Genomic DNA, 100,367 nt, shown 5'->3' on the forward strand with positions numbered 1-100,367 from the left:
ACGGTGCTACAGATAGAGGGCCGTGACCAGCCCTTTGACCACACCGACCGCAACACCCTGGTCAAGGTCGGCGAGCCCGCGCTCAATCCCAAGGCGCTGGCGAAACAGCAGGGCGGCAGCGCCTAGGGTGCCAGCAAGACCCGCGGCGCAAACTTCGCGCGCCGCGTGCTGAAAAACGCCTTCACGTTGCGCACATTCGCGTCGCTGGTAAACAGCCGCTGCGCCAGCGCCAGGTAGCGCGGCATGTCGGCCACGTGCACCACCAGCATGAAGTCCGGCCCCGGCGAGACGCGGTAGCACTGCTGCACCGCCTCGTCGAGCACCACACGCGCCTCAAAGGCCTCCTGCTGCTCGGCGCCTTGCCGCTCCAGTGTGATCTCCACGAGTGCCGTGAGCCCATGGCCGGTGATGGCGGCCAGCTTGTCGACATTGAGCAGCGCGACATCGCACTCCACCAGGCCCGCATCGCGCAGGCGCTTGACGCGGCGCAAGCAGGTGGGCGGCGAGATATGGACCCGCTCGGCCAGCGCCTGGTTGCTCAGCGAGGCATCGCTTTGCAGGCTGTCCAGCAGCTTGAGGTCTGTCTCATCGAGTGCTATTTGTTCCATGAATCGACTTTAAATGAAATTAAATTCAATCACCAAAGAAATGTGAAATTAAATTCCATAAAATAGGAAAAATCAATCACATCAAAAAATAACAAGCACGTAGCATCCACACATCGTTCTTCAGGAGACCTCCCCATGTGCGGCATTGTTGCTTCCGTTTCGACCCGAAATATCGTTCCCATCCTGGTGCAGGGCTTGCAGCGCCTCGAATACCGCGGTTATGACTCCTGTGGTGTCGCCGTTTATGCCGATGGCCTTAAGCGCGCGCGCAGCACCTCTCGCGTGGCCGAACTGCAGGAGCAAGTGAGCGCCGACAAACTCGAAGGCGGCACCGGCATCGCCCACACCCGCTGGGCCACCCACGGCGCGCCCGCCGTGCACAACGCCCATCCGCACTTCAGCCACGGCAGCGGCGCCGCATCGCAAGCCAAGCCCGGCAAGGTCGCGCTGGTGCACAACGGCATCATCGAAAACTACGAAGAGCTGCGCGAAGGCCTGAAAGCCAAGGGTTATGCCTTCGAAAGCCAGACCGACACCGAAGTCATCGTGCATTTGATGGACAGCCTGTATGACGGCGACCTGTTCGAAGCCCTCAAGGCCACCGTCGCGCAGCTGCACGGCGCCTACGCGATTGCCGCCTTCTGCAAGGACGAACCGCACCGCGTCGTCGGCGCGCGCGCCGGCTCGCCGCTGATCCTGGGCGTGGGCAAGGACAAAAGCGAGAACTTCCTGGCCAGCGACGCCATGGCCCTGGCCGGCGTGACCGACCAGATCGTCTACCTTGAAGAAGGCGACATGGTCGACATCCAGCTCGGCAAGTACTGGATCGTCGGCAAGGACGGCAAGCCCGCGCAGCGCGAGGTCAAGACTGTGCAGGCCCACAGCGGCGCCGCCGAACTCGGCCCCTACCGCCACTACATGCAGAAAGAAATTTTCGAGCAGCCGCGCGCGATCGCCGACACGCTCGAAGGCGTCGAGGGCATAGTCCCCGAGCTTTTCGGCGACCAGGCCTTCCGCGTCTTCAAAGAAATCGACTCCGTCCTCATCCTCGCCTGCGGCACCAGCTACTACAGCGGCTGTGCCGCCAAGTACTGGCTTGAGTCCATCGCCGGCATCCCTACCCAGGTCGAGGTGGCCAGCGAATACCGCTACCGCACGTCGGTGCCCAACCCCAAGACCCTGGTCGTTACCATCACCCAGAGCGGCGAAACCGCCGACACCCTGGCCGCGCTGCGCCACGCGCAAAGCCTGGGCATGACGCAGACCCTGACCATCTGCAACGTCGCCACCTCGGCCATGGTGCGCGAGTGCAAACTCGCCTATATCACGCGCGCCGGCGTCGAGATCGGCGTGGCATCGACCAAAGCCTTCACCACCCAGCTCGCCGGCCTCTTCCTGCTCACGCTGGCCCTGGCCCAAAGCAAAGGCAAGCTCAGCGAGGAAGAGGAAGCCGGCCATCTGAAAGCCATGCGCCACCTGCCCGCCGCCCTGCAAGCCGTGCTGGCCCTGGAGCCGCAAGTCATCAGCTGGGCCGAAGACTTCGCCAAAATGGAAAACGCGCTCTTCCTGGGCCGCGGCCTGCACTACCCCATCGCGCTGGAAGGCGCGCTCAAGCTCAAGGAAATCAGCTACATCCACGCCGAGGCCTACCCCGCCGGTGAACTCAAGCACGGCCCCCTGGCCCTGGTCACCAGCGAGATGCCCGTGGTCACCGTCGCGCCCAACGACGCGCTGCTCGAAAAACTCAAAAGCAATATGCAGGAAGTCCGCGCCCGCGGCGGCGTTCTCTACGTCCTCGCCGACGCCGACAGCCACATCGAAAGCGGCGAAGGCCTGCACGTGATCCGCATGCCTGAGCACTACGGCGCGCTCAGCCCGCTGCTGCATGTGGTGCCGCTGCAGTTGCTGGCGTATCACACCGCTGTGGCGCGGGGGACGGATGTGGATAAACCCCGCAACTTGGCAAAGTCTGTGACCGTCGAATGACGGTCACAGGTGCGCGCTAGCGCACTGCGGGGTTTGGTGGACGCTCACTTCGCGCAGCGAAGTTATGCGGCCACACAAACCCTCTCCCGCAACCTGGCCAAATCCGTCACCGTAGAGTGACGGGTTTGGGGCGGCGTGGAACGCCGCCCGGCGCAGCCGCCAGGTTTATTGGTTTGGGGGACGCTCACTTCGCGAAGCGAAGTTACGCGGCCACACAAGCCTCTCCCCTCGCAATCTTGCAAAGAGCGTGACCGTCGAATGACGGTTACGGTGCGCGCAAGCGCACTTATATTCTGAGTAATCAAAGTCGTAAACACAGCTCTAGCGTGTTGAATTCCGCTGAAGTCTGACCCGAGGGGCGACATTGAATGTCATCAGACGTTGGGCATTGCGGGATCAGATGTCCATCCGCGAGATTTCCAGGCGTACAGGCCTGGCTCGCAACACAGTGAAGATACCCCGTGTCGAGTCGTGGGAGGGTCCGGCAAACCAAAAACTGTGGCAAAGATCCACCAATAGGCCAAAAGGCAGAGATTTTGCTAGCCCAAGCGGACAGGGAAGTCCTTGTTCATCCGAAAGATGGCCTGCGAGCAGTTGGATTAAAGAATGAGACCTTCTCAACCAATGTTTGGACATGCAATGACTGACCCCGCCAAAGCCGATCGTTCCTCCCCAATCCCTTTCACTCGCCGCAGCATCCTGGCCAACGTAGCCATCCTGAGCGGGGCTTCCATCGGTCTGATGGCCACTGCCTGGCCGGCGGTCGCTGCATCTGCTCCGGTCGCCAATGAAGGCCGAGTGCCCGGTTTTGTGGCGCGCAATGCCGACGTCAACGGCACGCGAATTCACTATCGTGTGGGTGGCGGCGGCCCGGCTGTCGTGCTTCTGCACGGCTATGCGGAGACCAGCCACATGTGGAATCCGTTGATGCCGCAACTTGCGAAGACCCATACTGTGATCGTCCCCGACCTTCGCGGCGCCGGCGGATCGGCCAAGCCAGAAGGTGGCTACGACAAGAAGAACATGGCCGTAGATATCCATGAACTTGTGAAATCGCTGGGCATTAACAACGTCGCTGTTGTGGGCCATGACATTGGGCTCATGGTGGCGTACGCTTATGCCGCTCAGTTCCCGGGCGAAACCAGCCGCGTGGTGCTGATGGACGCGTTCTTGCCGGGCATCGGCAACTGGACAAATGTCTGGCTCCTGCGTGATTTGTGGCATTTCCATTTCCACGGACCGACGCCGCTGGCGCTCGTCAAAGGACGTGAACGAATCTACTTCGAACACTTCTGGAATGACTTTGCGGCCAACCCCAAGCGCTCGGTGTCCGAAGCCGATCGCCGCCTTTACGCAAGCGCCTATGCGCAAGAGGGAGGCATGCGCGCAGGCTTTGAGTACTTCAAGAATTTTGAAAAAGATGCCTCCGACTTTGCGGCGCTGGGCAGTGCCAAGCTCACCATGCCCATGCTGGTGCTCTCGGGCGAGAAGGCCGGGGGTACTTTTTTGATCGAGCAAGGCCGGCTCGTTGCGAACGATGTCAAAGGCGTGGTCGTGAAGGGCTCCGGCCATTGGCTGATGGAAGAAGCGCCTGATCAGGTGATCCCTGAGCTGCTGCAGTTCCTGGGTTAGGCACGGATCGTGCATTCGTGCCAACCAGCCATGGCTCTGCGGTAGCCGGCCACGTACCAGATGGTGCACTGAACGGCAGCTTCGGCAAGCTGCGGCGGCTGGTCAGTCAATTCGGTGCGTATGCTGCTCATCGCAGGTGCTGCGTAGCTGGAGGTCATGGCCTCAATCAATAGCTACACGTTATCATGCGACACCATTGACCGGTACGAATCGAACTCTCCGATGCCATTGACTTCCGACGCAAGCATCACCTCACCTCCAGAACGCATCTCCCGCCTGCAAGTGATTGCGTTGCTGGTTTGTATAGTTGCCTTTGCATTTGATCTGTTCGAGATATCGATGGGCAGTGTTTTGTCCGCCGTTTTTTCAGCGCCGCCTCATCAGATACCGGCTCCGGAACTTGCCTGGCTTCTTTCGTCTGTGTATATAGGCGCCATCATCGGTGCACCCACCTGCGGTTGGCTGGCTGACAGATATGGCCGGCGGCTTGTGCTGGCGGGCTGTCTGGCGTGGCTGTCTCTGGCATCGCTTGGTGCCGCATACAGTGCGGAGGCGTTGCCGCTTGGAATTTTTCGCGGTTTGTCCGGTGTCGCGCTGGGGGCGTTCCCCCCATTGATGGTGGCTTATCTGGCAGAAATCATGCCGGCTTCTCGGCGGGGCATGCTGTTGTTTATAGTCTCCGCGCTGGCCTTCCTGGGCCCGCCGCTGGGCATCTTTTTGATTCGTGTGACGGCGTCGCTTCAGCCTCTGGGGATGGAATCATGGCGCTGGGCTTTCGTGGCCGGCTCATTGGGAGCAGCGATCACCGCCGTATTTTTCCTGTGGCTTCCCGAATCGCCCCGATGGCTGCGGGAAGGTCAACAAGGACAGTCGCCGGGCCAGCGTTCGGATGCAAGTGCGTCGCGTTGGGCTGCCTCGCCGACCGCCATCAGGCTGCGCTCCCGCGTGAGCGACGGATCCTCTACCTACCAGGCGACAGATTGGAAAACACCTCGCAGCCGGCATGGTGTGCGTTTGGCTCTGGTGTATTCGCTCAATTTCCTCAGTCCGTGGTTTAGCGTCGGGTTCATTCTGGTGTCGGGTGCTTTGCTGGTGCAAAAAGGCTTCCAGCTCTCCGATACCCTGTTGTACATCGCCGTTTCCACCATGGGTCCGACGATCGGTTCATTGATCGCCTCCGCCGTGGTGGATCATGTGCCACGGCGATTGGTGTTGGCGGTATGCGCAGCAACCATGCTGGTGGCCGGGGCCATGTTCTCCGTGAGCCAAACCCTGTTGCCGCTGGCCGCTGCCAGCCTGCTTTTCAGCATTTGTTTTGCTTTGTACGTTCCAGCCTTGAACTTGTATGTGGCAGATCTGTTTGCCACCCGCGTCAGGGCCTGGGCGATCGCCACCGCGTGGACTTTCAACCGTATAGGTGCCGCGTTGCTGCCATTTGTGCTGCTGCCGGTCCTGAAAAGCGCTGGGCCCGTCGCTATGTTCTCAATCATTGCTGCTGCGCTCGTTGCGACCCTGGCGCTGCTGACGTTTGACCCGATCTGAGCCAGGTGGGGGTGCGATCCTCAGCGGCAAGAACTCAGTTGGATGCGGATCTTTTTTGCGCCAGCTCGGCCAACAACGATGCCGCAGCTCTCAGGTCTCCAGTGCCATGCCCTTCCTGGAACCGCGCGTAAATTGCCGCAAGCGCTTCGTGTGCCTGCTCATACCTGCCGCCCAAGCCCCAAACCCGCGCCAGGCTCGTTGTCGCGCGCAGCTCCCAAGCCAGCGCGCCTTGTTGCTTCGCCAACGCTTTGGCCTCTTCCAGTAGCAAGCATGCCGGCGAAAATGCTGCAGCGTCACCGGATTGCAGCAATGCCTCTGCCTGACTCCTCAGTGCCTCGGGAGCACACCACCCGAGCGAGCCGGCACGCACACGCCTGAGCGTGTCTTGCCCCAGCAAGGCGGTATTGAAAGTACACAGGTGGTCGCGCATCTTCGCGCTGGACGGCTCCGTGGCCTCAACCAGGCTTTGAAGCCGGGAGGATATCCCGCCGTCGGTCTCAACAGCAAGACTGAAGGCCGTCTCCCACTCCTGCCAGAAACTGAAATTAAAGCTGCGCGCCACTTGTCGAAGGCAACTTAGCCTTGTGCGCGCCGCCACCATATCCCCTCGCCATACTGCGATGGGAATGGCCGCGAGCGCATAGACCTGGCAGAGAACCGCCGAATTGTCATCGTGGGTCAGAGCCAGGGCCTCTTGAACAAGTTCCTCGGCCTGCTCCGGCATCCCCATGATCCATCGCTCCCGGGCCATGACGATGCGGATCGAAACACCCATCGCCACATAAGACCCATAGTATTTAATCGGAATTCCGAGTGCTTGGTTGGCGTACACATACTGGATCGGTTCTACCGCTTCGGCGTACCGACCCTGAAAATGCAGCGACTGCGCCAACATCCTGGAGCCTATCAATTTGCATACCGGATCCATTGCAACCACTGCCACACGAAGCATCTCCCGTGACCAATATTCACTCTCCATGTACTCGGCCATCTGGAGCGCAATGCTGAAATGTACGATCATGGGAGCAGCGGCCAGTTCAGGCATGTCGGCAGCGTACGACATGGCGATAGCCCGGTTCAAACGCTCTGCATGCACTTGCTGGTCCTGGGGTAGCTTGTGCGGCAGTAATAGCGGGATGGACAACAGGCGTATCACGGTCTCTGGGTCGGCGTCAGGTATTCGGGGGAGGGCTTCCACCGCTTTGTTGGCCCACTCGTCATACTCCAGCAGCAGTGTGGTCTGGGTTCCCAGGGCGACCGCAGACAAAGCCAATTCCAGGCTGAGGCGGATGTCACGCTGAGAGGAAAAAGCCCAATTTGAGGCGGCCCGCAGGTCGTCGGCATAGAAGCTGTAGGTTCGTCGCCATTCTTGCCTCGGTAAAGTCGTCCATACCTTTTCGGCATCGCGCAGGACATCGCGCACATACAGCGCATGTTGCCGTGCCACTGCGTCGTGTTCGGAACTCAGGGCCAATTTTTCCCTCGCGTAAGCGCGGCTGGTATCTAGCAATCTGAGCACCGCATGGCCCCGGGCGTCGCTGCTGGCAAGCAACGACTTGGCTATCAGGTTCAGTATGGTTTCGGTAATCTCGTCGGGGTCGTCTTCCTGGAACGAGACTACCCGACTGGCTGCATCCAGATGGAAGCCTCTTGGAAAGATGGCCAGTCGGCGAAACACAGTCTGCTCCAGCCCGGAGAGCAATCCGTAGCTCCAGTCCAACATGCGGGCCAAGGTCCGGTGTCGCTCAGGTCCTCGATGGACGGGGTTGGCAAGGGCCAGTAAATGTATTTGCATCTGCCCCACAAGCGCTTCGGTTCCCAGGGTGGGTGCGTAAGCCGCGATCAGCTCGATCGCCAGTGGTATGCCATCCAGCTGCCGGCATAAGGCCACCGCGGATGCAACGTTGCCGTCCGTTAATTGGTAGTCTGGTGCACTCCGACGCGCGGCCTGGGTGAATAGCTGAATGGCCGGGAAGTTCAATGCTTCGTTTGCCGACAGATGGTTCTCGATATCGGGCAAACCCATCGGATCCAGACGGTGCAGGCGCTCACCGAGCGACTTCAGCGGCTCCCGGCTGGTCGCGAGGACATGAACCTGCGGGCACGCCGACAAGATTTTCTCGACCAGATTCGCCACGGGTCCCACGATGTGTTCGCAGCTGTCCAGCACCAGCAACAGATGCTTTCCGCGCATCAGATTGATCAGGACCGTCGCATCCGAAACCATGTCTACTTCCATGGCCGAGGCGATGGTGCCTACCAGCAGCCGGGGCTCCGTGATGGGCGCCAAGTCGACGAAACTCACGCCATCGGCGTAGCCTGTGCTCAACAGTTGCGCAGTCGCAATGGCCAAGGTCGTTTTTCCCAGCCCCCCCGCTCCCAGGACGGTGACCAGGCGGTGCTGAGACAGCTTGGCGGCAACTTGGTGAATGGCCTCTTCGCGCCCGAACACCGGTGCTCGCCTCGCGGGTAGGCGCGATGACCGGTGTGAGGCGGTCTCAGGCCCGTCGACGGCCTCCACTCCCACCGAGGCGGGCAACACCAAGCTGAATCCTTGTGCGGGGTGGAAAGCGATGTAGCCCGCAGCCGGAGACAGCGCTTTCAAACGCCTGTTAAGCCCGGCAATGCGGGACCACAACCGGTTGTTGCTCCCCGCAACCAAAGCGCCCATATGCATGGCCAGCGCGGATCGGCTCACCGCTTCGCCAGACTGCTCGACCAGGACGGACAAGATCGCCAGGTCCCCACCGTCCAACGCCAGCAATTTCCCGTCGAAATGGAGTTCGCCCGCGGCGGGAAACCACTGATAGAGTCCATAGGCGGCACCATCGGCAGCATCACCGGCGGCAGCCCTGCGGCTGTCGATATTGTTGCGGTCAGGCATGCTGTGCAACGCTGCTCGCCAGTTGCGACTCCAGCTCACGCATCAGCAAGCGGGCTGCGGTGTGGTCTGCGGTCTCAGCTCCTTCCGAAAACTGATTCAAGGTTCGCGCCAGAAGCGCTTGACCTTTGTCCAGGTTTCCTCGAAAGCTCCACAACCTGGCCAGACTGTGCGCACAACGCAGTTCCCACGACAAGGCGCGTTGCTGTTGTGCCAATTGCAAGGCTCGGTTCAGAATGGCCTCGGCTTCATGGATTCCAGAAGGCCCCGATTTCTTGTACAGGCTCTCAGCCTGCGCGCGCAGGACTTCAGGCGCGCACCAACCAGCCATGCCGCTTTCAGCGCGGAGCACGCTGTCCACCGTCACCAGATCGGTACACAGCGTGGCCAGCATGTCCGAGCTGACCGGGTTGGACGAATCTTTCAACGCCGACAGCACGTCGTTGGCGTCCATCGGACGCCGATGCATAGCCCAGCCCATGTGCAAAACGCGGTGCCACGCTTGCCAATAGCTCTGTGAATAGCGAACGGCATACTGTCCCAATGAGCCTAGTAACAGTTCGGCCCGAGTGTCACCTCGCCAAATGGCAATCGGCACCGCTGCGAAAGCCATTGCGTAGGGGTAGGCCGATGGGTGTTCATGGACGCTCAACTCGACGGCGCGCTCCGCCACCACGACGGCTTGGTCTACGAGCCCCTGGATCCAGAGGATGCGCGCGAGCATGATGCGCATGGAAACTTGCGGGGAGATTTGATGGTAATAGCGGCTGGAGGGGTGGTCGACGGGATCCTCCAGTACGCGCTCAATGATCGCTCGAGCTTGTTGGTGTTCGCCAAGGTAGTGGCAACTGAGCATCATGAATCGGTCCGACAGCAGCTTGGCGGAGGGGTCATAGGGATGCTCAGCTATTTGGCCAATGCGTGCGGCGACCTCCTTGGATCTTCTGTAGTCTCCAGACCCGAACGAGCGGGTGCACATGCTGTAGAGCGCCTCCACGGTATACCGCGGCGAGTTGGTCTCCTCGATCAGCGCAGTGATGCGGGTGAAGATTTCCTCCTGGCCGGCAGCACTGCTGACTGCCAGGCTGTTGGAAAAACACAAAGAAGCAAGCAATCGCAATTCAAGAACCGGGGGTAGTGCGGCCACCCGTCTCATGGCCTCCATGGCAACTTTTACGCGGGCCAGATGAATGTCGAAATTGTCCAGCTCGTAAGTTAGTTCCAGCGCGGCACATGTCAACATGACGCCGAGAAGATCGTCACCTCCGGGGGAAAATGCCCAGTCGAGCCCGGCGCGCACGTCGTCCTGGCACGTGCCGTAAATGGCCATCCATTCTGATCGCGGAATTTCGGTTTTCTTCATGCGGGAGCGATCAAGGAATGCTTGAAAGTGTTGCGCATGGCGGCGTGCAAGTTGCCGGGCTTCACCGCTGCCCTCGAGTTTTTCTTTCGCATAAATGCGCGTTGTCGACAACAAACGGTACTGAATGACGTTTCCGCTGGTGTCGGTGACCACGAGCGACTTGGCCGCCAAGCTGGCAAGGCTATCGATGACGTCCGACGGCCCGACGTGATCGAACGAAACAACGCTGATGGCTGATTCCAGAGCGAACGACGAGCTGAACACGGACAGGCGCCGCAGCACGATACGTTCGAACTCATTGAGCAGGTCGTGGCTCCAATCGAGCAGCGCCTGCAGCGTCTGATGACGGGGCAGCGCGGTACGGCGCCCCCGGCGCAGCAGCCTGAACATGTCATCCAGTCGATTGACAAGGCCTCGCAGGCCAAGGCTGTCGATGCGACCGGCAGCCAGCTCAATAGCCAGCGGCATACCGTCCAGTTGCTGGCACAGATGGGCTACCAGCGGATAGTTATCGGGAAGCACGGCAAAGCGATCGTTGTCTGCGGTGGCACGCTCGATAAAGAGCTGCAGCGCAGGGTACTTGATGGCCTGCTCAAGACTATCGGACACCGAAACATCCGGCAGGCCAAGTGCGGCCAGCCGGTATACCCATTCGCCCTCGGATTTCAGCGGCTCCCTGCTTGTCGTGAGCAAATGGATGTCAGGCGCGCTTCTGGCGATATGCTCGGTCAGTTGTGCCGCACCGTCGATCACATGTTCGCAATTGTCGAGGACGATCAGCATCCGGCGTTCGGCCAGGTAAGACCGCAACGCGAGCAATGGGTCCCTGGCTGGAAGCGAGATCCCCAAGACGGAGGCCAAGGCGTTCGAAACCAGGGCGGCGTCGGTGAGGGGCGCGAGATCCACGAACCACACACCGTCGACGTAGTTGGCCAGTCGCTCTTCCGCAACCGCGAGCGCCACGGTGGTCTTGCCCATGCCCCCGGCCCCCACGATGGAGACGAAACGCCTGGCCTCCAGATGCCTGTGCAGGTCGGACACCGCGTCGGATCGCCCTATGACCTTGGACAGTCGAATCGGCAGGTTATGCATGACCGCAGGAGCAGCCTTGGGCACAGCTTCTGTGGAGAGCGAAGGCTCTACGGCATGCTTGATGGCCATGACAAAGCTGTATCCACGGCCAGGCACGTTCAGAATGTAGCGCTCACTGACGCCGCCATCGCCGAGCGCTTTTCGCAGTGCGGAAATATGCACGCGCAGACTGGTGGCCTCCACCACCGTGCGGGGCCAGACGTAGGACTCCAGTTCCTCGCGGCTGACGACATCGCCGGCCCGGTCAACAAGGACGATCAGCAGATCCATGGCTCGGCTTCCCAGCCGAACCGGCTTGCCGGCTTCGATCAGCAGCTTACGGTGTGGATAAAGCAGGAATGGGCCGAACGACAGTGCGGTATCCGGGGAAGTAGCGCGTGCGTCTGTCATGGGAATTCCTGAAGCGATAAGCCCTAAAAACTGTATCTTGCGGTCAGCAAGGCGGTCCGTGGAGCGTTATAGAACACCGAATCGACCCCTACCGGAGCAATGCGGGTGCGTACGAGAGCATAAGTCTTGTTCAGCAGGTTCTTGATCCTGAGCGACACACTCCATCGCCCGTTCGGGTCGGTGTAGGTGGCATCCACATTGACATAGGTCTGCTCCGGCGACTTCAGATCGGGCGTGTTGGCCACGTCGGTGAATTGGGGTGCGGTGTATTGCACGCTGCCGGTCAGCGCCAAGGCCCCGCCACCTGATATGGGCACCACGTGACGCAGGCTGGCACTCAATGACACATGAGCCGCATATGGCAGGTCGTTGCCGGTGAAGTTGCTGGCAGCAGCTCCGGTGGGGTTTGCGAATTGATCAAACCGCGCTTGCAGAAATTCAGCCGCCAGTGTCCATTGGGTTTGGCGCGCCAGCTGGCCGGCCAGTTCCACATCCAGGCCGTAGGTCTTGGCCCTGCCCGCATTGACCAGCACGGGATCCGTTACCACCACCCCGTTGACAACGCTGTTGGACAGCGAAGCCAGGTAGTCCCGGTACTGGTTGTAGAACAACGCGGCGCTGGCCGTGAGCTTGCCGTCAAAGAAGCGCCCCTTGCTCCCCAGCTCATAGGTGGTCACGCGCTCAGGATTGGCCGCTACCTGCGCGGACAGCAGGGACTCGGCCGCGCGATTGAAGCCGGCAAATTTTGCGCCTTTGGTGTAACTGCCGTAGAGGAATATGTCGGGTGTCCACTGATGCTCAAGGCTGATCCGGGGCAGCAGGCCGCTTGTCGAGGTAGACAGGTTGTTGGCGTCGTACACCTGTGTCGTTCGCACCTGTTGAGCCTGCGTCAGCCAGAATCGGTTGAACCCGGTTTCCTGGGTGTGATATGCGCGCAAGCCCATGGTGAGTGCCGTTTGTGCTGAAAACGCATGCCGGAGCTGGCCATAAAGGCCGACATCGCGTGTCTGCTGATACGTCTGTGCTTCGGTGTATCTGGTAGCCGGTGCACCGGGCGGTGTTACCGCAAGAAAGCGATCAAATGCGAAGTTGTCCGCGATAAACATCAGCCCTACCGTCCACTGGTTTGTGCCGGCGTCGCGCTGCAACTGCAATTCTTGAGACAACGTCCGCTGTTCCACGCTCTGGGACAATGTGTACCGCTGCACGGCGAGTCCGCCGAAGTCGGCCACTGTCGGGTCATCACGGTAGCCGCGCAATGCCGTGATGGACTTGAACACGGTGTCCGCGTTGACTTGGCTGGTGATCTTCAGTGACGTACCGCCTGCAATACGTCTGAAGGCGCCGGCGTCCACCGCGGTAAAAGTGACGCGTGGGGCTGCTCTTGGATCATTCAAAGGAAAGTTCGATGTGTTGGTGTCCGACGTGTCTTTCAAGCCGTCAATAGACCACACCACACTATTTCCGCCGGATGTCTGCCATCGGAATTTCGCTCGAAATTGCGTGGCGTCGAGCCTGTTAACGTCTTTATTCAAGGTGGCGTTGTGGCCAAATCCATCGTTGCTGCGACGGGAGAAGGCGATGCTGGCGGTTGTCGGCTCCTCGGCCGTTCCACCTATGGCGCCGGTTGCAAAGCCATGAACTTCTCGCGCCCCCTGGCTGCCAAAGCCCGCGGATAGCCAAGCCGAGCGTTCAACAGTGGGATCGGCAGAGATGAGCTTCACCGCGCCGGCCGTCAGATTTTGTCCATACAAGGTTCCCTGCGGCCCGCGCAACACCTCAATGCGTTCCATGTCCGGCAGATCCCACAGGGCGTTGGCATAGCCGCGCACAAGCGGCACATCGTCGACGTAGATCCCCACCGCCTGACTCATGGCCGGTAATGACACGCCGACCCCACGGATGCCTACGGCCTGCGGCTGATTGCTAAAGCCATTCGGCACTGCAACGCCAGGTACAAGCGCCACCAAGTCACTAAGTTGGGCTACGCCCTTGGCCTCGATCTCGGCCTCGCCCACCACGCCCACAGACATCGGCGTTTTGCGCAACACGGTTTCGCGGCGCTCAACGCTTACCACCACTTCCTTGAGAGATGAAGTCGCTGCTGAATCCTCGACCGGCAAGCCCTGCGCATTGACTTTCGTCAACCCTGAGACCACCAGTAACGGAGTGAGCAGTCCCGCTGCCACACTTCTGCACGCCCGATATGTTCTTTTTTGCATTTGAATTCCCGCCACGATGGCCCATTTTCGGCACTGATCCAGAATCATGCAGCGCCGCATTGCGTGCAGTGTTAATCGTTGTGAATTTGATTTGGAAGCGGCTCAAACGGGCGTCGTTTCGGGCGATTCAAAGCATTTCCGCTGCGAAAGGTTGTTAAAGAGCAACACCGCTTGCAGCAGCGACGTTCCCGCTACTGCAGAGACTGCTCCATCCAAAAGAGGTAACAAAAAAGGGGCCTCTTGGCCGATAGACCTGGCCGGGTCGCGCGAGAGATAGTTGCCTGGCGCGGATGGCTGAAGGCCGCGCAGTTCTCAACGCATTTCATCCACTATTTGTAAAAGGCCGATATGACATTCAAGCCTCTACTAGTGCTGGCAGCTATGGCGCTGCTATCTCACGTAAACGGGGCGCTCGCCAGTGAGCGCATCGCTTCCGCCGCCAAATTGACCTTTGGCGATGCGAGCACTCTGTTTATTGCGGATTGGAAGAATGGGCGCATTCATGCAGTTACCGTTCCGATCTCTACTGCAAAGGCGGACGCCCCTGCGCCCTTCAATCTAAGCGACATCCAAGGGCCAATCGCCGGCGTGCTGCGCGTGAGCCGCAGTTCGCTTCGGTTTGAGGACATGGTGGTGCAGCCTGGCACCGGCCTTGCGTACGTCGCAGTGACCATTCAACAGGACAAGGCGACGAACAAGCCCGCAGTGGTGACGATTAACTCCGCGGGCAAGGTTCAAAAGATTGATCTGGCGAATATCACCCAAAAGTCCACTCCAGTTACTGACCTTCCAGGCGCAGACGCAAATTTCTGGCGTACCTTGCCGTATCGAAGCCTGACGGTTACCGACATGAAGTTTTACGAGAACAAACTGTATGTCGCGGGGCTGTCTAACCAGGAGTTCGCATCCACGCTGCGTGTATACGACTACCCATTCACCGGCAAGCCTTCAGCTACGACGGTTGAGATTTACCATCCAGTCCATGATCAGATCGAGACGCGGGCGCCCATTCGCGCTATGACCATCATGTCACTGTCGGGTGTGCCCACCTTGGTGGCCGCTTATACCTGCACGCCGCTCGTCACAATTCCATTAACCGATCTGAAAGCCGGCACGCACATTACCGGCAAAACCGTGGGTGAGCTCGGTTGGGGAAGCGCGCCGACGGGCATTGTCACGTTCAGCGCTGGAGAGGAAAACTATGCCCTGATCACCAATAGCAGCCGCGCCGCGGACCTGCTTTCGTTTTCGGTGATTTCGGATGCCGCCGCCAAGCCAGGGTTGAACACACCCATCAAATGGCCGACAGAGCCCTATCTAGGGGCCAAATCAATCATGGTGCCTATGAGCACCGTTATGCGGCTGGACAACCTCAATAAAGAGCTTTTGCTGGCGCTCCGGCGCGATGAGGCGTCGGGGCGGATGCAATTGGTATCCATTCCCAAAGGCGCTTATTTGCGTTTGAGCGATTTTGTCAATGAGTACGACTTCAAAGATTACAAATACCCGCCTAACGATAAGTGGAGCGGTTACCACAAGTATTTCCGTGCCATCGAAGGTTTCCCCGAGTTGTCTCAGTGAGAAAAAAGGCGGGGCGGCTTATGAACGTGGTGTTTACATCAGCATTGACCATCGTCACTGCCACGATGTGCGGAGCTGTGAGCAGTGCCCCGAAGATACTGCCGTCGGGCGAAAGCGTGCCTGAAAATCTCTTGCGGATTGAACTGGTATTGGACAGGCCCCTGGGAGGTGTGTTGGACATTTCCCGCGTTTCGCTGACGGATGACAGGGGAAATCCAATAGCTGGTGCTTTTTACGACATCCCGCTGACCAGCCCCGACGGGAAGCGAATTGCCATACTGATGCATCCCGGGCGCGTTAAAACGGACGTTGGCCCCAATAGGCAAGCAGGCTTGGCGCTTCGGAACGGTCAACGCATCACCATGACCATCGCCGATCCCCAGCTTCCTCGTCCAATTAGAAAATCGTGGAACATATCACCTGCCATTCGTGCCCGGATCGATACCCGGGCGTGGCGGCTCCTGTTGCCCAAGCCTGGCGGTCGCGAGCCTCTGGAAATCCAGTTTCCTGCCGCGCTGAATGCGAACGCCAAGGACCTGATTGCGGTGTCAGCCTCGGATGGACGGCGCCTGGAGGGGCGCGTGACCTTGTCACAGGGGGAAAGGCATTGGCGATTTCGACCCGAAACGGTGTGGAAGTCCGGACACTTCCAGGTACGAGTGCATGCAAGCCTCGAGGATCCTCAGGGCAATCGCATGTGCGCGGCCTTCGAACAAGCCGGGCAAAGCGCGATCGCCTGCGACGAAGATGCCCGGATTCCTTTCGAGGTCATCAATGAGACGGCGCGACGGGGACTCCGAAAATTGCGGGAGCTCTAAACATAGGCGCCTGCCGGGGAGCGCTACCGACGCCCCCACTAGGCAGAAGTTGCTACCCTCGGCGACGCGGCCACGTCGGCCGGCGAAGATGACAGCAAACCCCGCCGTTCAGCCAGCTTTGCGACCTCTGTTCGGCTCTTGGCTCCGAGCTTTTCAAAAATCGTCTTGAGGTGCGACTTGACGGTGCCGACTGCGATGTCGAGCTCGCGGGCGATCACCTTGTTGCCGCAGCCTTCAACAACAAGGCGCAAGACCTCGACTTCCCGGTTGGTCAAAGTCGCATGTGCCATGCTGTCCGCCAGGCGCCGAGCCGCAGGCGCGCACAGGTGGCGCATCCCGCGGTGCACGGTCCGAACCGCGACCATCAATTCTGGCAGGTCGCATCCATGAACCAGGTAGCCTCGCGCGCCTCGCTCCAAGGCTGTCCTGATCTCCCACTCGCTTTCGCGAGCGGTCAGTATCAGTACTTTTTGGCGATAGGGGGAGGCGCTGCCCTCCGCCTTGGCCTCGTCGATAAGCTGCAGGCCCCGTTCGTAATCTGCGACGACGACATCGGCATTGGCTTCGCCCTGCGGTACCCAGGCTAGATCGGGCTCTTCGCCAAATGCCGCCTTAAGCCCGGTGCGCACCAACGGGTCGCTGCAAAACACCTGCACCCCGATCCTGAGGGAATTAAGCATGGTCTGACTCCACGGTTCCTATCGACGGGCGAAATGCACGCCGGTGGTGTAGCCGATGATCATTCCTCTCTTTGCCGATGGGAAGTGAATTGCCGTGAATTCCATTTAACAACCCATGCGGAACACCACACGGTGTGAATTTGTGTGAATGCAACCCGCCCGACCGCCCGATTTCCTTGCATCACGCCGGCAAGCGCGGTAACTCCTCCAAAAGGAGGACGCGTACATCTCCCATTACGCCGCCATGAAGGCCTTGTTTCCGGGAGATGCGACGACTTGAGCCCGTCCGTATTCTTCAATCAAGCCACTAACGCTTCAGAAAACGGCCACCACGGACGACATTCAATGAACAAGCCGAGCACCTTCACCTCAAGCTCGCCGATTCCGGTCGGCAAGCGGTCCTCCATGGCCATCTACGCGCTGACGATAGGCGCCTTCGGGATTGGCACGACAGAGTTCGTCATCATGGGTTTGCTGCTTCAGCTAGCGGCAGACATGCATGTCAGCGTACCTACGGCGGGGCTGCTGATCTCGGGCTACGCATTGGGCGTTTTTGTGGGTGCTCCGGTACTGACGGCGTTGATGAGCCGTGTGCCGCGCAAGAAGGCGCTCCTGATTTTGATGGGGATCTTCACACTCGGTAATGTGGCCTGCGCGCTAGCACCCAACTATGCGGCGCTTATGGTCGCCCGCGTTATCACCTCACTTGCGCACGGGACTTTTTTTGGCATTGGTGCTGTCGTGGCCACGAGCGTGGTGTCGGCAGATCGCAGGGCGGCAGCGCTGTCAACAATGTTCACTGGACTCACGGTGGCGACCCTCCTGGGTGTGCCGGCCGGCTCGTGGCTCGGGTTGCATTTTGGATGGCGTTCCACGTTTTGGGCGGTATCCGTCATCGGCCTTGTAGCGATAGCCGTCCTTGCCATCTTTGTGTCGGCGAAAGAGGCTGGTTGCGGTAGCCGTGTGTCACTACGGGAGGAATTCACGGTCCTGGGCCGAGCTCATGTGTTGCTGGGACTGGGGGCGACCGTCTTCGGCTTCGCTGGCGTGTTTGCAGTCTTCACGTATGTTCAGCCCTTGTTGACGCAGGTCACGGGATTCGTGGAGTCGCAGGTCTCAGTGATTTTGCTCATGTTTGGCGTGGGCATGGTTTTTGGGAACGTCATCGGTGGCCGCTTGACAGACCGCGCACCGGTGCGAATGCTGCTTGGATCGCTGGCGGCATTGGCCGTCATCCTCGTGTCGATGGGGTTCGCCATGGAAAACCGTGTGACCGCAGTCCTTTTTGTCGGACTGCTTGGCACAGGAGCGTTTTCTACCGTGGCGCCACTACAGCTGCGAGTGCTGAACAAGGCGCAGGGGGCCGGGCAGAGCATGGCTTCCAGCCTCAACATCGCTGCGTTCAACCTCGGAAACGCCCTGGGAGCATGGCTGGGTGGTGCGGCCATCACTCAAGGAGTCGATCTGGCGCACCTTCCGTGGGTGGCCGCAATACTGACGCTGTCCGGCTTGGCCTTGGCCGCCTGCAGTGTTCTAAAGGAGCGAACTTTCGATCTCAAAAGATTGCCTTCGGGCGTAGCAGCCGGATAAGCCGCCAAGCGCCGCCGCGCCTGAATCGACCGGCCTTGACTGTTTCATCAACCGCGCTGACGGGGTCGGCGCATTTTCCAAAGGAGATTCCATGTTCAAGTTAATCCCGCGTACCCTTGCGGTCGGCATATTGGCCTTCTCGGCCGTAAGCGCAGGGGCCGCCGGCCCCAAGCCGACGATCGTCCTTGTCCATGGCGCTTTTGCCGGCTCGTCCAGTTGGAATGGTGTCGTTGCGGAGTTAACCAGGCAGGGCTACCCCGTCGTTGCAGCAGCCAACCCCTTGCGCGGCGTGGCAAACGATGGTGCGTACGTGGCGTCGCTGATGAAGTCAATCGCCGGCCCGGTTGTGCTTGTCGGGCACTCATACGGCGGCTCGGTCATTTCGGCCGCAGCCAATGGTCTCGACAAGGTCAAAGCACTCGTGTTCGTCGCAGCCTTCGCGCCCGCCGAGGGCGAGAGTGCGCTGGCCTTGACCGGGAAATTCCCGGGTTCGACGCTGCCGCCGGCCCTGGCTGCACCAGTGCCACTGCCCGATGGCGGTGAAGACCTTTACGTCCAGCAAGAAAAGTTCCCGCAACAGTTCGCAGCGGACGTTCCCCTCGCCGAAGCCAGGGCCATGGCGGCCACACAGAGGCCGGTCAAGGCAGCAGCCCTGCAAGAAGCCTCTCCCGCGCCGGCTTGGAAGTCAATTCCCAGCTGGGCCATTTATGGTACGGATGATCTGAACATCCCGCCAGCAGCGATGGGCTTCATGGCCGACCGAGCCCAAGCCAAGAAGACCGTGGTGGTCAAAGGCGCATCCCATGCGCTGATGGTTTCGCATCCCGCAGAGGTGGCTGCACTCATCCAGGAAGCAGCGACAAACTGACGTCCATTGCAAGTTGTGTCTGAATAACGTTTTGCCGCTGAATTTTCGGCAGGGGTTGCAGGCACGAATCTGAATCCATGCATTTCAGAAGGGGTCCGCCGCTGTTTACGACTTCAGGTTCGTTAGTTGTAAATTCTTAACGCCGCGGACCCGCATGGATCCTCGGCCCCTGTTTACGACTTTAATTTGTTGAATTCCGTCGAAATCTGATCCACTTATCGCAGTAATTTCCATCCAAAACTGACCCACGTAGGCACTACTCTGCTTGTTTTAAAAGCAGAGGGAAATTAGGAGTGATAGACGTGGCGACATTGAATGTCATCAGGCGTTGGGCATTGAGGGATCAGATGTCCATCCGCGAGATCTCAAGGCGTACAGGCCTGGCTCGCAACACAGTGAAGAAGCACCTGCGATCGGAAGAGAGCGAGCCCAGCTACCAAAGGCGGGCAACCCCAAGCAAGCTCGATCCCTACGCCGAGAAGCTGGCCGCCTGGCTGGTAATCGAGGCAACAAAATCGCGGAAACAGCGGCGCACTTTGAGGCAGATCCACACAGACTCAGCCCAAAAAGGAGAAGATCAAGAACTTATCCACATCGTGAGCACCTTCTGCTCACAAAGAGTGTTGGTCAAAATTCGATGGAAAACTCGGGTCAGACTTCAGTGCAATTCAACATTCTCGAATAAACCTAGCTGAGTGCCTTACGGGCCGGGAGCCTCCTTGGCTACCTGCGCGGGCTGTCTACCTGTCCTGCCAGCATCAACCCAAACCGTTGCATTTGTTGATTGAATTCTTTGCGGAGCACTATGGCGGGGAAACCGCGTCGTGAGATGCGGGAATCCTGCAAAGAGCCCGACCTTCGAATAACAGCTGGTCGTCAATACAGATCATTGCGCACCGCTTGATCGTAGTGCTCGTTGATCTGTTGAACTTGCGCGTCATCGAGACCGCTGGAGGCATCGTGGAGCCGGCTGATGGCCGCGAGCATGTCACCCACTGTGGGCAGGGTGTCGCGGTCCAACCTTGAGCTGTGCTCCCAAAGCTGGGCGCGGTTGACGGCCTTGCCGCAGTGGAACAGCACTTCGTCGATCTGCACGACTGTTGCCGTTTTGGGCATGCGCGGCCCTTCGCGAAGGTCGGACAACAAATCTTTGTCGGTAGAGATGCGTCCCCGGCCGTTGATACGCAGGAAAATCTCCAGCCCTGGGAACAGGAACACCATCGCAAGCCTCTGGTCGCGCTGCAGGTTTCGCAGTGATTCGATCCGGTTGTTGCCCGGCCAGTCGGCAAAAGCGACGGTGTTCTCGTCCAGTACGTGAACGAATCCGGGTGGACCGCCGCGCGGCGATGCGTCCAGCCCGTGTTCGCTCCCCGTAGCCAGGCAAAAGAACGTCGCTTTGCGCAGGTAGGCTTTGTGAAAGTCGACCAGATGGTCAAGCACGGCACGCTGGATTCTTTCTGACGGCGGCGCGTAGAGCGCATCGAGATCAGCTTGCGGCGCTTGAGAGGCCGGTTGCTGGAGTGTTGTTGGGATCGCGTCCTGGGTGTTCATGAGGTGGCTTTCTTGAAGTGGCAGGCCCCTAGCCTAAGCACTGTTGAGTGGCTCCCGTAAACTGTATCGGCCATTCAATATCTCAAATCCGCCATGCATGATCCTATGAGCCACCTGGACGACTACATCAACCTGGCGGACGGCCCGGTGCTCTTTGCCGCGGAAGGCCGCCATGAGGATGAGCTGGCGGCAGAGCCGCACCAGCATGCGCGTGGCCAGCTTTTCGGCTCGATGCGTGGCTTGTTGTCTGTAGGTGTACAAGAGGGCGTCTGGCTGGTGCCGGCGATTCACGCTGTGTGGCTGCCGCCTCGCCAGATTCATTCCGGGCGCACGCATGGGCCTTTTCACGGCTGGAGCGTGTATGTGGCGGAATCCGCGTGCGGCGATTTGCCGCCACAGCCTTGCACCATTCGCTTGTCCGGCTTGTTGCGTGAAGCGGTGCTTCGCGCTGCGCACTGGCCTGTCAACGCCAGTGAACCGCTGAGCGGCGCGCAGGCACACGTTGCCGACGTGATCCTGGACGAAATCCGGACACTGCCCGTTGAACCGCTCGGCCTGCCTTTGCCGAAAGACCCGCGCTTGCAGCGAGTCGCTCGCGCCCTGATTGCGGACCCGGCAGACGATCGCGACCTGGAGCGCTGGGCCGATTTCGCGGCCGTGAGTACGCGCACATTAACCAGGCGTTTCGTCGCCGAGACGGGCTTCAACTTCACCGAGTGGCGGCAGCGTGCCCGCATGATGCGATCGCTTGAAATGCTGGCGGCGGGCGCCGCCGTGACCACGGTTGCCCTGGACCTGGGCTATTCCACCGCGAGCGCCTTCATCAATCTTTTCCGACGCACCTTCGGTGAAACCCCGGCCACATACAAAGCCCGCCTGTGAAGCCGCTTTGGCAAGCTGACGGTCGAGTAGTGCAATCCGTTCGAGCGGCGGTTTGCCACGCACCGGACTCCTATACAGCTACCGCAGCACTCTTCGCGGCAACGGCTTCCTTCATCGGTGGAAGCCCGAACATCCGCCCGTACTCTCGCGTGAACTGCAGCACGCTCTCGTAGCGTAGTGGTAAACACGAGTCCAAAGAGTTGGCCCCCTTACCAGCGCCATCCTCATGTGAGGCATCACCGTCCGAACACTGGCTGGCCGTCGTCGACGGCCTGGTCAAGGTCGACACGGTCTCGGCCGACGGCCGGGCCACGACCTTTGCCGGCGTTCCCGGCGGTGCCTGGTTCGGTGAAGGCGCGGTGCTCAAGGGCGAGCCGCGCCCTTATGCCGTGGTCGCGATCCGCGACAGCACGGTGGCGTTTGTGCCGCGCGCCACTTTCCTCTGGCTGCTGGACAACAGCCATTCTTTCAGCCGCTGGCTGATAGACCAGCTCAACGCGCGCCTGGGTTACTACGTGGCGCTGGTCGAAGGCCTGCGCCTGGGGGATGTGAATACCCGGGTGGCCTACTGCCTGGCCGAGCTCTTCAATCCGCAGCTGTACCCGAACACACAGCTGCGCATAGATATTTCCCAGGAGGAGATAGGCCGGCTGACCGGCATGGTGAGGCAGACCGCCTACCGAGCGCTGCACGAACTGGAAACCGTCGGCTTGATCAAGGTGCAATATGGGTCGATAGAGGTGCTGGACCTTGAGGGACTGAAGAGGTATGCACTCGGCGCGTAAGCGCCATGATCAGGGGACGAGAGGCTTTGCTTGGTGCGGTGATCCAGCGCGCCGCCGTTGATGTGTGGGCTTGAGCATCTGCAGGGGGCTGATAGTCACGGCTGGTTGCAGGCTGTCCAGCCATTTTGACACTCTTTCCTTTTCTCTTCTTCTTTTTTCAAACAGCACCGCCCGGCGAATCCGCCAGGTTTATTGGTTTGGGGGGCACTCATATCGCGAAGCGATGTGATGTGATCACTACACGCCCCCGCAACTTGGGTCTGCGCGAATGACGGCAGAGGCGCGCCTACATGCTCGCCGCCGCAGTCAAAACGCCGCGGCGGCTAATGGCACCGTTAGTGCTTGTGAGCTTTGCCATGGCCGTCGCTCTTTTCCGTGGCAACGACCTTGATCTTGCCGACCATTCCGGCTTGGTAGTGGCCGGCAATCAGACATGCGAAGTCGAAATCGCCTGAGCGATTGAAGGTCCAGACCAATTCACCGACCTCGCCGGGCGCCACGTGGGTCATGTAGGGCTCGTCGTGCTCCATGGCCGGAAACTTCATCATCAGGGCGGCGTGCTCGTCAAGCTCCTTCTTGTTGCCGATCACCATCTCGTGCATCATCTTGCCGCCGTTCTTCACGACGAACTTGACGGTCTCGCCCTGTCTGATTTCGATTTTGTCCGGGGTGAAGCGCATGCTGTCCGTCATGACCAGTTCAACCGAACGCTCGGCCGCCCCGGCTTCACCCGCGATGCCCCAGGCCTTCTGTTCCTTCTTGACCGGCCCGGCCTTCTTCTTGCTGTGATCTTCGCCTTCATGAGCCACGGCCCCCTGCGGCACGCCCATCAGTGCCGCGGCCAGCAGTGCGATCAGTACTTTCATCTGGAGGTCCACGATTGCGTACATTTGCAGCAGTCTTTTGGCGTCTTACCTGGACGGGGCAGCCTCGATCAGCTTGAGCGCCTGCTTCATGCTCTCCACGGCCTCGGTCTCCAACGCTTCATAGACCGGCTTCTCGTGATTGAGCTGCGCGAAGATCTCGCGGGCCTTGGCGACCTTTGCCGGGTCGTTGACCTTGGGGTTGGCCAGTGCCGCCTCGAGTCGCTTGTACTCACTGGAAAGGAACGCGGGCTGCTCACCGAGTTCGCGCAGGCCGGCGTTGGTGAGGCTTCGAATGCGCAGCAGCATCTTGACGTCAGCCTGGTCCATCTGGCCCTGGGCACGCTCCAGTGCCAGGCGCGCCTGGATGGCCTCGTTGCTGTCGAGCTTCTTGCTCGCCGCGACTTGCTGGTATTTGGCGATGTCCGGGCCGAAATCGTGCGCCTGGGCGCCAGCCATTCCCAGCGCCAGCGCGGCTGCAATCACAGCGATTCGAATGCTCATGTCGGTGTCCTCTTGGTGAGTTGAACGCATTTGCAGTCTAAGATCGACCCGATAAGATATTGGATAGATTTGTTTTCACTCAATAATCGGAAGTTATATGCGTGTGAATGAGGTCGAGACCTTCCGGGCCATCATGTCGAGCGGTTCGGCGCGCAAGGCCGCCGGCCTGCTGGGCGTGACGCAACCCGCGATCAGCCAGTCGCTCAAGCGCCTGGAAGCCGAGGCCGGCTTCGCCCTCTTTCAGCGCTTGCGCGGGCGGCTGCACCCCACCCCCGAAGCGAAGGCCTTGCTGGTGGAGGTCGAGCGCGTATTCGTTGGCCTGGGAGCGATTGAACATCGTGTCAAGAGCCTCAGGGAATTCGGGGTCGACCAATTGCAGGTGGCCTGCTATCCCGCGTTCGGGCTTGGTTTCATGCCGCGATGCCTGAAGCAACTGATGGCCTCTGCCGCGAAGGGTCCCCGGCCCCATGTATCCCTGCAGATCCTCAGCTCAAAAGAAGTGAAAGACCGGGTCGTATCCGGGTTGGCCGACTTCGGACTGATGGCCGATGAGGTGTCCGTGGACGGCCTGGAGCCGACGACATTCGCGACATTTCCCGGCGTGGTCGTGATGAAAAAAGGGCACCCGCTCGCCAGGCACAGGCAGATCCGGCCGGAACAGCTTGCCGAGTTGCCTTTCCTGGCGTTGAATCCCGAAGATTCATCGAGGCGGAGGTTGGACGCGAAGCTCGCCGAGCATGGTGTCACCCTGTCGGTGTCTGTTCACACGCCCTATGCGGTCAGCGTGTGCGAGATGGCGCTGCATGGCCTCGGCGTGGGCGTCGTCAATCCGATCACGGCGCTGGATTACGCTGACCGCGGCCTGGTGGTGCGCAAGTTGAGCGTGGATGTGATGTTCTCTTGCCTTTTGGCGATCCCGGCGGGCCAGGTCTTGTCGGGCACCGCGAAAAGATTCCTGTCGCTCATGCGGGCGCAACTGCAGGCCGACGAACGAAAACTGCAGGAGTATTTGAAAGCGGCTTGACGCCGCGCCCTTGACCGGAGCGCACCAGATCCAATGGGTCTATGCCCTGGCCCGCCGCGGACCGTCACCGACTTACGGCGATCCGGGTCGCCTTATTGGGTTGGCTGAATTTCCGTGACAACGATGGCGCCGCCAGCAGATTCGGCCCTGAACCGGATCTTGTCGCCCGCTTTGACAGCGTCCAGCATGGCCGCGTCCTTGACCTGAAACACCATGGTCATACCCGGCATTTCCAGGTTTTTGATCTCACCATGCTTGATGGTGATCTTCTTGGCCTCTTTATCGACTTTGCGGATCTCGCCATCGGCCATTTCGGCTGACGGTGTTGTCGCCTCTTTTTTTGCATCGCCCATCGGCACGGCGCCGCCACCGGGCTTCATGGTCGATTGCGCGTGTGCTGCGCCGGCGAACAGGGTAGCGAGAATCAGAAGGGTTTTGAAAGATTTCATGGTGAGTTTCATTTCAGGAAGCAGTGGAAGATTTCGAGGAATAAGACTGAAAAATGCTGGTGCTGCCGTCGGCTTTGACCAGCAGCACGTCGTAAGCGTCTTTGCGTTCTCCGTAAATGGGGCCGTCCATGCCCGGTGAGCCCACGGGCATGCCGGGCACCGCCAGGCCAATCGCTTTCGGGCGCTCCGCCAGCAGCCGCTGAATGTCCCGCGCGGGTACATGCCCTTCAAGGGCATAGCCGCCGACCTGCCCGGTGTGGCATGAGCCCAGCTTGGCAGGAATGCCGAGTCGGGCCCTTGCCGCCGTATTGCCGCTGCCGTGGACCCGCACATCAAAGCCGCTGCCTTCCAGGTGTTTCACCCAGTCTTTGCAGCAGCCGCATTCGGGGTCTTTCCAGACTTCGACCAAGGGACGGGTTTTGGCGGACACCGCGCCACCCAGACCGAACTGGGCGCCGGCCATGATCGAAAGAGCTTTGAGAAAAGAGCGTTTTTGCATAGGGTCCTCCGTCGGGATTCAGGTGTTATTTGGAAGCCACCACCGTGACTTTGCCCATCATCCCGGCCTGGTAGTGGCCGGCGATCAGGCAGGCGTAATCAAATGTGCCTGGCTTGTTAAAGGTCCAGATGATTTCGCCGGTCTTGCCGGGGCCGACGTGGGCCATGTAAGGCTCCTCGTGCTCCATGCCGGGAAACTTCATCATCAGCGCGGCATGGTCGTCCAGGTCCTTTTTGGTGCCTAACACCATTTCGTGCATGGTTTTCCCGCCATTCTTGATGACAAATTTGATCGTCTCGCCTTGCTTGACTTCCAGCTTGTCGGGATCGAAGCGCATGTTGTCGGTCATGGTGAAAGTCACTGTGCGGGTCACGGTTTTAGCATCGCCGGCAATGCCCCATGCCTTCTGTTCCTTTTTAACGGGGCCTGCCTTTTTGGCGTGGTCTTCGTCGCCGTGCGCCATGGCGAACGTGCTTGTGCCGGCGATCAGAACGGCGAGGATTGCGGTGTTGATTTTCTTCATGGGATTCCTTGGGTTAGCGTTGATGAGAAGGGGAAGGGGAAGGGGAAGGGGAAGGGGAAGGGGAAGAGTCAGCGGACGCGGTGTACCCGCGCAGCTGGGCATAACGACTGACTTGCTCCGAAGTCAGGAATTCGGTTTGTTGCAAATGGGTTCTCAAGTGGGAGGCGCGCAGCGCCGCCTGCAGTTGCCCAATCCGCTGGGTATAGCCTGCCAACGTCGCCGCATCAATCCGGCGCGCCGCAAACGCCGCATCCAGTTCGCGCTCAGCCTGCACCAGCTGCTCGCCTAGCGCCCGGGCTTCGGCTTTGTGGCGCGCGAGCAGCGCTTCGGTGTGCTGCTTTTGTTGAGCGCTCAGTTCGAGTGGCTGTGCCAGCTCCAGGGTGTGCATAGGCCCCGGATAGCCGTTGAGTTCCGCAGCTTTGGCCAGCTCCATGCCCTTTCCGGCCAGCAGGTCCTGCGTTTGCGCGGCGGAGAGTGCCTTGATTTCGCGGGCCTGCTGTCCGGCATAAGGACTGGCCGCCGGTAACGACGAGGACATCGTTCCTGAGCCGTGCTGATGCTGCTGAGCCATCGCGGCCGAGCCGGCAAGCCACAGAATGCAGGGAAGGGAGAACTTGAGAACCGTTATGTGTTTCATGGGTTTTCCTTGGGTAGGGAGTCAGTGCTTCATGTTGCCCATGGGCTTGCGCACCTGGACTTCCACTTCTTTGGCGGGCATGTTCTGGACCGGCATAGTCTTGCCGCCCTCCGCGGCGAAGCGCGCGGGATTGGGCAAGGAACCCGTCCATTCATAGGCCACCTCACCGGCGGGGTGCTTGTACCAGCCCGGATCCTTGTAATCGCCGGCCTTCTGGTCCTTGCGCACCTTCACCACCGAGAACATGCCGCCCATCTCGACCGAGCCGAAAGGTCCGGTGCCGGTCATCATGGGCGCGGTGTTGTCGGGCAGGGGCATTTCCATCTCGGCCATGTCGGCCATGCCGCGTTCGCCCATCACCATGTAGTCGGGAATCACGTTGGTGATCTCGCGTGCGACCTTGCGGTGATCCACACCAATCATGGTCGGCACGTCGTGACCCATGGCATTCATGGTGTGGTGGCTCTTGTGGCAATGGAAAGCCCAGTCGCCTTCCTCGTCAGCCAGGAACTCGATCTGCCGCATCTGGCCCACGGCGACATCGGTCGTGACCTCGTACCAGCGCGTGGATTTGGGCGTTGGCCCGCCGTCGGTGCCGGTCACCAGGAACTCGTGCCCGTGCAGGTGAATCGGGTGGTTGGTCATCGTCAGATTGCCGATGCGTATGCGCACCTTGTCATTCTTGCGAACGACAAGGGGATCGATTCCCGGGAACACGCGGCTGTTCCAGCTCCACAGATTGAAGTCCAGCATGGTCATGATCTTGGGGGTGTAGGCCCCCGGATCGATGTCATAGGCATTGAGCAGGAACACGAAATCGCGGTTCACCTCGTCGATCAGCGGGTGCTTGGCCTTGGGATGGGTGATCCAGAAACCCATCATCCCCATGGCCATCTGCGTCATCTCGTCGGCATGCGGGTGGTACATAAAGGTGCCGGGGCGTTTGGCCACAAACTCGTAGACAAAGGTCTTGCCCACGGGAATGGCCGGCTGGGTCAAGCCCGATACGCCATCCATGCCGTTGGGCAGCCGTTGGCCGTGCCAGTGCACGCTGGTGTGTTCCGGCAGTTTGTTGGTGACAAAGATGCGCACCCGATCGCCCTCGACCACCTCAATGGTGGGCCCAGGCGACTGGCCGTTGTAACCCCACAGGTGCGCCTTGAAGCCGGGCGCCATCTCTCGCACGACCGGCTCCGCCACCAAGTGGAACTCCTTGACGCCGTTGTTCATGCGCCAGGGAAGCGTCCAGCCATTGAGGGTCACCACCGGGTTATAAGGGCGCCCGGTGTTGGGCACCAGGGGCGCCATGGTGTCGGGCTTGGTCTGCAGCACGGGTTCGGGCAGCGCCGCCATGGCGACCCTGCTGACCGCAGCGGCGGCAACCGCGGTGGTCAGCGCGCCGGCGCCGGCCAGGAAATTTCTTCTGTTTGTCATTTGGGTTTCCGTAAATTGTTGGGGCCAGGTTTAGTGGCCACCTTCGGCGCCAGCACCGGCAGCGCCCGACACGGACATCGCGCCCATTGCAGTCGGTTTGCCGATCATCGATGCAGCCAGCGCAGCGTCGGCCAGCCAAAACTGCTGGTAGGCGTTGATGGCGGCCGTGACGCTGGAGATCTGCTCACGGGTATCGGCCAGAAGCTCGAAGACGCCGATCAACATTCCGTTGTAGCGAAGCACGTTCTCTTCGGCCATCGATTTGCGCAGGGGCACGATCTCGTCGCGGTAGTGCCTGGCGACGTCATAGGCCGTGCGGTAGGCCGAATAGCTTTCGCGCAGCTGGGACGAGGCGCCGCGCACCGTGCTTTCGTACCGGTTGGCGGCCGCCAGGGACTGCGCGTTCATCGTGTCGCGCCGGGCCGATCCCCAGTCGAAGATCGGCAGGCGGATGCCCAGCTCGTAACCCCTGCGGGACGTCTTGGTTCCCTCCGCATCGTCGAAGACGGTGTCGCGGCGGATTCCGAGTTCCACATCCACCAGGCTGGTGAGCAGGTTCAGGCCTTGCGAACGCCCGGCCACGTCGAGCTGATGGCGCGCCATCTGGACGTCAATGCGCTGCTCCGTCGCGTTGGTGCTCACCGAAGCAGGCTGGCGAGGCTCTTTGGGCAGGTCGGGCAAGCGTTCGGGCAGCTTCAACCGGTCGGCCTGGGCATCCGTCAGGCCCAATTGCCGGATCAACTCCTCCCGCGCAGCCGTCGTGGCGTGCCGGGCGGATGCCAGCTGCGCTGCCGAGTCGGCGTAAAAGCTCTGCTGGCGAGCCCGCTGTAGCTTGTTGAAGTTCCCCACCTGCTGCATGCGCCTGGCGAGTTCGGCACCCGCTTGAGCGGCTGTGTTGACCTGTTCCGCGTACTGCAGGCTTTGCTGCGCGGCAACGGCCCGCACCCAGGCTTGGCGCACCTGCGTCACCTGCTCGACCACGCTGGCACCGAGCTGCACCTTGGCCTGGGCGACCTGCCCGCGCGCGATCGACACGCGCTGAGGCAAAGTCAACAAGTCCAGCAAGCCAAACGACAGCAGACGGCCAAGCTCCAGCTCCGGGCCCATGCGGGTGCGCTCAAAGGTAAACAGCGGATTGGCGATACGGCCGTTTTGGCTTGCCGTGGCCATATCGGACCAGCTTTGGGCCAACAGGGCCTGCACCGCAGGGCTGTTGGCCAGCGCCAGCTGGACGGCGTCGTCCATGCTCAGCGGCTTGGCCAGCAATTCGTCCGTGAGTTTGCTGCGCGCCTGGCGCTGCTGATCGGTACGGCTGAGTTCAAGCTTGCCTTGGCTGAAGCTGTTGGTGCTGCCGTTGGTGTCCTCAAGGGTCTGGTCAAAGTTGACAGAGGCGCAACCGGCCAGCACAAGGGTCGCTGTGGCGAGCGCGCCGAGTTTAAAAAGGGTGTTCATGGTGCCTCTGTCAGGGTTTGGCTGGCGCGTTGCGCGCATCGCCCGGCGGCGCTGCTTCAGGCGCCTGCGCTTGCCTGGCTTCTTTGGCGTACACACGCCAGCCGCCAATTCGGGCGGTGGTGTCGTTGGCTTCTTTCCAATTGGCCGTGGCTTCCTCGGTGTAGGGCTTGTAGCCGTCCATGGCCGAGCGAAAGGCCGGAGGCGGGCTTGCCGTGGTGGGCGCCGGGGTGACGGCCGGTGCAGGGCTTTGCGCGGTCGACAGGCCAGGCAAAGCAGATATCAGAACCAGCCCGTAGGCCAGCAGGGGTTTAAACATGGGATTCCTCGCGGTTTCATGGAACGGCGACAGCAAAGGCATCCCCCTCAAGGGAGATCAGCTTTGATGGCGAACGATGAAAAGCACCCGCGCTACGGACCAGGAAGGCCCGCAGCCAGCCGGGTGCGTCAGGCGCGAGGTGGTTTCTCGGGCAGGGCCGAGGGAACGCTGTGGATCAGGGCCGAAGGCTCGACGTATGCAGCGTTGGGAGCGGAATGAATTGCTACTGTCTGAGGGGCGGCGGTCATGCCGACAAGGTTGCAGCAAGAAGCACATACGCCGCATTTGTGGGCAGCGTCGGGCAGTTGGTTTTGCATGTCCGAGGTCTGCTCGGGACTGTCGGCTTGCATTGCTTCTGCATGCATCGCGTGCTCATGGCCATGACCGGAAGCATCGGCATGGTGATGGCCGCCTTCCGGATCGGATGGTGCCTGCAGCGCCATATGGTCAGCGCGCTTGCCGCAATATTGCATGGATGCCGAGGCAAAGCCCTGCATGGGCAAAGCCAGCATCATGAGCCACAGCAGAAAGGTGCAAAAACGCGACATAAGTTCTTGATTCTATAGACTCTTTTTGGTTCCGCGTCAGCGCTCGATAGCGAGCATGCCGTGGGGATATTTCGTGAAAGTGAAGGAATACCCGCGGCTGCAAGCTATTGCACAGCGACACCATTGAAGCACTTTAAACCTTGCCCCTATGGCAAGGTCAAGCGCCTTGGCCGAAGCTCTTGTAAGAATTTGAAGCGCAGCACAACATGACACGGACGACCAGGCTGCCCGCTGCAATGCAGCCGAGAACCAGTGCGCTGCGGGGTTTGGTGGACGCTTATTTCTGAAGGTTGCCGCTGGAATTCACGATGGAAAGATCTACACCACCCCAGCCGGTCCGCTGGTTGGCTGTGTAGTTGACAAAGACACCTCCCAGGTTGTATTCGCCCAGGTTGGACAAGGCTTGCAGCACGCCGGCGCGGGTCGGCGTCTTGCCCGCACGCCGGACGGCTTCCACAGCGATCTTGGCGCCCATATAGCCTTCGAGGCTTGAGAAAGACAGGGCCTCGCCCGGCGCGTACTTCTTCATGTCAGCTTGATATTCGGTGATGACGGGCTTGGAAGGAACAAAGGGGAAAGGCACCGCCTGGCTCAACACGATGCCGCGTGCCTTGTCCTTGCCGACGGCATTGACCAGGCCGTCGTGCAGCAGCACCGACAGGCCGTAGATCTGCACCGCCCCCCCGGGGACGTCGCGGACAGCCTTGACGAATTCAAATGCAGGCTTTCCCGCAGCCAGCAAAATAATGCCCTTGGGGCGGGTTTCCGTGATGGCGGCGGCAGCCGCGCGAACACTCGCATCCAGCTTGTCGGGTGCGGCGTCAAGCACCTGCTGCGTCACGATTTTGACGCCCTGCGGCCCGCTGAGCTGGGTCGTCAGCTGCGCCAGGGGTGGGCCGAAGGCGACGCTCATATTGACGATGGCCAGCGAGTCCTTGCCCCAGGTCTTGGCTTCCTTGAGCAGGCTGCCCACTTCATCCGCATAGCCGCTGCGCAGGGGAAACACATTGCTGGCGGAAACCACATTTTTATCGCCCTGCAGCGGCGCGATCAACGCGATGCCGTTCTTGCCCGGCAAGTCCTGCTTGGCGATTTCGGCAAGGCCAGCGCTGTTGAGAAAGCCCAACAGCCCCACCACCGCCGGATCGCCGATGAGTTGCTGGGTCAGCTCAAGCATCTTAGGGGCTTGCAGGCCGTCGTCGAGCGTGACCAGTTTGAGCTTGTTGCCCTGCAGGGTGCTGCCCGCATTGACTTTGTCGAAATAGGCCTGGATACCCGCTGCCATGCCTTTGGCGTTCGCCGCCGATGTCGGATTGGTCTGCGAAGCGACCTGCCCGAAGACAAGCTCGATGGCGTGGCTGGACATCGGCAGGGCCAGGATCACCAGCGCGGCCATGGTGGCCTTGAGATGGGTGCAATTGAGAGCCATGTTGTCTCCTTTATTACTTTAGCCAGTACACCATCAAAGAAAAGTAGTTCAAATGGGTTAAACCCCGAGATGTCGTACTACGCTGGCCGAACGCAAGCCTCAAGCAATAAGTTCGGTCGCCGAACTTGCTGTGAAGGTGATTCAGACCCCCAGGTATTGGTGAACGATTTCTGGTTGCCCGCGCAATTCATCCGAGCTGCCTTGCCAGACCACACGGCCTTTTTCAATCACAAAGTGCCGGTCGGCCAGGCCCATGAGCGCTTTCACGTTTTTATCGATGACGATCTGCGACAAACCCTCCTTCTTCAGGTCAGCAAGGGCACGCCAGATTTCGTTTCGAATCACGGGGGCCAGGCCCTCTGTGGCTTCGTCGAGCACCAGCAGCCGCGGGTTGGTCATCAGCGCGCGGCCGATGGCCAGCATCTGCTGCTCGCCCCCCGACAACTGTGATCCCAGATTAGCGCGGCGCTCTTTCAGCCGTGGGAAAAAGGCATAGACACGGCGCAGATCCCAGGGCTTTCCATGGCTTGTTTTGTCGTCGCGAGCAGTCGCCACCAGGTTTTCCTCGACCGTCAGATTGGGAAACACTTGCCGGCCTTCGGGCACCAGGGCCAGGCCCTGGCGCGCGATGCGGTGCGAAGGTAAATGGTCTACACGAGCGCCAGCCAGCGACACGCTGCCGGAGACCACGGGCAGCATGCCGAACAAACATTTGACGGTGCTGGAGCGGCCCATGCCGTTGCGCCCCAGCAGGGTGACCACCTCACCCGGGCCGACGTCGAACGAGATGTCAAACAGCGCCTGCGCGTGGCCGTAGGAAGCCTGCAGGCCTTGGACGGATAAAAATGGCGTCATGGTTTTTTCCTTGCCCGCTTCATGCTTCGGCTTCTTCGCCGAGGTAGACCGCCCGCACTTCCGGGTGATGGCGGATTTCCTCAGGCGTGCCGGTGAACAAAACCTTGCCGTAGACCAGCACGCTGATGCGGTCTGCCAGCGCAAACACCGCATCCATGTCGTGTTCGACCAGCAGTATGGTGTACCGGCGTTTGAGCCGCTGCAGCAGCGCGATGACGGCGGCGGATTCCTGAACACTCATGCCGGCCATGGGTTCGTCCAGTAGCAGGAACTTCGGCCCGGCGGCCAGGCTCATGGCCAGCTCCAGTTGCCTGCGCTCACCGTAACCCAGGTCGCCGGCCGCCACGTCGCATCGATGCGCGAGGCCGGTGGCTGCCAGCGCTTCTTCGGCGAACTTGAGTGCATCCTTATCCGCCAGCATCGGCATCCAGAACTTGAAGGCATGCTGGCGTGAGCCAAGCGCGGCGAACGTGGCGTTCTCCAGCACGCTGAAGTCCTCAAAGATCGAGGTGATCTGGTACGAGCGCAACAGACCACGCCTGGCGCGTTCATGAATCGGCAAGGCGGACACATCCGCACCCTTGAACCAGACGCGGCCGCTGTTCGGCGCCAGCTCGCCTGACAGCTGGTTGATCAGCGTGGTCTTGCCGGCGCCGTTGGGGCCGATGATGGCGTGCAGTTCTCCCTCGCCGATGTCGAGCGACACCGCGTCGGTGACCAGCAGCGCGCCGTAGCGTTTGGTGAGTGATTCAGTGCGAAGTACGCTGGCCATTACAGGGCTCCTTGCGCGGCATCCGTCGCCGCGGCGACCGGTGGAGCGGCTTTGGGGGCCGGCTTTTCACGGGAATCAAAGTGCTGCAGCAGCCCGATGATGCCGCGGTTTCCCAAGAGCGTGACAATGACGATGAAGGGGCCGAAGATGACCATCCAGTGTTCGGTCAATCCTTTCAGGATTTCTTCCAGGCCGAGGAAAACCAGCGCGCCCAGCAGGGGGCCGAACACCGTGCCCAGGCCGCCGATCACCACGATGACGATCAGCTCGCCCGAGACCGACCAGGCCAGCGTGCTGGGCGAGGCAAAGGCGTTGAGGTTGGCCAGCAGCAGGCCGGCCACACCGCACAACATGCCCGACATCACATAGGCCAGCAACTGGTAGCGCAGCACCGGGATGCCGGCGGCATTGACGCGGCGTGCATTCTGTTTGGCTCCGCGGATCACCATGCCGAAGGGCGCGACGCGCAGCCTGGCCAGCCACCAGATCGACAGGACCAGGACCACGAAGGCCAGGGCGTAGACGTTGGTCGCGGACGACAGGTCGAGCGGGCCGAAACGGCTGGGCTGGGCGATAGACATTCCGTCATCGCCGCCATAGTTCTTCAAGCTCACGAACAGGAAGTAGCCCATCTGGGCGAAGGCCAGCGTGATCATGATGAAGGCGATCCCGGTGGTGCGCAGGCTGATGGCGCCCGTGACCAGCGCGACCAGGCCGCACACGCCCAGGCACAGCGCGAGGTGCATCCAGCCGTTGCCGATGCCATGAAAAGAGGCCAGGCCGACGGCATACCCTCCGAGCCCGAGAAACAGCGAATGGCCGAAGCTCACCAGTCCGCCGTAACCCAGCGCCATGTTCAGCGCGCAGGCGGCAATGGCGTAGATGATGATGCGCGCGAAGAAGGCGACATAAAACGGCTGGCTGGTGGCCTGCGCGACGAAGGGTACGGTCGCCAGCAACAGCAGGACCAGCAAGGGAACCCAGGCGCTGGGGCGTGAAAGAAGTGGGCTCATGGTTTTCACCTGTTGGCTGGAAAAAGGCCTTGCGGGCGCCAGGCCAGAACCACCGCCATCAGCAGGTAGACCAGCATGGAGGCCAGCGCCGGGCCGGCCGCGTCGGCGAGCGAGCGTTCGGTGACCTGCCGTAGCATGAAAGGTAAAAATGCGCGGCCCAGGGTGTCGACGATGCCGACAATCAGCGCGGCATAGAAGGCGCCTGTGACCGAGCCGATGCCGCCAATCACGATGACGACCAGTGTCGTGATGAGCACCGACTCGCCCATGCCGGACTGCACCGACAGGATGGGCCCGGCCATCGCGCCGGCAAGGCCCGCGAGCATGGCGCCGACCGCAAACAGCATGGCGTTAAGCAGGCGGATATTGACGCCGAGCGCGGCGACCATCGCGGGGTTCACCGCGCCGGCCCGGATCAGCATGCCCACGCGGGTCTTGTTGATCAGCAGCCAGGAACCCAGCGCCACCACCAGCCCGACGACGATGATGGCGAAGCGGTAGGCCGGGTAGCTGAAGCCGGCGACAGGGATGGCGCCGCTCAGGAACTCCGGCACTTGCAAAAATACCGGCTGCGGGCCCCAGATGATGCGCACCAGTTCATTGAAGAACAAGACCAGGCCGAAGGTGGCCAGCACATGGTCAAGATGGTCGCGCCGGTAAAGGCGCGCGACCGCGACGAACTCCAGCGCCAGGCCCAGCAGCAGCGAGCCCAGCATGGCCGCCAGCAAGGCCAGCCCGAAGGAGCCGGTGTGCTGGAAGGCCGTGGCCGCGAAGTAGGCACCCATCATGTACAGCGAGCCGTGCGCCAGGTTGACGAAGCTCATGATGCCGAAGACCAGCGTCAGGCCCGCCGCCAGCAGAAACAGCAGGACGCCGTACTGCAGGCCGTTGAGCAGCTGCGCGAAAACAATCGTGCCGTTCATGTCACTTCAGCGCGCACTGCGCATGGTAGGCATCGGCCTGCTTGGGCAAGGGGGTGGCGATGAGTTTTCCGACGACATTGCCGCCGCTCTTGACGGCTTCGAACGCATAGTAGTTCTGCACCGGCAGGTTGTTGTTGTTGAACGCGAATGTGCCGCGCACCGACTTGAACTCGCTGCCGGCCGCCTTGACTGCCGCGGCGAGTGCCTTGGCATCGCCGGCCTTGGCCTTGCCCAGGGCGATATTCAGGATGTTGGCCGCGTCGTAGGCCGTCGCCGCGTACGCGCTGGGCGTGCGTTTGTATTTGCGTTCGAAGTCGGCAACGAACTTTTTGTTCTCCGGCGTGTCAAGCGCCGCGTCCCACATCGCGCCGCTGATGCTGCCAAGGGCCGCATCGCGCAGGCCCGGCAGGGTGGTGCCATCGACGGTGAAGACGGAATACAGCGGCACTTTGGCCATCAGGCCGGCCTGGCTCATCTGCTTGATGAAGTTGACGCCCATGCCGCCCGGGTAGAACACAAACACCGCATCGGGTGCGGCAGCCTGCAGCTGCGCCAGTTCGGCGGAATAGTCAGGCTGGTTCACCTGCGTGTAAACCTCGTCCACGACCTGGCCCTTGAAGTAGCGCTTGAAGCCTGCCAGCATGTCTTTGCCGGCCTGGTAGTTGGGTGCCATCAGGTAGACCTTTTTCAGGCCCTTGTCCTGGGCCAGCTTGCCCATGGCTTCGGCCGCGCCGTCGTTCTGCCACGCGGCGGAAAACACATTGGCCTTGCAACCCGCGCCGGCCAGCGGCGATGGGCCGGCATTCGTGGCGATGGCCACGGTGCCTGACTCAACGATGCGCGGCAAGCTGGCCATCAGCACATTGGAAAAACTCAGGCCCACGATGGCATCGACCTTGTCCTTGTCGATGAATTTGCGCACGATCTGGCTGCCGATCTCAGGCTTGAGCTGGTCGTCTTCCTTCAGCACCGTGGCGGCCTGGCCGCCGAGCTTGCCGCCCAGTTGCTCGACCGCCAGCATGAAGCCGTCGACCTGGTCCTGGCCGACGATGGCCTGCGGGCCGGACAAGGGTGCCATCAAGCCGATGGTGGCGGCGGCGGTGAACTGGCTGGCGCCGGCCAATACGAGCCCGGCCGCGGCGGTCAGCGCGTTGCGGCGAAAAGGCGTCTTGAATGCTGTGTTCATGGTGTGTTGTCTCCTGTTTATCGGGTGATCGGGTGAAATGACGAAAGAGGTGAAAGGCTGCGGGTTCAGTCGGACATTTGCACAAAGACACGGCCGCCCTCGATGCGCACGGGGTAGCTGCGGACGTCCTGCGTGATCGGCGCGCAGGTGCCGCGGCCGTTGCGCACGTCGAACTTGCCCTGGTGCAGCGGGCATTCAATTTCATAGCCGTCAAGAAAGCCGTCGCACAGGCGGGCATGGCCGTGGGTGCAGATGTTGTCGGTGGCAAAAATGCTGCCCTCGACCTTGTAGAGGGCGATGTCGCGGCCGCCGACCTGCAGGCCGATCACGTCGTCTTCGGGAACGCCGGCTTCTTCGGTGGCGTCCAGCCAGTTGGAGTTGCTCATGATTTAGATGGGGTAAATGATGGAATTGGGGATCATTTCGCTGTCGTATACGCACAGCCGCGAAGCGAACTTCAGGCCTTCAGGCGTGCGCACGATCACGTCGATGTAGCGGCCGACGTTAAAGACCGTCGACTCTTGCGACAACTTGGTGCGAAAGACCGCGTAGTTGGCCTCCGACTCAAAGCGGTTGCGGCCGACCGCGCGAATCAGCGGCGCGCCGACAACGTGGCGCTGGTAGTAGGGGTCGTGGAACAAGGTCTCGCGGATGCCATAGACACGGTCTTTGAGCATGCCCTTGCTTTCAAACAGCAGGGTTGCCAGCGGAAAACCACGTTCATGGTTTTCCCGCGGGACCAGCTTGTAGAGGCAGTCCTCGGTGAAGAACTCGGGCCATAAATCCCAGTCGCCCGAATCGACCGCCTGGGCGTAATCGGCATACAGCTGCGCGACCTGCAGGTAATCTTCGAAATTGAGCTTGAGGGCGGCGCTCATACATCGGCCTCCATCACTTCGCGCCAGTACTGGTACATGCCGCGTATCAATGTCTCGGTGACCATGTGGTCGGTGTCCTCGACCGTGCGCCCGCCGAGTTCGGCCAGGGTGCGGTGGCAAGGCTTCTGCTCAAAACCCTGCTGCGAGAACTCAATCACCTCGCCGTCGTCGGCAGACACAAAGCCGGCCGGGCCGAACAGGTTGGCCTGGCGCAGCCGGCGCTGCGTCATCTCTTGCGTGTCGTCTTCAAAGCCAAAGTGCGTCCAGACGAAATCGAAGGAACCATGGCCGTCGGGCTGGATGTGGCGCGTCGACACGCTGTTGACCTGCTGCTGCAGGATGACGCTGGGAAACAGCGTCATCATCACCGCGGTCGGGCCGCCCCACCAGGGCTCGGGCACGATGTCAAGAAAGCGCGGATCGTTGAGTTCCATGCTCTCCTTGAAGCTGGACACCTGGGTGACCTGGTCCGCCTTGCCCGACCGGCCGCGCGTGGAGATCATCGCGGCATGGCGGTGGCGCGCATCCATTTTGAGTTCGGACTTGTTGTCGGCGCGCCAGAGGCCGAAGGTGACAAACCAGGTGTGCAGCAGCCCGGGGTGGTAGGGGTCCTTGATGTTCTCCTGCATCAGCTTCCAATTGCCCGGGATGCGCTGGCGGTTGTAGCCCAGGATCTTCAGCTTCCGGCCGTCAAAGAGACGGTCGAAATAGCCGAGGATCACCGGTCCGAGGAAGTCTTCAAGGGATTCGATGCCGTGGTCGAAGCTGGCAAATACCACGCCGCCGCGCGTGGCGACCTTCAGCTTGTTGAGGCCGTGGTCGGTGGTCTTGAAGTCTGCCGGCATACCTCCGTTGACCTTGCCGTCCTGCTTCACACCGCGCCGAAACGGCACGCCTTGCAGGTCGCCCTTCAAGGTGTAGCTCCACTGGTGATATGGGCAGACAAACTCCTTTTTGTTGCCATGGCGTTCGCGGCAGAACTGCATGCCGCGGTGGGCGCAAACGTTTTCGACAACACTGACGCCGCCGTCGGTGTCGCGCACCATGATCACCGAACGTTCCCCGATCACCGTGCGCTTGAAGTCGCCGGCGTTGGGGATCTCGGCGTCAAGGCCGACGTAGTTCCAGTGTTTGTTGTAAAAAAAGCGTTCAAGCTCTTTCTTGTGCTGGTCCGGGTCGGTGTACGCCATGAAGGGAATCCGGCTTGTGCCTTCGGATTCCCATTGGATCTTGACGGGAAAGGTGCCGGTGGATCCGGTCGTTGTTGGGGCGGTCGATGCGCTCATCGCTGTCTCCTTTTGCTTCGGTTAATCAGCGCCTGTGCTTCAGGCAGCCACCGTGACCGTGATGCCTGCCAGGCCCGCGATATCGCCTTGCATGACGTCGCCCGCCAGCACGGCGTTCACGCCTTCGGGCGTCCCGGTCATGATGATGTCGCCGGGCTCCAGCGTTTCATACTCGGAAAGGTAGGCGATGCATTCCGGGACCGACCAGATCAGCTTGGCGATGTCTGAGGATTGGCGGGCGTCGCCGTTGACGGTGACGCTGATGGCGCCTTGCGCGACATGGCCGCCGTCGGCCACGCGTGACAGCGCGCCGACGGGGGCCGACAGCGAGAAAGACTTGCCGAATTCCCACGGGCGGCCCTTATCGCGCGCTTCGAGCTGCAGGTCGCGGCGTGTCATGTCCAGCCCCACGCCGTAGCCGTAGACATGGTCCAGCGCATCAGCCAAGGCGATGTCGCGGCCGCCCTTGCCGATGGCGACGACGAGTTCGATTTCGTGGTGGAAGTTGTTCGTCTTCGGCGGATAAGGAATGCTGACCGGCGTCGATGCATCGACGGCCGCGTTGGCCGGTTTCATGAAAAAGAACGGCGGATCGCGATCAGGGTCCTTGCCCATCTCGCGCGCGTGCGCGGCGTAGTTGCGGCCCACGCAAAAGATCCGGTTGACGGGAAAGCGTTCGCGGATGCCTGTGACGGCGAGCGTGGGAATGGCAGCGGGTTCGATGGCGTAGTTCATGTGACGGTGTTTCGTTGAAAAGTTGAAATTTTTCAGGCGCGGTGTTCGCGCCACAGACCGAGTGCCTGCTGCACCGGGCGGTCTGAGTAGCTGAAGAGCACGGTATCGGGACCGGCGCGGAATTGGTGGCTATGCCAGGACGGCACCACCATCACGTCGTTTTCATCGAGGCGGACGGTCTTGCCTTCAATGCTCGCCTCGGCCTTGCCGCTGAGGCATACGTACACCGTGCCATCGGTGCAGCGGTAGGGCCGTGTCTCAAAGCCTGCTGGAAGCAGCTGGGAGAACGCCGCTATCGTCGGCATGGGTGAGCGGCCGGTGGCCGGGTTGACGTAACGCTGCTTGTGGCCGAAGTGCGCGTCAGGCTCGCTGCCTGCGGCGATGGATTTCAGCGATGCCAGCGTGCGCTCCCAGGGATAGACAAACACTTTGGTCGGCTCGGCAGGCTGCTGGTAAAAATCGACCGGCACCATGTTGGCGCCGTAGCGCGCCAGCGCATCGCCTTCCGGCCGAACGACGGCCTGGTAGTTGCTGTCGCTTTTCTCGGCGAATCCCGCATCGAGGAAGCGCACGATGGGAATGTCCAGTCCGTCGAGCCACACCACCGGCTGGTCACCCGGGTTGCCGTGGTCGTGCCAGGTCCAGGCCGGTGTGATGATGAAGTCACCGCGGCGCATCGTCGTGCGTTCGCCATCGACCGCCGTGTAGGCGCCTTCACCGTCCAGCACCAGCCGCAGCGCGGACTGGGTGTGGCGGTGCGCCGGTGCCACTTCCCCCGGCATGATGAGCTGCAGGCCGGCATACAGCGACTGTGTGATGCAGGATTGGCCGCGCAGCCCGGGGTTTTCCAGAATCAACACGCGGCGTTCCGCCTCAGCCGCGCTGATCAGCGTGCCCGCTTCCATGACCCGTTGGCGCACGTCGGCGTATTTCCACAGATGCGCGACCGCCGGCGACTTCGGCGAGTGCGGCACCAGCGCGCCCAGCACTTCCCATAAGGGTGTCATGTTGTCGACGCCGATGCGGTCGTAATAGGCTTTGCGGCTCAGCTGGGAATCAAGGCCGGTATTTCTGCTGTTCATGGGGGTTCCTGTTGATCGGTCTGTTCGGTCTGGTCGCTCAAGTGCCGCTGGCATAAAACGCGTCGGCATAGATTTGTTCGGGCAGCACGCCCATCTGGCGCACCAGCAGGCTGGTGGCCTCCACCATGGGGGGCGCGCCGCAGAGATAGGCGCGGAAGCCGTCAAGGCTCGGCCAGTCCTGGGCAATGGCTTCGGTGACCAGGCCGGTGCGGCAGCCGGGCGCCTGGCCGGACGCAAGCACGAGGTGCACCTTCAGTTGCGGATGCTGGCGCCGGAGCTCGGCCAGCCACTCGCGGCCATAGACGTCGCGTTCGGAGCGCACCCCGAAATACAGGTGGATGCTGTTGCGCATGCCTTCGGCAATGACGCCGCGGATGATGGACAGAATCGGCGCCAGGCCTGTGCCGCCGGCCACGCAGAGCATCGGCCCCTCATGCTTGCGGCGCAGGTAGGCTGAACCCAGCGGACCGCTGACGCGCACCGCGTCGCCGACCTTCAGCGTATTGGCGATGTAGCCTGTGACGCGGCCCTCGGCGACCAGGCGCACGTGGAACTCCAGCTCGCCGTCGGCGCACAGGCCCGCCATGGAATAAGGCCGGCTGTGCTCGGGCGTGAACTGGAGCTGGGCGTACTGCCCCGGTGAAAACTCGATGGGCTTGGCCGGTTTCAGCCGCAGGCGTTTGATGTCGTGGGTCTGGTCTTCCACCGCCACGACGGTGGCCTTGACGATTTTTGCCGTATGGACAACGACCTCGTCGGGCTCGGGGATCTCGACAATGCAGGATTCCGTCAGAAAGGTCTGGCAGGCCAATACGTACTGGTCGCCAGCTGCCACCGGCCGCTGGGCTTCCCCGCCCGAGGCGAGCGCTTGCCCTTCGACGAGCTTGCAGCGGCAGGTGCCGCAACGCCCGGCCAGGCAGCTGTAGGACACCGGCACGTCGTTGGCGCGCAGGGCGTCCAGCAAGTTCACCCCTGCGCTAACGCTCAGCGTACGCTGGAGAGGGCGGACAAAAATTTCCATCGTGTTGATCTGGTGTGTCTCGTGGCAAGTCGCCTTGCCGCACGCTTTCTGCCGGATATCAGCGGTGGGGCTGCAATAAGGCGGTCATCGGCGGCAATGGGGTCATGATCAAAGACCCACCAAAATCAGTCAATACAATGGCGTTAATGTTCTATATCATTTAAATCAATATTCCGTACCACGAGGGGCCGCAGATGGAACTCAAGGAAATCGACCTGAACCTGCTGGTGATCTTTAACCAGCTGCTGACCGAAAGAAAAGTCTCCAAGGTGGCGGAGAACCTCGGCCTGGGACAGCCCGCCGTCAGCAACGCCCTGGCGCGGCTGCGCAAGCTGTTTGGGGATGAACTGTTTCTCCGCACATCCAGCGGCATGCAGCCCACGCCCTTTGCGGACCAATTGGCCGAATCGATAGGTTATGCGCTGGGCATGATCCACGGCGCGATCAACGTCAAGAATTCATTCGACCCCGCCAGCAGCAAGCGGAGTTTCACCGTCGGGATGACCGACATCGGCGAAATCTACTTTCTGCCTCTCTTGATGGAAAAGATCCAGAAAGTGGCGCCCGGGGTTTCCATCAGCACGGTGCGCAATACCACCGTCAACCTGAAAGACGCCATGGAGGCAGGGCACGTCGACCTGGCGATCGGGCTGTTACCCCAATTGAAGGCCGGATTTTTCCAGCAACGCCTGTTCTCTCAGCAATACGTTTGTGTGTTTCGCAAAAACCATGCACTGGACAAGCGAAAGATTTCCCCAGCGGATTTTTTTGCCAGCGATCACGTCGTGATTGCGTCCGCGGGAACCGGACACGGGAAGGTCGACGAAATCCTGGACAGCGGTTCACAAAAAAGACGTATACGCCTCACGGTTCCCCATTTCGTCGCGATTGGCCATATTCTTCAATCCACCGACATGGCGGCCACGGTTCCCGAGCGCCTGGCGGAAAAAATGGCGACGCCATTCAATCTCCGATACGTCAACCATCCCGTCAAGTTGCCGCAAATCGCCATCAATCTTTTCTGGCACGCCAAGTACCACAAGGACCCGGCAAATCAGTGGCTCAGATCGCTTGTCTTCGAGACGCATTCGGACCGCTGATCCGCTGGCCCCGGCTTGCCTGGCCGGCAGTGAAAGCGCGTGGCCGCCGAGGATGCGGTTTCCGGCGAGTTCAGAAGGAAAACCAGCCGCGACAGGCCGGGATTTACCGGCCCTGATACGCCTTCAGCGGGCCAGGTTGCGCAAGTGCCTGAATGGAGCGCTGCCACCAGCCCACGTCGTGCCAGGCGTTCAACTTGTAGCCGACCTTTCGGTAGATCCCGAGCGGCTCAAACCCCATCGATTCGTGGAGCGCCACACTCGCGGCGTTCGGAAGGGCAATACCGGCAAAGGCTTGTGCGTAACCCAATGTCTTCAGCTCCTCCAGCAGCGATTTGTAAAGCTGTTTACCAATGCCTTGGCCGCGGGCGTCACTGCGCACATAGGCTGTCACGTCCACGGACCACTGATAGGCGGCCCGTTCGCGATGCTTGCCGGCATAGACATAGCCGCTGACCCGGCCTGAAGCATCAAGACTCACCAGCCAGGGAAAGCGCTGCAGCGTGGTCGCTATGCGCGTCCCCATTTCATCAACCGTTGGCGGCTCCAGTTCGAATGAAATGGCTGTCTCGCGCACGATAGGGGCGTAGATCGCGGCAATGGCGGGGGCGTCATCTGTCGTGGCGGTACGGATATCCATGGTTAAACGCGCGTGGGAAAAGGAGTTGCCGAAGTTTTCTCGTCCGGTATTTTGGCAGGAGCAGCAGCGTTCCAAATGCACAGGCCCCAAGGGCTGCGGAGATTCACAAGGCACCCATTTTCCAGTGACCGAGGAAAACGGCAAAAACCCACCGACGTTCGGCGCAACGAGTCGACTGGCCGCTTTCGCTGCGAAACGGCTACCAGGTCGCAGATGCTCGACCTAACGAAGCCCTGCTGCATTGGCTCGTGCCAATGGCTTCACGTGAGCCCGCAAGTGACTACAGATCTTGTTCAGATCGCTTTCAGGGTCACGGTTACCACGCGACAAGACCAGATCGGTTTGCACCACCATGTCCTCAAAGCGCGGGTTAGAGGCAAGGTACGCCAGAATCAGCCTGGAGTAGCCGGTGTCTCCGTCGTATCGGCACTGCGTTACCTCTCCCATCGCGTTGTAACGAGGCCGGCTGTCGTTGACCAGCGCCTCCAGCGCCACGATGTCGTGGAGCCGGCCGAGCCATGCCGGGAACTCGCTCTGGAGTTGCGATAGGCATGCGGCCACTTTGGCTGGTGTTGCCAGTGTGCCAAGCGCATTCAAAGCGTCGGACAACTGGAGTACCGCCGTCTCCGTTGCGTGCAGGTCCGACGCCTGGTGCATGAATCCGTGCACATAGTTGTTGCAAACTTCGACGCGCGCGTCGAAGTGCATGGCACCTATCTCCGGCGTCGTTGAGTGGCGAAGGTACGCCTTGATCCGGTCTGCCGCAGTGGTCTTGACGAAAAGGTACGGGCGACCGGCGTCTTGAACATACCCTCCGGCTTCCAGCATATCCGCCGCCATGCGAACGATTTCGTTCAGCGTCGCATCGATATCCGCGAACTTCCTGTCGAGCCTCGTAAAGAGAAGCCCGTTTCGTTCACCGTGCCGAAACCCGCACACCTCTTCAGCGAGGGCGGCAGGAACGCTGAAGACGGCATCGTGGCCGTGCTCTGAACGCGCCTTAAGCGCGGCATGCCGCAAAGACGCTACAGCTTTCGGCGGAACGCCTTCGATACTGAGGTGATCGGCCCCCTCTGCCAAAACATGGGAGACCGTCCAGACCCGCGCTCCGTCGCGGCAAAGAAACGCCATCGAGGCGTTGGTATTGTCATCTTCGGTGCATCCGACGACGATGCAATTCAGAGAGAGGACTTTCATCAAGAGCGGATCGATCATCGGATGAAAGAACTCGTTGAACACGATGACATACGAGCCGTTCGCCAAGCGTGCGCCCGACATGGGCACAGTACCTGCCTGCACGCTCTGTGCGCTGTCTGTCAAACCAAGCTCGGAAAGAACGTCTGCGCCGGCCTTTGCTGCCACGCTGATCCAAGAAAATCGATAGCCCATTGCCACCTCCCGGCACCGCTGTTAGATGTGAGGCATTAGAGCACGATGCTTAGGAATAATGAGATCCGCGGCGCAGGCCACCGGGTGCGCCGAGTAGGTGTAGCCGTGCGGGAATTCGAGCATGTAGTCGGGCCCGCCGGCAGCCATGAAGGTGTCGTAGATCTCCTGCTTCGCCGCCACGGCGCCCAGCGGCTGGACGCCATTGGTGACCTGCTTGGCCAGGTCCTGCTTTATTCGGGACCGATAGCGGGATAGTCGATATAGCCTTCCGCGCCACCGGCATAGAACAGCTGCGGCCGTACTTCGTTGAGCGGCGCACCGGTTTTCAGCCGCGCGACCAGGTCCGGATTGGCAAGTGCCATCGCACCCAGGGATTCCATGTCGGCAAGGCTTGCGGCCACGTCCGAGCCGACCTGCTCGCGCTTGCGGCCTGGGCGGTTCACGATCAGCACCCCGCCGAAGCCCTTGCGGATGTCCGCCAGGAGGGCGTCGTTGCCCGCATGGAGGACGTGCAGGTAAGCGATGCCCATTTTGTCGAACTCCGCCGCGAGGTAGCGGTAAAGATCATCATTGTCCCGCCCCTCGGCGATACCGCCCGCGGGGAATCCCGGCGATACGCGGATGGCGGTTTTCTCGGGGCCGATGGCATCGGCGATCGCGCGTGCCACTTCGATGGCAAAGCGCGCGCGGTTTTCCATGGAGCCGCCGTACTCATCGGAGCGCTGATTCGCATTGGGAGCCAGGAACTGGTGTACCAGATAGCCGTTCGCGCCATGTATTTCCACGCCGTCCGCGCCCGCTTCGACGGCCCGCGCGGCGGCATGTGCGAAGTCGGCCACGGTTTGTCTGACTTCGGCGGTTGTCAGCTCGCGCGGTTCGGGAATGGCCTGCATGCCCTTGATCGTGAACATGTCGACGCCGGGCGCGATGGCCGATGGCGCGACAGCTTGCCGATGATGCGGCGTGTTCTCGGGATGCGAGATACGCCCCACGTGCATCAGCTGCACGAACAGGCGCCCGCCGGCGGTATGGACGGCATCCGCGACCTTGTGCCAGCCGGCGACATGCGCGTCGGTGTAGATGCCGGGCGTGGCGAGATAGCCCTGCCCGTCGTCGGAGGGCTGCGTGCCCTCGGTGATCAGCAGGCCCATGGTCGCGCGCTGGGCGTAATACTCCGGCGCCAGATCGCTGGGCGTTCCGTCGGGCTTCGCCCGGCTGCGGGTCATCGGCGCCATGGCAAGCCGATGCGGCAGTTGCAGCTTGCCGACCTTGATGGGGGACCAGACATCATTCATTTCATATCTCCTGGGATACATGGGTTAAAAAAAAGGGGGTGCCCGCTCTCGGAGCGGGACGTTGGGGTGCGATTCGTGGGGTGCGTTTCGGCATCGGCGCTGGAGGCCTTTTGAAGCGCCGGTTCAGTCGGAAAACCTCACCACGGTCTTGCCGCGTTGTGGATGCGTCCGGTTGCGTTCAATCGCCGCGGCCAGCTCGTCCAGGCGCACGACAGCGCTGACCTCGGACTGCAAGCGGCCGTGCACCACGTCATCGGCGATGGCTTGCAAGCGCGCGGTATCCGGCGTGTTCTGGAACCAGAGGCCGCGGCGGCCCACCGGCGTGTTTGCCGCAATGTCGGGTGATGCGGTACTGACGATGGTGCCGTTTTCGGCAAGCACGGCCCATGAGCGGCTCAGCACGTCGCCGCCGGTGTAGTCGAGCACGAGGTCGATATCGCTCACGAGGTTTTCAAACTGTTCCTTGTCGTAGGCGATGACATGGTCCGCGCCAAGACCGCGGACATAGCCGCTGTGGCTGTCCCGGGCGGTGGCGTACACCACGGCGCCTGCCTGGTGCGCGTACTGCACCGCGAATCCGCCCAGGCCGCCGGCCGCGCCCTGGATCAGGATGCGCTGCCCGGAGCGGATTTCGCCGGCGAGGTGCAGGCTTTTCCATGCGGCCACCGAAGCCAGGGGCAAGGCGGCGGCTTGCACGAAGTCCAGCGCGTCGGGCACCGGGCTCAAATTGGCCTCGTTCACCGCGACCAGGTCGGCGTAGGCGCCCAGGCCTCCGAGCGGGCCCATGACCCGATCGCCTGTGCGCAACCGGGTAACGCCCGCGCCCACCGCTTCAACGACGCCAGCGAGCTCTATGCCCAGGATGGTTGGCAATTGCAGCGGGAAAGCGTCGCGGACATAGCCCTCGCGCAGCTTCCAGTCGAGCCCGTTGACGCCGGCGGCGTGGACGCGGACCAGCACCTGGCCCGCCCCCGCTACTGGCGGCGCGACCGGCGAAACCTTGAGAGAGTCGGGGCCGCCGTATTCCGTCAGTACCAATGCACGAATGTCATTCATGAGAAACACCTTTGAGGTTTTGTTGCGTAGGACTCAACAATAGGGTGTTTCACATTAGATTCAAAGACTATAAAATTGAGATTACTTGTATCAATATTGAGACGCTATGGATTTGAATGCCCTTGGGGACTTTCAACTGGTCGCCACCCACGGCGGTTTTGGAAAGGCCAGCCGCGCCAGCGGCCGGTCCAAGGCCACCTTGTCACGGCGTGTCGCCGATCTTGAGGAAGCATTGGGTATCCGGCTGATCGAGCGAGGCACCCGGCGCCTGGAGCTGACGGAAGCCGGCCAGCTGTTGCTGAGCAGAACGGAGGGACCGATGCACGAGGTCGCCGAGGCGGTCACCGCGACGCGAGACAGCCTCGCAACGCCGCGAGGCCGCCTGCGTGTCGCGGCACCGCTGCTATTTTCGCAAGTGGCGCTCGGGCGGATTGCCGCGCGGTTCCTGGCGAGCTATCCGGACGTGCAGATCGAAGCCGTGGCGGAGGATAGGCTCGTCAATCTCGTCGACGAGCATTTTGACGTGGCCATCCGCATCAACCCCTCCAGGGACAGCGCCCTGGTCGGCAGGTGTTTTGCGAAAGACCGGATGGTGCTTGCCGCCGCGCCCTCCGTTCAGATGCCGACGGGGCGTAAAGACACGCCTTTTCGCGTTCCGGCAGTCGTGACGCCCAGCTATCGCGACGGCGATGTCTGGTCCGTCAACAACGGTCAGTTCACCATCGAGCCGCACCCTGTTCTGCGCCTGTCTTCGCTTCTGATGGTGCGCGACGCCATCGCCGGCGGCGCAGGGGCGGCCATGATGCCGCAATCCATCATTGGAGACCTGCTTGAAAAGGGCGCACTCGTGTCATGGGGCATTGCCGGCGACGAAGTGGAACTTTGGGTTCTGCACACTTCCCGTCGTTTGCAGAGTCCCAAAGTTCGGGCCTTCGTGGAATTCATGTGCGCCCAGTACCCCAGTGGCTCGTTTGCCGTTCAAACCTGACTTTGCCTCCCACGGCCTCCAGCCCGAGGGATTCATCCCGGAATTGGTTCCGGGTCAGCTTGCCAGCGCGAGGCTCGCCACCTGGACAAACCAGCTGATGCCCAGCGGCAGCACCTCGTCGTTGAAGTCATAGCTGGGGTGGTGCAATGACGGGCTGTCTTCGCGCCGCGAGCCCGCGCCCTGGCCCAGCCAGAGGTAGGCGCCGGGCCGGGCCTGGAGCATGAAGGCAAAGTCCTCGGAGGTGAAGGCCGCCGACGGCGCCATCGAGGCCTTCAGCCCCGCGGCTTCGGCGGCGCGCAGGGCCAGCGCCGCTTCTTGCGGCGTGTTCACGGTGGCGGGGTAGTAGCGCACATACTCCACCTCGATTGCGGTGCCTGTCGCCTGGGCCACGCCTTGCGCGATCTGCCGGATGGCCGCTTCTATGGTGTCCTGCACGTCCGCATCAAAACTGCGCACCGTGCCTGTGAGTTCGACCGCCGAGGGCAGCACGTTGTGCGACTGGCCGCCGCTGATGCGTGTGACCGAGAGCACCGCGTTCTCGGTGGGCGGAATGCGGCGCGACGTGATGGTGTGCAGCTGCGAGACCAGCTCGCTCGCGGCGAGCACCGCATCGGGCGTGCGGTGCGGCTGGGCCGCATGGCCGCCGCGGCCCCGGACCACGATGTCGAAGCGGTCGGCCGCGGCCATGATGGCGCCCGGCCGCGTCTGGGCCGTGCCGGCGGGCAGCTCCGGCCAGTTGTGCAGGGCATAGACCGCGTCGCAGGGGAAGCGCTTGAAGAGCCCTTCCTGGACCATCACGCGTGCGCCCCCCCGGCCTTCCTCGGCCGGCTGGAAGATGAAGTTGACGGTTCCGTTGAAACGGCGCGTGCGCGCCAGCTGGCGTGCCGCGCCCAGCAGCATGGCGGTGTGCCCGTCGTGGCCGCAACCGTGGTGGACGCCGGGGAAGCGGCTGACATAAGGCTTCTGGCCTTGCTCGAGGATGGGCAGCGCATCCATGTCGGCGCGCAGGCCCACGCTGCGCCCCGCGGTGCCGGCGCGCAGCACGCCGACGACACCGGTGCCGCCCAGGCCTTCATGCACCTCCAGCCCCAGCTCGCGCAGGGCCGAGGCGACGATGCCGGCTGTGCGGTGCTCCTTGAAGGCGAGTTCCGGATGCGCGTGCAGGTCACGCCGCAGCGCGACCAGCTCGGGCAGCAGGTCCGCAATCTCCCCGGTCATTGGAAGGCCTGGCGTGCCGCCCGCGGCTGGCTGGCGGCCGTGAGGTACTGCCCGGGCGTCATGCCGAACTCGGTCTTGAAATGCCGCGAGAGATGGCTTTGGTCGTAGAAGCCCGCCTCGCTGGCCGCGCTGGCGACCGGCATGCCCTGCCGCATCAGGGCTTGCGCGCGCGCCAGGCGCAGCCGGCAGATGTAGCGATGCGGGGACACACCGACTTGCTGGCGGAACACGGTGGCAAAGCGCCAGATGCTGAGCCCGGCGAGACCGGCCAGCTCCGACAGCGCCAGCGCCTGGTTGAGGTTCTCATGGATGTGCCGCTGCACACGCTGGATCGCTGCGGCCGAGCGGGCAGGCGCCGGGATGCGGGGAGGAGGGTTCATGCTGCAAGCGTAGGCCGGGCCCGCCGGAGATGGCACCGGAAACGGGCGCCGGCGCAGCAGCAAATGTCGAATCAGGTCGGGCTGCAGCAAAAGCTGCGGCCCCGCAGCCGCTCAGCCCGCTCAGGCGTGGGGCTGCATCAGCTGCTCGATGGGGTAGTAGTTCTTGACGAAGGGTGTCTTGATGACGATGTAGCTGAAGTACTTTTCGATGCCGATATTGGCCTCCAGCAGGCCCTCGACGATCTCCTGGTAGTGGTTCACGCCGCGCGTGACGAACTTCAGCAGGTAGTCGTAGCCGCCGCTGACCAGGTGGCATTCCACGATCTCGTCGATGGGGCGTATGCTCATCTCGAACTTGACGAAGTCCTCGCGCTTGTGGTCCTGCAGCGTGACTTCGGTGAACACCAGCAGCGTGTCGCCCAGTTTCTCGAGCCGGATCTGTGCGCCGTAGCCGGCGATATAACCGGCCTGCTCCAGCCGCTTCACGCGCACCAGGCAAGGGCTGGGCGAGAGGCCGACGGCGTCGGCGATTTCGACGTTCGAGGCGCGCCCGTTCTTTTGCAGGTGGCACAGGATGCGCAGGTCAAGGCGGTCGAGTTTGGGGTTGCCGGTGGAGGTGTTCATCGTTACCCCATTTAAGCAAGTTCCACGCCCAAGTCAATCAGGTCAAGCCAGTGCGCGCCGCACGTCGGGCTGCTCGAGCACGCTGTCCAGCGTGCGGTTCAGCCGCTCGAACATCTGCTCGAACTCCGAGGGCGTGAAGCACAGGGCCGGCGCAAAACCCAGGATGCTGTCGCCGAAAGCGCGGAAGATGAGGCCGTTCTCGTAAGCCGCTTTCGCGATGCGGTCGGGCAGTTGCAGGGCGGGGTCGAAGCCGGCCTTGGTGTATTTGTCGCTCACCAGTTCGAGCGCGCCCAGCAGCCCGCGCGAGCGCGCGTCGCCCACCAGCGGATGGCGCAGCATGGACCGCAAGCCGGCCTCGAAGTGGGGCGCGACGCGCTGGCCGTTGGCGAGGATGCCGCCTTCTTCATACAGCCGTATGACTTCCAGCGCCACCGCGGCGCTCACCGGGTGCGCGGAATAGGTGGCGCCGTGGCCCACCAGGGCGCCGGCCGGCGTGCCGTCGGCAATGCCGGCGTACACGCGCCCGGACATGAGCAGCGCGCCCATGGGCGCATAACCGGAGGTCAGCCCCTTGGCGACCGTCATCAGGTCCGGCGACACGCCCTCGGCTTCGCAGGCGAACATCGGGCCGGTGCGGCCGAAGCCGGTGATCACCTCGTCGGCCACGAACAGGATGTCCAGCTCGCGGCAGGCCTGGTGCATGGCCTTGAGCCAGCCCGCGGGCGGCACGATCACGCCGCCCGAGCCCTGGATAGGTTCGCAGAAGAAGGCCGCGACGTTTTCCGCGCCCAGCGTGTTCACCTTCTCGCGCAGCGCGGCCACCGAAGCCGCGATCACCGCCTGCGGATCACTGCCCACCGGGCTGCGGTAGGGGTAAGGCGAGGGGATGTAATGTTGTTCAGGGCGCGGCAGGTCGAACCCCCGGTGGAAGGCCGGCAATGCCGTCAGGCCCGCGCCGGTGGAGGAGGAGCCGTGGTAGCCGCGTTCCAGCGCGATGAAGTGCTTCTTGCGAGGCCGGCCGGTGGCGTTGTAGTACTGCACGATGAGGCGCACCGCCGCATCAATGGCCTCGGAGCCGCCCAGTGTGAGGTACACATGCTCCAGCCCGGGCGGCGCGATCTCCACCAGCTTGGCGGCCAGGCGTATGGCCGGCTCGCTCGCGTAGCCGAAATAAGCCGTCGCGTAGGGCAGCTCGCGCATCTGGCGCGCGGCGGCTTCCACCACGCTTTCGTGGCCGTAGCCGATGTTCACGCACCACAGGCCCGCGAAGGCATCGAGCAGTTCGCGGCCGTCGGCGTCGCGCAGCCAGGCGCCTTTGCCGGAGCGCAGCACCGTGGCGCCGCGTTGCTCGTGGCCGCGCCAGTTGGCCACGGGGTGGATCAGGTGCGCCCGGTCGAGCGCCACCAGCGAAGAATTGAGGGAAAGGGTTTTGGTGGACATCATGGGCACAAGCTTAGGCGCGAGTGCGCAGCGGGTGCTGCGGCTTGTCCCCTTGCGCGCGCACGACCATGCTGTTGTTTGCGGGCCTACGGTAGAAGATTCTGCGGGCCTGGGGCCCCTGGAGGCCCTAGTACCCGCGCAAGCGGTCCACCACGCCTTCAAGCGGCAGGCCGAAGGCGTATCGCCGCAGGTTGTCCAGCAGCGCTTCGCCCGCGGTCTCCGCCTGGGTCGCGCTGGCGATGTGGGGCGTGAGCCAGATGCGCGGATGCGTCCAGAACGGATGGCCCTGCGCCGGCGGTTCCGGCTCGCAGACATCCAGGACGGCGGCCGAGAGCCGCCCGCTTTCCAGCGCGGTGAGCAGCTCCGCTTCCACCAGGTGGCCGCCGCGCGCGGCGTTGACCAGGCAAGCGCCTTCGGGCAACGCGTCGAACACGCGCCGGCCCAGGATGCCGCGTGTTTCGGGCGTGAGCGGCAGCAGGCACACCAGGATGTCGGTGCGGGCCAGGAACTCGCCCAGCTCCGCTTCGCCGCTGTAGCAGCGCACGCCCGGCTCATTGCGGCGCGAGCGGTTCCAGCCCGCGCAGTCAAAGCCGAGCAGCCGCAACTGCGCCAGGGCCGCGCGCCCCAGCATGCCCATGCCCATCACGCCCACGCGCCGCGTGGAGGCCGGCCGCACGGGTTGATCCTTCCATTGGCCGCTGCGTTGCTGTTGCAGGTACAGCGGCATCTCCCGGTGCAGCGACAGCACGGCCCAGCTGATGTATTCGCACATGCAGGCCGTCAGGCCCGGCTCCACCATACGCACGACGGTCAGCCCGGGCGGCAATGCAGAGAAGTCGAACTGGTCCACGCCGGCCCCTACGGAGAACAGGATCTCCAGCTTGGGAAGGGTTTCGGCGATGCGCGGCGGGGGCTCCCAGGCCGCGAGAAAACGCACCTGCGCCGGGTCTTCGATTTCCGGCCAGGTCCAGAACGGCAGCTGCGGCATTTTGCGGGCGAACTGCCCGGCCCACACCGCCCCGCGCTGCGCGGGGCCTTTATATAAAAAAGCCATGTCAGTTTTCCATGATGCCGCGCACGGTTCGCGACGCGTGAGAGCCAATGTTCAATACAAGTGCCCGCGCGGAACCGGCTTTGCCGGGCCGCAGGGGGCGTCCCCTGAGGGGGGAGCAGGCTACACGAAGTGAGCCTGAACGGGGGTGGGCCATTCCTAGCCCATGGCTTGACTGACCAGCGCCCAGCCGCCCACGGCCGGCCCACGCTCCAGCGGCCCGCCGCGCACCATGGTCGTGACCGTGTCCACGCGAGGCAGGCCCTGTGCCTCCAGCCATTCAGGCAGCCCGCTGGCGGCGTCGACGTCGATGCGCAGGAACCGGCCGGCATAGTGGCTGCACCAGTGGCCTATGAGTGCCTGCGCCCCCGCAAGATCGGGTGCCACCACGGGGCCGATGGCGTGGCCGCGCCCGAAGCGCCGCACGACGGAAAAGCCGACCGCTTCGCCCCCGCTTGCCAGCACCACCGCCTCGCCGTCGGCCAGCAGTTTGCGCAGCATCGCCTCACGCGGCATGCCGGCGCTTCGCGCATCGAGCGCGGCCAGTGTCTTCGCGTCGTTGCGGCCCAGCGGGCGCAGCCGCATGCCTTGCGGCAGGGCTACCAGCTGGGCCGGGGCCGCCAGGCCCTGGTGCTGCCGGACCTCGCCCGTGATCGCAAAGCCCATGCGTTCGTACAGGCCGCGGCCTTCGGGCGTGGCGTGCAACAGCACGGTGCGCCCGTCCAGCCCGGCCATCACCGCGTGCATGAGGTGCTGGCCCACGCGCTGCCCCTGCATGCGCGGCGCCACCACCACCAGGCCCACCGTCGCGTGCTGTTTGCCCCACTGCCAGTGCACAGCCGTGCCCACCAGTTCACCGTCGCGCACCGCGGCCACGCCCTGGCCGTGCGCTACGGCGAACTGCCAGTCTTCCAGCCGGTGCGGCCACTGGAACTCGCGCGACAGCGCCTGCGCGGCTTCAAGGTCATTCGTCGTCAGGCGCCGTAACGACACCCCGTCGGGCAGGGCGCGGCCCACCGCCGCAAGTGCGGCCTGTGGATCAAATATGTGGTCGGACATAGGGCTTTCCTTCAAAACTTCCGCTCGTCAATACATCGATACATCGATCGCGGTTTGGGGGTGATGATGCTTGGCGGGGTGATTTGAGGCTTGTACGATCTTGGCGCCCGCCGCCGCCGCCCGCAGAACGGCACAAAGCGCCTCGTGCCCGCCGCAGTCCGGATGAATACTTTGCGCGTACCGCGCAGAACCGCAACAACTGCGGCGAAGGCTGCCTACGATTGCTTCCTGTATTGAAGCGATTGAATCGATTGAACCACCACTTTCATCACGTCACCACACCACCCACGAGGCAAACCATGATCTTCCGGCCCAAGTACATCACTTTCGACTGCTACGGCACGCTCACCTACTTTCGCATGCACGAAGTGGCCCACGGCATCGTCGGCGACCAGTTGCCCGCCGAGCGCATGCAGCAATTCATCAAGGACTTCAGCGCTTACCGGCTCGACGAGGTGATGGGCGACTGGAAGCCTTACGACCAGGTGCTCAAGTCTGCCTGGCAGCGCGTGTGCAAGCGCCACGGCGTTCCCTACCGCGACGAAGACGGCCAGAAGTTCTACGACGCCGTGCCCACCTGGGGCCCGCACACCGACGTGCCTTTCTCGCTCACGCGCGTGGGCCAGAAGATCCCGCTGGTGATCCTGTCCAACGCGATGAACGAGCAGATCCATTCCAACGTGCGCAAGCTCGAGGCGCCCTTTCACAAGGTGTACACCGCCCAGGATGCCGGCGCCTACAAGCCGCGCCTGAAAGCCTTCGAGTACATGCTCGACCAGCTGGGCTGCTCGCCCGACGACATCCTGCACGTGTCCTCCAGCCCGCGCTACGACCTGATGCCCGCCCATGACCTGGGCATCAAGAACAAGGTCTTCGTCAACCGCGGCCACGAACCCAAGCCCAGCGAGCTCTACAGCCACGCCGAGATCCGCGACATCAACGGCCTGCCCGCGCTGGTCGGCCTGTGACCTGAAAGGAAAAGACACCGTGAGCAACCTGACTTTCTTCAAGCTGGATGACCTGGGCGAGGGCCGCGAGAGCCTGCCGGTGCCCGAGAAGCTTTTGGCGGGTGACCCGCGCTTCACCAACTGGGACGTGGACCAGTCGCCCGACGGCAAGCTGCGCACCGGCGTGTGGCAGACCACGCCCGGAACGCTGCGCTCCATCAAGGGCGGCGTCTGGGAGTTCTGCTACATCCTGTCGGGCGTCTCGGAGCTGGTCGAGGACGGCGGCAAAACGTACCGCGTGCAGGCCGGTGACGCCTTCGTGATGAAACCGGACTGGGTCGGCGTGTGGCGTTGCATCGAGACCACGCGCAAAATCTGGACCATTTACGGCAGCGCATGAAGCTCGAATCCTTCTGGACCGATACCACCGCGCCCTTCGAGGGCCGCAGTGACGAGCTGCCCGCCAAGGCCGACGTGGTGGTTGTGGGCGGCGGCTTCACCGGCCTGTCGGCGGCCCGCAGGCTGGCCATGCGCGGCGCCCGCGTGGTGGTGCTGGAGGCATCGGTGGTAGCCGCGGAGGCCTCGGGCCGCAACGGCGGCCATGTGAACAACGGCCTGGCCGTGGACTATGCCACCGTCGCCGCGCGCGTCGGCGTCGAACGCGCCGCCGCCTGGTACCGTGCCTACGACGACGCGGTGGACACCGTGGAGCGCATCGTGCGCGAAGAGGAGATTGCCTGCGATTTTCACCGCCGCGGCAAGCTCAAGATCGCCGGGCGGCCTGCCCATTACGAGGCGCTGGCGCGCGGCTTCGAGCGCCTGCGCCGCGAAGCGGATTCCGAGGTCGAACTGGTGCCGCCGCAGCGCATCCACGAAGAGGTCGCTTGCGACCGGTTCGCCGGCGGCCTGCTGTTCAAGAAAAGCGCGCAGATGCATATGGGCCAGTTCGGCCGGGGCCTGGCGGAAGCAGCAGCCCGGCGCGGCGCGCTGATCTATGACCACGCGCCGGTGCAAAAGCTGCAGCGCCTGCACGGCCATGCCTACCGCGTGCACACGCCGCGCGGCACCGTGGACGCCGACCAGGTGCTGGTGGCCACCGGCGCCACGCGCCATGGCGCGTTCTCCAGCTTCTCTTACTGGCGGCGCCGCATTGTGCCCATCGGCAGCTTCATCATCGTGACCGAGCAGCTCGATCCCGCCATGGTGAAAGCGCTATTACCGCAGCGCCGCACCTACACCACTACCGACACGCTGCACAACTACTTTCGCCTCACGCCGGACAACCGCCTGGTGTTCGGCGGGCGCGCGCGCTTTGCGCTGTCCAGCCCGCGCTCCGACGCCAAGAGCGGCCAGGTGCTGCGCGAGCAGATGGTGGCGATGTTCCCGCAACTGCGCGACGTGCGCATCGCCTACTGCTGGGGCGGCATTGTCGACATGACGCAGGACCGCCTGCCCCACGCCGGTGAAACCGAGGGCCTCTATTACTCCATGGGCTACAGCGGCCATGGCACGCAGATGTCGGTGCACATGGGCGAGTGCATGGCCCGCGTGATGGCCGGCGACCTGGCGGCCAACCCCTGGCGCGACAACCCCTGGCCCGCCATCCCGGGCCATTTCGGCACCCCCTGGTTCCTGCCCGCCGTGGGGCTGTACTACACGATCAAAAACAAGTTCGCCTGAAAAGGCCCCACCCCCGAGGAGACATAACAATGACAGAACAACAGCTGACAGGCAGCAGCCTGATCGGGCCGGAAGAAAGCCGCCGCATCATGGGCCAACTGCAGGGCGGCGCCAGCCGGCGCGACGTGCTGGCCATGCTGATGGCCGGCGGCATGCAGGCCACATTGGCGGGCGGCCTGGCCTCCGCGGTGGTTGCGGCGCAAGCGGCAGCGCCGCGCAAGGGTGGGCGCATCAAGGTGGCCGGCGCGGCTGCCTCACTCAACGACACGCTGGACCCGGCCAAGTTCTCCAACCATAGCGACTACATCCGTGGTTGCATGTTCTACAACGGGCTGACCTCACTGGATGGCAGCCTCACACCCCGGCCGGCGCTGGCTGAGGAATTCATCACCACGGACGCCAAAACCTGGGTGTTCAAGCTGCGCCAGGGGGTGACCTTTCATGACGGAAAACCCTTCACGCCGGCCGACGTGGTGTTTTCCATCATGCGCCACAAAAACCCGGCGACCGGCTCCAAGGTCAAGGCGCTGGCCGAGCAGATCGAAGAGGTCAAAGCCACCGGACCGCATGAAGTGACCATACGCCTGGCGGCGCCCAATGCCGACCTGCCCGTGATCCTCGGCACCTGGAGTTTCCTCATCCTGCGCGACGGCGTCAGCGACGTGAACGCGCACATGTCGGGCGTGGGCACAGGCCCCTACAAGCTCAAGGACTTCAAGCCGGGCGTGCGCTCGCTGGCGGTGCGCAACGACAACTACTGGAAGCCCAACCGCCCTTATCTGGACGAGATCGAGTACGTAGGTATAGGTGACGAGGCAGCGCGCGTCAACGCATTGCTGACCGGTGAGATCGACCTGACCATGGCGATCAAACCGCACTCGGTGGACCGCATCAAGAGCAGCAAAAAGCACGCCATCTTCGAGACCAAGGCGGGCCTGTACACCGACCTCATCATGCGCCGTGACAGCGGGCCCGGCGCCAACCCGGACTTCGTGCTGGCGATGAAGCACTTGTTCAACCGCGAGCAGATGCTCACGTCCATCCTGCTGGGTTACGGCGAGGTGGCCAACGACCAGCCCATACACCCTAGCGACCGTTTCTATTTCAAGGGGCTCAAGCAGCGGGCCTACGACCCCGAAAAAGCCAAGTGGCATGTGCAGAAGGCTAATCTCGGCAGCGCGGCCATCCCGGTGGTGGTGTCGCCCGCAGCCTCCAATTCGGCGGAGATGGCGCTGGTGATGCAGCAGGCGGCGGGCCAGATCGGGCTTAACCTGGAAGTGCGCCCTATGCCGGCCGACGGCTACTGGTCGCAGCACTGGATGAAGCACCCCGTGGGCTTTGGCAACATCAACGCGCGGCCGTCGGCCGATTTGATGTTCACGCAATTCTTCAAATCTGATGCGCCGACCAACGAGTCTGCCTGGAAAAACCCCAAATTTGACCAGCTGCTGCTGGCCGCGCGCGCGCAACCCGACCAGGCCAAGCGCGCCAACATGTATGCCGACATGCAGGTCATGATCCACGAAGACAGCGGCATCGGCATTCCCCTCTTCATGTCCAGCATTGACGGGCACAACAAAAAGCTCAAGGGCCTGTCGCCGATCCCCCTGGGCGGCCTGATGGGCTACAACTTTGCCGAGAACGTCTGGCTCGACGCGTGACCAACAGCCTGGCCTGACGGCTGCGCTCACAACCTTGCCATCTGATGCCTGAGTCCTCGCGACCCCGGCTGCGGGGACCAGGCGGCGAGCTGGCCCGGCTGATGCTGGCGCAGCTCTTCCTCAACGCCTGTTTCACAGGCACCCGCATGGCCGCGCCGCTGCAGGCGCTGCGCCTGGGCCATGGCGAGGCGGCCGTGGGCTTGCTGATCGCCCTCTTCGCACTGGCCCAGGTCTTTCTTGCGCTGCCCGCGGGCCGCTACTGCGAGCGCCATGGGCTGAAGCGGCCGATTGCGGCCGCGGTGGTGGTGGCCGTGGCGGGCGGCGGGCTGGCGGCGGCGTGGCCGGTGTTCCCCGTGCTGTGTGTGGGCGCCTTCCTCACCGGCGGTGCGGGCGGAGTCGCGATCATTGCGATGCAGCGCCACATGGCGCGTGTTGCGAGCGAGCCGGCCGCACTGAGGCAGGCGTTTTCGTGGCTGGCGATCGGCCTGGCCTTGTCCAATTTCCTGGGCCCGGTCCTGGCCGGCGTGGTGATCGACAGCGCCGGCTTCCGTGCGGCCTTCCTGGCCATGGCCGCGCTGCCGCTGATCGGCTGGCTGTCGCTGCGAGGCGCGGCCGACCCCGTGCCTGCCGCGCCTGGCGGCACCGGCCGCAGCGCCGGCGCCTGGGACCTGTTGCGTGAGCCGGGCCTGCGCAGGCTGCTCATCGTCACGGGCCTGCTGTCGGCGTGCTGGGATGTTCATACCTTCGTGGTGCCGGTGCTGGGGCACGAACGGGGCTTGCCGGCGTCCGTCATCGGCAGCATCCTGGGCGCCTTCGGCATCGCCGCGGCGGCCGTGCGCCTGCTGACGCCGCTGGTGGCGGCGCAACTGCGCGAATGGGTGATCCTGTTCGGCGCGATGCTTGCCACGGCCGTCCTGTTCGGGGTGTATCCGCTGATGCAGGCGCCGCTCGCCATGGGCGTGTGCTCGGCGCTGCTGGGTTTCAGCCTGGGCAGCACGCTGCCCATGGTGATGAGCCTGCTGCACCAACTGGCGCCCGAGCACCGTTACGGTGAAGCGGTCGCGGTACGGGTGATTGTGATCAACATGTCGAGCGTGGGGATTCCCATGGTGTCGGGCTTGGCCGGTTCGCTGATCGGGGCGGCGGGCGTCTTCTGGGCCGCGGGGGTGATGGTCGGCGCGGGTGCCCGGCTGGCGGCCGGGTTCAGGCCGCAGGCTTGAGGATCGCCGCGTCAGCCTTTCTCCAGCTGCGCTGCGATGAGATTGAGCGGATGCGTGCGCTTGCGCGATGACTGCCGCAGGACGATACGGCTGGTGAACTTTCCGATTCCGATATCGTCCTGCAGCAGGCGCTCCATCAGCGCCTGGAAGTGGGCCACGTTGGGCGCCACGATTTTGAGCAGGTAGTCGTAACCGCCGCTGACGTTGTACCACTCCACGATTTCACTGTGCCGGTCCACGGCCTGCTCGAACTTGCGGAAGTCGGGAGGCCGGTGGCTGCTGATCGTCACCTCGGAGAAAACGAGCACACAATTGCCCAGCTTCTCCAGCGCGATGTCGGCGCCATAGCCGCGAATCACGCCGATTTCCTGCAGTCGTTTTGTCCGCACCAGGCACGGGCTCTGGCTCAGGCCGACGGCGTCGGCCAACTCGACATTCGAGCAGCGCCCCTCGCGCTCAAGGTGCGCGAGGATTTTGAGGTCGAAGCGGTCGAGGGACGCTGCTGGGGTCATGGCCGGATGGTAGCGCCGGATGCCGATTGCGGCTAGGCCATTCGTGCTTCAGTCAGGGATTCGTCGAGCGCCTGGATGACGAGGCCGGCCTGGTCCGCCGACAGCACCAGGGGAGGGCGGATCTTGAGCACGTTGTGCCCCATCGCGCAGGCGCTGATCAGCACGCCCTTGTCGCGCATCCGGTTGACCACCTGGCTCGTCAGGCTGCGGTCCGGCGCGCGCGATGCCCGGTCGGAGACGAGTTCGACCCCGACAAACAGGCCCGCCCCGCGCACGTCACCGATGGCTTCGTGGCGGGCTGCCAGGGCGGCGATGCCGTCGTGAAGAATCTTCCCCACCTTGGCGGCGTGCTCCACCAGCCCGTCTCGCTCTATCGTGTCCAACACCGCCAGCGCCGCCGCACAGGAGACGGTGTTGCCCGCGAAAGTGTTGAAGTAGCGCGAATGCTTGCCGAATTCCGCCAGGACGTCGGCGGTCGCCAGCAGTCCCGCGATCGGCTGGCCGTTGCCCATCGGTTTGCCCATGGTGACGATGTCGGGCTGCAGGCCATGGCGCTGGAAACCCCAAAGATGTTCGCCGGTCCGGCCGAAGCCGGGTTGCACTTCGTCGGCAATGAAGAGGCCGCCCGCCCGCTTGATCGCGCCGACCGCGCCCTTCAGGAAGCCCGCCGGCCCGGGAAGGATGCCGTCGCTGGTGAACAGCGAATCGACAATCAGCGCGGCCGGCTTGATGCCATGGCGCCGCAGGTCGGCGATGGCCGCCTCGACGTCGCGGGTGAAGCGTTCGGACAGGTCGGCGCCCCCGGCGTGGTACAGGCGCGGCGCCGGCACCAGGCGCACATGCGCGCCGAGATCGACGCTCACGCCCAGCGAGGGCGAGAACTTCGACACGGCGTCGGTGATGCCGTGGTACGCGGTGTCGGTCACGATCATGCCGGTGCCGCCGGTGTGCACCTTGGCGATGCGATAGGCGAGGTCGTTGGCCTCGCTGCCGGTGCAGGTCAGCATCAGGTGGGCCAGGTCGGTCCCGGGCACGCTCGCAAGCAGGCGTTCGGCCAGTTCGAGGATCGTGTCGTGCAGGTAGCGCGTGTTGGTCGCCAGCGTCTGCACCTGCCGGCAGATCGCCTCGGTCACCGCCGGGTGGCAATGCCCGAGCGAGGTCACGTTGTTGTAGGCGTCGAGGTAGCGGCGCCCCTCGGGGTCGATCAGCCAGGCGCCTTCGCCCTTGACGATGTGCAGCGGCCGTTCATACATCAGGCGGTAGGCCGGGCCGAGCAGGGCGTCGCGTCGCGCGATCATCTGCGCGGTGGCCGGGCCCACGTCGGCGCGGCCGGGGACATAGGCATTGACCATGTTGAGGTCTATTGTGCTTTTCATGCTTTTCATGGAGTGGCTCCTGTGGGTAGGTGTACGCCGGCCAGCAGCCGGTCGCGTGCGGTGTCGCGGGAAAGATCGGCCATCTGGGACAGGCCTTCCCACGCCGCGGGGTTGTGTCGCATGATGTAGGCGCGGTTCTCGGGGTAGCGCGCGGCGCGCCACTCCGAAATCAACGCCGTGATGAGGTGGCGTGTGGCCAGGAGATCGGCGACGACCTCTTGTTCGGCGCCGGTCAGCGGCAATACCGCGTGATAGGCAGCCACGAACTGGGCTGGCCCCTCGAAAGGGTCGGGGCAGCCGGCCATGTGGAAGGCGGCGGCAGTCGCCACCTCGCCGACCAGCGGCGCATGCACCATGTCGCCGAAGTCGATGATGCCCACGATGCGCGCCGGGTCGTCGGGGGCGACCAGCACGTTATAGAGGTGGTAGTCGTTGTGGATCACCTGGGACCGCAGCGATGGCAGGCGCGGCAGCACGTGCGTCGTGAAGCGCGTCATGAAGGCCTGGGCCAGCGCGCGGCGCTTGCCGTCCACGAGGCTGCCCAGCTGTTCGGTCAGCCGATGCGCCGTGGCGACGTTCCACAGCAGGTCATGCGCCGCGCCCGGATGCGCAAAGCCGTTCAGCGCGCGGTTCAGGCCGGCGAGCCCGGCGCCCATGGCGCGCCGCTGCGCGGCGGTGCGTTCAGTCTCGCGGATCTGGATGCCGTCCAGGTAGCTCAGCATGCGCACGCGTGTCTGAACACCCTCGGTGAGCTTGATGGTGTCATGCGTGTGTCCTTGCAGTGTCCGCACGACGCGGGGCACCGGCTGCTCGGGCGCGGCGCGGGCAATGTGGTCGAGCGCCGCGATCTGGAAGTCGACCACCGCGGGCGGCTCGGAGGGGTTGCTGATCTTGAAGACGTAGCGGCGGCCGTCCGACGCCTCCACCAGGCAGTTCTGGTCGCGCTCGCCCGCCAGCGGCTGGGCGCGGCCCTCGATGCCGTAGAGGTGGCGGACCAGCGCCTCCACCGCCGCGGGGGCGAGGTCGGGCGCGGTGGTGCTCAACTGGGTCATAGGCCGAGCAGACCGGGAAGCTGGCGGACGTCGGTCAGCCTGCTGACGCCGAAGTTTTCAGATGTCGGCTCGTGGCCGCGATCAATAAAGGCCTTGGCCATGAAGCCCAGGTCTGACGCTGTCATCAGGTCGTAGCGAAAGCTCGACGAGACATGCATCATCTGGTCGGGCGCGCAGCCGAGCTGGTCGAACATGTATTCAAAGGTCTGGAAGCGCGGCTTGTAGGCGCGCGCTTCCTCGGCGGTGTAGACCGCATGGAACTTCGCCTTGAGGTGGGCAACGCTGGCCGGGATCAGGTCGACCATCGAATTCGACAGGATCACCAGGGGAACGTGCGGCGCGATCGCCTCCAGCACCTCGACAACATTGGGATGCGGTTGCCAGCTCGGAATCGCGTCGTACAGCGCCACGGCGTCCGACGCTTGGTAGTCGACGCCGTGCGCCTTGCATGCCCGTTGGATCGAGTTCTCCACCACGTTGAAGAAGGGCTTCCACTCGCCCAGGACTTCGTCGAGGCGATAGGCCCGAAAGCTGTCCAGGAAGGCAGGCATCCGGCCGGCCGGCACGCGGTCCTTGAACAGGCGCTTGGCGGTGGGGCCCATCTCGAAGTTGATGAGCGTGCCGTAACAGTCGAAGCTGATGAATTTGGGTTTGAATGTCATAGAAGATCCACGCTGTTGAGGTGGATACAAGTCTATGAATTCGCCGCCTTTTGAAATGCCGCATTCACAGGCGGCGCAAGTGGAATCCGTTTCAATCCGGGCGCTTGCCAGAACTTTGCATGGCCCTGGTTGTCAGCCGCCGCGTCGGCGGCGCGCCCCTTAGAAATCAGCCACTTTGCCCCAGGCCGACGCGTTGAACCGGGCCGGGTCGAAAGGCTTGGGATCGAAGATCGGTGTGGCCCCGGACACGATGTCGGCGATCAGGTGGCCCGCGCCGGGGCCTATGCCGAAACCGTGCCCCGAAAAACCCGCGGCCAGGATCAGCCCGGGCACTTGCGGTAGTTCGCCGATACCGGGCACGCCATCGGGCGTGCTGTCGATATAGCCGGCCCAGGTGTTGGCGATGCGGGCTTCGCGCAGCGCGGGCAAGAGCTTGATGGCACGGCGGTGGGTTTCGCGCACGCCGGCAGGGTCGGGCGTGGGATTGAGGATGCGCGCCCGCTCCATGGGCGTGGGCGCGTCCAGCTTCCAGCGTGCGCGGGTTTCGTGGCCCCAGCGCATGCCTTCCAGGCCGCCGGGAAATACATTGCGCCAGCGCTTGGCGAACATGGGGATGAACTGCGGCGCGAAGCGCAGCAGCTGCGGTGTGGGGTCGGCGCGCCCGCGGCCGCTGATGGCCAGCACGTAATGGCCGTCGGGGCGCCGGGTGACGGCGACGTTGGGGCCGGCCAGCGCGGCCGGCAGTTGCTGCGCCAGCGGAGCCACACGCACGATGGACTGGCGTATCGTGGCCAGCGGAAACCGCACGTCAAGCTGGTTGCAGAAGGACGATGCCCACGCACCGCCCGCGAGAACGGCGGCGCGGGTCTTGATGGTCCCGGCTTCGGTGACGACGCCGCTGAGGCGGCCGCCCTCCATCTCGATGCCGCGCGCGGCGCAGTTCTGGTGGACCGTGCCGCCCAGCTTGATGAGCGCGGCCGCAACAGCCGGCGCTGCCTTGGCCGGGTCGGCCGTGCCGTCGCTGGGCGAGAACACGCCGCCCTTCCACGCGCGGCCGGTGGCTCGCCCGCGTTCGGAGGCTTCGCTGCCGCTGAGCATGTGGGTGGTCACGCCGGCGGTGATCGCGAATTCGCGCCACTTGGCCCAGCCCGCAATCTGGGCCTCGTCATCGCTGAGGTAGAGCAGGCCGCAGCGCTTGAACCCCGTGTCTTCGCCGCTGTCGGCGGCAAACTGGTCCCAGAGCTCCAGGCTGCGGGTGGCCATGGGCAGCTCGCGCGCGTCGCGGTTCTGCTGGCGGCACCAGCCCCAGTTGCGGCTCGATTGCTCGGCGCCTATGCGGCCTTTTTCGATCAGGGCGACCGAAAGCCCGCGTTTGGCCAGGTAGTAGGCGGTAAACACACCGATGATGCCGCCGCCTATCACGACGACGTCGGCGCTGGCCGGTGGGGTGGGCGAAGTCTCCAGGAGGCGCAGCGGTTGCGGCAGGGTAGGTGGCATTGTGGTTGCGGCGCCCTGGGCGCGGTGCATGGTCAGCGGCGGGTTCATGCTGCCATGGTAGGTGCTGGCGGGCAACCGGTGCTGCCGGATTGCGGCCTTCTTGCAACGAACAATGCTGTTCTCGGTGGATGGGAAGGAGATTCTGCTCCAGGGCCGCCGCGCCATGCTGCAGCCCGGCAAAGCCCGGCTGGCCCGGCCGGCTGCCTGTGCCGCGCGGCGCCCTGAATACCGGGGTTTCTGTGCGGCGGCCGTGTGAAAACAGGATTTTGTGCAAGCCCTTCGTGTTGTACTTGTCCACACAGGAATGGAGAAACATCACCGTGAAAACACTGCTGCTCAAGAAAGAGGAAGTCCGCGGATTGATCCGCATGAAGGAAGTCATAGGCACGGTGGAAGAGGCCTACAAGGCCTTCAACAGCGGCCAGGTGATACAACCCCCCTACATCGGCATCGACCTGCCATCCCATCGCGGGGAGATTGACTTCAAGCTGGGCTACAACCAGGGCAACGAAATGATCTCCATGAAGGCGTCCTCGGGCGGGTTTACCGGCAACCCGGAACAGTACGGGGTGCCCAACGGCATGGGGACCGTGCTGCTGTTCGACGGCATGAGCGGCGCCCTGGTCTGCGTGATGGACGGCAGCCTGCTCACAGGCCTCAGGACCGGCGCGTGCGGCGCCGTCTCGGTCAAGGCGCTCGCAAGAAAGAACGCGAGCAGGATCACCTCGATAGGCACCGGCAACCAGGCCAGGATGCAGATACGGGCCATCAGGGAGGTGATGAAGATCGAAGAAATCCATGCCTGGGATCACCATCCCGAGACGCTGGCCAGGTACAAGGCGGACATGGAGAGCGAGTTCGGCATTCCCGTGCTCACGGCCAACTCCAAGAAGGAGGCCGTAGAAAACGCCGACATCCTGATCACCACTACCCGCGGGAAAGGCTCGCTGGTGGAGGCCCCGTGGATCAAGCCCGGCACGCACATCGTCGCGATCGGTGCGGATGCGCCAGGCAAGCAGGAACTGGATCCGCAGATTTTCCGGGGCGCGAAAGTCGTCGTCGACTCCATCGCGCAATGCGTCGAAAAAGGCGAAACACAGCATCCCATCAACGCGAAGATCATGGCCCGGGGCGACATCCATGCGGAAATCGGCGAGATCCTGCTGGGCAGGAAGCCGGGGCGGAAGAACGACGAGGAAGTCACCATCTTCGACGCCACCGGCATGGCCATCCAGGACAACACGACGGCGGCGAAGATTTACCGCAACGCCATCGAGAACAAGGTCGGCGCCTTCTTCGATTTCCTCGAATAAGGTTTCACCGGAGCCATAAAAAAAACCGCTCAGCGGCTTTTTTTTATTGCTCCAAATGTTTGCTCCGGGTGCTTGCTCCGAGTGTTTGCTCGAACTGCGCTTATTCAGCGTCTTTGTAGATCTCGGCCAGGTCGGACAGGTTCCAGTTCCCGCCGCTCAAGACCGCGCAGACCTTCTCATCGGGCCTGACCTTGACAGCGCCGGCCAGCAAGGCCGCGATGCCGATGGAAGCAGCGGGCTCGGCGATCAGCTTGGCATCCCTGGCCAGCACACGCATGCCCGCGATGATGTGCTCGTCTTCCACGAGGACGATTTCGTCCACGTACTTTTCGATGATGGGAAACGGGTTCTGGCCCGGAACGCTGATGCGCACCCCATCGGCGATGGTGTTCTTTAGCGGAAGCGAGGTGCGTTGCTTGTTGATCCGGCTTTGGTAGTACTTGGGCGTCAAGGCGGGTTCCGCGCCTATGACACGCACCGACGGCTTGGTTTCCTTGATGGCGGTGGCGATTCCCGACAGCAGGCCGCCGCCGCCCAGGGGAACGATGACGGTGTCAACATCTTCCAGGTCCTCCAGGATCTCGCAGCCTATGGTTCCCTGGCCGGCCATGACCATCGGGTCCTCAAAGCCGTGAATCGCCGCGTACTGGTTCTCTTCGGCGATCTCGCACACCCTTTTCCAGCGGGCGGCCGTGTCGCCGTCGAAAAGAATGACCTCCGCTCCCAGGGCCTGGGTGTTCTCGATCTTGATCCTGGGTGTCGTCACCGGGACGACGATGGTCGCCTTGACGCCCAGCATCCTGGCGGCATAGGCGATGCCCTGGGCATGGTTGCCCGAAGAAGTCGCAATGAGGCCGTTGGCGATCGCCTCTCTTGGCAGCGACAGCGCCTTGTTCAGGGCGCCCCGAATCTTGAAGGCGCCCGTGATCTGCAGGGTTTCAGGCTTGAGATAAAGCTGGCAGCCAAGGGCCGGCTCGATCTTCTCTGCCCGCAACAACGGTGTATGCCGGATGTGCGGCTTCAGCCGTTCCCGGGCTTCCCGGATGTCCTGGAGGGTCGGGTAGTTGCGCATCTTGCTTTTCACTTTCGAATATTGTTGTCAGCCGGGCTCGCCCTGCCAACCGAGGATGGACTTGGTCTCCAGGTACTCCTGCAGCCCCTCGACCCCATACTCGCGCCCATTGCCCGAGTGCTTGTAGCCGCCGAAGGGGGCATGCGGGTTCCAGGGCGGGTTGTTGATGTGCACCTGGCCGGAACGAATCCGCGCCGCGACCGCGCGCGCCGCGGCCAGCTCCCGGCCCTGCACGTGGGCGCCCAGGCCGTAGACGGTGTCGTTGGCGATCTCCACGGCTTCGTCCACGCTGTCGTAGGGAATGATGGCCAGCACCGGCCCGAAGATCTCTTCCTGCGCGATGCGCATCTGCGGACCCACATTGGAAAAGATGGTGGGGCGCGCGTAGAAGCCGCGCTCCAGGCCCTGCGGCCGGCCGGGGCCGCCGCAAATGAGCCGCGCGCCCTCGGTGATGCCGGCATCTATCATTTCCTGCACGCGCTTGAACTGCGCGCGGTTGGCCACGGGGCCGTGCGTGGTCTGCGGCGAGCGCGGGTCGCCCACAACGAGTGCGGCTGCTGCTTCGCAGGCGATCCGCTCGACTTCCGCGAGGCGTTCGCGCGGCACGATCATGCGCGTCGGGGCGCTGCAGGACTGGCCCACGTTGCGAAAGCCCGCCGCCACGCCCGCCGGCACGGCGCGTGCGAGATCCGCATCGGGCAGGATGAGGTTGGGTGATTTGCCGCCCAGCTCCTGGGCCACGCGCTTGACCGTGGGCGCTGCAGCCTGCGCCACCAGGACACCGGCCCGGTTCGAGCCGGTGATTGAGATCATGTCCACGTCGGGGTGTGCCGCCAGCGCGGCGCCGACTTCCGGTCCGCTGCCGTTCACCAGGTTGAACACACCCGGCGGGATGCCGGCGTCGCGCAGAACCTGGGTGAAGAGCAGGGCGCTCAGGGGCGACAGCTCGCTGGGCTTGAGCACGATGGTGCAGCCCGCCGCCAGCGCCGGGCCGACCTTGGCGGTGATCTGGTAGAGCGGCCAGTTCCAGGGGGTGATCAGGCCGCACACGCCGATGGCCTCGCGCATCAGGGCCATGCCCTCGCGGTGGATGACAAAAGGGTAGCTGCCCGCGTTGTCACGGGCCACGCGGATATGCTCTGCCGCCATGGGAACCTGCGCGCTGCGCGCCGTGCTGATCGCAGCGCCCATCTCCAGCGAGATCGCCTGGGCAAACAGCTCTGCCCGCTCAAGAATCAGGCTGTGCACGCGGCCAAGAAGCGCAGCCCGGCTTTGCGGCGAACTGACGGACCAGGTTTTGAAGGCGGATCGCGCCGCGATCACCGCCTCGTCCACATCCTGCGCATTGCCCAGGGCGATCTCCGCGATGGCGTCCTCCGTCGATGGGTCGATGACGCTGGTTCGGTCGTGCCCCATGGGCAGCACCCATTCACCGCCTATGTAAAGGCGATCCAGCAGGCCGCTGCTTGTGAGTTGTTCTACGAGGCGCGTTGCATCGCCATTTCCCATGATTGCCCTCTCAAAAAGAATCGAAGTCATGGTACGCCCCTGCCCCGGAATTGATCTGCCGTTTAGGCGCGGGCATTCGGCATGAACCGTGCACAAGTGGCGCACAACCGCAGCATCTGCGGCGGCTCTTCAATAGCATTCATTGGAAGGCGCCGGCGACGTCGCCCAGGCTTTGCACCACCCTTGCAGGAGGACGTTTTCATGCGCTTTTGTCCCAAGTCCATCGGCTCCGGCCGCCGCGGCGCACCGGCCTGCGGCACCCGCGAGTGCGGGCCGCAAGCCGCCAGGGGAGACGCCGCACACCATGCCGCCGGCCATCCACAAAACCGCAGTTTTAACCACGCACCCCCGTACGATCAAGGCATATCCCCGGTCGCGCGGTGCTCCAATGCCTTTACCCCACCACGAGAAACCAGGAGAACACCATGGCAGATAAGAAGCAGCTGGACGGCCTGATCGGCCCTGAAGAGAGCACGCGCATTCTTGGTGCGTTGCAACGCGGCGCCAACCGGCGCGATGTACTGGCCATGCTGGCGGCCGGCGGCATGCAGGCCACCCTGGCCGGCGGTATTGCCGGGATCGCCTCGAGCGCGCAGGCGCAAACGCCAACGCCGCGCAAGGGCGGCCGCATCAAGGTGGCGGGCGCGGTTTCTTCCGTGAGCGACACGCTGGACCCGGCCAAGCAGGCCAACCAGGCCGACTACGCCCGCGGTTTCACCTTCTACAACGGGCTGACCTGGCTGGACAGCAGCCTGGCGCCCCAGCCCTCGCTGGCCGAGGAGTTCACCACCAAGGACGCCAAGACCTGGGTCTTCAAGCTGCGCAAGGGCGTCACCTTCCACGACGGCAAGCCGCTGGCGCCGGCCGACGTGGTGTTCTCGCTGATGCGGCACAAAAACCCGGCCACCGGTTCCAAGGCCAAGGTGCTGGCCGACCAGATCGAAGACGTGGCGGCCACCGGCCCCAATGAAGTCACCGTGCGCCTGGTGGCGCCCAATGCCGACCTGCCGGCCATCCTGGCCACCTACCACTTCCACATCGTCAAGGACGGCACGACTGACTTCAACGCCGGCATAGGCACCGGCCCCTACAAGGTCAAGGAATTCAAGCCCGGCGTGCGCTCCATCGGCGTGCGCAACGAGAACTACTGGAAGCCCGGCCGCCCCTACCTGGACGAGATCGAATATGTGGGCATCGCCGACGAGTCGGCGCGCGTCAACGCGCTGCTGGCCGGCGAGCTGGACCTGATAGGCACGGTCAACCCGCGCTCCATCGACCGCATCAACGGCAGCGGCAAGGCCGCCATCTTCGAGACCAAGGGTGTGTCGTACACCGACCTCATCATGCGGCGCGACAGCGGCCCGGGCGCCAACCCGGACTTCGTGATGGCCATGAAGCTGCTGTTCAACCGCGAGCAGATGCTCAAGTCCATCCAGCTGGGCCGCGGCGTGGTGGCCAACGACCAGCCCATCGCCCCGGGCAACCGCTTCTTCGCCAAGGGCCTGCCGCAGCGCCCCTACGACCCTGAGAAAGCCAAGTGGCACCTCAAGAAGGCCAACCTGGGCAGCGCCGCCATCCCGATGGTGGCCTCGCCTGCCGCCACCAGTTCGGTGGAGATGGCCCTGGTGCTGCAGCATGCCGCGCGCGGGGCCGGCTTGAACCTGGATGTGCGCAACATGCCGGCCGACGGGTTCTGGTCGCAGCACTGGATGAAGCACCCGGTGGGCTTCGGCAACGTCAACACACGCCCCACGGCCGACCTGGCCCTGACGCTGTTCTTCAAGTCCGATGCGCCTTGGAACGAAGCGGGCTGGAAGAGCGAGAAGTTCGACCAGCTGCTGGTGGGCGCGCGCGCCGAAACCGACACGGCCAAGCGGGCGCAGATGTACGCCGACATGCAGACCCTGGTCAACCAGGACGGAGGCATCGGCATCCCGATGTTCCTCTCCAGCCTGGACGGCCACAACAAGAAGCTCAAGGGCTTGCAGACCAACCCGCTGGGCGGGATGATGGGCTACGGCTTCGCTGAACACGTATGGCTTGAGGCATGAACCTCACTATTTTGAAACTGGTTGCCGGCCGGATCGTCTCCGGCCTGGCTTCGCTGCTGGCGGTGTCGGTGGTGGTGTTTGCCATCACCGCCGTGCTGCCCGGCGACGCGGCCGAGGAGAAGCTGGGGCAGGACGCCACGCCCGAGGCGGTGGCGGCGCTGCGCAAGGAGATGGGCCTGGACCGCAGCGCGGTGCTGCGCTACTTCGACTGGCTGGGCGGCATGGCCAGGGGCGATGCGGGCAAGTCGGTGGTCACCGGCATGCCGGTGGGTGACGCCGTCGCCAGCCGCCTGCCTGCTTCGCTGCTGTTGGCCGCGGTGACGACGGCGTTTTCCGTGCCGCTGGCCCTGGGCCTGGGCATCCTGTGCGCCTTGCGGCGCGGCTCGGCTTTCGACCGTTTCACCAGCATGGCGACGGTGGCCGTCGTGTCAGTGCCGGAATTCCTGGTGGCCACGCTGGCCGTGCTGGTGTTCGCGGTGCAACTGAAATGGCTGCCCGCGCTCTCCTACGATGTCAACATTTCCTCGCCGGGCGAGATGCTGCGCTCCTTCGCTTTGCCGGTGCTCAGCCTGGGCAGCGTGATCGTGGCGCAGATGCTGCGCATGACGCGCGCGGCCGTCATCGACCAACTGGCGGCGGCCTATATTGAGATGGTGCGGCTCAAAGGCGCGAGCGCCGCGCGCACCGTGCTGTTTCACGCGCTGCCCAATGCCATCGGTCCCATCGCCAACGCGGTGGCGCTGAGCCTGTCCTACCTGCTGGGTGGTGTGATCATCATCGAGGTGATCTTCAATTACCCGGGCATCGCCAAACTCATGGTGGACGCCGTCTCCCAGCGGGACATGCCGCTGGTACAGGCCTGCGCCATGATTTTCTGCGCCGCCTACCTGATCCTGGTGATGCTCGCCGACGTGTGCGGCATCGTCGCCAACCCACGCCTGAGGCACCAATGAACGTCGCCACGCTTGTACCTTCGACAGCCGCCACGAAGCGCCGCGCCTGGCTCGCGGGCTGGTCGCGCGCCGGCAAGTTCGGCCTGGCCGTGCTGGCCTTCTGGGTGGCCGTGGCGATCTACGCCTGCTTCGTGCCGGACAGCGCGCTCGGTGAGATGTCCGATGCCGGCGTGTTCCAGGGCATGAGCGCGCAGCACTGGCTGGGCACCGATTACCTGGGCCGCGACATGCTCACGCGCATCATCGTGGGCACGCCCTACACCATCGGTGTGGCCTTTGTCGCGACACTGATCGCCTGCGGCGTGGGCGCTGTGCTGGGCCTGCTGGCCGCGGTGACGGGCGGCTGGGTGGATTCGGCCCTGAGCCGGCTGCTCGACACCCTGGTCTCCATCCCGAGCAAGATGTTCGCGCTGGTGATCATCGCCGGCTTCGGCTCTTCCGTCACGCTGCTCATTGCGGTGGCCGCCATCGTCTACACGCCGGGTGCCTACCGCATCATCCGCTCGCTGGCGATCAACATCAACGCCATGGACTACGTGCTGGTGGCCCGCGCCCGCGGCGAGGGCCACGGCTACATCATGCGCCGCGAAATCCTGCCCAACATCACCGGCCCGCTGCTGGCCGACATGGGATTGCGTTTCGTCTACGCCCTGCGCCTGCTGGCCAGCCTGAGCTTCCTGGGCCTGGGCGTGCAGCCGCCCATGGCCGACTGGGGCTCGCTGGTGCGCGAGAACCTGGGCGCCTTGCCGGTGGGCGGCGTCTCGGTGCTCGCCCCGGCGTTTGCCATCGCCGTACTGACCATCGCGGTCAACCTCGTGATCGACAACTTACCGGGCCATACCGACGCCGACAGGGAGAAACACTGATGGGCGCTACTGTCCGCGTGAATGAGCTGCGCGTCGTGGCGCAGGCCGCCGGCGGCGGCGAGACGGAGATCGTCAAAGGCGTCTCTTTTGGCATAGCGCCCGGCGAGGTACTGGCGCTGATCGGCGAGTCCGGCTCCGGCAAGACCACCATAGGCCTGGCGCTCATGGGCTACGCGCGGCACGGCTGCCGCATCGCCGGAGGCAGCGTGCACATCGGGGACACCGACGTGCTGGCGCTCACCGAACCCGAACGCCGCCAGCTGCGCGGCCGGCGCGTTTCCTACATCGCGCAGAGCGCCGCCGCATCCTTCAACCCGTCGCGCACCATCATGGACCAGGTGGTGGAGACCGCGCGCATCCACTCACTGATGCCGCGCGCCGAGGCCGAGAAAAAAGCCGTGACGCTGTTCCGCGAGCTGGCGCTGCCGCAGCCCGACACCATAGGCCAGCGCTACCCGCACCAGGTCTCGGGCGGGCAGCTGCAGCGCCTGATGGCCGCTATGGCGCTGATGAGCGACCCGGACCTGGTGATCTTCGACGAGCCCACCACGGCGCTGGACGTCACGACCCAGATCGAGGTGCTGCACGCCTTCCGCCGCGTGGTGCGCGAACGCAAGACCACGGCGGTTTATGTCACCCACGACCTGGCGGTGGTGGCCCAGATGGCCGGCCGCATCCTGGTGCTGCGCGACGGCGCCGAGCGTGAAATCGGCACCACGCAGCAGATCATCACCACGCCCAAGGACGACTACACGCGCAGCCTGATCGCCGCGGCCAACCCCAAGGCGCGCAGCGGCGAGGCGCATGCCGAGGGCGCCACGCCGCTGCTGGAGGTGCGCAACCTGGTCGCCGGCTACGGCCCGCTGGACAAGCACGGCCGGCCCGCTTCGCCGGTGCTCGACGACGTGAGCCTGCGCCTGTACCGCGGCCAGGCCATCGGCGTCATCGGTGAATCCGGCTCCGGCAAGACCACGCTGGCACGCGCCGTCGCCGGGCTGATAGGCCCCGCCGGCGGGCAGATCATGTTTGACGGCAAGCCGCTGCCGCGCCTGGTATCGCAGCGAACGCCCGAGGAACTGCGCCGCATCCAGATCGTGTTCCAGATGGCGGACACGGCGCTCAATCCTTCGCACACCATTGCCGAGATCCTCGCGCGGCCGCTGCAGCTGTACCGCGGCCTGAAGGGCCAGGCGCTGGACAAGCGCATCGCGCAGCTGCTCGACCTTGTGCAACTGCCGCAGGCCTGCGCGCGGCGCCTGCCCGTGGGGCTGTCCGGCGGGCAGAAGCAGCGCGTCAACCTGGCGCGCGCGCTGGCCGCCGACCCCGACCTGATCCTGTGCGATGAGGTGACCTCCGCGCTTGACACGGTGGTGGGCGCCGCCATCCTGGACTTGCTGGCGCAGCTGCGCAAGGAGCTCGGGGTGTCTTACATGTTCATCAGCCACGACATGAACACCGTGCGCGCCGTGTGCGACGAGATTGTGGTGCTGTATGCCGGCCAGAAGGTGGAGTCGCTGACCCGCTCGGCTTTCGCGCATGCGCCGCGCCATCCCTACTTCAACCTGCTGGCCAATTCCGTTCCGGAGCTGCGCCAGGGATGGCTGGAAGAAGTCGGGGCAGCGCAGCGCGCGGCTCTGCCGCTGGTGCAGGCGCCCGTGGACCGCGCGGGCATTTGCAGCTTCCTGGACCGATGTCCTTTGCGTGTCGCAGGTCTGTGCGACAGCAAGACGCCGCCGCGGCATGAACTCGAGGGCGGTGTGGAAGTCTTCTGCCACCGCAGCGCTGATGAGTTGCTGCAGCTGCAAAAAAACCAGGCGCAGCCGCGCGAATGCACGGCCTGATCCGCAAGACCTGATCCAGGGAGCGCCACGTGCGTATGGAGGTCGCCGCCCTGGGCGGCGGCGGGAATTTTTTCATCCGAACTGAACCGATTGAACTGACATGGAAACACTGAACTGCATTGGGGGCCGCTGGCAGGCGGCCCAGGACGGCCGCCAATTCGAGGTGCGCAACCCGGCCGACGACAGCCTGATCGCCACCATCGCCGACGGCGGCGCTGCCGACGCGCGCCTGGCCGCCGACGCCGCGGCCGAGGCGCTGCATGCCTGGAAGGCGCGCCCGCCGCGCGAGCGTTGCCTCATCCTCAAGAAGTGGCAGGCGCTGATAGAGCGCGAGGTCGAGCCCCTGGCCGCGCTGATCTCGCGCGAACAGGGCAAGCCGCTGGCCGAATCTCGCGGCGAGATTGCCTATGCCGCCGGCTATGTGGAATGGTTCGCGGAAGAGGGTGTGCGTGCCCACGGTGAAGTCATCGCCGCGCCCGTCACATCCAAGCGCTACATGGTGCTGCGGGAAGCCGTTGGCGTCGTGGCCGTGGTCACGCCCTGGAATTTCCCGGCTGCGATGATTGCGCGCAAGATCGCGCCCGCGCTGGCGGCCGGCTGCACCGTGGTCGCCAAGCCGGCCGAGGATACGCCGCTGACTTCGCTGGCGCTTGTGAAGCTGGCCGAGGAAGCGGGCGTTCCGCCCGGCGTGCTGAACGTCGTGGCGGCCTCGCGTGAACGCACGCCCGAAGTGGTTGGCGAATGGCTGGCCGACGGGCGGGTGCGCAAGATCAGCTTCACCGGCAGCACACCGGTGGGCAAGCTGCTGGCGCGTGAGTCCGCCACCACGCTCAAAAAGCTCTCGCTGGAGCTTGGCGGCAACGCGCCCTTCATCGTCTTCGAAGATGCCGACATCAACGCGGCCGTCGAAGGCCTGATGGCCGCGAAATTCCGCAACGGTGGGCAGACCTGCGTGAGCCCCAATCGCGTGTACGTCCACCAGGCGGTGCACGACCGGTTTGTCGACAAGCTGGCGGCCCGCGTGGGCGCGTTGCGGGTCGGCCCCGCGACCTGGCCGCAGGCCGAGATCGGTCCCATGATCAATGCCCGCGCGCTGGACAAGATAGAGCGCCATGTGAACGACGCGGTGGCCAAGGGCGCCAAGGCGGTCGTCGGCGGGCGCCGCGTGCGCAGCGACGTTGCCACCGGGCCCAATTACTACGCGCCCACGGTGCTGACCGGTGCCACCAAAGAGATGGCTTTGTCCTGCGAGGAAACCTTCGGCCCCGTGGCACCCATCTTCCGTTTCGAAACCGAAGAGGAAGTCGTCGCACTGGCTAACGACACCCCCTTCGGCCTGGCCGGTTACTTCTATTCGAACGACGTCAAGCGCATCTGGCGCGTGGCCTCGGCGCTGGAGACCGGCATGGTGGGCATCAACGAAGGCGCCATCGCCGCGCAGGCCGCGCCCTTTGGCGGCGTGAAGGAATCGGGCTACGGCCGCGAAGGCTCGCACTGGGGCCTGGACGAATACCTGCACACCAAGTACTTGTGCCAAGGGAATCTCGCATGAAAGTCCTGGTGCTCGGCGCCGGCGTGATAGGCACCACCACCGCCTACTACCTGGCCCGGGCGGGCCATGAGGTGACCGTGGTCGACCGCCAGCCCGGCCCCGCGCGGGAAACAAGTTTTGCCAATGCCGGCCAGGTGTCGCCGGGTTACGCGGCGCCCTGGGCCGCGCCCGGCGTGCCGCTCAAGGCGCTGCGCTGGATGTTCCAGAAGCATGCGCCGCTGGCCATAGGCCTGGACGGCAGCATGGACCAGCTGCGCTGGATGTGGCAGATGCTGCGCAACTGCAGCCCGCGGCGCTACGCCGTGAACAAGGAGCGCATGGTGCGGCTGGCCGAATACAGCCGCGACTGCCTCGCGCAGCTGCGCGAGGGCACCGGCCTGCGCTATGAAGGCCGCGAAGGCGGCACGCTGCAGGTCTTCCGCACCCTGGCGCAGCTCGACGCCGTCGGCAAGGACGTGGCCGTGCTGCGCGCCGCGGGCGTGCCCTATGAGCTGCTGGGGCCCGACGAGCTGGCGCGCGCGGAGCCGGCCATCGCCACCGGGCCGCTGGTGGGCGGCCTGCGCCTGCCCGGCGACGAGACCGGCGACTGCCACCTGTTTACCACCGGGATCGGCCACCTGGCCCAATCCATGGGCGTGCGCTTTTCTTTCGGCGAGGCGATAGACCGCGTCGAAGTCTGTGCCGGCCAGGTGGCCGGCGTGCTGCAGGGCGGCCACCTGCTGAAAGCCGATGCTTATGTGATGGCGCTGGGCTCGTATTCCACGGCCATGCTGAGCGAGGCCTTGAAGATCCCCGTCTACCCGGTCAAGGGCTATTCCATCACCGTACCCATCGCCGACGCAGGCCGCGCGCCGGTGTCGACTGTGCTGGACGAGAGCTACAAGATTGCCATCACGCGCTTTGACCGCCGCATCCGCGTCGGCGGCATGGCGGAGCTGCGCGGCTTTGACCTGCGCCTGAACCCGCGGCGGCGCGAAACGCTGGAACTGTGCCTGAACGACCTGTTCCCCGGCGCGGGCCATGCCGAGGACGCCACCTTCTGGACCGGCCTGCGGCCCATGACCCCGGACGGCACACCGCTGGTGGGCCGCACGCCGCTGCCCAATCTGTACCTCAACACCGGCCACGGCACGCTGGGCTGGACCATGGCCTGCGGCTCCGCCCGCCTGCTGGCCGACGTCATGAGCGGCCGCGCCCCCGAGATCCGCGCCGACGACCTTTCGGTGCAGCGTTATGCGCAGCCGGAGTCACGGCCATGGGCCGGACCGCAGGCCGAACCTGAGCTGAGTACCTGAAGCCCGTGCTGGTTTGCACCGGCACCCCGGCTTTGCCGCTCGCCCTAGCGATGCTCTTTCAACGCCGTATGCAGGTAGTCGTAAAACATCTTTGCCGGCGCGCGCAAGGTCGTGCCGTGCAAGGTGGCCAGGCCGAGTACACGCGAGACCGCCGGCGCGACCAGCGTGACGCCGACCATTGACGGATGCCGCTTCGGCAAGGCCAGGCGCGGCACGGCCGCAAGCCCGAGTCCCGCTTCGACCATGCCGAGCAAGGTCGCGATGTGGCTCACCTCGAGCCGGTACGACGGGTTGACGCCCGCCTTGGCCAGCGCGTCGTCCAGCAACTGGCGGTTGCCGCTGGTGCGCGCGACCGCGATCAGGCGCTCGGCTTCCAGGCTCTTCCACGATAGCGTCTTGCGCCCGGCGAGCGCATGGCGGCGCGGCATGGCCACCACAAAGGGGTCGGTGTGTATCGGCTCGAAATCCACGCCGGGCACCTGGTTGCCCATAAAGCTGATGCCGAAGTCCGACTCGCCCGACACCACGCTGGCCATCACCGCACCGGCGGCCTCGTCGATCACCCGCACGCGGATCAGCGGGTAGCGCTCCGAGAACGAACTCACGACCGATGGCAGGAAATGGATGGCCGCGGAAGGCACGCAGGCCACCGTGACCCGGCCGGTTCGGCTGCCGGCGATGTCGGTGATGCCGAGCATCGCGGACTCGAGGTCGTCCAGCGCGGCGCGCGCGCGATCAAGAAACACCTGGCCGAGGGCCGTCAGTTCGACATCGCGCGTGGTGCGCTTGAAGAGCCTCGCGCCCAGGATGGTCTCGAGCTTGTCGATGCGCCGGCTCAAAGCCGGCGGCGAGAGGTGAATGTGGTCGGCCGCCGCGCGAAAGCTCCCGCGCTCGGCCACCGCCACAAAGGCCTCGAGTTGCTGCAAATCGAAATTGATGCGTGCCATGCACCAATACTAGCAAAAGTTGCACTTCACGGAATGCCTGTGCACATCGATGATTCGCTCACCAGAACATCTACAGGAGACATCCATGCTGCCCAAACACCCCGTCCGGATTGCGCTGATGCTGAGCTTGCTGCCGCTGGCGGCCACGCCCTCCATGGCGGCGACCAGCCCGGCGACGTCCCAGAACTGGCCTGAAAAAGCCATCACCATCGTGGTGCCGACCTCCGCCGGCGGCGCCAACGACGCGATGGCGCGTGTTCTGGCCCAGGGACTCAGCAGCCGGCTTGGCAAACCGGTCATCGTGGACAACCGGGCCGGCGCGAATGGCGCGATTGCCAGCGAGTTCGTGGCCCGCGCCACGCCGGACGGTTACACCTTGATGTTCGGCTACATCGCCACCCACGGCATCAACCCGGCCCTGCAAAAACTGCGCTACAACCCGGTCACCGATTTCGAACCCATCGGCATGGTGGCGGCTTCTCCGACGGTGCTGGTCGTCAACCCGGAAGTTCCGGCCAAGACCGCCAAAGAACTGGTGCAACTGATCAAGGCCAAACCCGACGGCTTCAGCTTCGCGACGGCGGGGAATGGAACCGCACCGCATATCGCGGGCGAGCTGTTCAAGCTGTCCGCCGGCTTGGACGTGATCGGAATTCCCCACAAAGGATCGGCACCTGCCGTGATGAGCACCATCTCCGGCATCACCCAATACATGTTTCCCAGCCTGTTCACCGCCTACCCGCAAATCAAGGGCGGCAAGCTCAAGGCGCTCGGCATCGCCGGCGACAAGCGATCTCCCATCTTGCCCGACGTTCCGACGCTGGCCGAGCAGGGCATTCCCAACGTCAGCATGTCGCAGTGGTACGCCATGTTCGCCCCCGCTAAAACCCCCAAAGCGGTGGTTGACCGGCTGAACCAGGAGATCAACCGTGTATTGGCCGAGAAAACCGTACAAAAACTCATTGAAGACCAGGGGGCCGAGATTGAAACCAGCACGCCCGCGCAGCTCAAAACCCTGGTGCAGAAGGAAGTCACACGCTGGAAGAGCGTGGTGTCGACCGCAAAAATCAAACTCGATTGAGTCGCGCAAGATTTTTTGAAAGGAGGGTAAGTGCATGAACCTGCAAGACTGGACAGGCCGCAGCGAAACAGTGCAAGACATCGCCACCGCCACGCCGTACGCGGCGCTGTCGGCCACACTGGACCGCCCGGACACCACGCGCCCCGCGCCGGGCACGCCGCTGCCCTGCCTCTGGCACTGGCTGTATTTCCTGCCCATCCATGCGCAGTCGGAGATCGGGCCGGACGGCCACGCGCGGCGCGGCGGTTTCCTGCCGCCCGTGTCGCTGCCGCGCCGGATGTGGGCCGGCAGCGATTTCGAGTTCCACGAAGCACTGTGCGTCGGCGATGCGCTGGCGCGCACCTCGACCATCGTCGACGTGAAGGAAAAAAGCGGCCGCACCGGTAGCCTGGTGTTCGTGAAGGTGCGCCACGAGATTCGCCGCAACGGCGCTACCGGTGTGGCCTTGACCGAGCACCACAACATCGTTTACCGCGCGGCACCGGCGCCAGGTGACGTGGCCCCGCCGCCACAGGCCGCACCGACCGAATTCGATTGGGTGCGCCGCATCACCGCCGACGACGTGCTGCTGTTCCGCTATTCGGCCCTGACCTTCAACGGGCACCGCATCCACTACGACCGCAAGTACGTCACCGAGGTCGAGGGCTATCCCGGCCTCATCGTGCACGGCCCGCTGATCGCCACGCTGCTCATGGACCTGCTGCGCCGGCACATGCCCGACGCCACGGTGCGCAAATTTGAATTCAAGGCGGTCCGGCCCACCTTCGACGTCAACCCCTTCTCCATCCACGGCCAGCCTTCGGCCGACGGCAAGAGCGTGCACCTCTGGGGGCGCGACCACGAGGGCTGGCTCACGATGGATGCCACCGCCGCGCTGGCCTGAGGAGACGCCATGCAACCGCTCAAGGGCATCACCGTCGTCACCCTGGAACACGCCATCGCCGCGCCGTTTGCCACGCGCCAGCTCGCCGACATGGGCGCGCGCGTCATCAAGATCGAACGGCCCGGCGTGGGCGACTTCGCACGCAGCTACGACAGCCGGGTGCGGGGCCTGGCGTCGCACTTCGTCTGGACCAACCGCTCCAAGGAAAGCCTGACGCTGGACGTCAAGCACGAGGAGGCGCAGAAGATCCTCATGCGCCTGATCCTCGAAGAGGCTGACGTGGTGGTGCAAAACCTCGCGCCGGGCGCCGCCGCGCGGCTCGGCCTGTCTTACGAGGCCTTGTCCAGGCGCAAGCCCGGCATCATCGTGTGCGACATTTCGGGCTATGGCGGCGACGGCCCCTACCGCGACAAAAAAGCCTACGACCTGCTGATCCAGAGCGAGGCTGGTTTCGTTTCGGTGACCGGCACGCCCGACACGCCGTCCAAGGCCGGCCCATCGATCGCCGACATCGCCGCCGGCATGTATGCGTACACCAACATCCTGGGCGCCCTCATGCACCGCCAGCAGACCGGCGAGGGCCAGCACATCGACATCTCCATGCTCGAGTCGCTGTCGGAATGGATGAGCTACCCGCTTTACTACGCCTTCGAAGGCGCGGCGCCGCCCCAGCGCACGGGCGCCAGCCACGCGACCATCTACCCCTACGGCCCCTTCCTGGCCGGTGACGGCAAGACCGTGATGATGGGCCTGCAGAACGAACGCGAGTGGAAGGGCTTTTGCGAGAAGGTGCTGCTGCAGCCCGCGCTCGCCAGCGATCCGCGGTTTGCCGGCAATGCACAGCGCAGCGCCGCCCGCGAAGCGCTCTCGTCGCTCATTGTTGAAGCCTTCAGCACCTTGACTGCCGCGCAGGTCGTGGAGCGGCTGGAGGCGGCCGGCATCGCCAACGCGCAGGTCAACACCATGAACGAGCTGTGGGAGCACCCGCAGCTGCAGGCCCGGGCCCGCTGGCGTGAGGTCGACACACCGGCGGGTGCCGTGCCCGCCCTGTTGCCGCCCGGCTCCTGGCAGCACAGCGCGCCGCGCATGGACGCCGTGCCCGCGCTGGGCCAGCACACCGAGGCGATCCTGAACCACTTCGGCTACGGCGCCGAACAGCTTGCCCAATTGCGCGCGGAAGGCGCGGTATGAGCTCATCGCCGGCCGCTCCACTGAGCTACCTGTTTGTGCCGGGCCACCGGCCCGAGCGTTTCGCGAAAGCGCTGGCCTCGGGGGCGGACCGCGTCATCATCGACCTGGAAGACGCGGTCCCGCCCTCCGACAAGGCTGCCGCGCGCGAAGCCATCGCGGCGTGGATGTCCTCCGCCAGCGAAGAGATTCGCGGTAAAGTGTTGATCCGTATCAACGACGCGAGCACCGGCTGGTATGCGGAAGACCTGCGGCTCCTGCGGCAGGTGCGAGCCGCCTGCGTCATGCTTCCGAAATGCGAAAGCAGGCGGCAGCTTGCCGACGTTCTTGCCCCGCTCGATGCGGGCGCCACCGCATTGCCGCTGGTCGAAACAGCGCGTGGCCTGCTTGCCGCCCTGGACCTTGCCACCGCACCGGGCGTCGCGCGCCTGGCCTTCGGCTCGCTCGACTACATGGCCGACCTCGACATTCCCGCCGACAGCCCGGCGCTGCAGCACGCCGCGATCCAGCTTGCCATTGCTTCTCGCGCCGCGGGCTTGCCTTCGCCCGTGGCCGGCGTCACGCCCGACATCGACGCGGACCGCGTTGCCGCCGACATGGCGCAGGCACGTTGCCTCGGCTTTGGCGCCAAGATGTGCATACACCCCGCGCAGCTTGACGCTGTGCATGGCGCGCTGCGGCCCGGTGCTGAGGAACTGGCCTGGGCACAACGCGTCCTGGCCGCCTGGCATGCGGCCGGCGGCGGCGCCCTCCAGCTCGACGGGAAGATGGTCGACCGCCCGGTCGTCCTTAAAGCCGAACGCATCATGGCCCTGGCCGCGCGCACCCCCTGATTTTTCACAAGATACGCAACCCAACGGAGAACCCATGTCCTCAACCATCATCGACTCAAAAATTTTCGGCGACATGTTCAGCGATGCCGCCATGCGGCATGTCTGGTCGGACGAAAACCGCACGGCCAAATACCTGGACATCGAGCGCGCGCTCGCCAAGGTCCAGGGGGCCCTGGGCATCATCCCCAAAGAGGCGGCCGCAGAGATCGTGAAGAACTGCGAGCCCAGCCAGATCGACTGGGTCAAGCTCAAGGCCAAGACCGAACAGATCGGCTACCCGATCATTGCCGTGGTCAACCAGATCAACGCCCATTGCAAGGACGGCCTGGGCGAGTATTGCCACTGGGGCGCGACCACGCAGGACATCACCGACACGGCCGCCGTGCTGCAGATCCGCGAAGGCCTCGCGCTGGTCGAGGCCGACCTCGCCGACATCTCGGCCTCGCTCGCCAAACTGGCGCGTGCCCACCGCGACACGCCCATCATAGGCCGCAGCAACCTGCAGCAGGCCACGCCCATCACCTTCGGCTACAAGATGGCCAGCATCCTCGCCGGCATAGAGCGCCACCGCGAGCGCCTCACGCAGCTCAAGCCGCGGGTGCTGGTCGGTGAGTTCGGCGGGGCGTCGGGCACGCTGTCTTCGCTTGAAAAGGGCGCGATGGAAACCCAGGCCGGCCTCATGAAAGAGCTCGGGCTCGGCCAGCCTTTGATTTCCTGGCACACCGTGCGCGACAACTTCGCCGAAGTGGGCGCCTTCCTCGGCATCGTCGGGGGTTCGCTCGGCAAGATCGCGATGGACGTGAAGCTGCTGATGCAGACCGAAGTTGCGGAGGTGTTCGAGCCTTTCGCGCCCGGCCGCGGCTCCTCGTCGACCATGCCGCAAAAGCGCAACCCGATCTCCTGCCTCTACATCCATGCCAACATCTCCGTGGTGCGCCAGCTGGCCGCCTCGCTGATGGACGCGATGGTCGCCGACCATGAGCGCTCCACCGGCCCCTGGGAGATCGAATGGGTGGCCATGCCCGAGATCTTCTGCCTGATCTCGGGCGCGCTCAAGCAGACGAAGTTCATCCTCGCCGGCCTGGAAGTCGATGCCGCGCAGATGCGCCGCAACATCGACATGACCCACGGCCTGGTGATGTCGGAGGCCGTCATGATGGGCCTGGGCCCCTACATCGGCCGCGAATACGCGCACGACCTGGTCTATGACATCTGCCGCGACGCGCTCAAGCAGCAGCGGCCGCTGATCGAGCTGCTGGCCGAACATCCGGAAATCAACAAGCACGTGACGCGTGATCAGCTCGCCTCGTTCTGCGACCCGATGAACAACCTGGGCCAGGCGGGCGTGATGGTCGACCGGGTGCTGGCGTCGATCAAGGCCTCTTGATCGCCGTCTTCGGTACTATGATCGTGCCGCCGTTACGCCTCCAGGCGCACCACCACCTTGCCGGCGTGCCGGCCCTGCAGCAGGTCTGACAGGGCGGCGGGCGCGTTCTCAAGGCCGTCCACAATACTCTCCCGCGCCTGGATTTGCCCGCTGTTGACCCATTGCTCCATGTCACGGCGGAACACATCAAAGCGCGGGCCGTAGTGGTCAAGAATGATGAAGCCTTGAACGTGCACCCGCTTTTGCAAGATGGCGGCCAGGAACTGCGGCAGTGGGTTGGCGCCGGATGAGCCTGCCGTGTCGTTGTAGTGCGCGACAAAGCCGCACACGGGCATGCGGGCGCCTACGTTGAGCAGCGGAAGGACTGCCAACAGCACGTCACCGCCGACGTTCTCAAAATACACGTCTATGCCCGCGGGGCATGCGGCGGCAAGCTGCGCCGCAAACGAGGGCTCGTGCCTGTCGATGCAGGCATCAAAGCCCAGCTCGTTGACGGCCTGACGGCACTTGTCTGCCCCGCCGGCGATGCCCACGACGCGGGCGCCCTTGAGTTTGGCGATCTGGCCGACCATCGCGCCCACCGCGCCGTTCGCTGCCGCGACCACCACGGTCTCACCAGCCTTGGGCCGGCCTATGTCCAGCAGGCCGACGTGCGCCGTGAAGCCCGGCATGCCGAGCGCGCCCAGCGCCAGCGAAGGCCTGGCCATGTCGCCCAGGGCCTGCAGATCGTTGCCGTCGCTCAGGGCGTAGTCTTGCCAGCCGCTGTTGGCGAGCACCAGGTCGCCGGCGCGATAGGCGGGATGCCTGGATTCGATGACGCGGCTGACCGTGCCGCCCGGCAGGGTGCCGCCAATCGGAACGGGTGGCGCATAGCCGGGCCCGGTTTTGTCCATCAGGTTGCGCATATACGGGTCCAGCGAAAGGAACTGCGTTCGCAGCAGCACCTGGCCTTGACCCGGCTGTGGCACGGGCCCGGTCATCAGGTGGAAGTCCGACGCAGCGGGCAGGCCGCGCGGATGCGCCGCCAATGTGATGCGCCGGTTTGCAGGCGCGCGTGTTTGCGGGCTTGTCATGATCAGCTTCGCACCCCGGCCATGACGGGAGCGGGGCCGCGCCGCCAGGCCAGCAGGCCGCCCAGGGCCACGGCCACCATGGCAAATGCGGGGGCGCCCAGCGCGCCGGTCCGGTCGACGATCAGGCCGCCCGCGATGGCGCCTGTGGCAATGGCAATCTGGAAGGCGGCCACCAGCAAGCCGCCCGCGGCTTCAGCCTGGTCGGGCGCGGCGCGCACAATCCAGGTCTGGAAGCCCACCGGAAACGCGCCGAAGGCGAAGCCCCATAAGCTCACCGCCACGGCGGTGACCACGGTGGAGCTGCCGCCCACCAGCAGCGCAGCCGCCAGCACGGCGATCATCGCGCTGCCGGCGACGATGGCGTAGCGCTCGCCGTGCCCGGCCAGCCAGCCGCCCGCGAAGTTGCCGAAGAAGCCGCCGATGCCATAGCCCAGCAGCACGGCGGAAATCGCCGCCACGGGCAGTTTGGTCACGTCTTCGAGTACGGGCCGGATGTAGGTGAAGCCCGCGAAATGGCCCGATATGACCAGCAGCACCGCCAGCAGCGCAATGCGCACCGGCCCGCGCGTGAGCAGGTCACGCAGGCCCTTCAGGCTGGCCTGGTCGCGCGGCGGCAGGGCCGGCAAGGCCGCCAGCTGCACCACAAAGGCCAGCAAGCCGACAACACCCGCCGCGACAAAAGCGCTGCGCCATCCCCAGAGGCTGCCCATCCAGGCGCCGACCGGCGCCGCGCAGACGGTGGCAATGGAGACGCCGGTCAGCACCAGCGACATCGCGCGCGGGAACAGCCGCTCAGGCACCAGGCGCATGGCCAGCGCCGCCGCCATGGACCAGAAGCCACCGAGCGCGACGCCCAGCACCACACGCGCGAACAGCAGCACCGAAAGCGAGCCGGCCGTCGCGGCCAGCAGGTTGGACACCAGCAGCAGCGCGGTGAGCGCCAGCAGCACCCGCTTGCGGTCAAAGCGCGCCGTCAGCAGGGGGATGGTGGGCGCGGCCACCGCGCCGACCAGCGCCGTGGCCGTGACGGCCTGGCCCGCGGCGCCCGCCGTGACGTGCAGGTCGGCCGCCATGGCGGTCAGCAGGCTGGCCGGCAGGAATTCCGCCGTGACCAGGCCGAACACGCCCAGGGAGAGGGATGCGACCGCCGCCCAGCGCGTGGCGGCTTCGGCAGGCGGATGGTTGGCGGGAGGGGCGCCTGCGGACAGCGGATCCAGGCAGGCAGAACAGGAATTGGATGACATGGGATATGAAGCCTTGTTGGAGACAGGGTTGCCAGCTTAGGCCTAGCATCGACAGCTTTCCATGGCGAAAGAGCCGAAATGCTTGACGATTCCTCCAGAACTTTCACGCCCGTCGTTCAGCCTCCCCAGGAATACGGGGGCCTGCCTGCCGCCGGGCCCGATCCCCTGACCCAGGTCCTGCTGGGCCTGCGCCTGGAAGGAGTCGAGTACGGCCGCTGCCTGGTGCACGCACCCTGGGCGATTTCTTTTGACGCGCAAGCCGCCGCGCGCTTTCACTTCGTTGTCAGCGGAGGCTGCTGGATGCACACGCCGCAATCCGGCTGGATGGCGCTCAAGGCCGGTGACGCGGTGCTGCTGCCGCGCGGCACGGCCCACACCCTGGCCAGCTCACCCGAGGTGCCGCCGCTGGACCTCGCGAGTTTTGACCGCCAGCGGCTCGCGGACGACATCTATTTGCTGCGCGATGCAACGCCTGCGGCGCAAGCACCGTCCCATGCCATGTTCTGCGGCAGCATGACCTTTAACCTCGACCCTCTGCATCCCTTGCTGGCCATGATGCCGGAGGTGATACGCGCCGGCGAGCTGGCCCAGCGTGACCCGGGCGTGCCCATGCTGCTGGAGGCGATGGAGCGTGAAGCCTCGCTCAACCGCATAGGCGCCTGCGGCATCCTGGCCCGTATGGCCGACGTGCTGGCCGCGAGCATCATCCGCGCCTGGGTGGAATGCGCCTGCAGCAACTCCACGGGCTGGATCGCGGCACTGCGCTCGCCCGGCGTGGGCAAGGTGCTGGCCGCCATCCACGCCTCGCCCGAGCAGGACTGGAGCGTGCCCGAGCTGGCGAACATCATGGGCGCCTCGCGCTCACGCTTTGCCCAGGCCTTCAAGGAGTCTGTGGGCGAGAGCCCGGCCCGCTACGTGGCCCGCATCCGCATGTTCCAGGCCCGCAGCTGGATCGCACAGGACGGCATGCGTGTCACCACGGCCGCCGACCGGCTGGGTTTTGACTCAGAGGCCTCTTTCAGCCGGGCATTCAAGCGTGTCATAGGCCACCCGCCCAGCAAGGCGCGCGCTGCCGTGTGAGCGAGGCATGGCCCCGCTGTTTCATGCGAGGGGCGTGATGGTCGACCGGGTGCTGGCGTCGATCAAGGTACCCTGATCGGCGCCACGTTCAGCTGCGTGCCCCACTCAGACGCGGCTCGGGCTGCGGCAGTTTTGGTGCCTTGTTCATCAAGCCCAGCACCACCTGCAGCGCCATCGCAATCGCTCCAACGATGAACACGACGTCGCCGAAGGTGCGCACCCAGCGCAGGTTCTGCAGCAGGGGCTGTTGCATGAATTCTTCGCTGCGCGCATACCACAGGCCTTCGCTGACGCTGGCGTGGAACTGGATGACCCCTATAGGCAGCAGGCTGGTGAAGATCATCAAGACCAGGCCGGCGTTGAGGCCCCAGAACGCGGTCTTCATCAAGGGCGCGCTGAAGCCATAGTCCGGGCGCAGGTAGCGCAGCACCAGCAGCGTGAAGCCCAGCGCCAGGAATCCGTAAACCCCGAACAGCGCGGCATGGGCGTGCACCGGCGTGGTGTTCAGCCCCTGGATGTAGTACAGCGACATCGGCGGATTGATCATGAAGCCGAAAACACCGGCGCCCAGCATGTTCCAGAAGGCGACTGCGACGAAGCACATCAGCGGCCACCTGAGGTTTTCCATCCAGGCGGCGCGCGTCTTGAGCCGCCAGTTCTCCCAGGCTTCGTGGCCCAGCACGATCAGCGGCACCACCTCGAGGGCGCTGAAGCTTGCGCCGACCGCCATCACCGGCGTGGTGGTGCCGGCGAAATACAGGTGGTGAAAGGTTCCGGGAATGCCGCCCAGCATGAACAAGGATGCCGATGCCAGGCTCGCGGCCGTGGCCATGCGCAGCGAGACCAGGCCTAGCGTGGAGAAGATGAAGGCCAGCGCCGTGGTGGCGAAGACCTCGAAGAAGCCTTCCACCCAGAGATGGACCACCCACCAGCGCCAGTACTCCATGACCGACAGGTGGGTACGCTCACCGTAGAAAAGGCCGGCACCGTAGAACAGGCCGATGGCGCCCACCGAGGCGGTGAGCAGCGCGAGCAGGTTCTTGTCGCCGCCCTTCTTCAGCAGCGCCGGGATGACGCCGCGCAGCATCAGCACCAGCCACAGCAGGATGCCGGTGAACTTGCTGATCTGCCACAGGCGTCCCAGGTCCACATACTCGTAGCCCTGGTGCCCGAGCCAGAAATTCCATTCGGGCGGCATCACCTGCGCGATAGCGAGGTAGTTGCCGGTGAAGGAGCCGACAACGACGGCGACCAGCGCCCAGAACAGCACATCCACACCGGCCTTCTGGAACTTCGGGTCCTTGCCGCCGTTGATCAGCGGCGCGAGGAACAGGCCCGCGGCCAGGAAGCCGGTGGCGATCCAGAACAAAGCGGCCTGGATGTGCCATGTGCGGGTCAGGGAATACGGAAACCAGCGCGAGACATCGAGTCCGTAGAACTGCTGCCCTTCGACGGTGTAGTGCGCGGTGAATCCGCCTATGAAGACCTGGAAGATGAACAGGGCCACGACCAGGAACAGGTACTTGCCCAGCCCTCGCTGCGAGGGCGTGAGCGCAAAGGTGGTCAAGGGGTCGCGCGCGGCGGGCTCCGGCAGCGGCTCGTCATGCTTGCGCAGGAAGGACCAGGCCCAGACCAGGAACCCCACGCCGGCCAGCAGCACCACGATGCTGGCGACGGACCAGACGATGTTCTCGCTGCTCGGCCGATTGCCGATCAGCGGCTCATGGGGCCAGTTGTTGGTGTAGGTGACTTTCTGGCCGGGGCGCTCGGTGGCGGCGGCCCAGGCGGTCCAGAAGAAAAACTGCGTCATCTGCCGGCGCCGCTCGGCGCTCGGCAGCGTGTTCTCCTTCATCGCAAAGTGCTCGCGGCTTTTCTGGAGCGAGGGCGCGTCGGAGAACAGCTTGTCGTAGTACCCGGCCGTCTGGGCGATGGCCTGGACGCGGCGTTCCGACAGTTTCAGCACCTGCGCCTGGTCGACGCGGTTGCCGCGGTACTCGGCCTTGAGCTGCTCGCGCAGCGCGGCTTGCGCCGGCCCGTCGAGCGCGGCGTAGGCCTTGCCGTGCAGCTGCTGCGCGGCCAGCTCCAGCCAGGCTGTCAGTTCGCGGTGCAGCCAGTCGGCGGTCCAGTCCGGTGCCTGGTAGGCCCCGTGGCCCCAGATGGAGCCCAGCTGCATGCCGCCCACCGACTGCCAGGCTGTCTGGCCGTCGAGGATGCCCTCGCGGTCGAACAGGACCTTGCCGTCCGGGGCGGTCACCTGCGCGGGAATCGGCGGCGCCTGGCGGTAGACCTCGGTGCCGTAGTAGCCCAGCAGCGAGAAGGTGACGATCAGCACGCCGATCAGCGTGAACCAGAGTTTTTTGTAGGAGCCCATGAAGATTCTCCTTGGTTACAGCACGCCGGCCTTGTAGACGCCGGGTACCGCTTCGCCGGTGACTTCGAGCAGGCCTACCGCGCCCTTGCCGGCGCGCGACAAGGCATGGTCCACCAGCAGGTAGTTTCCGGGGTGCTGGACCTTGATCTCGACGATGGTCGCGCCGCCGGGCGCCACCAGCGTGGTCTGCACGTCGTGCTTGAGGCCCGTGAAGGAGCCTTCGCTGTACACGTTGTCGAAGATCTCGCCGATGACGTGGAAAGACGAGATCTTGTTGGGGCCGCCGACGCCGAAGTAGATGCGCACGGTTTCACCCACCTTGGCCTGCAGCTTGTGGGTCTTGTTCAGCGCGCCCACTTCGCCGTTGAAGACGTAGTAGTCGGGCAGCTCATTGGCCATCTTCTCGAGGTCGGCCTCCTGGTGGCCCTTGGCGCCGTGCGGACGGCCTGTGTACATCTCGCCCTGCATCACGTAGTACTCGCGGTCCACTTTGGGCAAGCCGCCTTCGGGCTCGACCAGGATCATTCCGTACATGCCGGCCGCGATGTGCTGCGGCACCAAGGGCGTGGCGCAGTGGTACACGTACAGGCCCGGGTTGAGCGCCTTGAAGGTGATGGCTTTCTCCTGGCCCGGAGCGACCTGCGTGTGTTCGCCGCCGCCATGGCCGCCCGTCACCGCGTGCAGGTCGATCGAATGGATCATCTTGCTGTCGCGGGCGTTGGCCAGCGTCAGCTCCACGGTGTCGCCGACGCGGGCGCGCAGCATGGGGCCGGGCACCTGGCGGTTGAAGGTCCAGTAGGTAAAGCTCGTGCCGTCGTCGAGCTTGCCGGGCAGCTCGACCGTTTCCATGCGGTACTTCAGGGTCTTGGGCGCCCGGGCCCCCACGGCGGCCGGCACCGCGGCCGGGTTGGCGGCCACGCTGACAGCGGACGGGTCGGCTGCGCGCTGCGGCACAGGGGCCGGGGTGTAAAGCGCCAGCGCGGCCTGGCTGGAGTCGCTGGCGGCCGGCGCGGCGGCCTGGGCGCCGGCACTGACCTGCAGCCGGCCTTCCATGCCGATCTGCCGGTGGCCGGGGATGGAGCAGTAGTAGGTGAAGGTGCCGGAGCGCGGGACCTTGAAGCGCAGCGTGGTCTTGCCGGTACTGCCGCTGAATTTGGACGATGCGACGTTCAGCTCGGGGATCACCAGGTCGTGCTCCGCGCCTTCGCCGCTTTCCAGCACGATCTCGACCGTGTCGCCCGCGCTGGCGCTGAGGGTCGGGTTCACCTGCCCCTTGCCGTCGATGAACACCATTTTGCCGTCGACGATGTTGGTGTGCAGCTCGTAGCGCCGGGTCCCGGCGGGTATGGCCGCGCTGGAAGTGCTGGCGGGAGCGGCAGCGGTATGCGCCGGATGCGCGGCGGGCTGCGCCTGCACCGACAAGGCCGCACTGAGGATACAGATGGCGGCGGCGATGGCGTTGGGGGAGGGGCTCCGTTTCATAGGGATGTTCCTTGGTCTTGTATGCCGATTCGGCAGTTCTGACTATGCGGGCGGCACGCCACGCAAGCTTGTCCTAGATCAACACCTTGCCAAATAGGCGGTATCGCGGGTCAGAAAGGCCACTCTCGCCGGTGGCTCCTTGCACCGATTCATCCGGTTGATAATTGAATTCCCGACGATTTGGAAACAGGGGTACACACTGCGGCCTACGGCTCAACATCTGCCCGGCTGTTTCATGCGAGAGGACAAACAGGATGGCAAGATTTGTGTTGGTGCCGGGTGGCTGGCACGGAGGCTGGGCCTTTGAAGCGGTCAGCCGTGTGCTGGCAGGTGCTGGCCATGAAGTCCAGGCGCTCACGCTATCCGGACTGGGTGATGAGCCCGCGCATGGCGTGAACCTCGAAAGCCATACCCAGGAGGTGGTGCAGGCGCTGCGCGGTCGCGATACGCCCGCGGTGCTTGTCGGCCATTCATATGGCGGCATGGCCATCACCGGCGCGGCGGACCGGGTGCCGTCGTGTGTCAAGGCCCTTGTTTACGTCGATGCCTATGTGCCCGACAACGGCGCCTCGCTCTGGTCGCTCACCACCCCTAACTACAGGGAGCGTTTTATCGCCGGCGCGGCCGCGGACGGCTTGAATTGCGCGCCGGCGGCCCATCTGGACAAGCGATGCCGTCCCCATCCCATGGCCACTTTTCTGCAGGCAATCAAACTGACCGGCGATTGGCACCAGGTTCCCGGCAAAGCCTTTGTCGCGGCCTTCGGATGGGAAGGCAGCCCTTTTGTTGCGCTGTACGAACGCCTGCGGCTGGACCCTGGATGGGCCACCCATCGGCTTGAGTGTGCGCACGATGTTCCGCGCCTGGCGCCTGAGGCGCTCACGAGGATTCTCTTGGACTACGTGTAGGACGGCCAGGCGCGACAGATCGATACTGCAACGGTGCCCCATGTGCTTGAGGCGGCTCCGGCTTGGCGCTAAGTTCACCCCGAAGGCGCGCGCAGTGCCTCCACGACCAGCGCCAGAGCAGGCGAGGCACTGCTGCGACTGGCGTAGTACAGATGGTGGCCCGGATAAGTCACGGCCCAGTCATCCAGTACGGCAGTCAGGCGACCTGCTGCAATACTGTCGGCGGTGATACCGGCAGGAACCCAGGCCAAGCCGTGCCCGGCCAGCGCTGCGGCAAAAGTTAACTCGGTTGTGTTGAACACGAGGCGCCCCGTCACCTGGGCATTCATGATCTTTCCGCGGCGCTTGAACTCCCAGTTCAGCAGTCCGCCATGGGTTGGCAGGCGCAGACAGATGCAGTCGTGTTCGGTGAGGTCCCGCGGTGTACGAGGCAGAGGATGGCGCGAGAAATAGTCGGGACTGCCGACGACCGTCATACGCATGTCCGGCGCCATGCGCACCGCGATCATGTCTTTCGCGACGTCGGAACCCAGGCGCACCCCAATGTCGAACCGCTCCGCAACAATGTCGATGAAGCGGTTGTCGCTGCTGATCTCAATCTTGATGTCCGGGTACTTCATCAACCACGGCTGCAGTCTTGGCCAGATCAGCGTCCGCACCGCCGTTTCGCTCGCCGTGATGCGAACTGTGCCGGCCGGCTTGCCGCGTAGTTCGCCCAGCACCGTCAGCTCGGCTTCGATGTCCGCGAAGCGCGGACCCACGGTCCGGTACAAGCGCTCGCCCGCCTCGGTGGGCGACACGCTGCGTGTGGTCCGGTTCAGCAGTTTCAGGTTCAGCCTGCGCTCCATCGCCTGGACCGTCTGGCTGAGTGCGGACTGCGATATGCCGAGTTGCGCAGCCGCGCGCGTGAAGCTGCCCTCACGGACAACGGCCGCAAAGGCCGCCAGATCGTCAAATCGCGTCATTAATTAGCCTTTCTTATAAGTCTATCGCGATTTAGCAGTCTAGTCATTCCGGGACGGCCTGCTTAAAGTTGCCGGTCACCACCGCAACTAGTTAAACAAGGATTTCTGTAAATGATCAAGCGCACGCTTGGAAAAAGCGGCCTGCAGGTTTCTGCAATTGGCCTGGGCTGCATGGGGTTGAGTTTCGCTTACGGCCCCGCGACCGACACGCAAGACGCGATCAGGCTGATGCGATCGGCTGTTGAACGTGGTGTGACCTTCTTTGACACTGCCGAGTGCTATGGCCCCTTCACGAATGAGGAGGTCGTGGGTGCGGCACTGGCACCATTGCGTGATGAGCTTGTGATCGCCACCAAGTTCGGTTTCCGGTCCGGCAACTCCAGCGGTGGGCTGGACAGCCGGCCTGAGAACATCCGGGCGGTTGCCGAGGCATCACTGAAGCGGCTGAAGACTGACCGCATCGATCTCTTCTACCAGCACCGTGTTGATCCCGGCGTGCCGATCGAGGATGTTGCCGGCACCGTGAAAGATCTGATCCAGCAAGGAAAGGTCAAGCATTTCGGGTTATCCGAGGCGGGTGCGCAGACCATACGCCGCGCTCATGCGGTTCAGCCGGTTACTGCGCTTCAAAGCGAATATTCCCTGTGGTGGCGAGAACCCGAGACAGAAATCCTGCCGACACTTGAGGAACTGGGAATCGGCTTTGTTCCGTTCAGTCCGCTCGGCGCTGGCTTTCTCACGGGGGGCATCAACGAAAACACCACCTTTGACCGTAGCGATTACCGCAATACGGTTCCGCGGTTCGCGCCGGAGGCCCGCAAGGCGAACCAGGTCATGGTGAATCTGGTCGCCAGGATTGCGTTGCTGAAGCGGGTGACGCCCGCGCAGGTCGCACTCGCCTGGCTCCTGGCCCAAAAATCCTGGATCGTTCCCATTCCAGGCACGACGAAGCTGCATCGTTTGAAAGAAAACGTCGAGGCAACTGCCGTCGAGCTGTCCATGGAGGAGCTTCGCGAAATCAGGAGTGCCATCTCCAACATCACCGTGCAAGGTGGGCGGTATGCAGAAGACAGGCAGCAGCTCGTCAACCGTTGATCGAAGGCGGCAATTGGCATCCAGCTTCTGCCTGGAGAACTGCGCGAAATCGCCGAAACAGTGTTTGCCTATCCACAAGCTATCAAGGATGAAACGGAAATGATCGAAAAATTGAAACAGAACCACAGCACTTCCCCCATTACAGCTGTCTTGCGTTCCTTGGTGACTGCTCTGCTGGCAACACTGGCTGCCTGCGCCAGCGTCTGGCCGGTCTGCGCATCGGCCAGCCAGGCGCTGGCGCAGAAGTACGCATGTGTCGCATGCCACCAGCCCGCGGTCAAAGTGGTGGGTCCTTCCTGGAAGGACATCGGGGCAAGGTACGGCGAGGGGAAGGGAAGCGCCGCACAGCTTGCGGCAAGCGTCAAGTCCGGCAGTTCGGGAAAGTGGGGAACCATGCCCATGCCGGCACAGGCTCAGGTTCCCGACGCCGATCTGCAGTCGCTGGCGCAATGGGTGCTCGATGGCGCCAAGTAATAGCCCAAGCCTCTTCGCAATAAAAAAGTCAGCGATCTCCGACCCACCGAACCCACCTACGAGGAATCACCCACCATGAGCACGCTTAATGTCAACGGCCGGGACCAATCGGTCGACGCCGATCCCGGCACCCCCATCCTCTGGGCCCTGCGTGACACGCTGGGCATGACGGGTACCAAATTCGGTTGTGGCGCCGCGCTGTGCGGCGCTTGTACCGTGCATCTGGACGGCCAGGCTATCCGCTCGTGCATCACGCCGATTTCCGCGGCGGAAGGGAAAAAGATCACCACCGTCGAAGGCGCCACGGACGGCAGCGACCGTGTCGGCGCCGCGGTGCATGCGGCCTGGGTCAAGCACGACGTGGCGCAGTGCGGCTATTGCCAGAGCGGCCAGATCATGAGCGCCACCGCGTTTCTCAAGACCTTGCCTCGCGGCAAGCAACCTACGGCCGCCGAGATCGACTCGGCCATGGCCGGCAACATCTGCCGCTGCGGCACCTACGCCCGCATTCGCGTTGCGGTGGCTGACGCCGCCAAAGCCGTCATCTGAAAGACACCGCCATGTTGGACAACACTTATCCGGGCGAGCTGCCCCTTGTTCTTCAGCACATGCTGGAACGCGACCAGGCCGATGAAACCACAGCCTCGCTGCCACGTCGCAGCTTTCTCAAGCTGGCCGGCGTTGGCGGCTTGGCACTGGGCGTCTTCCCGAACCTGGCAATGGCACAGTCGACAGCGGCAGTTCAGCCGGCCGGTGCGCTCAAGGCATCGCAGCAACCTTCAGCCTTTGTACAGATTGCGACCAATGGCGAGGTCACGGTCACGATCAACCGCCTGGAATTCGGCCAGGGCGTGCAAACAGGCCTGCCGATGATTCTGGCCGAGGAATTGGACGCGGACTGGGGTTTGATGCGCAGCAGGAACGGCTCCAGCGATGCAGCTTACATGGACCCGCGCTTCAATCTCCACATTACAGGCGGGTCCAATTCGATCAAGAACAGTTTTACGCAGTACCGCGAACTGGGCGCCCGCACCCGCGCCATGCTGCTGGCTGCGGCGGCGGCGCGCTGGAATGTGGATGTAGCGAGCTTGCGTACTCAGATTGGTATTGTGATGGGCCCGGGAGGGCGCAAACTGGGCTACGGTGAGCTCGCCGAAGCTGCAATGGCCTTGCCTGTTCCAGAGAACGTTACGCTCAAGGATCCCAAGGACTTTCGGATCATCGGTCGCCCCACCACGCGCATCGATGCACGAGCCAAGAGCAGTGGCCGGCAGGATTTCGGTATCGACGTTCGGCTGCCGGGGCAACTCACCGCCGTGGTGGCCCGCCCGCCGGTGTTCGGCGCCAAACTCTCCTCTATGGACGACAGCGCAGCGCGCGCCATCAAGGGTGTGAAGGCCGTGCTGCGTGTGCCGCTGGAAGGCGGTGCCGAAGGCGTGGCCGTGGTGGCTGACGGCTATTGGTCGGCCAAGCAGGGACGCGACGCGCTGAAGTTGCAGTGGGACACGGCTGCCGTTGAAAAAGTGGACAGTGAACGGCAATTGGCCCAGTACCGCGAGCTGGCCGGCCGGCCCGGGCCGCTTCACTTCGACGCCGACATGGCGCCGCTGCAGACGGCACCCCTGAAACTGGAAGCTGAGTTCGTGTTTCCATACCTCGCCCATGCCCCCATGGAGCCCCTGAATTGCACGGTTCAGGTTTCCGAGGGGCATGCCGAGTTGTGGACGGGCACCCAATTTCCTGGCGTCGACAACGCCGCGGCCGCGCGCGTGCTGGGCCTCAAGCCTGAACAGGTGAAGATCAATGTGCAGACGGCCGGTGGCGGCTTCGGTCGGCGGGGTGTGAGCAGCAGCGACTCCGTGGTCCTGGCCTGCGAGGTTGCCAAGGCCGCGCGTGGTGTGGGCCTGAACGTGCCGGTGCGAACACTGTGGAGCCGCGAGGATGACATTAAGGGCGGCTATTACCGGCCTATGCACCTGCATCGCGCGCTCATCGGTTTCGACGAGCGCGGCAAGGTGCTGGCCTGGGACCACGTTCTTGTCGGCCAATCCATTGTCACGGGCACCATATTCGGAGGCCGGGTCAAGAACGGTATCGACCCCACTGCGCCGGAGGGGATGCGTGAACCCTATTCGCTGCCGATGCGTCTGGCGGTGCACCACCCCAAACTCAACGTGCCTGTGCTGTGGTGGCGCAGCGTTGGGTCCACCCACACCGCTTTTGTCATGGAAACCCTGATAGACGACATCGCTCGCGCCACAAAGCAGGATCCGGTCGCGTATCGAATGCAGCTGTTCGGCGACAAACATGCACGGCATCGCGCGGCGTTGCAGCTGGCGGTGGACCAGAGCGGCTATGGCAAGAAACAACTCCCTTCGGGCCGCGCCTGGGGGGTGGCCGTGCATGAGTCCTTTTCCTCTGTTGTTGCTTATGTGGTGGAAGCCTCGGTGCGCGATGGCCAGCCGGTACTGAACCGCGTGACCGCCGGTGTGCATTGCAATCTTGTTGTGAACCCGCGCAGCGTGGAAGCACAGGTGCAAGGGGCCGCGCTCATGGGGCTGTCGATGTGCTTGCCGGGGTCGGCCATCACGCTGAAAGACGGCGTGGTAGAGCAAAGCAACTTCGGCGATTTCACCGTGGCGCGCATCACGGACATGCCGGAGTTTTCGGTCCACATCGTGCCAAGCGCAGAACCGCCGACGGGAATGGGCGAACCAGGGCTGCCGCCGTTGGCGCCGGCTTTTGCCAATGCCGTTGCGGGGCTCACGGGCAAGCCGGTGCGCCAGCTGCCCTTCAAGCTGGCTTGAGCTTTCGGCATGGAAGACCTCGACACGCTGGTGCTGCGCACAGCGCTGGGCTGGCAGGCGGCGGACTTGCCTGTGGTGCTGGTCACCGTTGCGCGGACCTGGGGCTCATCGCCCAGGCCGCCAGGCTCGCTGATGGCCATCAATGGGCGAGGCGAGACCGTGGGCTCGGTGTCGGGCGGGTGCATCGAGGATGACCTGATCCTGCGCATCCGCGAAGGCGGTGTGCAGGCTGCCTGTGCCACCACTACGCCCACTGTGCTGCGCTACGGAATTTCGGCGGACCAGGCGCACCGTTTTGGGTTGCCGTGCGGCGGTACGGTGGACCTCGTGCTGGAGCTGGTTGCCGCGCACACTCGCCTGGACGAGCTGTTGCAGGCTTGCCAGGAACGGCGCAGCACCGAGCGGGTTCTGGATCTGCGAACCGGTCAGGTGGAACTGCGCAGAGGCAGTCGCGATGGTGTTCCCCGGCTGGACGACAGCTACCTCAGCACCTACCTGGGGCCCAAAGCCCGCCTCATCGTGATCGGCGCCGGCGACCTCTCGCGTTACCTCTGCCAGCTGGCGTTGAGCCTGGGCTTTGAGATCATCGTCTGCGACCCGCGCGAAGAACACCGTACCGGCTGGAGCATGGACGGCGTGGTGGTCAGCCACGAGATGCCGGACGACCTGGTCTTGCGGCTGCGTCCGGATGCCCGTACCGCCGTTGTGGCGCTGACGCACGATCCCAAACTTGACGATCTTGCGCTGATCGATGCACTACAGTCCGACGCGTTTTACGTAAGCGCCATCGGCTCGCGCCGCAATACCGCCCAGCGCAAGGAGCGGTTGCGCGAGCACTTCGATCTCTCTGAACCCGAATTACAGGCCTTGCATGGACCTGCAGGCCTCTACATCGGCAGCAAGACCCCTGCTGAGATCGCGCTGTCCATCATGGCGGAAGTGGTGGCTGTAAAGAACGGCGTTCGATTGAGCCCTTCGGCACAGGTCGCGGAGGGCAAATCTCATCATTCGCCGGGACTGGATGCGCCTGTCGGCCATTCCATACCGGTTCAGGCATACCAAGTTTGAAAGGGTTCATTATGAAGGCTTTATTTGGCCGCGCTGCGGTCGGTGTTTTCGCTTTTTTCGCTGCTGCGCTTCAGGGAGAGATGGCGAGCGCCGAGAGCAATCGTGTGACGTTTCCCAGCAATCTCGAACGGTTGGTTCACTACACGACCGTCAAACGGGGCAATGTCACCGAGCACATGCTGACAAGCCAGGAAGCCATTGAGGCCATCAAACTGGGTCAAGCGGTGCCCAACGGTACGCATGTTGTTCTGGTGGACTACCGGGACGGCAAAGTTTTTCGGTATTTTGTGATGGAGAAGCGAGAGGGTTGGGGCGTCGACTATGAACCTTCCCGGCGTACAGGCGACTGGCAGTTCCAGCATTTCAAGGCGGATAAGACGATCAACATGAGTGAAAACACCGCTCGCTGCCAATCGTGCCATCAGGGGCGGGAAGATAACCAGTATCTTTATACGTTTAACGACATCAAACGTGCTAAATAAAGAACTGAAACGCGGGTGATTAAAAAAACGTTTCTACTGCGGTTGGTGCTCGATTTCGTCGCGGCCGGCCTGTTGCTGGCTGCGCTCGCCTACTACTGGCTTGACAACACAGCCCACGAATTGATTGGCACTGGCATCTTCCTGCTGATCGTGGTGCACAACTTCTTCAACCGGCGCTGGTACGGCGCCATCTCCAAGGCACGCGAGGCGCGCAGCCTGATCGACGTGATGCTCACGATCTCTCTTCTGGTTGCCATGCTGGCGCTGCTGGTAAGCAGCTTGATGATCTCACGCACAGTTTTTGGCTTTCTGCGGCTCAAAGGCGGCTTTACCGTGCGCCAGATTCATATATTGGCCGCTTATTGGAGTCTGATCTTCGTTGCCATCCACCTCGGCGTGCGCTGGAAGCGAATCATGCATGCGGCCCGAAGCGCATTGAATATCTCCGGAGAAAGTACCGCTCGCACTCTTGCATTGCGTTTTATCGCCGGGGTCATTGCTGCATATGGCTTGCTGAGTTCATTTGTGATGGATGTCGGTTCAAAACTGTGGCTTCAAATGAGTCTGGACGGGTGGGATTTTGAAGAGTCGACACCAGGTTTTTTCCTGAATTGGATATCCGTTGCCGGCCTCTACATATTCTTGGCTCACTATGTTCTGAGCGGGATTCAAAAAAGAAAACGCAGAGCGGACTCGCCTCCTGAAGTGGCGAACACTCCGGTTTGTAAAACAGCGGCACACTTTGAGGGAGATTTACCCAGCCATCGGTTGCAAATCCCGACGGACCTTGTTCCCGTAAAGCAGAATACCGCTGGGCGTGATCGCTAGGGTTATTGATTTTGGGGCGCTCACTTCGCGCGGCGAAGTTAAGCGGCCACACAAAGTTCCGCACTTCGCAATCTCGAAAAGAGCCTGACCGTCGGATGACTTGGTTCAGAATCACACCCATGACAACCCCCAAACTGCTCATCGAAGTCGCGGACGGCATCATGGCCCTGTCCTTGAACCGTCCCGACAAACTCAATGCCATCGACAACGAGCTGGCGCGCGCGCTGCTTGCCGCGATTGAGCAGGCGGCGCGCGACGGCAAAGTCAGGGTGCTGCTGCTGCGCGGCAAGGGCCGGGCGTTTTGTGCGGGCAGGGACGTCGGCGCGCCACCCACGGAGGACGACCTGGTGCTGGTGCAGGCCGTGGCCAAGGCGCTGGTGTCCTTGCCCAAGCCGGTTGTCGCTGCTGTCCATGGCTGGACGGTGGGCGCCGGCTTTGAGTGGATGCTCAATGCGGACATCGTGCTCGCAGCGGAAAGCGCGCGCTTCAAGCTGCCGGAGGCCTCCTTAGGGGTTTTTGTGACCGGCGGATTGACGGCAACGCTGCCCGCCTACGCGGGCCTTGCGCGCGCCAAGGCGCTGATGCTGCTGGGCGAGGAGTTCTCGCCCGCGCAGGCGCAGGCCTGGGGGCTGGTCTGGAAGGTGGTTCCCGATACCGAACTTGAATCCGCTTCGCGGCAGGCAGGCGCGAAGCTGGCGGCGCTTTCTCCGGAGGTCGCGGCCAGCTTTAAACGGGTGCTCAACGAGACCGGGCTTGGTCGCTTCAACGAGGCCATCGCGCTCGAGAACGATGCGCAACGGGCGCTGGGAGGTCGGGCCGAGGCTGCCTGAGCGCAGATCTCCCTGCAGGGGGAGAGAGTTCAACTACTTACAGCGCCGCGACCAGCTCAGGCACGGCCGTGAACAGGTCGGCTTCCAGGCCGTAGTCGGCCACGCTGAAGATGGGCGCTTCGGGGTCCTTGTTGATCGCCACAAT

General features: G+C 63.7%; 92 protein-coding genes and 3 pseudogenes (1 of these 95 running past the window's edge). 41 read left to right on the plus strand and 54 right to left on the minus strand.

The window, feature by feature from the left end; all coding sequences use genetic code 11:
* Window positions 1–126, plus strand: partial view of an FABP family protein gene (locus tag BLQ85_RS19850; protein WP_074579596.1) — the final stretch only. The gene continues 531 nt to the left of window position 1, outside the view; the window shows 126 of its 657 coding nt (coding positions 532–657); its start codon lies beyond the left edge, outside the window; it ends in the stop codon at window positions 124–126.
* On the opposite strand, the gene BLQ85_RS19855 is transcribed toward BLQ85_RS19850, so the two are convergent.
* Window positions 123–608, minus strand: coding sequence for an Lrp/AsnC family transcriptional regulator (locus BLQ85_RS19855; RefSeq protein WP_074579598.1), 486 nt, complete (start codon window positions 606–608; stop codon window positions 123–125). The two genes, BLQ85_RS19850 and BLQ85_RS19855, sit on opposite strands and share 4 nt — an antisense overlap.
* A 135-nt stretch (window positions 609–743) precedes the next feature.
* Here BLQ85_RS19855 and glmS point away from each other — a divergent pair, with 135 nt between their 5' ends.
* Entirely contained in the window at window positions 744–2,594 is a 1,851-nt protein-coding gene (glmS, locus tag BLQ85_RS19860; protein ID WP_074579599.1) for a glutamine--fructose-6-phosphate transaminase (isomerizing), read from the plus strand.
* A 639-nt stretch (window positions 2,595–3,233) separates the two neighbouring features.
* Window positions 3,234–4,226 (plus strand): alpha/beta fold hydrolase, encoded by a 993-nt coding sequence (locus tag BLQ85_RS19870; RefSeq protein ID WP_074579601.1) that lies wholly within the window; start codon window positions 3,234–3,236, stop codon window positions 4,224–4,226.
* On the opposite strand, the gene BLQ85_RS24645 is transcribed toward BLQ85_RS19870, so the two are convergent.
* Window positions 4,223–4,384 (minus strand): hypothetical protein, encoded by a 162-nt coding sequence (locus BLQ85_RS24645; RefSeq protein ID WP_175456159.1) that lies wholly within the window; start codon window positions 4,382–4,384, stop codon window positions 4,223–4,225. The genes BLQ85_RS19870 and BLQ85_RS24645 overlap by 4 nt on opposite strands.
* Before the next feature lie 64 nt (window positions 4,385–4,448).
* On the opposite strand from BLQ85_RS24645, the gene BLQ85_RS19875 reads away from it, so the two are divergent.
* Window positions 4,449–5,768 carry an MFS transporter gene (locus BLQ85_RS19875; protein WP_074579603.1) on the plus strand — a complete coding sequence of 440 codons (1,320 nt, stop codon included), beginning with the start codon at window positions 4,449–4,451 and terminating at the stop codon, window positions 5,766–5,768.
* 34 nt (window positions 5,769–5,802) lie between these two features.
* On the opposite strand, the gene BLQ85_RS19880 is transcribed toward BLQ85_RS19875, so the two are convergent.
* From BLQ85_RS19880 to BLQ85_RS19890, 3 genes are read right to left on the minus strand one after another with little or no spacing between them, the layout of a single operon-like run.
* Complete coding sequence (locus BLQ85_RS19880) at window positions 5,803–8,652, minus strand: ATP-binding protein (RefSeq protein ID WP_074579605.1); 2,850 nt, start codon at window positions 8,650–8,652, stop codon at window positions 5,803–5,805.
* Complete coding sequence (locus tag BLQ85_RS19885; protein ID WP_074579607.1) at window positions 8,645–11,494, minus strand: ATP-binding protein; 2,850 nt, start codon at window positions 11,492–11,494, stop codon at window positions 8,645–8,647. Before BLQ85_RS19885 ends, BLQ85_RS19880 begins: the two co-directional genes overlap by 8 nt.
* 23 nt (window positions 11,495–11,517) lie before the next feature.
* Window positions 11,518–13,764 carry a TonB-dependent receptor gene (locus BLQ85_RS19890; RefSeq protein ID WP_074579610.1) on the minus strand — a complete coding sequence of 749 codons (2,247 nt, stop codon included), beginning with the start codon at window positions 13,762–13,764 and terminating at the stop codon, window positions 11,518–11,520.
* Between the two features lie 300 nt (window positions 13,765–14,064).
* Between BLQ85_RS19890 and BLQ85_RS19895 the strand changes: the two genes are divergently transcribed.
* Window positions 14,065–15,297, plus strand: coding sequence for a hypothetical protein (locus BLQ85_RS19895; protein WP_254806491.1), 1,233 nt, complete (start codon window positions 14,065–14,067; stop codon window positions 15,295–15,297).
* Between the two features lie 20 nt (window positions 15,298–15,317).
* A complete protein-coding gene (locus tag BLQ85_RS19900) occupies window positions 15,318–16,115 on the plus strand; it encodes a hypothetical protein (protein WP_139201066.1) in 798 nt (265 codons plus the stop codon).
* 38 nt (window positions 16,116–16,153) lie between these two features.
* On the opposite strand, the gene BLQ85_RS19905 is transcribed toward BLQ85_RS19900, so the two are convergent.
* The gene (locus tag BLQ85_RS19905; RefSeq protein WP_074579614.1) at window positions 16,154–16,795 is read right to left on the minus strand and encodes a LuxR C-terminal-related transcriptional regulator; all 642 of its coding nucleotides are present in this window, start codon (window positions 16,793–16,795) and stop codon (window positions 16,154–16,156) included.
* 345 nt (window positions 16,796–17,140) lie between these two features.
* Between BLQ85_RS19905 and BLQ85_RS19910 the strand changes: the two genes are divergently transcribed.
* From BLQ85_RS19910 to BLQ85_RS19920, 3 genes and pseudogenes are all read left to right on the plus strand, one after another.
* On the plus strand, window positions 17,141–18,385 hold the full coding sequence (locus tag BLQ85_RS19910) for an MFS transporter (protein WP_175456160.1): 1,245 nt from the start codon (window positions 17,141–17,143) through the stop codon (window positions 18,383–18,385).
* 91 nt (window positions 18,386–18,476) lie between these two features.
* The gene (locus BLQ85_RS19915; RefSeq protein WP_074579616.1) at window positions 18,477–19,253 is read left to right on the plus strand and encodes an alpha/beta fold hydrolase; all 777 of its coding nucleotides are present in this window, start codon (window positions 18,477–18,479) and stop codon (window positions 19,251–19,253) included.
* A gap of 293 nt (window positions 19,254–19,546) precedes the next feature.
* Window positions 19,547–19,825: pseudogene (locus BLQ85_RS19920) on the plus strand (IS21 family transposase); the annotation flags it as partial.
* A 304-nt stretch (window positions 19,826–20,129) separates the two neighbouring features.
* Here BLQ85_RS19920 and BLQ85_RS19925 read toward each other — a convergent pair.
* The gene (locus BLQ85_RS19925; protein WP_074579618.1) at window positions 20,130–20,804 is read right to left on the minus strand and encodes an MSMEG_1061 family FMN-dependent PPOX-type flavoprotein; all 675 of its coding nucleotides are present in this window, start codon (window positions 20,802–20,804) and stop codon (window positions 20,130–20,132) included.
* A 105-nt stretch (window positions 20,805–20,909) separates the two neighbouring features.
* Between BLQ85_RS19925 and BLQ85_RS19930 the strand changes: the two genes are divergently transcribed.
* Together BLQ85_RS19930 and BLQ85_RS19935 are read left to right on the plus strand one after the other, a co-directional pair.
* Window positions 20,910–21,686 (plus strand): AraC family transcriptional regulator, encoded by a 777-nt coding sequence (locus BLQ85_RS19930; RefSeq protein WP_139201067.1) that lies wholly within the window; start codon window positions 20,910–20,912, stop codon window positions 21,684–21,686.
* 200 nt (window positions 21,687–21,886) lie between these two features.
* A complete protein-coding gene (locus tag BLQ85_RS19935) occupies window positions 21,887–22,471 on the plus strand; it encodes a Crp/Fnr family transcriptional regulator (RefSeq protein ID WP_074579623.1) in 585 nt (194 codons plus the stop codon).
* 335 nt (window positions 22,472–22,806) lie between these two features.
* Here BLQ85_RS19935 and BLQ85_RS19940 read toward each other — a convergent pair whose 3' ends face one another.
* Together BLQ85_RS19940 and BLQ85_RS19945 are read right to left on the minus strand one after the other, a co-directional pair.
* Window positions 22,807–23,337: a cupredoxin domain-containing protein gene (locus BLQ85_RS19940; RefSeq protein WP_074579747.1), complete on the minus strand. Its 531-nt coding sequence runs from the start codon at window positions 23,335–23,337 to the stop codon at window positions 22,807–22,809.
* Window positions 23,338–23,382: 45 nt separating this feature from the next.
* Window positions 23,383–23,838 (minus strand): hypothetical protein, encoded by a 456-nt coding sequence (locus BLQ85_RS19945; protein ID WP_139201068.1) that lies wholly within the window; start codon window positions 23,836–23,838, stop codon window positions 23,383–23,385.
* Window positions 23,839–23,935: 97 nt separating this feature from the next.
* Between BLQ85_RS19945 and BLQ85_RS19950 the strand changes: the two genes are divergently transcribed.
* Window positions 23,936–24,862 (plus strand): LysR substrate-binding domain-containing protein, encoded by a 927-nt coding sequence (locus BLQ85_RS19950; RefSeq protein ID WP_074579626.1) that lies wholly within the window; start codon window positions 23,936–23,938, stop codon window positions 24,860–24,862.
* Between the two features lie 92 nt (window positions 24,863–24,954).
* On the opposite strand, the gene BLQ85_RS19955 is transcribed toward BLQ85_RS19950, so the two are convergent.
* The 20 genes from BLQ85_RS19955 to BLQ85_RS20050 form a co-directional block, all read right to left on the minus strand.
* The gene (locus tag BLQ85_RS19955; RefSeq protein WP_371327321.1) at window positions 24,955–25,323 is read right to left on the minus strand and encodes a copper-binding protein; all 369 of its coding nucleotides are present in this window, start codon (window positions 25,321–25,323) and stop codon (window positions 24,955–24,957) included.
* A 1-nt stretch (window position 25,324) separates the two neighbouring features.
* The gene (locus tag BLQ85_RS19960) at window positions 25,325–25,810 is read right to left on the minus strand and encodes a DUF411 domain-containing protein (RefSeq protein WP_074579627.1); all 486 of its coding nucleotides are present in this window, start codon (window positions 25,808–25,810) and stop codon (window positions 25,325–25,327) included.
* Between the two features lie 25 nt (window positions 25,811–25,835).
* Window positions 25,836–26,333 (minus strand): cupredoxin domain-containing protein, encoded by a 498-nt coding sequence (locus BLQ85_RS19965; RefSeq protein ID WP_074579629.1) that lies wholly within the window; start codon window positions 26,331–26,333, stop codon window positions 25,836–25,838.
* 13 nt (window positions 26,334–26,346) lie between these two features.
* Window positions 26,347–26,970 (minus strand): Spy/CpxP family protein refolding chaperone, encoded by a 624-nt coding sequence (locus BLQ85_RS19970; protein ID WP_083336935.1) that lies wholly within the window; start codon window positions 26,968–26,970, stop codon window positions 26,347–26,349.
* A gap of 21 nt (window positions 26,971–26,991) precedes the next feature.
* On the minus strand, window positions 26,992–28,404 hold the full coding sequence (locus BLQ85_RS19975) for a multicopper oxidase family protein (RefSeq protein WP_074579632.1): 1,413 nt from the start codon (window positions 28,402–28,404) through the stop codon (window positions 26,992–26,994).
* Window positions 28,405–28,434: 30 nt separating this feature from the next.
* A complete protein-coding gene (locus BLQ85_RS19980) occupies window positions 28,435–29,856 on the minus strand; it encodes a TolC family protein (RefSeq protein WP_074579634.1) in 1,422 nt (473 codons plus the stop codon).
* A gap of 10 nt (window positions 29,857–29,866) precedes the next feature.
* Window positions 29,867–30,172 (minus strand): hypothetical protein, encoded by a 306-nt coding sequence (locus BLQ85_RS19985; RefSeq protein WP_074579636.1) that lies wholly within the window; start codon window positions 30,170–30,172, stop codon window positions 29,867–29,869.
* Between the two features lie 128 nt (window positions 30,173–30,300).
* A complete protein-coding gene (locus BLQ85_RS24395; RefSeq protein WP_139201069.1) occupies window positions 30,301–30,720 on the minus strand; it encodes a hypothetical protein in 420 nt (139 codons plus the stop codon).
* Between the two features lie 277 nt (window positions 30,721–30,997).
* Window positions 30,998–32,149, minus strand: a complete 1,152-nt coding sequence (locus BLQ85_RS19995; RefSeq protein ID WP_074579641.1) for an ABC transporter substrate-binding protein — start codon at window positions 32,147–32,149, stop codon at window positions 30,998–31,000.
* Window positions 32,150–32,290: 141 nt separating this feature from the next.
* Complete coding sequence (locus BLQ85_RS20000) at window positions 32,291–33,004, minus strand: ABC transporter ATP-binding protein (RefSeq protein WP_074579643.1); 714 nt, start codon at window positions 33,002–33,004, stop codon at window positions 32,291–32,293.
* Between the two features lie 19 nt (window positions 33,005–33,023).
* Window positions 33,024–33,776, minus strand: coding sequence for an ABC transporter ATP-binding protein (locus BLQ85_RS20005; RefSeq protein WP_074579645.1), 753 nt, complete (start codon window positions 33,774–33,776; stop codon window positions 33,024–33,026).
* Complete coding sequence (locus BLQ85_RS20010) at window positions 33,776–34,789, minus strand: branched-chain amino acid ABC transporter permease (RefSeq protein WP_074579754.1); 1,014 nt, start codon at window positions 34,787–34,789, stop codon at window positions 33,776–33,778. The genes BLQ85_RS20005 and BLQ85_RS20010 overlap by 1 nt, the downstream gene beginning before the upstream one ends.
* Window positions 34,790–34,794: 5 nt before the next feature.
* A complete protein-coding gene (locus BLQ85_RS20015; RefSeq protein ID WP_074579647.1) occupies window positions 34,795–35,712 on the minus strand; it encodes a branched-chain amino acid ABC transporter permease in 918 nt (305 codons plus the stop codon).
* A 1-nt stretch (window position 35,713) separates the two neighbouring features.
* Window positions 35,714–36,898 carry an ABC transporter substrate-binding protein gene (locus BLQ85_RS20020; RefSeq protein WP_074579649.1) on the minus strand — a complete coding sequence of 395 codons (1,185 nt, stop codon included), beginning with the start codon at window positions 36,896–36,898 and terminating at the stop codon, window positions 35,714–35,716.
* A gap of 65 nt (window positions 36,899–36,963) precedes the next feature.
* Complete coding sequence (locus BLQ85_RS20025) at window positions 36,964–37,284, minus strand: non-heme iron oxygenase ferredoxin subunit (protein WP_074579651.1); 321 nt, start codon at window positions 37,282–37,284, stop codon at window positions 36,964–36,966.
* Between the two features lie 3 nt (window positions 37,285–37,287).
* Complete coding sequence (locus BLQ85_RS20030) at window positions 37,288–37,776, minus strand: aromatic-ring-hydroxylating dioxygenase subunit beta (RefSeq protein WP_074579653.1); 489 nt, start codon at window positions 37,774–37,776, stop codon at window positions 37,288–37,290.
* Entirely contained in the window at window positions 37,773–39,062 is a 1,290-nt protein-coding gene (locus tag BLQ85_RS20035) for an aromatic ring-hydroxylating dioxygenase subunit alpha (protein ID WP_074579655.1), read from the minus strand. The genes BLQ85_RS20030 and BLQ85_RS20035 overlap by 4 nt, the downstream gene beginning before the upstream one ends.
* A gap of 39 nt (window positions 39,063–39,101) precedes the next feature.
* Window positions 39,102–39,797: a fumarylacetoacetate hydrolase family protein gene (locus tag BLQ85_RS20040; protein ID WP_074579656.1), complete on the minus strand. Its 696-nt coding sequence runs from the start codon at window positions 39,795–39,797 to the stop codon at window positions 39,102–39,104.
* Between the two features lie 32 nt (window positions 39,798–39,829).
* Complete coding sequence (gtdA, locus tag BLQ85_RS20045) at window positions 39,830–40,879, minus strand: gentisate 1,2-dioxygenase (protein WP_074579659.1); 1,050 nt, start codon at window positions 40,877–40,879, stop codon at window positions 39,830–39,832.
* A gap of 37 nt (window positions 40,880–40,916) precedes the next feature.
* Window positions 40,917–41,900 (minus strand): 2Fe-2S iron-sulfur cluster-binding protein, encoded by a 984-nt coding sequence (locus BLQ85_RS20050; protein WP_074579661.1) that lies wholly within the window; start codon window positions 41,898–41,900, stop codon window positions 40,917–40,919.
* A gap of 194 nt (window positions 41,901–42,094) precedes the next feature.
* On the opposite strand from BLQ85_RS20050, the gene BLQ85_RS20055 reads away from it, so the two are divergent.
* Complete coding sequence (locus BLQ85_RS20055) at window positions 42,095–43,000, plus strand: LysR family transcriptional regulator (RefSeq protein WP_074579663.1); 906 nt, start codon at window positions 42,095–42,097, stop codon at window positions 42,998–43,000.
* A 103-nt stretch (window positions 43,001–43,103) separates the two neighbouring features.
* Here the strand turns inward: BLQ85_RS20055 and BLQ85_RS20060 are convergent, their stop codons facing one another.
* The 5 genes and pseudogenes from BLQ85_RS20060 to BLQ85_RS20075 form a co-directional block, all read right to left on the minus strand.
* Window positions 43,104–43,637: an arsinothricin resistance N-acetyltransferase ArsN1 family B gene (locus BLQ85_RS20060; protein ID WP_074579665.1), complete on the minus strand. Its 534-nt coding sequence runs from the start codon at window positions 43,635–43,637 to the stop codon at window positions 43,104–43,106.
* Between the two features lie 222 nt (window positions 43,638–43,859).
* Window positions 43,860–45,026: a hypothetical protein gene (locus tag BLQ85_RS20065; protein WP_139201070.1), complete on the minus strand. Its 1,167-nt coding sequence runs from the start codon at window positions 45,024–45,026 to the stop codon at window positions 43,860–43,862.
* 27 nt (window positions 45,027–45,053) lie between these two features.
* Window positions 45,054–45,251 (minus strand): annotated as a pseudogene (locus BLQ85_RS24400) (aspartate aminotransferase family protein); the annotation flags it as partial.
* Between the two features lie 5 nt (window positions 45,252–45,256).
* On the minus strand, window positions 45,257–46,321 hold the full coding sequence (locus BLQ85_RS20070) for an alkene reductase (RefSeq protein WP_074579669.1): 1,065 nt from the start codon (window positions 46,319–46,321) through the stop codon (window positions 45,257–45,259).
* Window positions 46,322–46,444: 123 nt separating this feature from the next.
* Window positions 46,445–47,377, minus strand: a complete 933-nt coding sequence (locus BLQ85_RS20075) for an NADP-dependent oxidoreductase (protein ID WP_074579671.1) — start codon at window positions 47,375–47,377, stop codon at window positions 46,445–46,447.
* 106 nt (window positions 47,378–47,483) lie between these two features.
* Between BLQ85_RS20075 and BLQ85_RS20080 the strand changes: the two genes are divergently transcribed.
* Complete coding sequence (locus BLQ85_RS20080) at window positions 47,484–48,365, plus strand: LysR family transcriptional regulator (RefSeq protein ID WP_074579673.1); 882 nt, start codon at window positions 47,484–47,486, stop codon at window positions 48,363–48,365.
* 54 nt (window positions 48,366–48,419) lie between these two features.
* Here the strand turns inward: BLQ85_RS20080 and BLQ85_RS20085 are convergent, their stop codons facing one another.
* The 6 genes from BLQ85_RS20085 to BLQ85_RS20110 all read right to left on the minus strand — a co-directional run bounded on the left by BLQ85_RS20085 (window position 48,420) and on the right by BLQ85_RS20110 (window position 54,137).
* Entirely contained in the window at window positions 48,420–49,583 is a 1,164-nt protein-coding gene (locus BLQ85_RS20085) for a M20 aminoacylase family protein (RefSeq protein WP_074579675.1), read from the minus strand.
* A complete protein-coding gene (locus BLQ85_RS20090) occupies window positions 49,580–49,963 on the minus strand; it encodes a helix-turn-helix domain-containing protein (protein ID WP_074579677.1) in 384 nt (127 codons plus the stop codon). Before BLQ85_RS20090 ends, BLQ85_RS20085 begins: the two co-directional genes overlap by 4 nt.
* 120 nt (window positions 49,964–50,083) lie before the next feature.
* Window positions 50,084–50,587: an Lrp/AsnC family transcriptional regulator gene (locus tag BLQ85_RS20095; protein WP_074579680.1), complete on the minus strand. Its 504-nt coding sequence runs from the start codon at window positions 50,585–50,587 to the stop codon at window positions 50,084–50,086.
* Window positions 50,588–50,629: 42 nt separating this feature from the next.
* The gene (locus tag BLQ85_RS20100; RefSeq protein WP_074579682.1) at window positions 50,630–52,030 is read right to left on the minus strand and encodes an aspartate aminotransferase family protein; all 1,401 of its coding nucleotides are present in this window, start codon (window positions 52,028–52,030) and stop codon (window positions 50,630–50,632) included.
* A 124-nt stretch (window positions 52,031–52,154) separates the two neighbouring features.
* Complete coding sequence (locus BLQ85_RS20105; RefSeq protein ID WP_074579684.1) at window positions 52,155–53,081, minus strand: 2-hydroxyacid dehydrogenase; 927 nt, start codon at window positions 53,079–53,081, stop codon at window positions 52,155–52,157.
* A gap of 156 nt (window positions 53,082–53,237) precedes the next feature.
* A complete protein-coding gene (locus BLQ85_RS20110; RefSeq protein ID WP_074579686.1) occupies window positions 53,238–54,137 on the minus strand; it encodes a GNAT family N-acetyltransferase in 900 nt (299 codons plus the stop codon).
* A gap of 299 nt (window positions 54,138–54,436) precedes the next feature.
* On the opposite strand from BLQ85_RS20110, the gene BLQ85_RS20115 reads away from it, so the two are divergent.
* Genes BLQ85_RS20115 through BLQ85_RS20135 form a run of 5 tightly spaced genes read left to right on the plus strand, consistent with a single transcriptional unit; the run spans window position 54,437 to window position 59,645 of the window.
* Window positions 54,437–55,105: a haloacid dehalogenase type II gene (locus BLQ85_RS20115; RefSeq protein ID WP_074579687.1), complete on the plus strand. Its 669-nt coding sequence runs from the start codon at window positions 54,437–54,439 to the stop codon at window positions 55,103–55,105.
* Between the two features lie 19 nt (window positions 55,106–55,124).
* Complete coding sequence (locus BLQ85_RS20120; protein WP_074579689.1) at window positions 55,125–55,484, plus strand: cupin domain-containing protein; 360 nt, start codon at window positions 55,125–55,127, stop codon at window positions 55,482–55,484.
* Window positions 55,481–56,764 carry an NAD(P)/FAD-dependent oxidoreductase gene (locus BLQ85_RS20125; RefSeq protein ID WP_074579690.1) on the plus strand — a complete coding sequence of 428 codons (1,284 nt, stop codon included), beginning with the start codon at window positions 55,481–55,483 and terminating at the stop codon, window positions 56,762–56,764. The genes BLQ85_RS20120 and BLQ85_RS20125 overlap by 4 nt, the downstream gene beginning before the upstream one ends.
* A 29-nt stretch (window positions 56,765–56,793) precedes the next feature.
* The gene (locus BLQ85_RS20130; protein WP_074579691.1) at window positions 56,794–58,425 is read left to right on the plus strand and encodes an ABC transporter substrate-binding protein; all 1,632 of its coding nucleotides are present in this window, start codon (window positions 56,794–56,796) and stop codon (window positions 58,423–58,425) included.
* A gap of 44 nt (window positions 58,426–58,469) precedes the next feature.
* Window positions 58,470–59,645: an MFS transporter gene (locus tag BLQ85_RS20135; protein WP_074579692.1), complete on the plus strand. Its 1,176-nt coding sequence runs from the start codon at window positions 58,470–58,472 to the stop codon at window positions 59,643–59,645.
* 11 nt (window positions 59,646–59,656) lie between these two features.
* On the opposite strand, the gene BLQ85_RS20140 is transcribed toward BLQ85_RS20135, so the two are convergent.
* The 5 genes from BLQ85_RS20140 to BLQ85_RS20160 all read right to left on the minus strand — a co-directional run bounded on the left by BLQ85_RS20140 (window position 59,657) and on the right by BLQ85_RS20160 (window position 64,732).
* The gene (locus BLQ85_RS20140; protein WP_074579694.1) at window positions 59,657–60,157 is read right to left on the minus strand and encodes an Lrp/AsnC family transcriptional regulator; all 501 of its coding nucleotides are present in this window, start codon (window positions 60,155–60,157) and stop codon (window positions 59,657–59,659) included.
* A gap of 32 nt (window positions 60,158–60,189) precedes the next feature.
* Window positions 60,190–61,533 (minus strand): aspartate aminotransferase family protein, encoded by a 1,344-nt coding sequence (locus BLQ85_RS20145; protein ID WP_074579756.1) that lies wholly within the window; start codon window positions 61,531–61,533, stop codon window positions 60,190–60,192.
* A 5-nt stretch (window positions 61,534–61,538) separates the two neighbouring features.
* Window positions 61,539–62,585 (minus strand): phosphotransferase, encoded by a 1,047-nt coding sequence (locus BLQ85_RS20150; protein ID WP_074579696.1) that lies wholly within the window; start codon window positions 62,583–62,585, stop codon window positions 61,539–61,541.
* Entirely contained in the window at window positions 62,582–63,247 is a 666-nt protein-coding gene (locus BLQ85_RS20155; RefSeq protein ID WP_074579698.1) for a haloacid dehalogenase type II, read from the minus strand. The genes BLQ85_RS20150 and BLQ85_RS20155 overlap by 4 nt, the downstream gene beginning before the upstream one ends.
* Window positions 63,248–63,406: 159 nt before the next feature.
* The gene (locus tag BLQ85_RS20160) at window positions 63,407–64,732 is read right to left on the minus strand and encodes an NAD(P)/FAD-dependent oxidoreductase (RefSeq protein ID WP_139201073.1); all 1,326 of its coding nucleotides are present in this window, start codon (window positions 64,730–64,732) and stop codon (window positions 63,407–63,409) included.
* A gap of 332 nt (window positions 64,733–65,064) precedes the next feature.
* Here BLQ85_RS20160 and BLQ85_RS20165 point away from each other — a divergent pair, with 332 nt between their 5' ends.
* Window positions 65,065–66,057, plus strand: a complete 993-nt coding sequence (locus BLQ85_RS20165) for an ornithine cyclodeaminase family protein (protein WP_074579760.1) — start codon at window positions 65,065–65,067, stop codon at window positions 66,055–66,057.
* 100 nt (window positions 66,058–66,157) lie between these two features.
* Here BLQ85_RS20165 and BLQ85_RS20170 read toward each other — a convergent pair whose 3' ends face one another.
* Window positions 66,158–67,141 carry a threonine/serine dehydratase gene (locus tag BLQ85_RS20170; RefSeq protein ID WP_254806492.1) on the minus strand — a complete coding sequence of 328 codons (984 nt, stop codon included), beginning with the start codon at window positions 67,139–67,141 and terminating at the stop codon, window positions 66,158–66,160.
* Between the two features lie 15 nt (window positions 67,142–67,156).
* The gene (locus BLQ85_RS20175) at window positions 67,157–68,638 is read right to left on the minus strand and encodes an aldehyde dehydrogenase family protein (RefSeq protein WP_074579699.1); all 1,482 of its coding nucleotides are present in this window, start codon (window positions 68,636–68,638) and stop codon (window positions 67,157–67,159) included.
* A 425-nt stretch (window positions 68,639–69,063) separates the two neighbouring features.
* On the opposite strand from BLQ85_RS20175, the gene BLQ85_RS20180 reads away from it, so the two are divergent.
* The 6 genes from BLQ85_RS20180 to BLQ85_RS20205 all read left to right on the plus strand — a co-directional run bounded on the left by BLQ85_RS20180 (window position 69,064) and on the right by BLQ85_RS20205 (window position 77,196).
* Window positions 69,064–70,689 carry an ABC transporter substrate-binding protein gene (locus tag BLQ85_RS20180; RefSeq protein ID WP_074579701.1) on the plus strand — a complete coding sequence of 542 codons (1,626 nt, stop codon included), beginning with the start codon at window positions 69,064–69,066 and terminating at the stop codon, window positions 70,687–70,689.
* Window positions 70,686–71,642, plus strand: a complete 957-nt coding sequence (locus BLQ85_RS20185) for an ABC transporter permease (protein ID WP_074579704.1) — start codon at window positions 70,686–70,688, stop codon at window positions 71,640–71,642. Before BLQ85_RS20180 ends, BLQ85_RS20185 begins: the two co-directional genes overlap by 4 nt.
* Complete coding sequence (locus tag BLQ85_RS20190) at window positions 71,639–72,508, plus strand: ABC transporter permease (RefSeq protein WP_074579705.1); 870 nt, start codon at window positions 71,639–71,641, stop codon at window positions 72,506–72,508. The genes BLQ85_RS20185 and BLQ85_RS20190 overlap by 4 nt, the downstream gene beginning before the upstream one ends.
* Entirely contained in the window at window positions 72,508–74,349 is a 1,842-nt protein-coding gene (locus tag BLQ85_RS20195) for an ABC transporter ATP-binding protein (RefSeq protein WP_074579707.1), read from the plus strand. The genes BLQ85_RS20190 and BLQ85_RS20195 overlap by 1 nt, the downstream gene beginning before the upstream one ends.
* A gap of 100 nt (window positions 74,350–74,449) precedes the next feature.
* Window positions 74,450–75,901, plus strand: a complete 1,452-nt coding sequence (locus BLQ85_RS20200; protein ID WP_074579709.1) for an NAD-dependent succinate-semialdehyde dehydrogenase — start codon at window positions 74,450–74,452, stop codon at window positions 75,899–75,901.
* A complete protein-coding gene (locus BLQ85_RS20205) occupies window positions 75,898–77,196 on the plus strand; it encodes a D-amino acid dehydrogenase (protein WP_074579711.1) in 1,299 nt (432 codons plus the stop codon). The genes BLQ85_RS20200 and BLQ85_RS20205 overlap by 4 nt, the downstream gene beginning before the upstream one ends.
* A gap of 44 nt (window positions 77,197–77,240) precedes the next feature.
* Here BLQ85_RS20205 and BLQ85_RS20210 read toward each other — a convergent pair whose 3' ends face one another.
* The gene (locus tag BLQ85_RS20210) at window positions 77,241–78,143 is read right to left on the minus strand and encodes a LysR family transcriptional regulator (RefSeq protein ID WP_074579713.1); all 903 of its coding nucleotides are present in this window, start codon (window positions 78,141–78,143) and stop codon (window positions 77,241–77,243) included.
* 85 nt (window positions 78,144–78,228) lie between these two features.
* On the opposite strand from BLQ85_RS20210, the gene BLQ85_RS20215 reads away from it, so the two are divergent.
* From BLQ85_RS20215 to BLQ85_RS20235, 5 genes are read left to right on the plus strand one after another with little or no spacing between them, the layout of a single operon-like run.
* Window positions 78,229–79,224 (plus strand): Bug family tripartite tricarboxylate transporter substrate binding protein, encoded by a 996-nt coding sequence (locus BLQ85_RS20215; RefSeq protein WP_074579714.1) that lies wholly within the window; start codon window positions 78,229–78,231, stop codon window positions 79,222–79,224.
* Window positions 79,225–79,258: 34 nt separating this feature from the next.
* A complete protein-coding gene (locus tag BLQ85_RS20220; RefSeq protein WP_074579715.1) occupies window positions 79,259–80,107 on the plus strand; it encodes an HTD2 family dehydratase in 849 nt (282 codons plus the stop codon).
* Window positions 80,108–80,116: 9 nt separating this feature from the next.
* A complete protein-coding gene (locus BLQ85_RS20225) occupies window positions 80,117–81,298 on the plus strand; it encodes a CaiB/BaiF CoA transferase family protein (protein ID WP_074579716.1) in 1,182 nt (393 codons plus the stop codon).
* A complete protein-coding gene (locus BLQ85_RS20230) occupies window positions 81,295–82,128 on the plus strand; it encodes an HpcH/HpaI aldolase/citrate lyase family protein (protein ID WP_074579717.1) in 834 nt (277 codons plus the stop codon). Before BLQ85_RS20225 ends, BLQ85_RS20230 begins: the two co-directional genes overlap by 4 nt.
* Window positions 82,129–82,162: 34 nt before the next feature.
* Complete coding sequence (locus BLQ85_RS20235) at window positions 82,163–83,515, plus strand: class-II fumarase/aspartase family protein (RefSeq protein WP_074579718.1); 1,353 nt, start codon at window positions 82,163–82,165, stop codon at window positions 83,513–83,515.
* Between the two features lie 32 nt (window positions 83,516–83,547).
* On the opposite strand, the gene BLQ85_RS20240 is transcribed toward BLQ85_RS20235, so the two are convergent.
* Window positions 83,548–84,588: an NADP-dependent oxidoreductase gene (locus tag BLQ85_RS20240; protein WP_074579720.1), complete on the minus strand. Its 1,041-nt coding sequence runs from the start codon at window positions 84,586–84,588 to the stop codon at window positions 83,548–83,550.
* Between the two features lie 2 nt (window positions 84,589–84,590).
* Window positions 84,591–85,832, minus strand: coding sequence for an MFS transporter (locus BLQ85_RS20245; RefSeq protein WP_074579721.1), 1,242 nt, complete (start codon window positions 85,830–85,832; stop codon window positions 84,591–84,593).
* Window positions 85,833–85,910: 78 nt separating this feature from the next.
* On the opposite strand from BLQ85_RS20245, the gene BLQ85_RS20250 reads away from it, so the two are divergent.
* On the plus strand, window positions 85,911–86,912 hold the full coding sequence (locus BLQ85_RS20250; RefSeq protein ID WP_074579722.1) for an AraC family transcriptional regulator: 1,002 nt from the start codon (window positions 85,911–85,913) through the stop codon (window positions 86,910–86,912).
* Window positions 86,913–87,000: 88 nt separating this feature from the next.
* Here BLQ85_RS20250 and BLQ85_RS20255 read toward each other — a convergent pair whose 3' ends face one another.
* A complete protein-coding gene (locus tag BLQ85_RS20255; RefSeq protein ID WP_074579724.1) occupies window positions 87,001–89,283 on the minus strand; it encodes a nitric-oxide reductase large subunit in 2,283 nt (760 codons plus the stop codon).
* Between the two features lie 15 nt (window positions 89,284–89,298).
* Entirely contained in the window at window positions 89,299–90,765 is a 1,467-nt protein-coding gene (nirK, locus tag BLQ85_RS20260) for a copper-containing nitrite reductase (protein ID WP_074579725.1), read from the minus strand.
* A 254-nt stretch (window positions 90,766–91,019) separates the two neighbouring features.
* On the opposite strand from nirK, the gene BLQ85_RS20265 reads away from it, so the two are divergent.
* Window positions 91,020–91,673: an alpha/beta fold hydrolase gene (locus BLQ85_RS20265; RefSeq protein ID WP_074579727.1), complete on the plus strand. Its 654-nt coding sequence runs from the start codon at window positions 91,020–91,022 to the stop codon at window positions 91,671–91,673.
* A gap of 74 nt (window positions 91,674–91,747) precedes the next feature.
* On the opposite strand, the gene BLQ85_RS20270 is transcribed toward BLQ85_RS20265, so the two are convergent.
* The gene (locus BLQ85_RS20270; protein ID WP_074579728.1) at window positions 91,748–92,638 is read right to left on the minus strand and encodes a LysR family transcriptional regulator; all 891 of its coding nucleotides are present in this window, start codon (window positions 92,636–92,638) and stop codon (window positions 91,748–91,750) included.
* Window positions 92,639–92,749: 111 nt separating this feature from the next.
* Here BLQ85_RS20270 and BLQ85_RS20275 point away from each other — a divergent pair, with 111 nt between their 5' ends.
* The 8 genes from BLQ85_RS20275 to BLQ85_RS20310 all read left to right on the plus strand — a co-directional run bounded on the left by BLQ85_RS20275 (window position 92,750) and on the right by BLQ85_RS20310 (window position 100,222).
* Window positions 92,750–93,733 (plus strand): aldo/keto reductase, encoded by a 984-nt coding sequence (locus BLQ85_RS20275; protein ID WP_074579729.1) that lies wholly within the window; start codon window positions 92,750–92,752, stop codon window positions 93,731–93,733.
* A 99-nt stretch (window positions 93,734–93,832) separates the two neighbouring features.
* On the plus strand, window positions 93,833–94,207 hold the full coding sequence (locus tag BLQ85_RS20280; protein ID WP_139201071.1) for a c-type cytochrome: 375 nt from the start codon (window positions 93,833–93,835) through the stop codon (window positions 94,205–94,207).
* A 75-nt stretch (window positions 94,208–94,282) separates the two neighbouring features.
* Window positions 94,283–94,756 (plus strand): (2Fe-2S)-binding protein, encoded by a 474-nt coding sequence (locus tag BLQ85_RS20285; RefSeq protein WP_074579730.1) that lies wholly within the window; start codon window positions 94,283–94,285, stop codon window positions 94,754–94,756.
* An 11-nt stretch (window positions 94,757–94,767) separates the two neighbouring features.
* Window positions 94,768–97,014, plus strand: coding sequence for a xanthine dehydrogenase family protein molybdopterin-binding subunit (locus BLQ85_RS20290; protein ID WP_074579732.1), 2,247 nt, complete (start codon window positions 94,768–94,770; stop codon window positions 97,012–97,014).
* Between the two features lie 9 nt (window positions 97,015–97,023).
* Window positions 97,024–98,082, plus strand: coding sequence for an XdhC family protein (locus BLQ85_RS20295; protein ID WP_074579733.1), 1,059 nt, complete (start codon window positions 97,024–97,026; stop codon window positions 98,080–98,082).
* An 11-nt stretch (window positions 98,083–98,093) separates the two neighbouring features.
* Window positions 98,094–98,564 carry a cytochrome P460 family protein gene (locus BLQ85_RS20300; RefSeq protein WP_074579763.1) on the plus strand — a complete coding sequence of 157 codons (471 nt, stop codon included), beginning with the start codon at window positions 98,094–98,096 and terminating at the stop codon, window positions 98,562–98,564.
* A gap of 15 nt (window positions 98,565–98,579) precedes the next feature.
* Window positions 98,580–99,392 (plus strand): DUF4405 domain-containing protein, encoded by an 813-nt coding sequence (locus BLQ85_RS20305; protein ID WP_074579735.1) that lies wholly within the window; start codon window positions 98,580–98,582, stop codon window positions 99,390–99,392.
* 119 nt (window positions 99,393–99,511) lie between these two features.
* Complete coding sequence (locus BLQ85_RS20310; protein ID WP_074579738.1) at window positions 99,512–100,222, plus strand: enoyl-CoA hydratase/isomerase family protein; 711 nt, start codon at window positions 99,512–99,514, stop codon at window positions 100,220–100,222.
* A gap of 37 nt (window positions 100,223–100,259) precedes the next feature.
* On the opposite strand, the pseudogene BLQ85_RS20315 reads toward BLQ85_RS20310, so the two are convergent.
* Window positions 100,260–100,367 (minus strand): annotated as a pseudogene (locus tag BLQ85_RS20315) (electron transfer flavoprotein subunit alpha/FixB family protein); the annotation flags it as partial.

The sequence above is a fragment of the Polaromonas sp. JS666 genome, assembly GCF_900103405.1.
In the GTDB taxonomy this organism is placed as follows: Bacteria; Pseudomonadota; Gammaproteobacteria; order Burkholderiales; family Burkholderiaceae_C; genus Polaromonas.

Excerpts from the sequence above, each read along its gene's own strand:
- BLQ85_RS19855 (WP_074579598.1), bottom strand. The coding sequence starts at position 608 with ATGGAACAAATAGCACTCGATGAGACAGACCTCAAGCTGCTGGACAGC.
- glmS (WP_074579599.1), top strand. The coding sequence starts at position 744 with ATGTGCGGCATTGTTGCTTCCGTTTCGACCCGAAATATCGTTCCCATC.
- BLQ85_RS19870 (WP_074579601.1), top strand. The coding sequence starts at position 3,234 with ATGACTGACCCCGCCAAAGCCGATCGTTCCTCCCCAATCCCTTTCACT.
- BLQ85_RS24645 (WP_175456159.1), bottom strand. The coding sequence starts at position 4,384 with ATGACCTCCAGCTACGCAGCACCTGCGATGAGCAGCATACGCACCGAA.
- BLQ85_RS19875 (WP_074579603.1), top strand. The coding sequence starts at position 4,449 with ATGCCATTGACTTCCGACGCAAGCATCACCTCACCTCCAGAACGCATC.
- BLQ85_RS19880 (WP_074579605.1), bottom strand. The coding sequence starts at position 8,652 with ATGCCTGACCGCAACAATATCGACAGCCGCAGGGCTGCCGCCGGTGAT.
- BLQ85_RS19885 (WP_074579607.1), bottom strand. The coding sequence starts at position 11,494 with ATGACAGACGCACGCGCTACTTCCCCGGATACCGCACTGTCGTTCGGC.
- BLQ85_RS19890 (WP_074579610.1), bottom strand. The coding sequence starts at position 13,764 with ATGATTCTGGATCAGTGCCGAAAATGGGCCATCGTGGCGGGAATTCAA.
- BLQ85_RS19895 (WP_254806491.1), top strand. The coding sequence starts at position 14,065 with ATGACATTCAAGCCTCTACTAGTGCTGGCAGCTATGGCGCTGCTATCT.
- BLQ85_RS19900 (WP_139201066.1), top strand. The coding sequence starts at position 15,318 with ATGAACGTGGTGTTTACATCAGCATTGACCATCGTCACTGCCACGATG.
- BLQ85_RS19905 (WP_074579614.1), bottom strand. The coding sequence starts at position 16,795 with ATGCTTAATTCCCTCAGGATCGGGGTGCAGGTGTTTTGCAGCGACCCG.
- BLQ85_RS19910 (WP_175456160.1), top strand. The coding sequence starts at position 17,141 with ATGAACAAGCCGAGCACCTTCACCTCAAGCTCGCCGATTCCGGTCGGC.
- BLQ85_RS19915 (WP_074579616.1), top strand. The coding sequence starts at position 18,477 with ATGTTCAAGTTAATCCCGCGTACCCTTGCGGTCGGCATATTGGCCTTC.
- BLQ85_RS19925 (WP_074579618.1), bottom strand. The coding sequence starts at position 20,804 with ATGAACACCCAGGACGCGATCCCAACAACACTCCAGCAACCGGCCTCT.
- BLQ85_RS19930 (WP_139201067.1), top strand. The coding sequence starts at position 20,910 with ATGAGCCACCTGGACGACTACATCAACCTGGCGGACGGCCCGGTGCTC.
- BLQ85_RS19940 (WP_074579747.1), bottom strand. The coding sequence starts at position 23,337 with ATGAAAGTACTGATCGCACTGCTGGCCGCGGCACTGATGGGCGTGCCG.
- BLQ85_RS19945 (WP_139201068.1), bottom strand. The coding sequence starts at position 23,838 with ATGAGCATTCGAATCGCTGTGATTGCAGCCGCGCTGGCGCTGGGAATG.
- BLQ85_RS19950 (WP_074579626.1), top strand. The coding sequence starts at position 23,936 with ATGCGTGTGAATGAGGTCGAGACCTTCCGGGCCATCATGTCGAGCGGT.
- BLQ85_RS19955 (WP_371327321.1), bottom strand. The coding sequence starts at position 25,323 with ATGAAACTCACCATGAAATCTTTCAAAACCCTTCTGATTCTCGCTACC.
- BLQ85_RS19960 (WP_074579627.1), bottom strand. The coding sequence starts at position 25,810 with ATGCAAAAACGCTCTTTTCTCAAAGCTCTTTCGATCATGGCCGGCGCC.
- BLQ85_RS19965 (WP_074579629.1), bottom strand. The coding sequence starts at position 26,333 with ATGAAGAAAATCAACACCGCAATCCTCGCCGTTCTGATCGCCGGCACA.
- BLQ85_RS19970 (WP_083336935.1), bottom strand. The coding sequence starts at position 26,970 with ATGAAACACATAACGGTTCTCAAGTTCTCCCTTCCCTGCATTCTGTGG.
- BLQ85_RS19975 (WP_074579632.1), bottom strand. The coding sequence starts at position 28,404 with ATGACAAACAGAAGAAATTTCCTGGCCGGCGCCGGCGCGCTGACCACC.
- BLQ85_RS19980 (WP_074579634.1), bottom strand. The coding sequence starts at position 29,856 with ATGAACACCCTTTTTAAACTCGGCGCGCTCGCCACAGCGACCCTTGTG.
- BLQ85_RS19985 (WP_074579636.1), bottom strand. The coding sequence starts at position 30,172 with ATGTTTAAACCCCTGCTGGCCTACGGGCTGGTTCTGATATCTGCTTTG.
- BLQ85_RS24395 (WP_139201069.1), bottom strand. The coding sequence starts at position 30,720 with ATGTCGCGTTTTTGCACCTTTCTGCTGTGGCTCATGATGCTGGCTTTG.
- BLQ85_RS19995 (WP_074579641.1), bottom strand. The coding sequence starts at position 32,149 with ATGGCTCTCAATTGCACCCATCTCAAGGCCACCATGGCCGCGCTGGTG.
- BLQ85_RS20000 (WP_074579643.1), bottom strand. The coding sequence starts at position 33,004 with ATGACGCCATTTTTATCCGTCCAAGGCCTGCAGGCTTCCTACGGCCAC.
- BLQ85_RS20005 (WP_074579645.1), bottom strand. The coding sequence starts at position 33,776 with ATGGCCAGCGTACTTCGCACTGAATCACTCACCAAACGCTACGGCGCG.
- BLQ85_RS20010 (WP_074579754.1), bottom strand. The coding sequence starts at position 34,789 with ATGAGCCCACTTCTTTCACGCCCCAGCGCCTGGGTTCCCTTGCTGGTC.
- BLQ85_RS20015 (WP_074579647.1), bottom strand. The coding sequence starts at position 35,712 with ATGAACGGCACGATTGTTTTCGCGCAGCTGCTCAACGGCCTGCAGTAC.
- BLQ85_RS20020 (WP_074579649.1), bottom strand. The coding sequence starts at position 36,898 with ATGAACACAGCATTCAAGACGCCTTTTCGCCGCAACGCGCTGACCGCC.
- BLQ85_RS20025 (WP_074579651.1), bottom strand. The coding sequence starts at position 37,284 with ATGAGCAACTCCAACTGGCTGGACGCCACCGAAGAAGCCGGCGTTCCC.
- BLQ85_RS20030 (WP_074579653.1), bottom strand. The coding sequence starts at position 37,776 with ATGAGCGCCGCCCTCAAGCTCAATTTCGAAGATTACCTGCAGGTCGCG.
- BLQ85_RS20035 (WP_074579655.1), bottom strand. The coding sequence starts at position 39,062 with ATGAGCGCATCGACCGCCCCAACAACGACCGGATCCACCGGCACCTTT.
- BLQ85_RS20040 (WP_074579656.1), bottom strand. The coding sequence starts at position 39,797 with ATGAACTACGCCATCGAACCCGCTGCCATTCCCACGCTCGCCGTCACA.
- gtdA (WP_074579659.1), bottom strand. The coding sequence starts at position 40,879 with ATGAACAGCAGAAATACCGGCCTTGATTCCCAGCTGAGCCGCAAAGCC.
- BLQ85_RS20050 (WP_074579661.1), bottom strand. The coding sequence starts at position 41,900 with ATGGAAATTTTTGTCCGCCCTCTCCAGCGTACGCTGAGCGTTAGCGCA.
- BLQ85_RS20055 (WP_074579663.1), top strand. The coding sequence starts at position 42,095 with ATGGAACTCAAGGAAATCGACCTGAACCTGCTGGTGATCTTTAACCAG.
- BLQ85_RS20060 (WP_074579665.1), bottom strand. The coding sequence starts at position 43,637 with ATGGATATCCGTACCGCCACGACAGATGACGCCCCCGCCATTGCCGCG.
- BLQ85_RS20065 (WP_139201070.1), bottom strand. The coding sequence starts at position 45,026 with ATGGGCTATCGATTTTCTTGGATCAGCGTGGCAGCAAAGGCCGGCGCA.
- BLQ85_RS20070 (WP_074579669.1), bottom strand. The coding sequence starts at position 46,321 with ATGAATGATGTCTGGTCCCCCATCAAGGTCGGCAAGCTGCAACTGCCG.
- BLQ85_RS20075 (WP_074579671.1), bottom strand. The coding sequence starts at position 47,377 with ATGAATGACATTCGTGCATTGGTACTGACGGAATACGGCGGCCCCGAC.
- BLQ85_RS20080 (WP_074579673.1), top strand. The coding sequence starts at position 47,484 with ATGGATTTGAATGCCCTTGGGGACTTTCAACTGGTCGCCACCCACGGC.
- BLQ85_RS20085 (WP_074579675.1), bottom strand. The coding sequence starts at position 49,583 with ATGACCGGGGAGATTGCGGACCTGCTGCCCGAGCTGGTCGCGCTGCGG.
- BLQ85_RS20090 (WP_074579677.1), bottom strand. The coding sequence starts at position 49,963 with ATGAACCCTCCTCCCCGCATCCCGGCGCCTGCCCGCTCGGCCGCAGCG.
- BLQ85_RS20095 (WP_074579680.1), bottom strand. The coding sequence starts at position 50,587 with ATGAACACCTCCACCGGCAACCCCAAACTCGACCGCCTTGACCTGCGC.
- BLQ85_RS20100 (WP_074579682.1), bottom strand. The coding sequence starts at position 52,030 with ATGATGTCCACCAAAACCCTTTCCCTCAATTCTTCGCTGGTGGCGCTC.
- BLQ85_RS20105 (WP_074579684.1), bottom strand. The coding sequence starts at position 53,081 with ATGGCTTTTTTATATAAAGGCCCCGCGCAGCGCGGGGCGGTGTGGGCC.
- BLQ85_RS20110 (WP_074579686.1), bottom strand. The coding sequence starts at position 54,137 with ATGTCCGACCACATATTTGATCCACAGGCCGCACTTGCGGCGGTGGGC.
- BLQ85_RS20115 (WP_074579687.1), top strand. The coding sequence starts at position 54,437 with ATGATCTTCCGGCCCAAGTACATCACTTTCGACTGCTACGGCACGCTC.
- BLQ85_RS20125 (WP_074579690.1), top strand. The coding sequence starts at position 55,481 with ATGAAGCTCGAATCCTTCTGGACCGATACCACCGCGCCCTTCGAGGGC.
- BLQ85_RS20130 (WP_074579691.1), top strand. The coding sequence starts at position 56,794 with ATGACAGAACAACAGCTGACAGGCAGCAGCCTGATCGGGCCGGAAGAA.
- BLQ85_RS20135 (WP_074579692.1), top strand. The coding sequence starts at position 58,470 with ATGCCTGAGTCCTCGCGACCCCGGCTGCGGGGACCAGGCGGCGAGCTG.
- BLQ85_RS20140 (WP_074579694.1), bottom strand. The coding sequence starts at position 60,157 with ATGACCCCAGCAGCGTCCCTCGACCGCTTCGACCTCAAAATCCTCGCG.
- BLQ85_RS20145 (WP_074579756.1), bottom strand. The coding sequence starts at position 61,533 with ATGAAAAGCACAATAGACCTCAACATGGTCAATGCCTATGTCCCCGGC.
- BLQ85_RS20150 (WP_074579696.1), bottom strand. The coding sequence starts at position 62,585 with ATGACCCAGTTGAGCACCACCGCGCCCGACCTCGCCCCCGCGGCGGTG.
- BLQ85_RS20155 (WP_074579698.1), bottom strand. The coding sequence starts at position 63,247 with ATGACATTCAAACCCAAATTCATCAGCTTCGACTGTTACGGCACGCTC.
- BLQ85_RS20175 (WP_074579699.1), bottom strand. The coding sequence starts at position 68,638 with ATGGGAAATGGCGATGCAACGCGCCTCGTAGAACAACTCACAAGCAGC.
- BLQ85_RS20180 (WP_074579701.1), top strand. The coding sequence starts at position 69,064 with ATGGCAGATAAGAAGCAGCTGGACGGCCTGATCGGCCCTGAAGAGAGC.
- BLQ85_RS20185 (WP_074579704.1), top strand. The coding sequence starts at position 70,686 with ATGAACCTCACTATTTTGAAACTGGTTGCCGGCCGGATCGTCTCCGGC.
- BLQ85_RS20190 (WP_074579705.1), top strand. The coding sequence starts at position 71,639 with ATGAACGTCGCCACGCTTGTACCTTCGACAGCCGCCACGAAGCGCCGC.
- BLQ85_RS20195 (WP_074579707.1), top strand. The coding sequence starts at position 72,508 with ATGGGCGCTACTGTCCGCGTGAATGAGCTGCGCGTCGTGGCGCAGGCC.
- BLQ85_RS20200 (WP_074579709.1), top strand. The coding sequence starts at position 74,450 with ATGGAAACACTGAACTGCATTGGGGGCCGCTGGCAGGCGGCCCAGGAC.
- BLQ85_RS20205 (WP_074579711.1), top strand. The coding sequence starts at position 75,898 with ATGAAAGTCCTGGTGCTCGGCGCCGGCGTGATAGGCACCACCACCGCC.
- BLQ85_RS20210 (WP_074579713.1), bottom strand. The coding sequence starts at position 78,143 with ATGGCACGCATCAATTTCGATTTGCAGCAACTCGAGGCCTTTGTGGCG.
- BLQ85_RS20215 (WP_074579714.1), top strand. The coding sequence starts at position 78,229 with ATGCTGCCCAAACACCCCGTCCGGATTGCGCTGATGCTGAGCTTGCTG.
- BLQ85_RS20220 (WP_074579715.1), top strand. The coding sequence starts at position 79,259 with ATGAACCTGCAAGACTGGACAGGCCGCAGCGAAACAGTGCAAGACATC.
- BLQ85_RS20225 (WP_074579716.1), top strand. The coding sequence starts at position 80,117 with ATGCAACCGCTCAAGGGCATCACCGTCGTCACCCTGGAACACGCCATC.
- BLQ85_RS20230 (WP_074579717.1), top strand. The coding sequence starts at position 81,295 with ATGAGCTCATCGCCGGCCGCTCCACTGAGCTACCTGTTTGTGCCGGGC.
- BLQ85_RS20235 (WP_074579718.1), top strand. The coding sequence starts at position 82,163 with ATGTCCTCAACCATCATCGACTCAAAAATTTTCGGCGACATGTTCAGC.
- BLQ85_RS20240 (WP_074579720.1), bottom strand. The coding sequence starts at position 84,588 with ATGACAAGCCCGCAAACACGCGCGCCTGCAAACCGGCGCATCACATTG.
- BLQ85_RS20245 (WP_074579721.1), bottom strand. The coding sequence starts at position 85,832 with ATGTCATCCAATTCCTGTTCTGCCTGCCTGGATCCGCTGTCCGCAGGC.
- BLQ85_RS20250 (WP_074579722.1), top strand. The coding sequence starts at position 85,911 with ATGCTTGACGATTCCTCCAGAACTTTCACGCCCGTCGTTCAGCCTCCC.
- BLQ85_RS20255 (WP_074579724.1), bottom strand. The coding sequence starts at position 89,283 with ATGGGCTCCTACAAAAAACTCTGGTTCACGCTGATCGGCGTGCTGATC.
- nirK (WP_074579725.1), bottom strand. The coding sequence starts at position 90,765 with ATGAAACGGAGCCCCTCCCCCAACGCCATCGCCGCCGCCATCTGTATC.
- BLQ85_RS20265 (WP_074579727.1), top strand. The coding sequence starts at position 91,020 with ATGGCAAGATTTGTGTTGGTGCCGGGTGGCTGGCACGGAGGCTGGGCC.
- BLQ85_RS20270 (WP_074579728.1), bottom strand. The coding sequence starts at position 92,638 with ATGACGCGATTTGACGATCTGGCGGCCTTTGCGGCCGTTGTCCGTGAG.
- BLQ85_RS20275 (WP_074579729.1), top strand. The coding sequence starts at position 92,750 with ATGATCAAGCGCACGCTTGGAAAAAGCGGCCTGCAGGTTTCTGCAATT.
- BLQ85_RS20280 (WP_139201071.1), top strand. The coding sequence starts at position 93,833 with ATGATCGAAAAATTGAAACAGAACCACAGCACTTCCCCCATTACAGCT.
- BLQ85_RS20285 (WP_074579730.1), top strand. The coding sequence starts at position 94,283 with ATGAGCACGCTTAATGTCAACGGCCGGGACCAATCGGTCGACGCCGAT.
- BLQ85_RS20290 (WP_074579732.1), top strand. The coding sequence starts at position 94,768 with ATGTTGGACAACACTTATCCGGGCGAGCTGCCCCTTGTTCTTCAGCAC.
- BLQ85_RS20295 (WP_074579733.1), top strand. The coding sequence starts at position 97,024 with ATGGAAGACCTCGACACGCTGGTGCTGCGCACAGCGCTGGGCTGGCAG.
- BLQ85_RS20300 (WP_074579763.1), top strand. The coding sequence starts at position 98,094 with ATGAAGGCTTTATTTGGCCGCGCTGCGGTCGGTGTTTTCGCTTTTTTC.
- BLQ85_RS20310 (WP_074579738.1), top strand. The coding sequence starts at position 99,512 with ATGACAACCCCCAAACTGCTCATCGAAGTCGCGGACGGCATCATGGCC.